We start from the raw sequence: 115343 nt of genomic DNA, 5'->3' as shown, positions 1-115343 counted from the left end.
GCCAAGGCACAGTTTGATCTCGTCATTCCCAGTGTGTTGTTGGATGCGGGGGCGGGCGGAGCTTGGCACTATCGCGATGGGGAAGGTCGGATCTGGCAGCGCTCGGAAGGTCTAGCCGTAGCCAGTTTAGACTTGTTCTGCCAGGGTAAATTTTCGCAAACGGGCGACTTAACCACCGATGCCTTGGGTCTGACCCAACTTTCCCTCAACGACCTAGCGGCAGGATTGCAAGTGAGCGAAACCAATCCGATCGTAGGGTTGGAGGGGCGCTGGCAAATTCTGCAAAAGTTGGGTCATCTCCTGGCGCGATCGCCGCAGTGTTTCGGCTCCGATCGACCTCGTTTAGGGAATCTTGTGGATTACTTCCATCACCAAGCGATCGAGCAATCTCTCTCGGCGGTAACGATTTTCCAAACCCTGCTGGAATCACTCAGTGATCTGTGGCCGGAACGCTGTGTACTGGAGGGACAGAATCTGGGAGATGTGTGGGCCTATACGCCTAGGGGGGCATTGGCTAACGATCGAACGGAGGTGGCTCCTTTGCTCGTTCCCCTTCATAAACTCTCCCAGTGGTTGACCTATTCCTTACTGGAACCCCTGATGGAACTGGGTTTGCAGATGATCGATTTGGATCAACTGACCGGCTTGGCTGAATATCGCAATGGAGGACTGTGCTTGGATTTAGGACTTTTGCGCTTGAAGCAAGCCCAGGATGCCCAGCGAACCCATGCCGTGGTGTCGGCGTTGGTGGTGGAGTGGCGGGCTTTGACGATCGCCCTCTTAGATCTGATGGCCGATCGCATTCGCCAGAAGTTACAAAAAACCGTTGTTGAACTCCCCCTGGCTAAAATCCTGCAAGGCGGTACCTGGAGCGCTGGACGGACGATCGCACAAACCCGACGACCCGATGGCAGCCCACCAATTTTGATTGAAAGTGATGGAACAGTATTCTAGAAATGGCGATCGTTTGTTATAGTAATAAACGTGCAATGCGGCGGCATGGCCAAGTGGTAAGGCAGGGGACTGCAAATCCCTTACCCCCAGTTCGAATCTGGGTGCCGCCTTTTTAAAAAAATTGCTTCATTGATGCAAGCGTTTGGCTATTGAGAGTCTTGTTAGAGTCCGTTGTCCATCGACTTGGTTAAAATACCCTGTTTGAACAGAGTGAATTTGACCTTCTATGTCACGCTCTATTTATGGATAGTGACTCTCTGAGCAATATGGGCGCTGAACAATTTTCCTCAACTGCTTCTTCTGCAACTTCCGCTTCCTCTGGATTAGAACAGTCTTGCCTGCTTTCGCCTCCTATGCCGCCTGCGGATTTGCTCGCAGGGTGTCCTCCCCTCAAGTTGGGGGTTATGGCGTCGGGCAGTGGCAGTAACTTTGCGGCGATCGCCCAAGCCATTGCGGCAGGCATCCTCAACGCCCAAGTGCAAGTTCTGATTTACAACAATCCTGAGGCCAAGGTTGCAGCACGGGCAGAGGCGTTGAAAACACCAGCGGTATTGTTGAACCACCGAGACTACACCAGTCGGGAAGATTTGGATGCCGCGATCGTAGAGACCCTACAAACCTATGACGTGGATTGGGTCATTATGGCGGGCTGGATGCGTATTGTGACACCTGTCTTGATCCAAGCCTTCCCCAATCGCATTTTGAATATCCACCCCAGTCTTTTGCCCAGTTTCAAAGGCGGGCACGCGGTGGAACAAGCCTTGCGATCGGGGGTGAAAATTGCGGGTTGCACTGTGCATTACGTGGTGCCAGAGGTGGATAGTGGTGCAATTTTGATGCAAGCTGCTGTGCCCATTCTGCCCGAGGACACGATCTCAACCCTACAAGCTCGGATCCAAATTCAAGAACACCAAATCTATCCGGCGGCGATCTCCTTGGCAGCCGCTCGAGAGTTTATGGGAAACTCCTGACATAGCCGACAAATTTTATCGATGCTTGATGGGTTTTGCGCAAATCATCTCCGTAATTTTACGAAAAGTATCTTCCTTGGGGGAGATGTGTGTTCAATTTGAGTCAGGCAATATATACTCAGATTGAGAAGCTAATTGTCTAGCACAAGGGCAGTCCGAACCGGGTAGGGACTGCTTTTTTATTGTTAATTTTTCTCTGGTGAATTATTTTTTGAATGCAGCATAGCACTGCTGTACTTTAAAGTACTCCCCATAAAGTACTCCCCAGTGGCCCCCTCTGCCTGTTCCTCAGTGTCCACCGGTTGTTCTGTGTCGGGCGTCTTTTCCTCTGGGATTGTTGAGATGAGCGTTATTTTTTGTTTGATTACTTTGTTGGCGTTGCAGAAATAGCCTCTGGCACAATGGCTAGGTATCCTCTTGTGACTTCCTCGAACTAGAATGTCTGCCTCTCCTGAGTCCTCTCGAGATCGATCGCAGGATCAGCTTCTGATAGCCCGGATTGCTCAACGGGATCCTACGGCGCTGTCTCAACTGTATGATGCCTATGCTCGCATTATTTATTCCGTTGCCTATCGTAGTTTAGGTTCCGTTGAGGAAAGCGAAGAAGTGGTGCTCGATGTGTTTGCCCAGGTCTGGAAAACGGCAGAGCGCTACGATAGTCAAAAAGGGCGGGTAGATGCTTGGTTATTTATGATGGCGCGGAGTCGGGTGCTCGATCGCCTGCGTAAAACCCAGCGGTTGGGTAAGGTGGAAGATGCCACGATGCAAGCGGAGCGATCGGCCCCAAAAAGTACCCATGATCCGATCGAGCAAGTTGCCGTTAAGGAACGTCGTCAGCAAGTTTTTGCCGCTTTAGCCCAATTACCTCCAGAACAGCGGCAGGTTATTGAGTTAGCTTATTACAATGGACTCAGTCACAGTGAAATTGCAACCGTAACGAATTTGTCCCTTGGAACGGTTAAAACGCGCATTCGGTTGGGGCTGAGTAAATTACGAATCCTTCTGGGTTCCTGGGAAACTTCATGAGGGAGCGATTGGAGAGAACCATGACTGAATTAAATGAATTTTCTCAATTAGATAATCCGTGCTTTTGTGAGTTAGCCCCCCTACAGGCACTCGGTGTTTTGACAGAAGACGAACAAGCTTGGATTGCGACCCAAATGGCAGCAATGCCTGAATTGGCAAATGAATTGGCGGATTATCAGGTGGCAGTCAATGCCATTCCCTACAGTGCACCTGAAGTGCCTATGGCAAGTGATTTGAAGCAGCGATTATTCCAAAACTTAAATTTGGAATTGGAGTCCACAGAATCAACCATTTGGCCTGCTTTTCCTGCACCAACGGGGTCAGTATTTGCCAAGCGATCGCAGGAATTTGAGTGGGTGCCCTATCGGGTGCCAGGAATTACGATCGCCCGTTTGCGCGTTGATGAAACGAACCGTGAAGTGAGTGTGGTACTGCGGGCGGAGCCGGGTGTATCCTACCCCGTTCATGTCCACGCTGGGTTCGAGGAAATTTATATGCTGCAAGGTGACCTCATCGTGGGTGATCAGGTCTACTATGCAGGGGATTATATTCGATCGGAATGTGGCTCATCCCATGGGCCATCTACTCAAACAGGCTGTATGTTCTTTGCTCGCACTTCATTGGATGATGAATACTTTGAGGACTGTCTAGTTACTGTTTAGTCCATATTTAGTCACTGTTTAGTGCATTGCTGAAGCACCCACTCAGCAATGCACTTGTTAATAATTTACTATGGCGATTGAGTTTAAAATTCTCGTTTCAGTAAACTCAGACAGGAAACCGCGATCGCAAAAGCGACGATCGTCAGGAATGAAATTACCCCGGCAGATAAGCCCCCTAATTGCTGAATCAGTCCTGCTAAGGCAACTGCCCCGCCCATGCCCCCAAAATAGAGTCCTGTGCCCCACCCAGCTAGTGCTGGAGGGACTCTGGTTAACGCAAAAGGGATTTGGTCAATGAACAATAGGCCCATTGCTGTCCCAAATAGAAATAATAAGATAATGGCTGTAATCCAGTGAGATACTAAAGGGGATAGGAGTAGTAACAGGGCGATCGTGCCTAGACTGCAAGTCATAGATTTGCGAATTCCCAGAATATGGATGCATGTTTCTAAAGGAATCGCTGTGATTGCAGAAATCAAAAGAATCATTGCTGTAATGTAACTAGGTGCAAGTTTCGGTAATAAAATCTGAAATTGTAGTGGAATCTGTTTGAGTAATAAAAACGATTCCATGCCTGCTGCTGCTCCGACTAGAAAAATTAAGGCAGATCGCTTAACTGAAATTGCTGGACGAGCATAGGGAAGGGAAGAAATCATAGTGTTAGGTGGATTAAACCCGATCGCCACCCCACCGATCAAGAGACACAGAGCTCCAAATAAAAAAGTTCCAGTACTACCAATTTTGCTAAATAACTGTTGCAATAGAGGATCAAATGCACCAGATAGTCCTAGAACAAAGGTCAGCAATGCATTGGCATGGGGTAAGTTTTCGGTCGGTGCAAACTGGCGTAATAGCGCGATCGCCGGACCTCGAAAGACAATCATTGCGATGACCCATAACGTCATCAGAAGGGGGACGATCCAGGCAAATACAGACGATAATGGCTGTAGTAAGACGAACGCCAAAAGGATAAAAATTAAGCCTGCTGCGGTAATTCCGATTGCAATCAAGGGAAGTCGGTTACCTGCTTTAGCCATGAGGCGATCGCTCTGGAATCCCACATAGGGCTCAACGATCGCGCCCAATAGTCCCTGCCCAATGCCCAACCAAGTGGCCAATAACGGAAACCCTAAACGGTCTAAAATTTGGGGCTGATAAAATCCATAGGCTGACCAACACACAACGATCGTAGCCAGTAGAATGGCAACTCCACCCACCTGCTGCCAAACGGTGCGTACCGAGGAAGATGTGCGTTGCATAGGATCTCTCAAGAGTGCAAAGTTAGTTCACATCAAACGAAAAAATCTTCAATCAAACCATGTGGGGTTTAACCGATCTAGCGAATCCTGCACAGGGTAGCCCCTTTTGTTAGGAAAGGGGCCAAAGCTGCTGATTTCAGGCGATTATTAAACCTTCAAAATCCAACGATCGCGGGTCTCAGGACTCACAAAAGCTGCCGGTACAATATCTAACATCACCCCGAGTGAGCGAAACGTGGCACGAATAGCTGTTGCATGGGCTGCTTCATCCAGTCCAATGCTCGCTCCCGCAGTAATCAGCTCAGGCGTTTTCAACTGTGCGGCCTCTAAGGTGTAGGCGATCGCGGCATCGGTTTCTAGGGCTAATGCCAGCTTGGCAATATTGACGTCCGAATCCAGCCCCCCTTCGCCTTTTTTCAAATAGGAAGAGATGTCGTAGCTTTTCTCTGCCATCACAGGTTTTCCACCCAAATTCCGTACCACTTCCGCCAACTTATCGCGATGGGCTTTGTGATCTCGTTGATTCATGAGCGCGATCGCTAAGACCGTCTTGCCTACATCGGTGTGACTCAACTTCCCTGCTGCAACTTCGTAGGCCCAAATGGCTTGATGTTCGTAATAAAGGGCATTGTTGAGAATCTTGATATCGTTTTGCTTGTCCTTCGGAGAGGGCATGGCCTCTACCTGCTCAGCTAACAATGAAGTGCCTGCCGTCACTGCCCAGCCGGCTACTAGCCCCCCGGTCGCCAGTAAATTTCGGCGAGACATTCCGGTAGGTTTCCTCGATCGCCCCTGTACTTGACCGTTAAGTCCTGGATGATGATTCATGACATAGTCTCCTTTCAAGTTATTCCCGCTGAATAGACTGATTGCATTACGGGGTACCTCCTGCGTAGGGATTTACCGTACCGATCAGCCTTATCAAAGAGGGAATACGTGAGGAGGACTTAACTGGATTTATGCAAGGTGTAGTTCTTGTTTAGCAAAAGGAGTAAATCGAGAATCAACAGAAAGATCATTGGCGTCCGTTCGATCGAGTCTCGATCGAACGGACGCCAATCCTGCTAAATATCTCGAATCTCGTTGGACAACCTCCTTGAGTCACTCTTGGCAATCCACTGAGGCAATGGTAGGATTTGTTAGGGCTAGGACTGTCTAACAATAAGATAATAGTTCCCGATATCTTCTATGCAGTTTATCGAAGTTAAACAATTGAGCATTCAGTTGACCTACCAGCAATCCAGCCCCTCACGATCGACTAGGCTTCTAAGATCAAAACTAGGCTAGCCATCAATGTTGACAAATAGTCATTTGATAGGTAGCCTAGTCTTAGGTGAGGTTGTAAAGGGTGGGGGCTATCAAGGGGGATGTAATGCTACTACAGGCCTATGGCAGGCGCTCCCTTGGACGTTGTCATTCCCAAGCGATCGGATTGTCAGCTTGTATTCTTGACTGAAAATTCATCGCTGATGGAATGAAAAATTCCTGGATAATAAGTACTAGGACTTAATCCATTAAGAGAGTCTATTCTTGATTACTCTGACCTTAATTAGTTTGCTTCAGTTCTAACGGACTGTCGGGCTGTTTAGCCTCTTCTGGTTCCGTTTCACTAGGGGGTTCATAAAGAAACCACCGTACAAAATCTTCTGATGCAGACGATTGAATTCTTGTTAGGGCATCTTTGATCTCTGCTACAGCCTCAGCGGACGGGTCTCGACTCCCGTTCACCCATCGACTCACGTTTGAACGATCAATGCCCATGGTCACAGCTAATTGGTTCTGTGTAATGCTGTATTGACGCAGCACCTGTTTCAAAGCTTTTCCTGCTCGACCCATACTTTATTCATCAACCTTGTGATTATTGAAACACACGCAAAAACTGTGCAGTATGCCTTTAGCGCTAGACTGGACTCGTCCAATCCTGGTTGCAGAGTGGGAACTTGCTATCAATTGAAGGATAAGATAGACGCGCCATAGGGCAATCCATTGATAATCCGATCGACAGAACTATGACTGTTGGTAATTATCAACACCGATATCAAGACTGAATCAATACTGATAAAACCACCATGGGCGATAGACATGGCTGATAGAACAGAGTTGCTTCTTCGGATCCAATCAACTTCCGCAAGTTCTATACCTGCTCTCAATTGCTTCATCAGAGACTTGTTAAGAAGACTCATTAGAATGGTTCTTAGAACTTGGGAGCGACAGTTCTAGCTCAGTTCTAGGATGAGGGCTGCAAAGAAGAGAAGGTAACTATGCTATGCAGACACAGCTTTGGCTTTGTAATCTAGTGCTCAAGTCAGCCGAACTCCTAGCCCCTAAAGGCCGTATAACTAACTTACTGCGAAGAGGATCAAAAGGATCAGGTGGGGGATCTGTCATAAAGCATGGGTAGCTATCTAGAACGTTCTAGGAGAATGAATTCTCTTAGTCTACTGTAGACACCTTCTGATCTTCTTCAACACTAGCGTTAGGTAGATTAGCCTCTAGCTTAAGGCAGTTACGACCATCTACTTGGAGACAATACTCCACACGATCCATTAAGCGGTTTAAAATTAGCCAACCATAACCGTGTTCTTGCTTATCTTCTGGTGTCGGTGGTTTATATTCTGAGGGATTGTACCCTTGACCACAGTCCCAAATTTCTAAGGCAAGGTCGCGATCGTGAAGTTCTAGTCTGAGGACAACTGGCAAGTTAGGCTGATCTCGATGGGCATGTCGAACAACATTGGAGTAAGCTTCCACTAATGCCAACCGTAGGCGAGTGGATTGTCTTGACCAGTCCACTACATTACCAATTTCTAGTTGTAGGCTATCTAATAGCCAATGCTCAACTACGGCTAAGAAACGTAGATCGCTAGGGACGTGCAGCTCTGTTTTCATCTTTTACAGAACCTCCAAAGATAGCATAGTTTGATCATCTTCTTGGGCAATGGTGGCAGCTCGAATTCGGGCAAGCAGACGTTTCAGATCTAGACAATCCCGATCCTCTTGCAGTAACTTCCAGAAGCCTGCCTGTTGTAGCATCATGCCTGACTCAGCCGAGGTAGGGGTTGTGGAATAAACTGGTATCTGATTTCGAATTGTGATCTCGGTGACGCCATCGCTCATTAACAGAAAGGTGTGTCCTGGTTCGAGGACAGCGCTACCGGAAGGTGCCTTCCATAGTTCACGAATTCCCAAAGGCACCCCTCGATTGGTCAGATATTGGGGAATAATTTCAGCATTAGCCATTTGTCGAGCCCAGAGCAGAGGATAGAGATGGCCCGCATTGGCATAGACGATCTGTCGGGTAAGGGGGTTAAACCTTGCCAACACCATCGTGATAAAGCAGTTAGTACTGACCAAATCATCTAACATAATGCGATTTAAATTTTGCATTACGTCTTCTGGATTGGGTGAAGTTTCTTGGGCGAGTTCCCGGCGCAGGACAGAAATGGCACTGGCCATAAACAAGGCTGCCGGAACCCCTTTCCCCGATACATCTCCCACCGCCAACCAAAGATCGCCTTGGGGGTGTTGATACACTTCAAAAAAATCTCCCCCCACTTCTCGGGCAGGATGGCAACAAGCTTGCACGCAGACCCCTGGTAATTCTGGCAAGGTTTGCCGGAGTAAATTATTTTGGATTTGCCGAGCAACAGCAAGTTCAGCGCGGATTTGCTCAGCTTGTTTCTGAGTCCGTTGGTACAGTTTCGCTTGAGAAATTGCAATAACGGCTTGTTCTGATACGCCTTCTAGTAGTTCCAGATCTTCAGTAGACCACTGATTCAGATCCCCTTTGCGAATAATCGAGAGAACGGCTAGTAGGTCTGTTTGATAGGTCAAGGGAATGATGACATGCGCTGTATTCTGCTCGACATTCTCTTCCGTAAACGTTTTAATAGCTCGAAACCCACTCTCCGTGGTGGCATAGTCTTCTGTGGCATAGTCTTCTAGAACGGTGCGAATCAGAGGCATGGTTGGATTCCAAAGATTCGCGGGAATGTGGTCGTTGGCGATGTACTGAACCACTTGGCTGGACAGAAACCCGTTTTCAATGGGATGCAAGCTACAGCATTCCGAAGTAAAGTTTTTACCAAGGGTTTCCACGATCGCTTGCAGCATGCTGCCGTAGTCGATGGACTCTCGAATAGCAGTATTAACGGCATTAAACAAGGATTCTCGTCGAAGCGATCGCCGAAGTTCCTCAGTTCTTTGTTTGACAACTCGATAGGTTTCGGCGGCTTGTCGAACTACGGCCTGTAATTGTTGCTGATTCCAGGGCTTGGTGATGTACTTAAACACCTTCCCAGAGTTAATTGCGTCAACTAAGTCTTTAACATCGGTATAAGCTGTTAAGACAATTCGAATCGTATCGGGGAACCGCTCTACCGTTTTGCTGAGAAATTCAGTTCCCAACATTTCAGGCATTCTCTGATCAGAAATAATAATGGCGACTTCACCATACTCCTCAAGTAACTCCAGAGCGGCAATGGCACTTTCTGCACGGAGTACTTGGAATTCCAGCCGAAATGTCCGATAGAGCAGATCAAGGTTGTCTGGCTCATCGTCAACAATCAGCATTTTGAGCTTTGCTTGGGAGCTTCTATTCATATCTAACCCAGCATTGGCTGCCTGATTTACAAAGGCTTTACAGGCAGATTACCCAAAATTTACAGATGGCTATCAGTTTAGTTCGCTCAGATGGTAGATATTTCCTAGCAGATGCTGTGTAGAGCTACTCTATAGTTTTCGAATCTGGGGGCTGATAGTCGAACTGTTTGGATATTGAATTGTCTGTGCTTGCCTCATCCTCTGTCAGAATTATAGTCGACTGCCATTGGACAGAACGTTTTCACAATTAAACTTGCAATCAAACTTTCACTGGGGATGTCCTGTGAAAACTGGGGAACGGTAGGTTTGGGCATTACTTGGGAAATCAGTGGTGGAGTGGGAGATCAGTGGTGGAATGGGTGGAAGGCCGCGATCCCGGAGGAATTGATTGAAACTTCTGGGATGGAATAGGTACCAAACCGTTCCCCCTAGTAACACAAACATTGAAAGGGCTAGGAAGCCTGACCATAATTGGCGAATGGCATTTGGTCGGGTGGAAGTTACAGGATAGCGATCGGGCTTGGCATGGCGACGATTGGTCGAGGACGATCGAGGGTTTTGAGGCATCGATCGAGGGGAATTGAGCGAGCCCGTAGAGGTGAGCTTGCGATCAGGCATCGTGTGGGTTACTGCCGTTTTTGTGGTTGGAGTGCGAGTTGCAGTTGTCTTGGCCACATTACTCGGGGTTGTAAAGGCAGTCATTTGCCCCATGCCGGGGTGTTCACTGCGCAGGTGACGCATTGTGAGGATCTGCTGGGCCACTGGTGTTGGGCGACGATCGGTGCGACTCCAGGTTAGCAGGGCACTGGTGGCAATCAGGCAGAGGTTGGGGATGTGAAGGGACTGCAAACCTTGAAGGGGAATGGGTTCATTGGTGACAAGAACCACAAGACTGTGGGAGTTATATTGCGCAAATCCATGGGCGCAACGGGAAACGGCAAGGGCTAAGCGCGCGCGCTTGCTCATGCCATGACCGGGGGCAGGTTGTAGGAGGGGATGATCGATCGCGTCGTCGGTCCACTGCCAAACCCCGCGTTCCAAGAAGCCGAGAAATTCCCTAGCTCTGGATTCCTGGGATTTTTCGATCGCATGTTGGCTGAGGTCTTGCAATTCCTGCTGCACTGCCTGGGGCAGGTAGCATTCTCCTACCCTTCGAAAGGCTTGCCAATCGCGGAGTTCGGTTGCTAAAACCGCACTGATGTCAAACAGGAGTAAAACGGGTGGAACTTCCAGAGCTTTTGTCATAGGTTGAACCCCACAACCGGAAAGATCAATAACTAAACCGTCAGGAAACCGTAAAGTTTGTTCTGGGTAGTGCAATTAAGAGACCGATTGAGAAGTTCTAATGGAACGTCTTGAAGGCGGTTAAATTAAGTTGCAATATATCGAGCGATCGGAAAGGAATCAAGACTTAATGCGCAAAATTTAAGGTTTTGGGTGGGTAAACGCTCGAAAATGCTGGCCTGTGTTGCTAATAAGCATTATTTAGGATTTTATGGCAGTTTACAGGCTGTTCAATCGTGTTAAGCCGTCAGGGGGCATTTGCCAGTCAGTAACCTTTAGTCTTAGAAGCCTGTCGTCTTAGACCGAAAAGCCCAAGCGTCCTGCCAAGCTGGGCGTCAGCGGCAGCAGCACGGTAATCATTAAAAACAATGCTAACAACCCCAAGGCAGCGCGGGTGTCATCGGGCTCTGGTAGCTCGTTGAGGCTGGGGCGCTCTAGATTCCGTTGCAGAAAGAGAATGACGATCGCCCAGTAGAGTGCCAAGGGATTGACCAAGGATGCTAAGCCTAGGAAAACAATTGTCACGATCGTGGTACGGGTCGCGATTTTGCGACCATAGATCGCTTGCACAATCCGTCCACCGTCCAATCGGCCAGCGGGCATTAAGTTAATCGCCGTAATGACCAAGCCGAGCCAACCTAGAACCACTAAGGGACTCACTTCAATAAAATTTTGTTGAACTTCGCTACCCAAGATCACCCGAGTTAGGGTTCCGACCAACATGGATCCTTCAAAAAATGTGGTCGGCACTTTAAACGGGCTACCGGGATGGGAGAGGGTCAGTCCCGTAATCAACATGCCCAGAGAGAGTAATCCTCCGGCGGCTGGCCCTGCAAAGGCAATATCAAAGAGAGCAGAACGGTTGGGTAGCAAGGATGCAAAGTTAGTCAAAGCCCCAAAGGAGCCGATTTGCCAGGTGGGGAAGAAAAAGGGCCAACTGAGCTTGACTTGGTGCCGTTTGGCCATGACCCAATGGCCCAGTTCATGGACAGCCAGAATACTGAACAGCCCTGCGGCGAGGGGAACCACTTCGGCGTAGCGTTGGGGGGCACTGTAGAAATCAAAGCCTTGGAGTAAGCCTGCCATTTCTAATGTGGTGCCGATCGTGGCGACAAAGAGAATTGCGGCCAGAATTTTTTGCGTCAGGGTTAGGGGCTTGGGATCGTTGCTACTGGGCAAAACGACGACCGTGGGGCGACCTTCTTGGTTCTCGACGAGGAATAAGCGGTAGCGATCGCCCGTCCGTTCCTGTAACAGTTCAGAGAGCTTGGTATGGACTTTTTCGACATCTCCGCGCAAATTGCCGTTAAACACTGCCCCGTCTTGAAAGGGAATGGTTTCCGTGGCAAAAAAAGTATCTATCCCAAAAATTCCCTTAATAGTCGTTAAATCCTCAGTGGAAATGGGTTGAAGTTGGGGAATCGCCGCTGGAGGAAACGGGGTTTTTGTGGAAGCTTCAGCGTCTGGCTCGGTGGAACTTGGCTCACTGACTTCTGCCCTAGCTTTAGCAATCTCCTCGGCCCGTTTTGCGAGTTCCTCGGGGGCGATCGTGCGAATTTGTCGTCCCAGCAGAATATAACCTCCGGTGGACACGACGAACAGGAGCAACATGCCCACGAGATTGAGATAGATGCCGACGGAAAAGAGGCCAAAGAACAGCAACCAGGGAGCCATCAAGGTCACCGATTGTAACCAGGACAGAATGCCCAGTTTGCCGTAGGGTTTGGCGCGATAGAAGCCCCAGCCAAGAATGCCCAGTGCCACTAACACGGTGAGAGCGGTAATCATTTCCGAACCTTCAAACGCGAATTTTAAACAGGTATGGAATCTCTGTAATGCTTTTGGGACAAGATTTTCACCCTGCTCGCCAGTGCCTTACTCTATCAATTTACGGCAAGTTGTTGAGCCATGGGGTACGGAGAGCCGCATTTTCACGGATCTAGCTCTTGGGTCGCTGTGGCCTAGACACGAAGGTCATCTAGCTGGGATCCAGATGGGAGCTAGATCCAGTCGGCGGTGAGCTCCATTTGTAGCGATCGGGTTTCTCCGGGGGCGAGGGTGAGTAGGCGATCGCCCGTATTGAGGGCATTACGGGGGGCTGACCAGGGTTCTAGGCAGTAAAAGTCCTGATCCTGAAGTGTCCAGAAGACGAGGGTGGAAAAGGCAGGACTGTAGGTCAGGGTGAGGCGCAGGTGGGTTTGCAGGTCATTGGCGATCGCGACGGTGCGGCTGAGGTCGGGAAAGGCCCAGTCGATTTCGGGTTGGGCAAAATCAAAGGTGTTGAAAAATGGCAGGGATTGCTGGGTCTTTTGGTCGATCGCGGTGGTGGTGGGCAGGTCGAACCGCAGTTGGGATTTGTCTTGGACGTTGAAGTAGGGATGGAAGCCCGTGGAGAAGGGCATGGGGACTTGGGAGTGGTTGGTGTATTGCTGGTCGATCGTCAGGCGATTGCCCAGGATGCGGTAGGTAAATTCCAGATGAAAGTCAAAGGGATAGACCTCGTAGGTTTGGGCGTTGCTGGAGAGGGCGAGGGTGAGGCTGGCGCAGTCGGTGGCGGATTGGCTGACGACTTGCCAAGGCAGATCGCGGGCAAACCCATGCTGTTTGAGGCTGTAGGTACGATCGCCCAGGGTGTAGCGGTTGTTGGGCAGGTTGCCGCAGATGGGAAACAGGATGGGAATGCCACCCCGCACGGACAGGTTGGGATCCTGGAATCGTTCCTGATTGAGATACAGAAGTTCGCGATCCTGGATCTGCCAGCGGGTAATGATCCCACCCCGATCGGGCACTACTTCGATCGCGGCTTGGGCGGTTTCATCCTGGAGGCGGTAGGTGGTGTATTGCTGCTGGCGTGCTTCAACGGAGAATAGGGTCATGGAAAAGCGGGGATGTAGATTCCAAGACCTATTATTTCAAGGTTTCCTGGGATTTGGAGACTTGGCTCCTGGTTGAAGCCTATCGGTTGAATGTGAATAGCTAGACATAGAGACAAATCTTGGTACTATAGAGGTTTGGTTCTTTCCCCTCCACGCTTTATGCCGTTACCTGTTGTTGCCATTATTGGCCGTCCCAATGTCGGTAAATCAACCATCGTCAATCGCCTTGCCCAGGTGCAGGAAGCGATCGTGTTTGATGAACCCGGCGTTACCCGAGATCGTACCTACAAGCGAGCCTTCTGGCGCGATCGGGAATTTATGGTCGTGGATACGGGCGGGTTGGTCTTCGACGACGACACGGAATTTTTACCCTTCATTCGGGAACAGGCAGAGGCGGCGCTGATTGAAGCCTGTGCAGCAATTTTTGTGGTGGATGGGCAGGAAGGCTTAACTATAGCCGATGAGGAAATCGCCAGTTGGTTACGCTTGCAGGACGTGCCCGTCGTGGTTGCGGTCAACAAGTGCGAATCGGTAATGCAGGGGGAATTGCAGGCGGCGGAGTTTTGGAGTCTGGGCTTGGGGCAACCCTACGCAGCCTCGGGGATCCATGGGAACGGTACGGGCGATGTCCTGGATGAGGTGCTGAAGCATTTTCCGCCGATCGAAGAGGTGGAAGAGGCAGAGGAAATTCGGGTGGCGATCGTGGGACGGCCTAACGTGGGTAAGTCCAGTTTGCTGAATGCCTTTACAGGGCAAAATCGGTCGATCGTCAGTCCCATTTCCGGAACCACCCGCGACACGATCGATATGCTGGTGGAGCGCAAGGGCGTCAACTATCGGTTGATTGACACCGCCGGGATTCGCAAAAAGAAACATGTGGAATACGGGCCGGAATTTTTCAGCATTAACCGGGCCTTTAAGGCGATTAACCGTGCGGATGTGGTTCTGATGGTGATCGATGCCGTCGATGGCGTCACTGAGCAGGATCAGAAACTGGCGGGCCGAATCCTGGATGAGGGACGGGCCTGTGTGGTGGTGGTGAATAAGTGGGATGCGATCGAAAAGGATTCCACGACGATTTACGACTACGAACGGGATGTGCGATCGCGGCTGCACTTCACGGAATGGGCCGATATGATTTTCACCAGTGCCATGAATGGGCAACGGGTGGAGAAAATTTTCGATCTAATTGCTCCGGCAGCGGAACAACACCGACGCCGCATTAGTACGTCCGTCATCAACGAAATTCTGGAAGATGCGGTGATGTGGCACACGCCGCCCACCACCCGCCAAGGCAAGCAGGGCAAAATTTACTACGGGACACAGGTGAGTGCCCAGCCACCCACGATCGCGCTATTTGTCAATAATCCCGAACTGTTTGGGGATGGCTATCGACGCTACATTGAGCGGAAGTTCCGGGAGTCGTTGGGCTTTAAGGGAACTCCGATTCGGCTGTTGTGGCGCGGTAAGAAGGTGCGGGATGTGGAACGGAATACGGCAAACCGTGCGGTGCGGGTGAAGTAGAAGCGACTGGCGTTTTATTCGATCCCCCCTAGCCCCCCTTCAAAAGGGGGGAACCGGAAAACATCTTCAAAGTCCCCCTTAATAAGGGGGATTTAGGGGGATCGAAACTCTAGCATTTTCACGTGATTGAAAACTGAAGAAAATGATTCGGTTGATTGCGTAAAATTCGATCCCCCCTAGCCCCCCTTAATAAGGGGGGATTTTGATTAGAGGTATGTTTCAGGCGACTCGGCGGCGATTGGCAATTTGGTACACCACTGTAACCGCAGTGTTGTTGCTTGTGTTTGCGATGGGGTTTTATTTTTATGTTCGCAGCACGTTAATTGAACGGATTGACGATACGTTGAGCCATGTGGTTGAGGTGGTGCAACGATCGTTAGTGATTGAACCCGCAGAACCCCGATCGCGCTTCTTGCAAGTCAATGTTGAAGCAAGTTTTCGGGATAATTTTTTAGTACAAGAAGATGACCACATCGATCTGGAGTGGTTTAGTCCAACGGGGGAGTTGCTGTGGTCTACGTTTGCGGAACCGATCGGGGTGCCGTTGCATGTTTACAGTAATGGCGAGACGGTGCATCTGGATGAATCCCATCTGCTGCGGCAGGTGACGGAGCGGGTTGAGTTTGGGCGGCAAGTGCTGGGCTATTTGCGGGTGAGTCATCCTTGGTTTGAAGTGACAAAACCCACGCGGCAATTATTTTTTGACTTGGTGTTGGGGCTGAGTGGGCTGATTGCGATCGTGGCGAGTGTGGGATGGTTGCTGTCTGGGTTGGCGATGCAACCGATTCGGGAATCCTACCAGCGTTTAAAACAATTTACTGCGGATGCATCCCATGAGTTACGCAATCCGATCGCGGTTATTCAAACTAATGTCCAAGTAGCATTGGCGGATGCGGAACCTGATCCGCAAGCCCAGCGCTATCATTTGCAAGTGGTGGAGCGTTTAACCCGCCGTTTAGGTAAGTTGGTGGATGATTTGCTGTTTCTGGCGCGGCAGGATAGTGGCATGGTGCAACCACAATGGGGCACGATCGACCTGCGGGATCTGCTAGAGGAAGTGGTGGAAGAACAATGGATGGTGGCGGAGGAAAAGGGGATTCAGTTAGATCTGAAACTATCGGTGGAAAATGCTGCTATTCAAGGCGATCGGGATCAGTTGTCGCGACTGTTTACCAACCTAGTCAGCAATGCGATTCAGTACACACTAAAGTCAGGTAACGTTACGGTAGAGTTGCAAACGAGCAAACGCAATAATCATTCAGTCTATCAAGTGAATGTGATTGATACAGGAATCGGTATTCCAGAAGACGCGCTGCCGCAATTGTTCGATCGGTTTTATCGCGTTGACCCAGCTCGATCGAAAGCATCGGGGGGAACGGGCTTGGGCTTGGCGATCGCTCAGGCGATCGTGGATAACCACCACGGCACAATTCAAGTAGAAAGCCCAGTGAATCAAGGGACAACCATGCGGGTAATTTTGCCCAGTCAGGAGAATTAGACAGATAAACTATCGCCTACACGATCGAACCACCTATCTTCAACCTGTTGAGTGCAACCTAGCGATCTTTAACCCGCCGTTTCTCAACCCACTAACTCCCCTACCTGAACCCGCAATCCATTGGCAAAATCCCAACCTGACTGTGCCCGTTTGCCCGCCAACTGCACCTCCCGCAGTAGCAGCAATCCTGCTCCCGTCTGAAGGACGGCTCCGTAATTTTTGATGATTCCCACGATCGTCCCTGGTATCGCCGCAGGATTTTGCAATGCCAACACCTGCTCCCCGATCGCGGCCCAATCCGATGGTAATTGCGCGATTGTCTCCGTTGTATAGGGGATTGTTGCCATTACCTTCAGCGTCCCCCCCCGAAACGTCGTGGCACAGTTGGGATGGAATCCCCGCACTTGGTTATGTAACTCGATCGCCGATCGAGCCCAATCCAACCCATAATCCTCCTTCTTGATCAGCGGTGCATAGGTTGCCTGGTCTGGATCCTGTGGTTCCGGTTCCAGCGTTCCTGCGGCCAACTGGGGCAATGTTTCCAGCAATAACGCCGCTGACTGTTGGGACAATGCGATCGCCAATTCTTGGGCATTTTGCAACAGTTCAATCGGTAATTGGGATTTCAGCAACATCGCCCCCGTATCCATGCCAATATCCATCAACATAGTCGTCATCCCCGTTTCGGCTTCTCCGTGGTACAGGCACCATTGGATCGGTGCGGCCCCACGATACTTCGGTAACAGCGATCCGTGGCCGTTCACACAGCCATACTTCGGCATATCCAGAATTTCCTGGGACAAAATCTGTCCATAGGCCACCACCACAAAAATATCCGCATTCAGCGCTCGCAAACTTGCCAGCGTTTCCCCATCTTTTTTGATACTCTTCGGTTGCCAAACGGTCAGATCATGGGCCAGCGCGATCGATTTCACCGGAGAAGGGGACAACTCATTTCCCCGCCCTCGCCGCTTATCCGGCTGTGTCACCACCGCCAAGACTTCAAAGTCTGGATGGGCGATCAATGCCTCCAAACTCGGAACTGCAAATTGAGGCGTTCCAAAAAAGACAACTTTGAGCATGGTTGAAACCTGTGGGCTGGAACCTTGGGAGATTGTAGCGAAAACGTTACAAACGGGTACAGATTATCCCATCTCCGGTGTACGGTGAACAGGTGCGAGTCTAGATCAGCCCCCATGAAAAAGCCAACCTTTGCCAGTCAAGAAGCCTGGACCCAAGCTGAAATTTTGATGCAGCCCGTTTTTATCCGCCTCATTGACAACTTGCGGAAATCTTTGGAAACCTCAAACTGGAAAGGCGACTATTGCGAAACCCTAGTTTGGCCGGACGGGGTATCCGAAGCCGATAAAAGCCGCTTTGACTTGCTCCAGCAAGAACTGAAGGGCACCCGATCGGTCGATCGCATCCTAGAACTGGAAGACGTTCTTGCAGAATTGCCTACCCCAGAAATTATTTACGAGCTTCACCTCAGCCACGGTGACCAAGTTGAGATCTGGGATCTATGGGATCTGTGTTACCGCATCTGTTTCCGAAAAGTCGATGAAGTCGATCGCGAAACCAGCCCTATGCCCGGTTCTACCGACGGCAGCGATCAGGCCAAGACGACCCTAGTCGAAGTAGACACCACTCTTCTAGAAGAGGGCGAAGTAGACTGGATTACTCTCGACGAAAAAACAAAATATATTCTCCAGGAAATGTTTGCCCAATTGCCATCCGTCCCCTAGCATTGACAGGTGGATAATTTGGATAATTTACGGGAGTCTGTCACGCCCCATGCTTCAAGATCTACGTCAATTACAAACCCAACAAGGGGCAAGCTTCGAGGATCAGGTTGCGGTCAGCTTTGGCCAAGATAGTACCGCGATCGCGGCTGCCCAAACGGCTGTTGCGCTTTACGATCGTAGCCATTGGGGGCGCATTGAAGTGAGTGATTCCGATCGGCTCAACTTCCTCCACAACCAAAGCACCAATACCCTCAAACTACGCCAACCCGGTGAAGGCTGCGACACCGTTTTGATCACCTCCACCGCCCGCACGATCGATCTTGCAACGGCTTACATCTTGGATCAATCTGTGCTTCTCACCGTCTCGCCCCAGATGACCGATCGCGTCCTGCAATTTCTCGATCGCTACATCTTTTTTGCGGATAAAGTCAAACTGACGGATGTGACTGAGCAAACGGCAATGTTTAGCCTAATTGGGCCAACCAGTCATGAAATCGTAGCGGCGATTGGTGCACCTGAATTATGCGATCAATCTGATGGAACACATAGACAAGCTAACATCGCAGGCTGCAATATCCGAATTGCGGTAGGGAGTGGCTTGGCAATTCCTGGATATACGCTATGGATGTCATCAGAGATGGCAGCAACCGTATGGGCTGCGTTAGTGGAAATGAAAATCGTTCCTCTAGGCGATCGAGGTTGGGAACAGCTACGAATTCAGCAAGGCCGCCCTGCAATCAACCACGAGCTCACGGAAGACTACAATCCCTTAGAGGCTGGGCTGTGGCACCTCATTTCCTTTAATAAAGGCTGCTATATCGGCCAAGAAACGATCGCCCGACTGGATACCTACAATGGCGTCAAACAACAACTTTGGGGGGTGCAGCTAGCCCAACCTGTAGACCTAGGAACACCAGTCTGTGTCGAGGCAGAAAAAGTTGGAAAAGTGACGAGTCTTGTTGCTGAGCCTTCAGGTACCTATCGTGGTTTGGTTTATGTTCGCACAAAAGCAGGAGGAGCAGGATTACGGGTTTCGATCGGTGAGGAGGTTGTAGATCTTTTGGATTTGCCTTACTTGACTCGTACAAAACAAAACTAACTATCCACCATGGCTTGTAGACAATGGGTATATCAAGCAGATATATCAAGCAATCATCATTTGAAATGGTTGGGGGGGCGTCGGTTGAAACTGGGGCGACGGAGACATTGCAAGGCGTTCCTCAGCAGTGATCTCTTTCAAAATTTCGATGATGATTAACCGATAGGCAACTTGTTGGATGCAAGCAACGGGTTTGTTTAATAACTTGGCCTGCTCCACGATCGATAATGATCCCGATGCAGTATCCCAAACTTTCCGTTCCAAACTGTCTAAGACAAATGGATGCGTTTGAGTTTCGCACCGTGCCAAAGCAGAGGTAGATCGGGGTAACTTATCTTCAAACGTAGCCCAATCTCGATCGCGCAATACTCGCAATCCCAGCAGTAATGCTTCTGCTAAAGAAATACTCAACCCAGTCATCTCCATCACTGGAGCTTCTACGCCTTCTACAAAATTGAAAGAGCCTAATTGGTACTTAAACAGAGTCCCAATGCGTTGCAAAACTTGGGCGTGGAATAGTAGTTTGATCTGCTCGGCTTGCAAAATGCCCTTTGATTTAAGAAACAATCCAAGGGGCCGATCGAGCTTAGAAAATTGCTGAAGTCGTGCAATAGTTGCCGGACTGAGCCAACGCCGTTGGGATAGCATTCCTAGCAAACAACCGATTTCCTGATCATCAGAAACTGCAACAATCCTCCCATAGGACAGCCAGATGCAACAGGAATGATCCGTAGTGTTCATTCCTAGATTATGACTGTTATGATTGCCGTCACTGTCATCTAGAGAAATCATCAAGAGCCCAGATTGACGATGTTGATGCAGGAAGCGAAATACCTGCACCAAGGAATAGGATGCGAGAGAACCTTCAAAACCCATATTTACCTAACAAAATCGTAAATTGTAAATAGTGGAAGGACAGGGAACAGAGGAAATTCAATTGCTTTAGCTATCAATTAAAGAGTTGAACTTCAGCAATATAGATACAATGCAATATAGATAAAACACTGTAGCTAGACTCAAGGTTAGAAATCAACTAAGACATCACTTAAGAAAATAAGCTCAAGCAGATGTATTGCCGATTTCATCACACTTTGAAAATATTGTTGAAGGCACTACTAAAAACTGTAGGAACACACGACTAGCCAACTGATAACTCAATATGTAAGAAGCTAAATACGATGAATGGAGAGTTCATTACTATCTGCTCCTAACAACTAAGTGGAGTAATGTATTACAGCCCTTTGCTTGACTGATTGATACAGCAACCCATGCTAGAACAGGCTTCAGACCTTGTATCTGTTCCTTGTCGTTACGCAATCTGCTGTAAATCCATTAAACTCAAATTGGAGAAGAATTGCATTGCAATTGGGCAGTCCTAATTCAATCCTGCTGTTCGCTTATTCCTCCTCAGTCAGTGATATAGTGTGAGCAAAACTTCTCTTCAAAGGAAGAGGCTAAATGCTCACACTATCCTGCTAACTTAATGGAGTAAATCAGTAAACGAGTAGTCTTTGAGTTCTTTTTTTATCATGTTCCACAAAAGTGAATATATGGTGAAATTGTGCAAGGAAGTCTGCGGTAACGAATGAACCAACGGTCTGTTCTAGATAATCTCCTCTACTAGCAAATCTTTCGATGCTAGCCATTCACGGTTAAACAATTTGGACTGATAGCGACTGCCTCCATCACATAGCACTGTTACGATCGTATGCCCTGGCCCCATTTGTTTCGCGAGTGCAACCGCTGCCCCCACATTAATGCCAACAGATCCGCCCATAAATAAACCGTCTTGTTGCAGGAGTTGGTAAATGATCCGAATGGCTTCGCGATCGTGCACCTGAATAGCATCGTCGATCGGAGCGCCTTCCATGTTGCCCGTAATGCGGCTATTCCCAATCCCTTCCGTCACTGAATTTCCTTCTAACTTGATTTCTCCAGTTTTCACATAACTGTACAGACCACTCCCCATGGGATCGGCTACTACGCACTGGATCTGCGGGTTTTGTTCCTTCAAATACAGTGCAACCCCTGCATAGGTTCCCCCTGTGCCCGTTGCTGCAACCCACCCATCTATCTGCCCATTGGTCTGCCGCCAAATCTCTGCCCCTGTCGTTTCATAATGGGCTAAGCGATTCGCCAAGTTGTCAAATTGATTCGCCCAAATGGCATTATCTAATTCAGCGGCAATCCGTCCAGAGAGACGCACATAGTTGTTAGGATCCTTGTAGGGCACGGCTGGAACTGTTCTGACTTCGGCCCCCAAGGTGCGAAGTAACTCAATTTTTTCCTGGGATTGTGTGTCAGGAATGATAATTAAGCATTTATAGCCCTTGGCATTGCAAATATGAGCAAGCCCGATGCCAGTGTTGCCTGCGGTTCCTTCTACCACAGTCCCACCCGGTTTAAGTAAGCCTTTGCGTTCGGCATCTTCAATGATGTAAAGGGCCGCGCGATCCTTCACCGATCCCCCTGGATTCAAGAACTCGGCCTTGCCTAGAATTTCGCACCCCGTTTCGTCACTCACACTATTCAGACGAATTAGCGGTGTGTTACCCACAGTGCCAACGAATCCTTTCTTGATGTCCATGCTGAAAATTACCTGTTTTTTCCCTATCAGCATTGTGCGCCATGACGGCCCATGGGAAAAGTTCGATCGGCTAGGGATTGCATAAAAAAGGACTGAAAAGGATGAACTGGGAGAAATGATTAACTTCTCATGGGTTCGTCCCTTTCAGTCATTGCCACCAATCTAGGGTGGATGGAGAATCAAAATTATCCTAGAGATCTGAGCCAGACAACCGACTCAGCTAAATCAACCACTATGCATTGACAAATGTCAAAATTTCTTGATCGGTTCACTAGCTTGCTGCCCTAGATGGAACCCCTAGACATGAGCCAAGAAGCGGGTGTATTGGCTACAGCTCAGCGCTAAAGCAACTTGCTGGGCAGATAGATGTAAAAGGATCAACTCATCTTGACGAAGATTAGCGGGCTGAAGCCAGTGCAGTGACAGCACCGCCAAGACTTCGTTCCGTAGGGTAATGGGAACCACAATGTGAGATTGGATCCCTGAACTAGCATAGTGGGACTGAGCTGACAGTGCTTCATCATCGGCAATATTTGTTGCCACTTGCATCTTGCCGCTAGACATTGCTGCTTTGACTAAGGAATCTTGAGCTAGCCAATTTTCAGTGGTGCCATAACTGCTATATCGGCTGCTATCTTCTGTCAGAACTGCATTATCCACAAGGTGCAATACTGCTGCATCGGCATGAAAGCTCATACAAAATGCTTCTGCGATCGGTGCCAACGTGGTTTCTAGGCTATTGGCATCCTGCGCGACCCGAACGATCGTCGCAAGGAGAGCTGTTTGAGCCTGCGATCGCCGGAGTTCTTCCGTTCGCTGTTTTAACAATTCATAGGTTTCTGCGGCTCTTTGTACCACAGTTTTAAGTTCTTCAGGATCCCACGGCTTAGTAATGTACTTATAGACTTGTCCTGAGTTAATCGCTTCAACTAAATCTTCAACATCAGTAAACCCCGTGAGGATGATCCGAACGGTATCGGGAAATTCCGGTACTGTGCGACTGAGAAATTCTGTCCCTTTCATCTCTGGCATTCTTTGGTCAGAGATAATAACAGCAACTTCTCCTTCACGAGCTAGGACTTCGAGGGCTTTGATTCCACTTTCTGCCTTGAGAACCTGAAAATCGCGGCGAAAGGTGCGATACAGCAAATCTAAGTTATCGGGCTCATCGTCAACTACAAGCATCTTGGCCTTTTTAGGCCGATCGAGGTTCATGAATTGGCGACTGACGCTCTCTAGGTCTGGAATTGTATATTCCATTACAGTCTTTCTCCTTGGCAACACTGGAATCAGGTCTAAGCCTGATCCGTCCATCTATCTATCCTAGTGATTCAACCGAAAGGCACTAGTGCTAGAGTAGCCCATAGTTGAGATTCCCTAGCCAAGATCCCTTATTGTATAGTCTTGCCAATTTCTTGAACTTTGTAACAGCCTTCCTGGAAAGTCTTCTTCTCCTCACAACAGAGTCTCCAATTCAGACTTTGATCCCGACTTGAATTAAACCGACTTGAATAAATAAGGTGCCACCCTTGGGGGTAACTAGCCAGTTGCTAGTTAGAGAACGCCAGCTTATGTCCAAACCTGATTAACATCAGGTTGATAAATTCGTGGGGTAGATCGATCGTCGGGTCTGCTTCGCAGCAGAAATTAGGGAACTGATCGATGCCCCCTGCTTTGTCGGGGGATAGAGTCCCTCGACCCCCGCAAGTGAACAGGATAGGGGATTTTGTGAGGGCCACGCTTGTTGGTAGAACTTACGTGATTCAGCCTAAAAGTAAAGAGGATGAGAACATCATCCTCTTTCTCAAATTGATGAAACCTACTGAAGGACATCAAACTGACTAAAGTACATCAAACCTACTGAAGGACAACGGGCGCAGGTTGAACGATCGCTTCTCGCAAAGCTAAGGGTTCCTGGCTGGCCCCTTGGGCTAAGGCGGGTACATTGCTCCGGAGTTTTTCGGTCAGTTGCACTGTTTTGGAATCGTAAATTTGGGTCAATAGCTTGGGATAAAAGCCAATGCCGATGATTGGTACGAGCAAGCAAGCAATGATAAAGACTTCCCGAGGTTCAGCATCAATTAGCACTTGGTGGGAGACCAGTTCATTGTTTTCTGGTCCATAGAAAATCTCCCGCAGCATGGAGAGGAGGTAAATGGGGGTCAAAATCACCCCGATCGCAGCGAGAAGAACAATGATGATGCGGAAGGTTAGTGAGTAGGCATCACTGGTGGCAAAGCCGACGAAGACCATGAGTTCCGCCACAAATCCGCTCATCCCAGGTAAGGCCAAGGATGCTAAGGAACAAGCCGTGAACATGGAGAAAATTTTCGGCATTTTTTGACCTACACCGCCCATTTCGTCCAGCATCAGGGTGTGGGTACGATCGTAGGTTGCTCCAACTAAGAAGAAGAGGCTGGCTCCGATTAATCCGTGGGAAACCATTTGCAACACAGCCCCACTTAAGCCCAAATCGGTAAAAGAAGCGATCCCGATCGTTACAAATCCCATATGGGAGATGGAGGAATAGGCAATCTTGCGTTTGAGGTTGCGCTGGGCAAAGGAGGTCAGGGCAGCGTAGATGATATTCACTACCCCTAGAATGACGAGCACCGGGGCAATAATGCCATGGGCACCGGGTAGCATTTCTGCATTCATGCGGACGATCGCATAACCGCCCATTTTGAGCAGAATGCCCGCTAACAACATGTGAACGGGGGCCGTTGCCTCCCCGTGGGCATCAGGTAGCCAAGTGTGCAGGGGAATAATCGGCAGTTTGACCGCGTAGGCAATTAGAAAGGCCCCGTACATCCACAGTTGGAAATTAACCGGAAAGTCTTTCGCCATCAGCGATCGCATATCAAAGGTAACCGTATCGCCATAAAAGGCCATCGCGAGGGCAGCGACCAAAATAAAAAGGGATCCGCCTGCCGTATAGAGAATAAATTTAGTAGCTGCGTAGAGTCGTTTTTTCCCACCCCAGATGGAGAGCATAAGGTAAACGGGAATCAACTCCATTTCCCAAGCCAGGAAAAATAACAGCATATCCTGCACGGCAAACACCATGATTTGGCCGCCGTACATGATGAGCATGAGGAAATAAAACAGCTTGGGCTTAAAGCTGACGGGCCAAGACGCCAGAATGGCCAAGGTGGTGATGAAGCTTGTCAGCAGAATTAGGGGCATGGACAGGCCATCCGCTCCCACCGACCAGTTGAGATCCAGTTGCGGTACCCAAGCATAGCGCTCGAAGAGTTGCAGGTCTGGATTATTGAGGTCGAACCCCAGGTAGAAGGCTGCGACGGTCAATATGAAATCAATCAGCCCGACAATCAATGCATACCAGCGGACAGTTTTACCGTCTTTGTCTGGGATGAAGGGGATCAGCAGCGAGGCCGTGATCGGAAACAAAATGATTGTCGTCAGCCAGGGAAAGTTAGCTGTCAACATGGGAGTCTTCGGGTTCGATGTGAGCCTATTAGCAGTAGAGAATCCGCATTGGAAAAGCCTTAGCTTGCAGTTGAGATCGATCTACCCGCTAATAGTTAAGTTGCAATCTATAACAAGCTTTTACCGCCTGTTAGGAAAATTCTAAACACTCAGAAACGAAAGGCTAAAAAATTGCAGTACTTCTTCAAGTTTTACAGAACTTCATAGAAAGATTGCTAGGGTTTTGTGGATTGATAGGACGTAAACCGCAGGTTGAGGCGATCACACAAACTTCTAACGATCCCAATTCACCAGAAACCCCACAGAAAGTTCCATAAAATTTAATGTTTGCTAAAAATGCAGAACGATCGCTCTCACAGCGATCGTTCTTGGAATAGAAGACTTAATCAATCTACGAGATGACTCGTATTGTGCCTCTACATCATGGGTTATTGCCCAAAGGCTATCCTGTGATCCCTGAGACAATCACAAAGCCCAAAACTGCCCCGAAAATGATGAGTGCATAGAATTGCGCCCGTCCATTCTCAAAGTATTTCAAGCCTTCCCCCGTCAGCAAGGTGACCAAACCCGTTAAGTTGACTACCCCATCGACTACCTTATAGTCCACTTCCAAGACTTGGCGAGCGATACGACGGGATCCTTTCACAAAGACCGCATCATAAATTTCGTCAAAGTACCACTTGTTCTTAGACAGGTTGTACAGGCTAGGGAATTTCTCAGCGATGCTAGCGGGATCAATCTTTTTCTGGAGGTACATCATCAGCGCGATCGTGATACCAATCAGGCCAATGCCCACTGAGCTACCGCCCATGATCAAGAATTCCGGCAGATCCACTGCTTCTTGATGGAACACTTCACCCGGTGCATGGATGAAGGCTTCAAAGTAGTTGGCAAAGGGGGTTCCTAACAAACCAATCCCGATGGAAGGCACTGCCAAAACCATCAAGGGCAGCGTCATTGTAATGGGAGACTCATGGGGTTTGCTGGCATGGTGATCATCATGATGATCATGGCCATGATCTGCTTTGGCACTCAGTTCCTTGGAATGCATCGCGCCAGGGCCAGCGGCAATGCCCATGCGGCGCAGTTGTTCCCCTTCGATCACATTCAGCACCGCAGCATCTTGCCCTCGGAAGTCGCCCTCAAAGGTGCTGAAATACATACGGAACATGTAGAACGCCGTGATCCCAGCGGTGATAAATCCAACACCCCAGAGGGCAGGATTGGCTTCGTAGGCTTGGTGCAAAATTTCGTCCTTCGACCAGAATCCCGCAAAGGGCGGAATCCCGCAAATCGCCAGCGTCCCAATCAAAAAGGTGATGGCGGTGATGGGCATGTATTTTCGCAATCCACCCATCAATCGCATGTCTTGGGCATAGGCTGGATTGTGGCCAACCACGCCTTCCATGCCATGGATCACGGAACCTGATCCCAAGAACAGCATGGCTTTGAAGTAGGCATGGGTCATCAGGTGAAATAAACCAGCACTATAAGCTCCGACGCCCATGGCCATGACCATGTAGCCCAACTGCGACATGGTGGAGTAGGCCAGCCCTTTCTTGATGTCGTTTTGTGTAATTGCGGTCGTAGCTCCGATGAAGGCAGTAATCGCACCCGTCCAAGCAATAACATCCATTGCCACTGGAATGTGCTCGAAGACGGGAAACATGCGGGCAATCAGAAACACACCAGCGGCCACCATCGTGGCTGCATGAATAAGCGCAGAAATCGGCGTTGGACCTTCCATTGCGTCTGGCAGCCAGACATGGAGGGGAAATTGGGCAGACTTGGCGACGGGGCCGAGAAAGACCAGGATGGCTAACAGGGCGGCTAGTCCACCGCTGACGGTGCCATTGGCTACGAGATCCTGGAGTCGCTCGCCGATCGTGCCAAAGTCAAAGCTGCGGGTACACCAGTACAGCCCGAGGATGCCAAGTAGCAAGCCAAAGTCACCCACACGGTTGGTCACAAATGCCTTTTGGCAAGCATCTGCTGCGGGTTTACGATCGAACCAAAAACCAATCAGCAGGTAGGAACACATCCCCACCAGTTCCCAGAACACATAAACTTGCACTAGGTTCGGGCTGATCACCAAACCCAGCATTGAGGAACTAAATAAACTTAAATAGGCATAAAACCGGACATAACTGGGGTCGTGGGACATGTAGCCATCGGTGTAAATCATCACCAAAAAGGCTACGGTCGTCACCACGACCAACATCATTGAGGTGAGGGCATCGATCGTATAGCCCATTTGCAGGTGGAAATCCCCCGCTGCTGCCCATTCAATCATGCGGGTATAGGGAGCATGGCCCTGCCACTGGCTCCACAAAATACTGAAGGACAGAACCATCGCTGTGCCGATCAGCGACACGATAAACGTGGAGGTCGCCTTCCGCAGACGGTTCATGTCTTTGTTGAAGGAGATTAGACCCAAACCCACCAGCATTGCCCCCATCAGAGGTAATACCGGAATGATCCAGGCGTACTCATAGATCGGTTCCATTACTCACGCCTAATTGAAGTGACTATTCTTCCATACATACCCTTAATAGCCTATCCCACATCACAAAAAAGGTAGGCAATCTTGCCCACCCTTTTGCGATCGTATTCATGGCTAGTGGATGAGGGATAGAACCTTCTCTAGAGACGATTTGACTTCATCTTTGCGGTGAAGTTGCTCGATGCGGTGTAAAAGTCGCCCTTCTTTGAAAACTAAGACCGTTGGCAAATTCGTAATTCGATAGCTACTTGTTAATCTGAGATTCTCATCAGCATTGATCCCCACCAACTTCAGGGACTCCCCAAACTCCGATCGAACTCGTTCCAAGGCCGGTTCAATCATACGGCAGACCCCACACCAGGGTGCCCAGAAATGAACTAAAACAGGGGTTGAAGATTGGAGAACCTCTTGGGCAAATGCCTGCTCATTAATAACCGATGGCATAGCTTGTTAAGCACTTTTACTATTCCTTAGGGATCAGTCTACCAGGGTGTTTCACATTTTCGCTACGTGGAATCATGATGTCTAATGCGCAGCAAAATATTTCAACCCTGCAATTGCACAATTGTCAGAAGATCCCGTGTCAGAAGATCCTGAAGAGATGCTAAAGGGTTGGCTAAATGATTTTCCGCCATCGGTAGAGTTTTCTTGACTCAGACCTAACCAGTCAGAATGTCCTCTGTCCAGAATCTTCTCCCTCAGAATCTACCAATACAGTCGGCTCGTGCCCTGAATGAGCAAGGGATGTAACCACCAGAACAAGAGAACAAAGCCGCCGACGCCCACATAGGCCGGTCGCAGAAATTCTTGCCATTTGAGACTTTGGTGACCCTGCAAAATGGCCAAAAACGGGATCACAGAAGTACGATCTTTGACCTGATTAAAGGCTTCCCCATAGCGCTGGGCTAAGCGGCGATCGCCATGCCATACCGCAAATAAATGGTGCGCGACTAACCCTGCACAGGTCACGACCATAAAGCTTGTACCTAACCACAACAGATGGGCAAAACACCAAATTACTTGCCCTACCATCTGGGGATGGCGGCTGATTCGAATAATGCCTGTTTCGTAAAGATGAACTTGTGGCTTTTTAAGGGCGGCCACTTCCAGCAAATTAAAGGTGGCGGGGTAGAGGAATAGGAAGGAAATTGCCGACAAGATCCAAACCGTTGTCTGTATGCCAGGAACGCCCTGGAGATTCCATAGTTGCGCCCCATCGTAACGATGATTGAAAAAATAAATCACCATGGGAACCGCCAACCCCAGGCTGGCTAAGGCAAACACAATGCGATAGGCCCGCGCCCCAATTTTGGCTTCCCCGATCGATCGGAGGGCGGCCAGCCCACTGTGGACGATCGCAAAGCAGACGAGAAATCCCAGAATCACGAAGTGGCTAGGCGTTAACCAATCCAAGGCCATGGAGGTATGTTGAGTAAATGAGTTCGGGGATCTAGTTTAGAGCATAGGCCGTCCCATTTCGTTATATTTCTTCATCTTTGTTGAAGAGATTCTCAGATGAGCTGATTAACGGCAGCGGCTGATTGAACCTGGGCAGCGGGAGATTGGGGCTCGATCGGGCGTTGAATTTTAGACTGGAATCCCCCCGCCTTGTCTAACAAGCAGCCCTGACCTTGCGCGTCGAGAACGATCGTTCCTTGCTCTGTATTGATCACATGCTGGGGATTGATATTGAGAGCAATGCGACGAATTGTAAAAGGTTTGAACTGAATGAATAGGATGCTGGTTCGATCTCCTGCCTCGGTGGCCCAGACTTGATAGGGTGTGGATCCAGACCAGAGTTGTTGAAGATCGAGGTCTAGCCGGAGATCTCCCACGCGCTTTCCCCGCCGATTGATAATTAGTAGTTGCGTGGTGGGACTGATCCCAGGGGCTTGCGGTTGCCGCTGACTCCGGATCACGATCGCGAGATGTTTGCTGCTGAGTGGGACGATTTGCACGACGCATTCTCTGGCGATCGGGGTCGGCAATTTTAAGCTGTAGCGTGATTGGTAATGGTTGCCCGATCGAATTTCAAGCTGTCCTGTAGTTGTTTCTAAGGTTGCCCTCCAATGGCCCTGGAGTGAATGGGCATAGATCGTTTGCGTGGCATCACCTGTGAGGGAAGGCTGACTCGACGGTAAGGGAGTAGGTGGAACCCAGCTAATGGTGGGTAGAGTCTGCCATTCGACGATTTGCCTTTCAACTAATGGTGCAAGCCAGGGTTGGGGCAGATGATTGAGAGAATGGGAGGGGGCAGACTCAGCCTGTTGCATTTGTTGGAGTGCGACCAACATCTCCCCTGCGGACTGAAACCGTTGGGCTTGCAGCTTAGCCAGCGCTTTACGCAGAAAGCGTTGTAATGCCTCAGGGATGTTGCCTGGAAAACAGACGGCCTGACTGAAATGGGCGGCCATTAAGGCTCCAGGCGTACCCGTAAAGGGTCGATCGCCCACCAACATTTCATAGAGCAAGACCCCGACTGCATAGGTGTCTGCTGTCATGGACTGCTGCCCATAAAAACGCTCAGGAGCCATATAGGCTGGGGATCCTGTGAAACCACTGTGGGGCGTTAACTCTTGGCTTAATCGGGCAATTCCAAAGTCCGACAGTCGCGCTGTCCAGCCTTGGTCATGGAGATGCAGCAGAATATTTTCTGGCTTGATATCGCAATGGATAATGCCACAGGCATGGGCGTGGGCCAATCCCGCGAGAATATCTTCCACGATCGACAGTGCGAGGGTGATCGGTAAGGATCCGTAGGCATCCAGTAGGTTACGCAACGTTCCCCCCTCACAGTAATCCATCACGAGATAACGCCCGGTGGGAGAATGCTCACAGGCCCAGCAGGTCACAATATTGGGATGGTGCAATGTGAGTAAAAAGCGTAACTCACGCAGAAACTGATGGGTCGGAAAACGAACGGGATCTAATTCCTTGAGGGCCACTAGCTGTCCGGTCGATCGATGTATTGCACAGTGGACACGACCAAACTGTCCCCGACCGATTAGCCCAAGGAGTCTGTATTTGGAGCTTTTTTTTTGCGTAGCCACAATCAGTGCTCCTCAGCATATTGGGGTAATACACTCAGTTTGGACAAGACACCGAATTTACTTGCTAGACTGTCCCCGGTCAAAGATCGCGCATGTTAACCGAATCTTTAAAAATCCGCTTAGCCGCACAAACGAGGCATGATGGAATTATGGTCAAGGCCGTTTTCTACCATGGCTTCAGCCGATTCCAAACGTTTACGCAACCCAATCACAAAGGTATTGCATTCTGCGCCTAAGGATTCACAATCGGTTTGCACACAATGGAGGTCGCGCCCAGTCAGTTGGCTAAAAAAGGAGGATAAAACCCCGGCTTCCAGGGAGCAGGCTGGCAAAGATTGCCCTTCTAAGCCGTGGTCTGCAAAGCTCGAGTTTTGCGTTTTGATGATCAAAAAGCCCCGCTGATGATAGGTTTGGTCAAATTCTAGCTTGCCCCAACCATAGGTGGCCCAACAATTGCGTAGACATTGCAAAAATTCTGCCATGCTCATATCCACGATCGGTGCACTGTAGTAGTTAGAGACCTCATCCCGGAAGCGATTGTAGAAGTTTTTGCCCCACCAGCGACCACAGTTGAATAGAACGAGGCGAGAAGCTTGTCCTGTTTCTTGGTTCAGGCCAGAGTAAATCGCTTGGATCAAACTCTTGGGAATTGCCAACAGTCGATCGCCCCGTCGATTCTCTAGTAGCCCCATTTCCAAGTCGCCTCGAAAATAGGCTTGGTTGGCGTAGTAGTTTCCTGGCAATGTATTTTTGACCAGTAGATCCTCAACAGAAATCATGGCTGATAAATGTCCGCAATATGTGATTAGGTCATTGCAAAAGATTCATGGAAAACATCAAGAAGATTTCCTAGGCTAACGGGTTTAGTCTAGAAAATCCCTGCAACGGTTAATAAGGAATCTTCTTCACTCGATACAACGCCGTGGTGCACTTTGCTGAAGAAAGGCTCAAATAACCGCATTTGATTAGCATTCAAGATCTGGTTGAGATGATCTCGAATTAACGGATAAAGGACGCGATCGATTGATTGGGTATTGTAAATTTGGCTGGTTTCCTCCAACCAAGTTAACAGGCGTTCCTCTAGATAGCGTTCATCCTGCATCAACATCGCCATGGCACAGTGCCGAACTGCCAGAATTCCTGCTTTTAGGCTTTGTTCTAGCCGTTCTACGGTTTCCCCACTGAATTGTGATTGCAGTTCATCCGCTACCTTTTGCATGATTGGAATTTCGCGATCGCGGAGGGTGCGATAGGCTGCGAGTCGCTCCGGCAAAGATTTCATGTACTGATTCATCTCTGCTAAGGTGTCTGGCGGAATATACCCATTTTCAGCTTCATCAAACAGCGTTTCAATCACAGGATGCATGGCTCAAACTCCTTTAAAACAAATCTGAAAAATCGGTGAGGGTAAATTTCGGTTCTTTATCGCTGGCATCATCCGCATCACCTAACAGATCGTCGAGCGCAGTTAACTCAGTCGGTAGCGCATTCACATCTACCATGATGGCTCCCTCCCAATTCACCGCTGTCATAAACTGGCTGACTGTCAAGCTCAGAGGCAGGGGTGAGTTGGGATCAACGCCGGTCGGTTGACTCGATGTCCCTAGCGATCGCGATCGCTGACTTTCTTCAATCCCCTCCCAATTTACCTGACTCAAAAAACGCTGTACTGGCGTCAGAAGCCAGTCTTGGGGCAAGGTCGGTTCAGCAAAACCCATCATTTTAATTCTCCGGAACGCAGGCGTTTTTCAATGTCTTTTGCGGTTGCGCCTTCATTCATCCAAAAGGCTGCTGCATCAATGCGCTCCTTCCCACCAAGCAAAAACTTGCAATAGGTTTCGCCCATGGAGTAACACTGAATTTCAATGCAGCTCAGTTGTTTTTTCACCATTTCGGTAAAGAAGCCAGCAAACAGCCCTGCGTAGAGAAAACAAACGGGTTTACCCACATCCCCCAGGGTTCGAGCGACCGCAGAGTCAAATAAGTTGATGAACATAAAACCTTGGCGACGATCGCCGAGATCGACTTCCCACCGACCCCAGCCCTGGGCAGTAAACGGCCACCACCAAGTTTCTAGGAGAAACATCAAACTTGTTTGGCGGACAGGACGATCGAATTCCTTCTCAAACCATTTTTCGAAAAAGAAGGCATCTTTCTGACCCCACTCACAACCGATCGTGTACATCGTTGCAGCGGAAGCGGTTCCTACTTCCTCTTCCAACCCTTCCACTAAGCCGATGATAAAATCTTCGGTCGCCATGATGTTTTGGCTATTGTTCCAATCCACGATCGTGCCCTTGTCAGGATCGAATTGAAAGAAATCCTGAAACCCGTAATGGTTATGTTTCTTGGGATTAGTGCGTTTCGCAGAACTCTGGTGAATCAGTGTCACAGTCATCGTAATGCCTCAGAATGTTCCTTAAGAATGCTTCAGAATGAACTTCAAGCAGGATTGCTGAAAGTGGATGTGCGAAGAGGAAAGGGACTGGTGTAAATACTAGGCTGTGTGAAATGCTAGGCTGCGTGGAATGCTAGGCAAATAAACGATTGCGCAAAATTAGACCAGGCAAAGTTAGGCTAAGCAAAATTAGGCTAGGCACAACATTAGACGCCACCCAGCAATCGCTGAGTTTGTTCAAGGACTCCGTTAATCAAACGAGCCTGCGCGGGGTCGAGTTGTTGTTGAGTGACCTCTTGCATGGTGGAGTAAATGAGATTGCACTTCCGTTGGATACCACAAGCGCGCATAATGGTCTGACACCAAAACAAATGCTTTTCTCGCAAGGTATCTGTGTCATCTAGTAACATCGCGAGAGCTGCGTACCGTAGGTTCATCGACATGTCGCGCTTGCAAATACTGGTGTGATCGGTATTTCCATTACGAAATGTATTCGGATCCTTGGTTCGCACGCGATCGTAAACCTGCTGAATCAGGGTTGTTTCCGAGCTTTGCAGTTTCTGATAGGTTTGTAAGCGCTGGTCATAGGATCTCAAATAGGTGGCCAAAAATTTGAGCTCTTCATCGGTAGCGTAGCGACCATCGGCTTCAACACTCAGACGCTGCATCTGACTTAGCATGGGAACTTCCTCGGTAGGCAATCGGCGCTTGACTTTCTACATTGACTTGATACATTAACTTTCTACTCAGTTCTGCATTCAACATTGCGCAATGTTAGGTAGAAACTTTTGTACAAAGCCATGTATGGAGAATGCCCTAGAAAACTTTGGGACTAACGCCATTCCTAGATTGATTTACAGGCTGATTTATGGGCGAACAGTGACGACTGTTCCCAGGGAAACTTCCTCGTATAACGATCGAACATTTTGATTGGTCATACGCAAACAGCCATGGGAAACGGCCTTGCCAATACTACTTGTCTCACGAGTTCCATGGAACCCAATTTTCATCGTGGTATCTGCCGCAAACCCAATCCACCGATCGCCCAGGGGATTTTCTAAACCGGGGGGAAAAATTTCGTCAGTTAAAGGATGCTGCCAGGTGGGATGGGGGATCATTTGTTTAATCCGAAAATTTCCCGTAGGAGTTTCCCACCCTTTTTGCCCGATCGCTACCCGGTAGCTAGCTTTAATTTTGTCATGGCGGTAAAGATAGACCACGCGATCGCTCAAATCCACCACCAACCGAGTATCGTAGGCACGAGGCCCCATTTCTTGCGGTTCTGAAGGCGTCGATGTATCCAGAGGGGTAGATGATTGAAATGCTTGGGCATAGCGATTCAGGCCATTCCGCTGACCCAGCCCAACCAAAATCCCACCCATGATGAACAACAGCATCAAATGGCGAGCAAGAACTGATTTGTGTGCCTTAACCGCCATACCTCGGTCATACCCAACTTGATAATCTTCAACCTACCCTTCTCACCCTAGCGCAAGAACCCTCGAATTGCACAATCAGACGGGCCCAGCCTCTTTTGGGCCATCGGAGGCACAGAGATTTCTAGGAGGCTTCATGGGATTTTGACAAAACAATAGGAATCTTATGAAATTTTTATACGGAATTCACCGACTATGGGCTGCTTTTACTGTCATGCAGAGTTAAAAGAGGGAAGCCGTATGGTTGAGAAATTTATCCTAGCCACCATTCTGACCATCGCACTCTACTTGTTGATGAAATTGCCCGCCATGCCTGTCCATAAGGCTGGCGCTGTTACCTTGCTCCCCCATAATGCTGCCTTACCTACCCTGGCTCCAGCTGTGTAGAAACCTCTGGCTTTAGGGTAAGGATCCGGGCCTAGCCCGTGCTCGGTGTTAATCAGCCCACTCCTTGGTGTCTATTTGTTCCACTGGTTCAATTACAGGCTCGTTCAATTACAAGATCCACCATTCCAGTCCATAAGGTACCCTTTGAGGTGCCTTTTTTCACGGATATTTGGCAGGGATATTGGATTCATCTACCCTAAATGCGCCAGAAGGCCCATCCTGAGTTATGGTGTATTCCTGATACGGCATGTCGCTATCGGGTAGACAATCCGTTGTTTCAATCACTATATTCAATCAACTCAGATTCAGGTAAACCGTTCAGACCGAAGCAGCCACTGACATGGATCAGATGACATTGCTCAGACCGATGTAGATCAGTGAGTTTCAACTTCGTCGGGAACTTTATTGTTAGGGATAGGGTCACTAGAGGAAAGCGTTATCCACGTTTTAAACCGTCGTTAGACAGTTGTTTTAGACTGTGTTTTAGCTCGTTTCTTCCTATGAGTCAGCCTATTTCTGCGTCCTGGTCTGCGGTTGAGGTCATGGTTCCTCAAACGTCTGTGCAAGTCGATAAACTCTCTAACTACGATTTGGTGCTGCAATGCCAAACGGGGCATCGCCCGGAGCGAGCTGCGTTTGCCGAATTGATGCGTCGGCATCAATCCCATGTGGACAAGGTGCTTTATCACTTAGCACCGGATTGGCAAGATCGATCGGACTTGGCACAGGAAGTATGGATCCGTGTCTATCGTAATATCAAGCGATTGCAGGAACCGGTTAAATTTCGGGGTTGGCTGAGTCGGATTGCGACCAACTTGTTCTATGACGAGTTGCGCAAACGGAAGCGTAATGCTGCTCCTCTTTCCCTAGACGCACCGTTGTCTGTGGAAGATGGCGAAGTGGATTGGGAAATTGCCTCCGATGCACCGGGGCCAGTGGAAGAGATGACCAGTCGGGAGTTCTACGATCAGCTACAATTGGCGATCGCAGATTTGCCGGAGGTCTTTCGCACCACCATTGTCCTCCGAGAAATTGAAGGCATGGCTTACGAAGAGATTGCTGAAATTACTGGCGTTTCTCTGGGTACCGTTAAATCTCGCATTGCCCGCGCCCGCCTCCGCCTTCAGGAACAGCTTCAACCTTATTTAGAGGGATGAAGATTGGAGGGGGCTTTGCTAGGATGAGTTGACCCTACACCTCGCCTAGAACACAAGACCTGAAAGGAGCCCTAATGGATTGATTCCCTAGGAGGGTTCTTGATGGACGGGCTGAGTGGGAATCCTAGTTTAGAATCAATTCTGTGTACTTGTTGTTTAGCTTCTGATCCGCGAAAAGTCTATGCTGTCCGCCCCCAATGAATTTCCAGAATCGGGTCGTGGTGTGATGAATGTCCAGCGCGATCGCTTTGAACTCCTCAGTGCTTACTTAGACGGTGAAGTCACGGCTGATGAGCGGCGTCAAGTGGAGAGCTGGTTGGTGGAAGATGCCAAGATGCAGCAACTCCATCAGCGATTAGTCAAGCTCCGTCAAGGGTTTCAATCGTTGCCTGCGCCTCAACCTATGCAACCGATTGATCAAACTATTGAACAAGTCATGCAAAAGGTCGATCGGCGACCTCGTTTGACCGTTCTATGGGGCGGTGGTATGGCCGCAGCGGCTGCCGTTGCCGTAGCAATGGTATCGAACCTCACCCCCATGGGGTATAGCCCCCAAATGGCGAATAATGCAACCAAAACCAATGGTTCTCAAGTCGCTAAGGTGTCTCCTCAGTCTCAGCCAATTTCGGAAACGGCGGTGTCTCCGGCAAGTACGGGGGATAGCGGTTTATTAGTTGCGTTGGATCAGCCCGTTTTGGTCATTTCCAAGAGTGCGGTGGCTGACGATAATGCTGCTCCCACCAGAATTCAGAACGCTGATGTCCGCTGATGCAGGCTAGATGTAAGCTAGATGTCAGGCTAAAATCTAGGCGGGCAGGGGTTGTCCCAATTTATGGCTTAGCTAGGATCTTGGCAGAATTAGGATCCTCCTTGCCAAACTCCGCTGGAAACAAACTTTCCTTGCAGTCGATCGATTTGGTCTAGCGTCATTGCGTACACCCAAGCTGGGCCAAAAACTTGTCCAGAGGGAGTATAGACTGTTTTTTGGATCCTGGAATAATCATTGCCATGGGGATGGTGGGGACAGACTTGCAGAAGGTCGTCCCAGTCATGGTGTTCGTAGTCGTCTAGTGTTTCTAAAATTTGAGGATCACGAAACGATAAGCAGTAACCCTGAACCCAGTGTTTCACACCTGTAACATTGGGTTGGGACGGGTCTACCTGTCGGGATTGGTCTGGAGTTTGGAGCTGGTCTAATTGGATATCTAAATGGGTTTCCAGCGTTATTGCAGGATAGCCTAGGGGCAAATGGTAGAGAGAGCCTGGCACGATCGTGGGGACTTCTGCGATCGTCCGTCCAGCGCAAAGGCGATCGTAGGCAGCATACCCCGGTTTCAGCGTACCGTAGACAAAAATATGGATAGCGGATGGGTTCAACATGTTGCAAGCGGAATGCAATTAAAAAGAGAAGCCGGAATGATCCAATAGCTTCTCGATTTTTTCCTGATTTCTAGGATTTATGCAATGGGGGGAGATCGGATTGCAGCCTTCGCCTTGTTCCTAAAACACGAAGGAAATACCAGCTTTCACAAAGAAGCCTTGCATACTTAGATCGCCCTGACGCTCTGCAAAAATCGCAGGACTAGCATCGTCTACAAAGCGAATGTCGCGGGTTGCATTAAACCAGTGTTGATATTCATAGCCCGCACCGATCGAGAGTTTCGCCGTTTTACTGAGTTGGCCTGTCCAATCTACCCCCACCGCAAAATTCACCGTTGGGAGCGTTTGCTTGCGATCGAAGTTTAGATCCGCCACCGTTTCCGAGCCAAAGGTTTCCTGGTAGCGGAATTTTGCATTGCCAAAGAGCAGCGAAGCCCCACCCCGACCATACACACTGAACCCACTACCCAGCATCAGGCGCATTTCCGCCCCTAATTTTGGGCCGATCCCATTGAAATCATTGACCGAATTCACTGTGCCGCCGTTGGGAGAAAAGTCCTGACCGTCATAGCGAATCGCCATGGACTGATCGAGATTGGCAATTTGCAATCCGGTAAAAAGTTTAATATTCAGATTTTTGCTAGGGCGCAAATTATAGGCAACGTCTAGATCTACGAGGTCGTAGTCCAAGCTAGCTTCTGCGGTGGCACTGGCAGCCCGTTGATTTTGGAAGGGGTGGGCGTAGGTGGCCAGCAAACGGCCAGGGGTTCCATCACTGCGGGTTGGCTCAGTGGCTGTAGCTTGGTTGTCTGCGCTGAAGAAGGTATAGGTTGCGCCAAATTCCCAGGGACTTTGCTTCGGTGCATAGTTGACGCCCACCCGCCACGCCGTGGATTGGTCATAGTCCAAAGTCGCCAACTGCCCACCCACAGCAGTATTGAATGAATCGTTAACCCGCGCAAAATCCATAATATTACTATTACGTGGCTTGAGGAAAAGCGCTTGTCCCGTGACCGTAAGCCCTTCTGGTAAATCTTCACGGGTAATTTCTAGATTTTTAGCTTGACTATCACTAACCTGTTGGCGTAGTAGATTTAATTCTTGTTGTAATTTTTGTTGTTGCTGTTCCAATTGTTGAATCTTGTCTTGCAAACTATCTGCAACAACAGTCGATTCTGGAGAAACAGTCGATTCTGGAGAAAATGAGGTGGTGGGATTGGCTTTAGTTCCGATCGATGCTGTAGATTGATTACCCGTTGCCAAGGGGGAATCGGTTCTGAGGGGAGGCGCGATCTCGGCGACTGGCTTCGCCTGCGAGGGACTGACGGCAACTGGACGAGCCGCAGCGGTCGTGGTGAGGAGGACACGATCGTGGACGACTACTTTTTCTGAGATCGCGACTTTTTCTGGAATTACTGACGTTGTTTTGAGCGGCAGTTGAGGCATGAGCGATTCTGCTGCTGTTGTCTTCTCCAAGCGAGTACTGGCTACAGAGGACTCTACAGAAGACTCTACAGAGGACTCTACAGAGGGCCCCGCTGAAAATTCGATCGTGGGTTCTGTAACATCTACCGTCGCGCGGGCAATCTGCTGGGAGGTCTCTGATGCAGAGGCATTAGACGAACTGGCTCGCTTGGCCTGCACAGGCATAATCTCTGATGGCAAGTCAGTTTCGGGGGAATCGATCGATTCCAGTTTTTCCTGGGCCTGGGCTGCCTGGGCACCCATCATAGAGGTTAAGGTCGCCGTTACAGTGACTGCTACACCCAATGTGATTTCCTTCATTTCAATCTTCTCCTCGATCGTTCGTTGGTGGTGATCTGCACTCTGAAATTGAAACCGTGGAAACTAGAAAACTTAAAAGCGGCCTGCCTGAGATCTAATTGGGATACTGCATTAGCAATTCTCCTTCTAGGGCTAAGGTGTTGCGATTCGCGGTAATTTCCTGGAGGTATTGCAATAGATGGGGGCTTAAGAGTAATTGCAACTTGGGTCGAATATAGGGAGTGATCGCGGTGACATCATCAGGACTGGGATTGGCATAGTAGCGAATTAAGTTATCACTATCGCTGCCGCCATCGACAAAGTCTCCTCCGCGTCCGGCAAATAGATAGTCATAATTCTCCTGACCGTAGAGCCAATCAAAGAACTGCTCACCTAGCATTACATCCGTACCACTGCCGCCAAACATTTGGTCTTGGCCAAATCCGCTATCGAGATTGCGATTTTGCGTGTCATAGGCGTGGGGCAGCTTGCCAAAGAAATTGTGGCCTTCTTCGGTTATATCCAAGTCGCCGCCTTGAATTTGAATTCCTAGCGTCACTTGACCATTCAGGATGGGTAGACGAATGGATGCATTGTCGCCAATCATCACATCGTTGCCATTGCCTCCATTCATCACTGTATTCCCAGCAACCAACCGATTGCTACGGTTACGATTCGCGTAGTCAATACCGTAGGTATGATTGTGAAGTTCCCGAATCCAGACGTTTTCAATATCTGCAATAAGGGTATTCAAACTGCTGCGGAATTTGACAACCTGATCCGCTGTGGTCGGAGTTTGCGTCACGATCGGGCTAATCAGGTTGGTATAACCACCAATCATGAAGTCACTGCCTTCACCTCCCTCAAGGTTGTCGTTATTTAAATACCAGTCAAATTCTTGGAAAGTTGGCCTTACTGCCTTATTCACAGGCCGATAGCCATAGCGCCAGAAATCACCAAAGTTGTAATCAAAGTTATTCAACAATGGTGCAAACATCATGGCATCACCGCCCAGAATGGAATCATCTCCATTGCCACCGCGAATAAAATCGTTTTTCCAAGACAAGGTGGTATTAGGTAAAGCGCTAGGAACGTTGAATAACTTGGCATTCAAGCTATTGCTTAGCTGACTAAGAACCTGTTTAAGCGCATTGACAGTGCTACCTAATGGTGCAATTTGACTGGGCGATCGTACTAGGAAAGGACTGTAGAACGTGAGGTCATCACCGTAGATTAAATCGCGATCGCTGCCTCCAAAAATTTGATCGTTAGCCATGCTCAGAGTCTGTTGCGGCTGCCCATTGCGTAGCGCTAATTCCAGGTCGTGGAGATCGTAGGTGACGTGGTGCAGGAGCGTATTGATGTCATCCAGATTGTTATCAATCTCAGCATTACCTGTGCGTAGGGGGAGGAAGCTGGCGTAGTTGTCTCCAATCAGTGTGTTGTTACCACTGACATCACTTAAGCGATCGTTGCCTGACAGCAAATCTAAATGATGGGTGAGATCTGGAATCAGGGAAATTAAGGGTTGCCAGGTTTTGCCATTGCGCTTTAAAGGCGCGATCGGGGCTTGGGGGGCTGTGTCAAAGATAATCGGTTCTGCCAAACTCACGGTGGTCAGAAGTCCATCGTTGGTTTGGGGTTGCAGACTTAGGTTGGGAATGACGATCGTGCCAAATTCACCTAACTCAAAATTCAGGCCACCCCCTTGCTGAATTAAATGCATTCCACGGAAAACGGTGGGTAATTCTCGGTTGAACGGCGCAATATTTATTGCATTATCACCCACTACAAAGTCATCACCGGAACCGCCATCGATCGTGTCATCCCCAGCATTGCCCTCAGCGTAGTCATTGCCTTCACCTCCAAAGATCGAATCGTTCCCACGCTGTCCAAACAGACTATCATCACCCGATCCCCCGTCAAGATAATCATTTCCATCATCAAAGAAACTGAGAGCTTGCACTTGGCTATCGATACCACCCTGCCCATTGGCGGCAGAAGTCATCAGTAAACTATCGATATTGGCATCCTGGAAAGCGCTATTTGGAATGGCATTGATGTTGTAGCTATCAACTAAATTGGCCACATCCAGCAAGAGCGCATCCCGATGCCAGGACTGATTACGATTTAAGCGTGGGGTGCCATCGGGGTTGTAATCTCGCAGAATGACGCCTGTATCGCCCAGGGCAAAGTCCTGTCCCGATCGACCCAGCAGAACATCATTGCCCAGTTGGCCGATTAGTTCATCGTCGCCTTTACCGCCGTCAAGCCAATCATCTCCCCTTTGCCCTTGTAAAATATCATCGCCAGCGCTGCCTCGTAGAGTATCGTTGCCGCTAACGCGATCGACATCATCAAAGCGAATTACATCGCGAATGGTATCGGCAAAGGGAGCCGGGTATTTCTGCCAACCGCCGTTTGTGAGAGGCCGCCGGGTAATTTGGCCGTTATCACCCAATACAACATCCGAATTAGCTCCCCCATCGACCTGATCAGCGCCATCGGCTCCCCCTCGCACATTGTGGCCCCCGAGAATATCGTCCTCGCCGGAACCGCCGTAGATAATATCCTGTCCCTGTTGTCCCAGGATGGTGTCGTCCCCTTGGTTGCCAAAGAGAATATCGTTGCCACCACCTTGATTGGCTGCGGTGTCGATCGAGACATAATTTCGATCGCGCAGTAGAGATGGATATAGCTTGCCATGGTCACCCAGAATTAAATCCGCCGAACTGGGATCGAGAATTTTTTCATCGGCGTAGGGAAGCATTGCACCGCCGACAAGATTGGCCCCATCCAGTTGCCACAATACAGTTAATCCCACAAACTTATGTCGCCAAACGATATCCGTGTGCCCCTCTCCTGTGTAGTCACTCAAGCTAGCAATTTGCCAAGAGGGATCGGGCGCATTATTGAAGACCTGCCCACCAATAATGTTTACCCCATCCATCAACCAAATCACTGAAATGCTCGCGATCGTGTGTCTCCAGAGAAGATCGGTCTTGCCATCTTTGTTAAAGTCTGCTGTTGCCGCGATCGTCCAAGTAGGATCGGGCGAATTGTTGAAGACATTACCGCCAATGATATTGGTACCATTCATAGCCCAAATCACTGTGATGTTAGCAGCAGTGTGCTGCCATAGGAAATCAGCTTTCCCATCGTTGGTGACATCCGCTACTCGGCTTAGTCGCCAGCCGTTATCCGGTGCGTTATTTAAGACTGCACCTCCCGCTATTTGGAAATTCTGGATTTGCCAGAGTACAACAGGTCCTGTGATATGTCGCCAAACAAAGTAGGGAGTTCCATTACCCGCTAGATCCGCAATGCTCAATAACTGCCAACTACTGTCGGGTGAATTGTTAAACCAGTAATCGGAGTCGTAGGTAATACCATTCATCTTCCAGGCAACGAGGGTGCCATTGCTGTGCCGCCAGAGAATGTCTTTTTTGCCATCACCATTGAGATCAAAGATGCCTACCACTTGCCAACTGAGATCAGTAACATCTGGTAGGGGAGCGGCTTCAGAGAATTTACCATCTCGCGTGACCCAGAGCAGATTTTGCCCAGTGATTTGATTGCGCCACAGCAGATCATTTGCGCCGTCTCCGTTAAGGTCAGCGTTGCCGATAACTTGCCATTCTTCGTCGAGGGTATCTAACCCTTCGTCTCCATAGATTCGATCGCTTCCCGTACCACCCATGAGGTTATCGCTGCCCCGATCGCCGAAGATTAAATCATTGCCGCCGAAGGTGGGATCGGTGGTAGTGACAAAATCTAAGGTGTCGAGATTGCTATCAGCGGCAACTTTGTCATCACCCGCATAGGCGTAATCTAGTTTTCCGTGATCGCCTAGAATCGTGTCATTGCCATGATTACCCCGTAGATAATCGGCGTCTGCACCACCTAGAATCATGTCATTGCCATCATCCCCAAAAATATTATCTTGGCCCCCGATCGTGGGGTTAGTAGTTTCAATGAGACGAATCTTGCCATTGCTGTAGGTAATGCGACCGTTATCGCCGAGGAGAATGTCTTCGCCTCCGTTACCGTTAATGGTATCATTCTGGGCACCGCCTAGGGCAATATCCCGATCGTCGTTGCCTTGAATGACATCGTTGCCACCCAATGCGGGATCGATCGTGGCAATTAAATCTAAGGTTGCTGGGTTGTTATCGAGGTCGTATTCCAGAACGCCATTGTCGCCCAGTAGAATATCTTCGTCTGCGTTGCCTTGGAGGTCGTCATTTCCAAATCCGCCTAGTATCCGATCGTTGCCTGTGGAACCTTTGATGTGATCGTTGCCGCCAATCTGACCATCGGTTGTTGTGATTTGGGTAATGGCTTGATTGCTATCAAAGGTTATTTGGCCATTGTCGCCAAGCAATATGTCATCGCCATTGTTGCCGTCGATCGTGTCATCATTCGCACCTCCAAAGGCAATATCATCCCCATCGTTGCCGAAAATCGTATCTTTCCCCCCTAAACCGGGGTCGATCGATCTCAGGATATCCAAGGTCTCTAGATCTTCATCTACGCTAAAGTCAACGACCCCGTGATCACCGAATAGAATGTCGTCGTCAGCATCGCCAGAAATTGTGTCATCCCCTGCACCCCCGAGGGCAATATCTCGGCCTGCGTTACCATTAATGATATCGTTACCACCATTATTGGGGAATAGCGTTTCAATTTTTTCGACTTCGTTATTGCCGTTGCGAGTAATGCGCCCCCCATCCCCCAAGAGGATATCGTCTCCGCTATCGCCCGAAATCGTGTCACCAAGCTGTCCTAGGGTATCTCCACCGCCGGAACCACCTAAAATAATATCGTCACCCGCTCCCCCGGAAATCTGATCGCGACCTCCAAAGGTGGGATCGGTCGAAATGATGTCATTGGCAGTATTGGGGTTATTCGTATTGCCGTAGACGATGCCATTATCCCCTAGCAGGATATCAGCAGCATCGTCTACTCCTCCATTAATCTGATCATTGCCGCTACCACCAATGACAATATCCGTTTGGTTGCCTCCCGTGATGACATCATTGCCCCCAAATTCTGGATTGATCGATCGGGTTTGCGTGACAATCCCGTTGTTGATTAAAATCTCACCGTTATCACCCAGGATAATGTCTTGGTCATTACCCCCATCAAGGTTGATTTCGTTGCCTGCCCCGCCAATGATCCAATCGTTGCCATTGCCACCTTCGACAACGTCATTGCCTCCGAAACTCGGTTCAGTGCTGGCTAGGCGGGTTAGACTACCGTTTGTGAATTCCATCACACCGTAGTCGGCAAAGATACGATCGTCATTTTCGCCACCTAGTAACGTGTCATTACCGCCACCCCCAAATAACGGATCGGTGCCGAAGTTACCGACAATTCGATCGTTGCCTTCCGCCTCACCCAGAATACTTTGCGCTTTGGTCAAAGTTGCGGCAAAGTAATCCAGCACTTTAAAGCCAAGGCGACTATTTAAATCATCACCAATGCCAACAAAGGTGAGGAGACCGTAATCGCCAAAGAGCCAATCGACGATTGCGCTGCTGTCGAGATTCGTGATTACCCGCGCTGCTGGATTGGCATTGTCCGTAATCGTGGCGTTGCCGCCTGCGATCGCGTCATCGCCGCCGCCGCCAAAGATGTAGTCAACTCCATCGCTCACGTTGGCACTTTGGCTGCCCCCAATCATGCGATCGTTGCCACCGCCGCCCAGTAAAATATCGCTACCTGTGCGACCTTCGATCAGATCATCGCCCCCTTGATCGTTAAATAAGGGTTCGATGCGATCGACTTGGCCGTCATTGCGACGGACGACCCGACCGTTATCGCCCAAAATGATGTCATTGCCGGAACTGCCCAAGAGTCGATCGCCCCCCACCCCAGGGGCATCTAAACCACCGGAACCGCCCACAATCACATCACTGATTTGGGCCTGAATCTCGTCCCGTCCGCCGTGGGTGGGATTGGTGGAGGCGACTTCAGTGATAAACCGATCGACCTTGCGTCGCAGAACTGCGCCATTATCGCCAAAGAGAAGATTCGCGGCTCCGACTTCGCTGTAAGTTTCATCGCTGCCAAAGAGCCGATCGTCTCCGGTGCCTCCCAGTAATACATCTCGTCCTAAGCCACCGAAAAGTCGATCGTTGCCGCCATTGGCCGTGTCGATCGATTCCACTCGTTCGGTACTGCCATTCACACTCACGATTTGGGCACTGTCGCCAAAGATTAAATCGTCGCCTAATTGGCCGTAAAGATCATCATTACCCGTCCCACCAAAAAGGGTATCGTTACCATTGCCTGTACTGAGGATTACCGTGTTGGTGTTGCGATTAACGCTACCTTCATCGCCCAGTACCCAGTCCCGATCGGCTCCACCATCCGCTAAATCATTGCCCAATCCACCAATCAAGACATCATCATTGGCTTGACCGTAGAGTTCATCATCACCATCCTGACCATAAAGTTCATCATTGCCGCTACCCCCAAAAAGCTTATCATTGCCCCCACTTCCTGGCGTGAGCGTTACGGTTTCTGTTGCCCGATCGACGGTACCTAAATCCCCCAAGAGGAAATCCCGATTAGCGCCACCATCGAGCCAATCATCGCCTTCCTGACCGTAGAGGATATCTACCCCCGCTTGGCCAAACAGGACATCATTTCCCGTTTCGCCATAGAACGTGTCATTGCCACCCCCAGCAGTCAGGTTAACTTGAATCAGTAAGCCCTCCGTCGGAATCACCACTACATTTTCTAGAACGGGGCCACCGGGTGGAATGGACGGAGAACCGGGACTGCTGACAACTACAATTTCGCCTTCATCCAAGATGTAATCATTGCCTGCGCCCCCGTAGGCTGTATCGTCGCCTTGGCCCGCTTCAATGATGTCGGTTCCATCGTTGCCGTAGAGTGTATCGTTGCCGTCTCCGCCCTTGATGCGATCGTTGCCATCGCCGCCGTAGACGGTATCATTGCCTTTTCCTGCATCGAGGTAATCGTCGCCTTCGTTGCCTTCTAGGGTGTCGTTACCGTCATTGGCGTAGAGACGATCGTCCCCTTCTCCGCCGGATAACGTATCGTTGCCGCTGCCGCCAAATAACTTATCGTCGCCCGCTTCCCCGAAGAGTTGGGAATCGCCCGATCGAGCGGTTAATTCGTCGTTTCCAGCCCCGCCATGGAGAATGGCAGCAGCTCCTCCTGCGAAAATCTTGTCATTGCCAAATTCACTGCGGCCTGGGTTACGTGCTGGATTAAAATCGCCCCAGAGTTCTGCTGGAATTGCCACATCCTCAGCGATGTCGATTACGTCATCGCCAGCCCCCCCTTCTGCATAGATCTTAACGACGGTGCTAGCGTCAAATTCCTGGGTATAGCCGAAGGCTGTGACGAATAATTTACTACCATCCGCCGATCGGGTCACTTTAAAGGTTTCGTCACCATCGTCGAGATTTCCGACCAGACGAGCCGCTGCGTTTGGCCCCATGTTGAGTCGCAGTACGTTAGCGCCTAAGGTCGGATCGAATTCAGCTAAGACAGGATTAGGAGCTAGTTTTGAGGTATCTGTATCAAAGTCTAGGAGGGTGGCAGTTGCAATGTCAAAGGAGTCTTGCCAGCCCACAAAGCCCACAAAAGGTAAGTCAACACCGACTTTGATATAGGCATTTAATCCCGCAGTCAGCTTACCCGACGCGGTAAAGATTCCGAGCGGGCCATTTGCCGTAAAGTTTTTACCCAATTCATCAAGGCGAATTTTGCCATCGACGTAGGGGACGGAATTCCCCGTTGCAGGGTCACGATCGCGTAAATCTAGGTTGACCGTTGCAAATAAACCGCCGCCCACTCCAGCCGCAGCAACGATAACATTAATTTCCCCAGATGCTTGGACGCTGGCGTTAATCTTGACTTCAGGAACGTCGGAACCGCTGCCATCGGGAGATGCGGTATCGCTGATGTAGAAGCCGTTGAAGATCAAACTGGGGTCGATCGAGCCGCCATCCAATGCTGTGGCAAACTGTTTAAAGCCTTCGGTGTCGTAGCCAAAGTTAAAGTCGGCTTGGAAGTCAAAGTTTCCACTCAAGCGCACGCCTAAGGGGCCAAGGATGGGGAAAAATTGACTAACGTTAAAGTTGGTGCCTAGGGCTGGTAAGTCTAAGGTGAATAGTGAAACGTTGCGCCCTAGGAGTAATCCCAAGGCAGTGGTGGGATTTTGCAATAACGGAAAGGCTAAGCCTCCGCTGAAGTTAGCATTACTAGCATTGCTCTTGAAGTTATCTAGAATATTACGAGTTACGTTATCAACACCCGGTAACAGACTGGTTAAATCATCAATTAAGCTTGAGTTACTTAAATTAAGGCTATCGAGTAAACCTGCTACTCGCAAATCCGCTGTGGGGCTGTCGTTTAGCCGCAGATTGCCTAGGGGAATGTAGACATCTCCTACGCCCGTGGGGACACTATTAATAAATTGCGCAATTTGGGTGACTGCATTGAGAAATTTTGCAGCACTTTCATTGCCGCTGGATTTACCGACGAATTCTAATAGCGTGACAGTGCCGTTACTGTCTAAATCATAAATATCCCGCAGTGGCCCAATATCCGATAGGACAGGCATACGGGTATTCAGAACATCAAAAACGGGTTGAATGGGTTTCAAAACCTTTTGGATTTCTGAAAAAATAGGATTGACAAACTCACTGAAAAATTCACCTAAATTCAACCGCGCATTATTAAAGGCAGCAGTGGGTAGGAGATTGAGGTTATTGGGATCAAAGACCCAGTCAATATTTAAATCAGCTTTCAGGGAGGGGAAGGCTGCAGAACCGCCAAAACTGGTGGTTAAGCCTAAATTAATATCTGCGTTGGCTTGGAGCTTGGAGGTGAGTAGTTGGGTGGCGCTGAGTCCGGCAAGTTCACTGGTGGTGAGACGTCCATCGCTATTGGGATCGCGCAGGTCAACCTGAAACTGTCCCGCAAAGTTGGTGGCGTTGCCTTGGCTATCCTGGCCCGCGACATTGACTTGTAAAAAGCCCAATCGCCCAGTCGCACTGAGTCCCGGCGTGGTGACTGTTAAGCCGATCGCGAGTTCATTCAGCGCGCTGGTATCAACGAAAAATTCACCGCTCGTTAAATCAACGCCAAACTTGAGCGGTAAAGTGTACCCCAATTGGGTGTTGATATTGCCGCTACTGCCGACACTCAGCCCGATCGCGTCTAGGCCCAGATCAAAGTTGAGGTTGGAATTCACCAATCGACTCAGATCTAAGTTGAATAAAACCTGGTTCGCATTTTCGGTAACAGTAACGCCGCTGGGTAGATAGGGAGCTAAAGTAGTCGCGATCGTGCTACGGATATCTTCACTATCTAAATCAGCCGCAGGAATGGTTTCTAGCGTTGTCCAAGCGTTAGCCAAATCGTTCTTTAACGTTTGGAAAAATTTAGCAGTACTGGCTAATTGACTACCAACAAGAGGCAATCGTTCGGTAAAGGCGATCGTATCAATTCCGGTTTGTGCGAGTGCTAGAAAATCGTTAACCCCTGCTTTAAAGTTGTTGTATTCCGCAGTGCTAATCGGTGTGAGGAGGGTATTTTGATATTGCGTTAGAACAGCAGCCTGGAAAGCAAGATTGCTAGAAATCGCCCCCGTATTGACTTCCAGAATCCAATCTCCCCCTTGGGCTGTGTTGCCCGTCAGGTTATTGGATGCCGCGATATCGGCTCCTGTTAGATTTGCCAATTGCTGCACAAAGCCTGTGCCGAGGTTGCTTTGGGCTACATCACAGCCATAGAGTAAGATATCCGCATCTTCTGTTAAATGCGTTGCCCATTGACGCAGCCGATCGGTGTAGAGTCCAAGATTATTGCCACTCAGATCGGTATTCCCCAGTTGGAGCCTACCGATATTACCGTGGGAAACAATATGGATGGCGGCAACGTCACTTAATCCAGCGAGAACCTGGCTGATCTGATCAATCCCGTCCTGTTGGGTATCGATCAAATACACGGATTGATCGGCGTTCAGTCCCGAAAGTAATTGCTGATAGTTCTGGATGCCAGTATCCACAAAGACGAGCGATCGACCAACGGTCGCAGACCCAGAAAATGAAGTCCTAGAGAATGAAGAGATCTCTAAGGGATTCTTAGGCAGGGGCAAACGATCAGACAACGGCGCGATCGCCGAAGCCGCAGAAAAAAGCTCAGGATTCATAGCACACGTTCCATTAGGAGAGAAACCAGGGTTCTAAGCACAAGAAGCAAGCCGACACCGGAAAACCATCGGAGGACAAATCGCCACTCCTGTCACAAGTCAGCAGAGATGACATCCCGATTACTACGCAATTAGTCATTCAGTTGATGACTCAGGTTTCTCTCGCCTCAGTAAAATTCCGGATGAACTGTTATTCTTGAGACAAATCTCTAAAAACTGTTGTCTTTCTTTGAAGGAAGTTTAAAGTTCTAGAAAGGTGCCTTGCCTAGACCCAGTTCTTGCGCTGTCTGGAGCGTGGTTCAGTGGATGAGCACCGATGATGAACACTGATGGTTGATGAACACCGCTTGTTATTGAGGAACTAGCGAATCCAGGGGCATTCTGTGGGGTTCTCTATACTGTCAAATGCATCTTCAATCCGTTGCCGTTGATGATCCATCACATCCATCGATCGAATGTCCGATCGGGTGTAATAGCCATAGGCGTTGGTTTCATTACTTAACCCCAGCTCACCGCCCACCCGCTTGACTTCAAAGTTCAACGCCACAATTTGGCAACGGTTGCCACTAGCATATTCAATCAAATAATTCGGATCACTATACACGCCCAAGAAGCGCACAATTTCCACCACCAGTCCCGTTTCCTCTACCATTTCCCGCAGGCAGGCTTCCGCTACGGACTCCCCCGGATCGACCCGCCCTCCCGGCAAACACCAGCGATCGTTATCGGTGCGCCGCGTCATCAAGATTCGTTGGCGATCGGGGTCGAATAAAACCGCCGAACATCCCAACGTAATTTGACCTGTCTTGCCAATCCGATCGCCCTGTAATACCTTTGCCATCAATCAATCTCCACCTATTTCAATAATGCCAGCATTACAAATTTGCAACGTTTTTCCCAGTAGGCTTGAAAAAAGTCTATACCATAGCGAAGTGAATCTCATTGACTAGGATAAATTTGCTATGCAATGGCTAAAACTAATTAAGCGATCGATTCCCCATAACTGGAAAGTGGGATTGCAGGCGACTCGGCGGTGGATTCGAGATTACTGGTCAGGTGATTTACAACGGTTTGCGACCCGCTCAAAGTCGATCGAGGTCGGCAATTGGCAGACCAGAATTCAGGTAGAACAGGAACTGAAACCTTCTGCGTATTCTGAAAATAAACGGCATAATCTGACGATCGCAGTTCACCAAATTGAATCTGTAGTGATTCAACCTAACCAAATTTTTTCCTTTTGGTCTGTGGTGGGCCAGCCTACTAAAAGGCGGGGCTATCTTGAAGGTCGAGCCTTAATGAACGACCAATTGCAGGCTGTGGTTGGTGGAGGGTTATGCCAATTATCAGGGTTAATTTATCTCTTGGCTCTACAGACTGATTTGGAAATTCTAGAGCGTCATTCCCATTCCCAGGATATCTACACCGACGAAACTCGGTTCGCGCCCTTGGGTTCAGATGCTACGGTTGTTTACGGTTACAAGGACTTACGGATTCAGAATCGAACAACTTCACCGTTACGCTTTCAGTTTGAAATCCAGCCAAATTCGATTACCGCATCGATCTTAGCGATTCGATCGATTCCCAAATATTCAGTTGAGTTTCTATTGGACGATCGCCACTCAGATAAGTGGGTTCAAACCCTGCGATATCTTTCTCCTTCCCAGGCTCCGCAGGTGGTTCAGCAAACAGTATATGCTCGGTAAATTGCCAGTCAATTGGCTGGTGACCTACCGACGGAGGATTGAACTGGGAATGCCAGGGAACGATCGTTGTCTGGATTCTGGGTTTAAATTATTACTGCGACGATCGTGGATTCGATCGTTGAAACCATTGCGTAATGCCGTCAGCCAGCGTATCAGCAAGCTTTAGCTGCTCCCGATCGTTGCGAATCCATTCAAACTCGTCGGGATTGATCATGTAACCTAACTCTATCAAAATTGACGGAGCCACTGCCGGACGGGTTAACGCCAAATTATTCCAAGTTACGCCGTCGGGCGATCGACCTAAGCGATTCACCACCGCATCCTGCAAAAATGCTGCTAAACTCTGCGCTTGGGAATGGTACCAAAAGGCAGAAACGCCTTTGGTTCGAATCGCGTCGCCGTCATCCGGTAAAGCATTGTAGTGAATACTAACGGAAATGGTGGGCTCAAGTTTCTGAATCATCGCCGCCCGATCGTTGGGCCACAGATCCACATCCGCCTCACGGGTCATAATCACCGTTGCACCCCGTTGCACTAAGCGATCTCGTACCAATTTGGACACCTTCAACGCTACCTCTTTTTCCGGTAAACCCGTAAACCCAACGGACCCCAAATCCTCCGGCCCCCCATGGCCCGGATCGAGCAAAATGGTCACGCCCGTTAACGGTTTCGCTGCATTGCGCGTCAGTTGCGGTGGATTGCGGAGTGACAGTACCAACGTCGAACCTTCATAGCGTAACTTATAGCCCCACTGTTGGTCAGATTTTAAGACAAAGCGATAGTCAATCTGACCCAGTCGCGTTTGCTGCCAATCCAGTCGCTCAATCACCGGATTTGTCACCAACCGCATAGTATCGGTCTGCGCCGTCACGTTGTGCAACGTCAGCGTAAATGTCCGATCGCCCTGCTGCACCGTCAGCGGTACGGGAGATTGCAACGGAAAGACCACCTCTGTCCAACCCTGTTTATTCTGCGATCGAATCCCCCGAATTGTCGATTGAACAGGGGTCGCACCGTCGATCGGCTTCGTTTCTGACTTGCGAATCCAAGCCCCGTAGTCTAACCGATACCAATCCCCCTCTGTCCCGGTCACCGTCGCGCGGGTTCCTTTGGGTAAGGGCGTCAGCCGGGAATAATCTGTACTGGCTCCCGTACGGGCCACGCCTGCGTCTGCTATGACTTCGATCGTCATCGGCTGCGTTGGCGATAGAATTTCTACTTTCCCCGGAGCCTTCTGAGTCAACCGTTTCTGATTCCATTCCAGTTCATATTCTGGTTGTCCTAGATTAACGATTCCGTTTGTATTCTCCACTTTATTCGTAGCTGTAGAACCTAATTGCCCGCAGCCCACAAAACGTCCAGGCATTTCCTGGGGTTGGATTTTGCCCGTCAGCACCCCCGTATTGCTGGGCAAATCCACCATGGGCTGTAACTGGAGCGGAATTGTTTGCTGACCTAAGTTCACCCGTACCTGAGCCTGGGGATTGGCGATCGCGCTGAAGCACATTAACTCGCCCGGTTGCCGACTGATATCCCCCGTGGGAAACAGCGAATCCTTGCCAAAGGCCAAGCCTTGGGGAATTTCCGGTTGGGCGGCTTTGCGGGTCACTGAAATTGTCAACGTTTGGCCATTACTATGTTTCAGAAAAAATTGATTTTTTCCGACCTGTAACGGAAAACTGGGGGCAAAATGTCCGGCGGCATTGCGCGCGATCGCCTTGCCGTTGATCCACACTTGTCCTTCGGGGGGCGCAGTGCCAATTAGAAAAATCTGTTGGGCTGTGGTTTCGTGATCAGGCCGTGGATAGACGACTTGGAGCGGCTGAGTAGACTGAGGCTGCGTTTTTTCAACAGCGGTTGCAGTGGAGATTCCCGGAGCAGACGGAGAGCTAGCGGGTTGGGCTTGCACAGATCGAGCCATGACTAGTAACCCTAGAGAAAGCGTCATAGAGGACGTCAGAATCAACGTCGATCGGTAATGCTTGCTAACTCTTTGATTTACCCAATATCTGCCCAAAAAATTTTGCATACTACGATCGGCTAACCCGTACCAAGAACAAGATTGTCAGACTATTCTCTCCGTAGTCTACGTCGTTGATCCAGGGTTCGCTGTGATCGTCCCTCCGATCTGACCCATCGTTGCCCTACAATATCTGGGGTAATTCTGCGGCGTGGGCACTCTAAGGTCTTATGACGAAATTTGTTTTTGTCACTGGTGGCGTGGTTTCGAGTATTGGGAAGGGAATTGTAGCGGCCAGTTTGGGGAGACTCCTGAAATCGCGTGACTATTCTGTTTCGATCCTCAAGCTTGATCCCTACATTAACGTCGATCCCGGCACCATGAGCCCCTACCAACATGGGGAAGTCTTTGTCACTGAAGACGGCGCAGAGACGGATCTTGACCTGGGTCACTACGAGCGTTTCACCGATACCTCCATGTCGCGGCTGAACAGCGTCACCACGGGATCAATTTACCAAGCGGTGATTAATAAAGAGCGGCGGGGGGACTACCACGGCGGCACGGTGCAGGTGATTCCCCACATCACCACGGAAATTAAGGAGCGGGTGCATCGGGTGGCCCGCAATACCAATCCCGATGTGGTGATCACAGAAATTGGCGGTACGGTGGGCGACATCGAATCCCTGCCGTTTTTGGAAGCGATTCGCCAATTCCGCAAAGATGTGGGACGGCAAAACGTGCTGTATATGCATGTGACGCTGGTACCCTATATTCCCACCTCTGGAGAATTAAAAACTAAACCCACCCAGCACTCCGTCAAAGAATTACGATCGATCGGGATTCAGCCAGACATTTTAGTCTGCCGCTGCGATCGGGAAATTGGCGAAGGTTTGAAGGCAAAACTGTCAGAGTTCTGTGATGTTCCAGCTTCTTCAGTGATTACCTCTCCCGATGCCAAGAGCATTTATGAAGTGCCGCTGATTTTGGAGCAGGAAGGTTTGGCTACACAAACGATCGAACTGCTGAACCTGGAACCCCGCCAGCCCGATCTGCAACAATGGCAAACCCTGGTGGAACGGCTCTACAGCCCCGCGCGGCAGATTGAAATTGCGCTGGTGGGCAAATATATACAGTTGGGTGATGCTTATCTGTCAGTGGTGGAAGCCCTGCGCCATGCCGCGATCGTCACGGGCAGCGGGCTGAATTTGCGCTGGATCAACTCCGAGGATATTGAAAATAAAGGGGCTGAAGCACTGCTAAAGGGGGTGCATGGGGTGGTGGTCCCCGGCGGCTTTGGCATCCGAGGGGTGGATGGCAAAATTGATGCTATTCGCTACGCACGGGAGAATAAGATTCCCTTCCTGGGCCTGTGCTTAGGGATGCAATGTGCGGTGATTGAATGGGCGCGGAATGTGGCGAAGTTGCCGAATGCCCACAGCGCGGAATTTAACACAGAAACAGAGCACCCGGTAATTAACCTGTTGCCGGAACAAGAGGACGTGGTGGATTTAGGCGGAACCATGCGGCTGGGAATCTATCCCTGTAAGCTGACACCGGATACCCGAACCATGGATCTCTACGGCCAGGAAATCATCTACGAACGCCATCGCCATCGTTATGAGTTCAATAACCAATACCGTCCACTATTTTTGGAAACGGGCTATCAAGTTAGTGGTACATCTCCCAATGGCCGCTTGGTGGAAATTATTGAACTGCCGAACCATCCGTTCTTTATCGCCAGCCAGTTCCACCCCGAGTTCCAGTCTCGGCCCAGCAGTTCCCATCCTCTGTTCCGAGGCTTTATGGAAGCAGCAGTACAACAGGTGCAACCGTTAACCGAGGCGATCGAACCCCCTGTGGAAGCCCCACCAGCAGCCGCAACGGTGGGTTAATCATTGCCTTCCTGTCCCCAGCCGATCGGCCATGAATTGAAAGTGCTAGCATTTTGCAAGAAAGTGCTAGCACTTTTTAATGTGAGTGCTTGTTAGGAATGCTGACTTTTAGGAAGCACGTTCGGGAAGAAGGCAAAACTGGCCCACCCAAAACAGGAGCTGCGGGATGACGATCGCCAAGCATAGACCGTTAACCTTTGATGAATTTTGGGTGCAGTATGGCGATAACGATCGCTATGAGTTGATTGACGGGGAGCTGTTTGACTTGGAACCGACGGGCAATCATGAACAGGTCGCTGCTTTTATTGCCAGAAAGCTCAATGTCCAAATTGACCTGCTGGATCTGCCCTATTTCCTTCCCCAGCGCTGCATCATTAAGCCGTTGGGGGACTGGACAGGCTTTCGCCCTGACGTGATTGTTCTCGATCAAGAGCGCTTAGCGGCAGAACCCCTTTGGCAACGAGAACCGATCGTCACCTCAGGAAATGCCATCAAGCTGGTGGCTGAAGTCGTGAGTGGTAACTGGCAAAATGACTACGCTCGCAAAACCGATGAATACGCCATCCTAGGTATTCCCGAATATTGGATTGTGGACTACGCAGGATTGGGTGGAACGGACTTTATCGGTAAACCCAAACAACCCACCCTGACGATCTGCACCTTACACAACGATCGGTACGAAAAGCAGGTGCTACGGGGGAATAGCCCGATCGTTTCTCCTACGTTTCCCGGACTCCGCTTAACCGCAGCACAGGTATTACAGGCCGGACAAGGGTTGTAGGCAGGATATAGAGGAGGTGAAGAATGACGATCGCGACGCACAAACTGACTTTTCAGGAATATCTGACCTTTGAGGATGGGACAGATACCCGCTATGAATTGGTGAATGGTGACTTAATCCCTATGAGTTTAGGAACGGGGTTGCACGGCGAAATCATCTGGGCTTTAACCCGTGTCTTGGAGCAGGAGATTCAACGGGTTAACTTTGACTGGGTAGCCAGACCAGCCCTCATTGGAGTTCAGTCGCCTCGGGGAGGACGATGGGATACTTCACGCATCCCGGATATTACCGTTCTCTCAGCAAGCCAGTGGGCCGAGATGAAAGGGAGAGAAGCGGTGATTCGTTTATCGGAAGCCCCGCCTAGCTTAGTCGTGGAAGTCGTCAGCACATCCACGAAGGCAGATGATTATGGCGCGAAATGGTCAGAATACTCGGTGCTGAACATTCCTGAGTATTGGATTGTGGATCCGATTGACTCAGCCGTGACGATTTGTAGACTGGAGAACGGACGGTATCAGGATGCTCTGTATTGCGGAGATGCCCCGATCGTCTCTCCCATGTTTCCCGGACTCCGCCTAACCGCAGAACAAGTACTCAATGCTGGGGCGTCAAGCTGAAGGTAGTTTTTGGGATCTGACCGATCGATCGTTAGCTAATCTCTCCAGTTGCTTTTTAATAAGTTTGACAAATAAAATTGTCCCCCACAAATCCCCTGTGCTTGGACGGAGAATTCACTTTCGGGGGGTGTCGGGGGAGTAGAGTCCCCTGACATTGCAGGGGGGCGGGGAGAAGTTCCCCGATCTTTGCTGCGGAGCAGCCCCGACGATCGCAACTTAGCACGAATCCATCGCACTTACATCTTTTTAACCTCAACCCTTGAGTTGAATCAGATACCCACAGCGGTGCTCGCCATCCACCAGCCAATGGGTACGCTCCACGGAGCAATCCTGAAGGGCGATCGCGAACATTTCCAACTCGTGGCCGCAAATGGTTGGAAAGGATTCCGCAATGTGGGAAATGGCGCAGTTATATTCCGTCAACACATATTTTGGGCAGCTCGCATTCTCATCCACGAGGTAGCACTCCGCCATATAGCCTTCCGCCCGTCGCAGTTCCACCAACGCCTGCACCCGCTCCGCCAGCGTGCCACTCCCCAGCGCATCCTGATAATCCTGGGCTTTGCGTTCCCACTGTTTCCGCAGAATATCGTTGACCTGATCCTTGCCCACCGTTTCCGCCAGGGTATCCAGCAACGACACCGCAAACTCATCGTAGCGATCGGGAAACTGCGATCGGCCCTTCTTGCTCAATTCATAGATATGGTTAGGCCGACCCATGCCGACCTGAACCGTTTTGTGGTGGATCAGTCCCTCAATTTCCAAATCCTTCAGATGGCGACGGATGGCCTGGGGCGACACCTGGAGTTGTTGCGCCAAATCCTGCGCAGAAGATTCCCCCTGCTTCAATAGAAATTGCAGGATATCTTGCTTTGTCGATGGCTGCTGTGTTTGGGTCATACCGTTGCGCAGTCTCTACTAAGCGAGTCTATAAGCGATCGCACGAGTTTACAGGTGAAATTTCCCAAGGAAAACCGCGATCGGATCGGGAAAAAATCCCACCCGAGTGAGCGATCTTCGTCGATCGAGTAAACTTCACCGCCCGGACTTTGACAACTTGGGGGTTGCTAAAGTAGTCTACAATTAAAGTTGAGCAACATAGGTGTTGTTTTAATTATAAGATCAACGGTTAACTGTTGTCGTTTAAGCCAATTGCGTTGTTGTTATGAGTTTAGAACCCCCCAAGCAAGCCTCTGAAAAGAACCTCGAAATCATGAAAAGCTTCGCAGAAAGCTATGCGAAGCGGACGGGAACCTACTTTTGTGTAGATCCGGGTGTGACGGCGGTGGTTTTGGAAGGGCTTGCCAAGCATAAGGAAGACCTGGGTGCTGCGCTCTGTCCCTGTCGTCACTACGAGGACAAGGAAGCCGAAGTGAAAGCCACCTACTGGAATTGCCCCTGCGTGCCCATGCGAGAACGCAAGGAATGCCACTGCATGCTGTTCCTGACTCCGGATAATGACTTTGCGGGCGATCAGCAATCCATCACCGTTGAAGAAATTCGCACCCTGACCGCCCATTAACGCCAACCCCTGCCACTGTTTCCTGAGAGAGACTGCGAGAACACGACCATGAGTGCAACTGTTCAGAACCTGGTCAATCAGCCCTACAAATATGGGTTCGTGACCAACATCGAGTCCGATACGATTCCCAAAGGACTGAACGAAGACGTTATTCGGCTCATCTCCGCCAAAAAGGAAGAGCCCGAATGGATGTTGGAGTTTCGGCTGCGGGCCTATCGCCAGTGGCTAAAGATGACTGACCCGATGTGGGCACACGTGGACTATCCACCGATCGACTACCAGGACATCATTTACTACTCCGCCCCTAAGGTTAAGGAGAAGAAAAAGAGCCTGGATGAAGTCGATCCGGAATTGCTCGACACCTTCGAGAAATTGGGCATTCCTCTCTCGGAACAGAAGCGTTTGGCCAATGTGAATGTGGCGGTGGACGCCATTTTTGACAGTGTGTCTGTGGCGACCACGTTTAAGGATAAGTTGGCGGAACATGGGGTGATTTTTTGCTCCATGTCCGAGGCGATCAAAGACCATCCTGAGTTGATTCGCAAGTATTTGGCCAGTGTGGTTCCGATCGCCGATAACTTTTATGCGGCGTTGAATTCGGCGGTCTTTAGCGATGGCTCCTTTGTCTTTGTGCCCAAGGGTGTGAAATGCCCCATGGAACTGTCCACCTATTTCCGGATTAACAACGGGGAGTCGGGGCAGTTTGAGCGGACGTTGATTGTGGCGGAGGAAGGGGCGTCGGTGAGCTACCTGGAAGGTTGCACGGCCCCGATGTATGACTCGAACCAACTGCACGCAGCGGTGGTGGAACTGGTGGCGCTGGATGATGCGGATATTAAATATTCCACGGTGCAAAACTGGTACGCCGGGGACAAAAACGGCAAGGGCGGCATTTATAACTTCGTGACGAAGCGTGGTCTGTGCCAGGGTAAAAATTCCAAGATTTCCTGGACGCAGGTGGAAACGGGTTCGGCGATTACTTGGAAGTACCCCAGTTGTGTGCTGGTGGGTGATCACTCTGTGGGTGAGTTTTACTCCGTAGCGCTGACGAATAATTACCAGCAGGCCGACACCGGAACCAAGATGGTGCACATTGGCAAAAATACCAAGAGCACGATCGTCTCCAAGGGGATTTCCGCTGGCCATTCCAAAAACAGCTATCGCGGCTTGGTGAAAATTGGCCCGAAGGCGTCGGGGGCGCGGAACTATTCCCAGTGCGATTCGATGCTGATTGGCGATGGGGCTGAGGCCAATACCTTCCCCTACATCCAAGTGCAGAATAATACGGGCAAGGTGGAACACGAAGCGTCAACTTCTAAGATTGGGGAAGACCAGCTTTTCTACTTTGCTCAGCGCGGCATTTCCATGGAAGACGCGGTATCGATGATGATCAGCGGCTTCTGTAAGGATGTGTTTAACCAGTTGCCGATGGAATTTGCGGTGGAGGCCGATAAGCTGTTGGCGCTGAAGTTGGAAGGTAGCGTGGGGTAGGTCGATGGAGATGCGCTGATGGAACAGTGTATCGATCAAGTCCCAATGGGGTAGGAGGGTAGAAGGGTAGGAGAATGAATCGGGGATATTATTTCTTTGCAAATTCCTTGCAAATTCCTTAGGGAAACGCTGGCAATGGGGTTGGTATACGCTGAAATTGAACTGGTATCGGGGGGTGATCTAGCGCTATTGCGAGCAGGACATCTCACAGAGCTGGAAGTTCATCGATGTGTTGTGATGGCAAACGTCGATCGTAAATCAACGATGTTGGTCATTTCACCTGAAGTTCAGCGGCAGCTTAACCTTCAAGCCATCAGAAGCGTAGAAGCTGAGTTAGCGAACGGTTCCAGCGTACCATACAGCGTAGTTGGCCCCATTGAAGTCCGATTCCAAAACCGTCGGACTTCCGTTGAGGCTCTCGTTGTTCCCAATTCAACCAAAGTGTTGCTGGGAGCAATTCCCCTGGAAGGAATGGATGTATTGATTGATCCAAAACGAGAACGATTGATCGTCAATCCCGATAGCCCTGACGTTGCCAAGGTTTTATTAATGTAGGTACCCGGAATTTGGTTGTGATTTATGTCTAATCCATTATTCTCGCGATATAGCCAAGGAGAAAATCGAGTGACTGCAAGTATTCTGGCGGTATTCGAGCGAATTTCATTTTCCTTGGTTGAGCGGATTCTACAAATTCTTTGCGAAGAACCTAACCAAGCTCTTTTAGAAGTCAAAAATCAGATAAAGATTAAGGGAGCTAAGTCTATTCCAGATGGAGCTATTCAAGCATCCTTTGCCTACTGGATTGAGACAAAAGTCGTGCCTGATGCTGTCTGGCATAAGCAACTTCAGGAACATCTTAAGGCTCTTCAGGAATACCCAAATATTGCGCAGAAAAAGCTGATTGTTCTGACACCTGATGACACGATTCCTAAGGAAGTTGAGCAGCTCAAGTCACCTTTAGTAGTTTGGGCGAGTTTCAACAGCTTGGCAAATGCGATCGCAGAAGTCTTGAAAACCGATGATTCCTGGTTGACTTCTGATTTCCCCTTGGCCAGCGAACAAGAAAGATTTCTGCTGCGAGAACTTGTTCAGATGTTTTTGGCAGAAGGTTTACTCAATTCAGGTAAATCTGATGCCGTCTTAATTGTTCCAGCTAGAGGAGCGATTAAGGACTATGAAAACTATTCAGTTTATCTGTGTCAGCCTAATAGATCGTTTCAAAAGGTCGAATACATCGGCTTCTATCACAACGGTGTCATCGATCACAGAATTGCAAAAGTTCTAGCCCCTCCGATCAAAAGTGTAGTTTTGGACGAAGAGGGGATTAAAGAAGTCATCAATGCCGAAGAACTCAGCGCTCTGGATGACAGTATTCGAACCAGTATTCAAACTAGCTTAGAACTATTGGTTGAAAAAACTAGAAGCGATCAGCATTGGGCTTATAAAGACACGGTACAAGTTTTTCTCCTGTCATCTGTTGATGCGAAGGAAACGATTTCGCTCAATCAAGATATCCGCAATGACTTAAGAAATGCAGCGGGAAGGCCCTATGCGTTCACCCAAGGTCAACGCTATGTTCCCCTAACAAGTTTGCTCAAACATCCGCTGACAACTACCGAACTGCTCAACAGCGCCTAGCACTTGAGTCATGCCCTGAGATTAAATTTTGATTACTGAGGAGACGATTTGTGATTCGCGATAATGCAGAGTTGATTCTATCGGTCAAAGATTTGACCGCCAACGTAGACGGAACCCAAATCCTGAAGGGCTTAAACCTTGAGATTAAAGCGGGTGAAGTCCACGCCATCATGGGGCCGAATGGTTCCGGGAAGAGCACCTTTTCCAAAATCCTCGCAGGCCACCCCGCCTACGAAGTCACCGGGGGCGAAATTATTTTCCGAGGCAAAAATCTGCTGGAACTGGAACCGGAAGAACGCGCCAGATCGGGCATCTTCCTGGCCTTCCAATATCCCCTGGAAATTCCCGGCGTGACCAACCTCGACTTCCTGCGCGTCTCCTACAATGCCAAACGCAAGCACGAAGGTTTGGAAGAAATGGATGCCTTCGATTTTGATGACCTGGTGCATGAAAAGCTGAGTCTGCTGAAAATGGATGCGGAATTCCTCGATCGGGGCGTCAATGAAGGCTTCTCCGGCGGTGAGAAAAAGCGCAACGAAATCCTGCAAATGGCGCTGTTGGAGCCCAGTTTAGGCATTTTGGATGAAATTGACTCCGGCTTGGACATCGATGCGCTGCGGATTGTTGCCAGTGGCGTCAATGCGTTATCCAACGAAAATAACGCCATGTTGCTCGTGACCCACTACCAGCGTTTGCTGGACTACATCACCCCCGACTACGTCCATGTCATGGCCAACGGGCGCATTCTGGAAACGGGCACCAAGGAACTGGCCCTGGAACTGGAAGCCAAGGGTTACGACTGGATTCTGGAAGGAGCAGCAGCATGACGATCGAAGTTTCTACCCCCGACACCCTGTTGACCAATCCAGAAGTTGGAGCAGCGAAAGTCTCCACCAAGGTCGATCGAGCAGCCTATTTAGGGAACTTGCTCAATTTACGATCGTCCGTAGACAGCCTGCCCTGGGTTCAGGAACTCCGGGATCAAGCTGCCGCGATCGTTCAGGAATTAGCCATCCCCTCCACCCGCGATGAGGATTGGCGCTTCACCGATCTGTCCGCCCTAGTGGCGCAGACCTGGCAACGGCCCGACCCCGCGATCGATTTAAAAGCCTGTGACAGCATTGTTCTGCCGGAAGCGGGCTGTCGGTTGGTGTTCATGAATGGGATCTTTAAGCCCCATCTGTCCAAGCTGGAAGACTTACCCACTGGGGTTTTCGTGGGGAATTTAGCCCAACTGCCCAGCGATCGCCTCGCTGTGGTTCAAGCAGTCCTCGGCCACCAAACCGGAGCGGAAGAAGTCTTTACGGCGCTGAATACCGCCAGCCTGACCGATGCCGCGATCGTGTGTATTCCCCGTAACGTTGCGGTGGAAAAACCGATTCACCTCGTGTTTCTCTCCCGCACCGCTGGCACAACCACGATCGCCCAGCCCCGCTGCTTAGTCCTGGCGGAAACGGGCAGTGCCGTCACCCTCGTGGAAGAATATTCCTCCGCCGATGCACCGGGGACTTACTTCACCAATGCGGTCACGGAAGTGGTCGTGGGAGACAATGCCCAGGTGAACCACACCCGCATCCAATGGGAAAACCAGCAAGCCTTCCACATTGGCAAAACCGCAGTCTCCCAAGGGCGTGATGCGCGTTACACCTGCACCGCCATCAGCCTCGGCGGTCAAGTGTCCCGGCACAATTTTGAAGTGTATTCCCAGGGTGAACAGACGGACAGCCAATTGATGGGGTTGACGATCGTCGATGGCGATCGCACCGCCGATACCCACAGCCTGATCGCCTTCAGCAAGCCCTACTGCACCGCCACCCAGGTGAACAAGTGCATCGCCGATGGCAAAGCCCATGGGGTCTTTAACGGGCGGATTTACGTGCCGAAGTTGGCGCAGCAAACCGATGCGTCCCAACTGAGCCGGAACTTGGTGCTGTCCTCCAAGGCGCGGATCGACACCAAACCGCAGTTGGAAATTGTGGCGGATAGCGTCAAATGCGCCCACGGAGCCACTGTCAGCCAACTGGAGGACGATGAAGTCTTTTATCTCCAGAGCCGAGGCATCGGTGCAGAAGCCGCCCGCAAGTTGCTTACCTTTGCCTTCGCGACGGAAATCATCAACCACATCCCCGTGGCCTCCCTGCGGCAATCCCTGACCCAAATGATGCGCGATCGGCAAGCTTCATCTTAAGTTTTGAATGTCTAGTCGATCGTGTAGATTCGATCCCCCTAAATCCCCACGCTAACGCGCCGCTGCGCTAGAAAAAAGGGGGACTTTGAAATTCCGGGTTCTCCCTTAAAAAGGGGGACTTTGAAATTCTTGTTCCCCCTTTTTTAAGGGGGGCTAGGGGGGATCGAACGTCTCGGGAAAACGATAAAATTGCCAACGTCTCCGCCGTCCTCTCTCCCACCTCCACCCATGACTCTCACCCAAGCCACTCCCACCCACTCGACCCTGGCCGAACAAGTCCGATTGGACTTTCCCATCCTGCACCAGGAAGTCAACGGCAAACCCCTGGTCTACCTCGACAATGCGGCAACTTCACAAAAGCCGATCGCGGTTCTAGACGCCATTCGCCATTACTACGAGCGGGACAATGCCAACGTCCATCGCGGTATTCACACCCTGAGTGCGCGGGCCACGGAAGCCTACGAAGCCGTACGGGATAAAACGGCTAAGTTTGTCAATGCAGCCTCCCGTGACGAGATCGTCTTTACCCGCAATGCGACGGAAGCGATTAACCTGGTGGCCTATGCTTGGGGGATGGGCAGTTTGCAGCCGGGGGATGAAATTATTCTGACGGTGATGGAGCACCACAGTAACTTGGTGCCCTGGCAGTTTGTGGCGCAGCGGACGGGGGCGGTGCTGAAACATGTGCAGTTGAATGCCGATGAGGGCTTCGACTTTGAGCATTTCACTTCGCTGTTGTCGGAAAAGACCAAGCTTGTTTCGGTCGTACACGTATCGAACACCCTGGGTTGCATTAACCCAGTGACGGAAATTTGTGCCGCGGCCCACCAAGTCGGTGCGAAGGTGCTGATCGACGGTTGCCAAAGTACGCCCCATTTACCGATCGACGTGCAAGCGATCGACTGTGATTGGTTTGTGGCCTCCGGTCATAAGATGTGCGGGCCAACGGGGGCGGGCTTCCTCTACGGCAAACAGGCGATTCTGGAAGCGATGAATCCCTTCCTGGGCGGTGGGGAAATGATTCAGGATGTCTTTCTGGATCATTCCACCTATGCCGGATTGCCCCATAAGTTTGAAGCGGGGACGCCTGCGATCGCGGAGGTGATTGCCCTCGGTGCGGCGATCGACTACCTTACGGCGATCGGCATGGACAAAATTCATGCCTACGAAGAAGCATTAACCGCTTACCTGTTCCAGCAATTGGCCACCATTCCCAATCTACGCATCTACGGCCCCAAACCTCAACCCAACGGCAGCGGACGGGCAGCCCTAGCCGCCTTTACCTACGAAGGCTTGCACGCCAATGATTTAGCCACGCTGTTGGATCAATCGGGGGTAGCGATTCGATCGGGGCACCACTGTACCCAACCCCTGCACAATCAATTAGATCTCAGTTCCACTGCACGGGCCAGCCTCTATTTCTACAATACGTTTGAGGAAATTGATGTCTTTGTCAGTGCATTGAAGGAGACGATCGAATTTTTCGCAGAATTATTGTAGGGTCAGCCATTCCGCAAATTCGTTGCCTCTCTAAATTGCCTTGAATGTTCGTTCAATTTTGGCGGATCAGCGACCCTCACAATTGAACGAACAGAATACAAGTTTGTATAGATAATTTCTAATGCATATCCATGGATGATGGATATGCATTAATTTACTGTCACTGAATTGTCACTGATTGGACACCATAAAATGCAAATTATGTCTTAGGATTGGGCTGTTCAGTCAGTATTTGTCAGATCATGAGTCAACAGCCCCCGCTTATTTCTATTTGTATTCCGACCTATCGTCGGCCCGAATTTCTTAAACTGGCGATCGAGTCTTGTTTGAATCAGACTTATCCAAACATTGAAATTGTCGTCAGTGATGATTCCCCCGACGATCGCACGGAGGAAATGATTCGAGGATTCAATCGTCCCGATCGGATTCGCTATGTACGCAATCGACCGTCTCTGCGCCAAGCTGCTAACACTACGAATGCCTTTAATCTGGCCAAGGGCGATCGCTTGGTGTTGCTCCATGATGACGACCTCCTCTTCCCGAATGCAGTAGCAGATTTAGCCAGTGCCTGGGATCTAAACCCCAATCTCATCATGAGCTACGGCAAATACCAGATGATGGATGCGGATGGGCGTCCGATGCCAGAGGAAACGCGAGAATTTTACAAGTCTCTTGAACAACCTCCGACCTATCCCCATTGGCAGCGATCGCTCTGGTGGATGGTATTGTCCGGCTTTTTCGCTCCGAATGGATTTATGATTCGGACGGATGTGGCCCAGAAAATTGGCTATTCCACCGATCCGCAGGTAGGGGACGCCTGCGATCTCGATTTCGATTTACGGCTGGCCCAAAACTATGATGATTTCTGGTTTGTGAATGAGTATATCTCCCAGTACCGTATGGCGCAGGCGAATTCTGAGAGTGGGAAGGATAACAGCACCTCAGCCAATTATGGCTATCGCTTGATGGAATCAACGCGGGTACCTGCGGAATTACAGTCCCTCAAAGCACGGTGGCTCAAAAACATAGCACCCTACGCCATTAGTCGCTGGCTCCATTTTGGTAAAAAGCGAACCGCTGCACGCATCTATTTTTCGTCTTACTATCCTTGGAAGCGTCGGTTATCACCCAAGGGCCTAGCTCAGTTAGTTATCTTGCTGTTGCCTGCTAGATGGGGAACGGAATTGCTGGCTTATTTAAAGAACCTTAAACATTCTTTGAAAAATCTAAAACACTCTTCCTCAGCCCGTTTAGGCACGGAGTAGCTGAGGTGGCACAGAATAGCTGAGGCTGTGCGCTTCCTATGTTAGGAAGAAAAATGCCTAAAGGAAAATCGTTCTGCAACGTTTAGCTTGTATTGGCTGTGCATTGGGCGTCGCAGAATGATGACATGATGGTGCAAAATTTTGACAGCGCGTTTATCTTGCATCCGTAAAGCCTCCTAGCATCGAAAGATGAGGCTCCATTTGTTTTAATATTGGCATGATAATGATTATCATTATCTTATTTTGTGCTAGTATAGCAGGGGTTTGAATCAATCCTGTAATGCTACCTGTTAGATTTCCACTTGAAACCTCAGTAAAGGGTTCGATCGATTTGATCGGCAAGGGTTTTATCTCCAGCGTAGTATTTTTTCGGGAATTCCCTTGAGCTGCTATGCAATCGTTTCCTGTTACCTTAGTTGCCGGTGCCCCAGGGGTTGGCAAAACGACCTGGATTTACCAGCAAGCCAGTCTGGTTCAATCTGCTGCTTACCTGAGTCTAGGGTCAGAAAATTTCCCGATCGATGCCACCTATCTCGGAACGGAACTGCCTCACTTAACTGCGATCTCGGTTGATGGGTTGAGTGAATTTCTCCGGCGATCAGAGCAGTCCATACCGCTTTTTATTGAACTTGGGTTTCATATTGATCCTGCTTCCTTGGAGTTGCCGATCGCGCCTGAAGCTTGTCGAAAAGTTCTCTTGGTGCAGCCTCCGCAATTCAGTCAGTCTACAGATGTAGAATCACGATCGGGATTCCAATCGCAATTGGTGGCTTCATCAGCTAACTCATCAGAATCATTACCTCAAGACCAACAGGGCTGTGAGTGGTCAGGATGGACTGTTATCTCTCCTATGGCATCACCAGAGAGCTTGCTAGAAAACTTGCCGATAGCCGCTTCTGAATCATCACGGTTGTCAAGTGATCTAACGCCAGAAACAACACTGCAAATCCGTCGATCGCACCTCAGGGGCAAAATCCTCGATGGTAATAGTTTAGAAACTTTTTGGCATGAACTGACCCACGGAGCCTACGGGGAACTTCAACGGGCTAAGGGAATTTTTGAACTGGTGGATGGCCGTGCGCTCTTGTTGAACTATCGGGCAGGCTATGCCGCCGTCGAGCCTTTGGAGCTTGCGTTACCCCGATGGTTGGATGGGCCACCCGATCGGTTCAGTGGCTTAGAAGTTGTTGGGATGGAGGTAGATCAACCCAGTATTGTGCAAACCCTGACTGACTGCTGCTTAGAGGATGCAGCGATCGCCTATTACCAAGCCCAAATCCGCGCATCTCAAGGAGTTCCCCAAGGAGCGATCGTGTCATGAAAATTGCAGTCATGTCTTGTATTCATGGTAACTACGAGGCGCTCAATGCCGTTCTTTCGGATATTGACGCCCACAATGCCGACAAAATTTACTGCTTAGGGGATTTGGTCGGCTATGGCCCCCATCCCAATGCGGTGGTTGAGATGATTCGATCGCTGGATATTCCCACCTGTCAGGGCTGCTGGGATGAGGATATTGTGGAAGGGCTGAATGCCTGTGAATGTAGCTATCCATCCGTACTGGCGGAGAAACGGGGACGACTGGCCCACGAATGGACGAATCAAGCCATTCACCCTGAAACCCGATCGTTCTTAGCCAACCTTCCCTTTAACCTCCAGGAAGATCACCTCTGCTTTGTCCATGGCAGTCCCCACAACCAGCATGAATATCTCCTGCCGGGAATGGATGCGTTTGTCGCAATGGAGCGGATCATGTCTACTGGAGCCGATATTTTGTTTTGTGGTCACACTCACATTCCCTATGTCCGAACCTTAGACAGTGGGCAACTCCAAATTAAAGTCCAAATAGCTCAGCCCAATGGGCAGTCCCATACCGTCACAGATCGCACTATTACAACGCCGCTGAAACGCATCGTTAATGCAGGTTCCGTGGGAGAGCCACGCCACGGTCGGCCCAATGCTACCTATGTTATTTACGACACCGATTACGATCGCATCACGTTGCGGGAAGTGGAATACGACTATCAAAAAACCTGTGCCGACATTATTGAAAAAGGATTGCCCGCAATCTTTGCATGGCGGTTGGCGAGGGGATTGGAGTTTGCAGAGCGAGCGGATGACCCAACCCATATCTGTGAACGATAAAGACACAGCGATCGAGCAGTTTTTACATCACGCAAGGCAATCATTTTAATCACGAGGTCAATAGCATGGCTACTCATTCCCAAGCATCAGTACTCAATGATATTCCAGCCACATCAGAACCCCTAGAATCTGCCTCATTGTTGACAGAGACGGCAACGCATTCGTCTTCATCAGAAGTAACCGTAGGCTTATCAGAAGCCGGATCTGAAGCAGCGCCCTCTACTCAACTCCATCTCACCCATCGGCCTCGGCGATTACGTCGGACGGAAACCCTGCGCCGTCTCGTGCGGGAACACACGCTACAGGTGGAAGATTTAATTTATCCCATCTTCGTGATGGAGGGCGACAATCGCACGATCGAAGTGGAGTCGATGCCGGGATGTTACCGCTATACCCTAGATTTGCTGCTGCAAGAAGTGCAGGAAGCCTACGATTTGGGAATTGGCGCGATCTCGTTGTTTCCCTTAATTCCCGACGCCCACAAGGACAATGCAGGCAGCGAAAGTTATAATCCCGAAGGGCTAGTGCCCCGTACTATTCGGGCAATCAAACAGGCAGTTCCCGAGATGATTGTCATTGCCGATGTCGCTCTCGATCCTTACAGTAGCGAAGGTCACGATGGCATTGTTCAAGATGGCAAAATTCTCAATGATGAAACCGTTGCAATTTTGGTTAAGCAGGCGTTGACCCAAGCGGAGGCGGGTGCTGATTTTGTTGCCCCTTCGGATATGATGGATGGCCGAGTCAAGGCGATTCGCCAAGCTTTGGATCAAGCGGGTTGGGTTCACGTGGGTATCCTCGCGTATTCTGCCAAATATGCCTCTGCCTACTATGGCCCTTTTCGAGATGCCCTGAATTCTGCACCCAAGTTTGGTGATAAAAAAACCTATCAAATGGATGCAGCCAACCTTCGGGAAGCGATCAAGGAAATTAAGTTAGACATTGCAGAGGGAGCCGATATCCTCATGGTTAAACCCGCTTTGGCTTACTTAGATGTGATTTGTCAGATTAAACAGCAGACCCATTTACCGATCGCGGCCTACAACGTGAGTGGAGAGTACGCCATGATTAAAGCAGCAGCGGCTCAGGGTTGGATTGATGAGTCTAAAGTAGTACTAGAAACCTTGACCAGTATGAAGCGGGCAGGGGCCGATTTGATTCTCACCTACTTTGCAAAAACGGTTGCTCAGATGTTGAATGAATAGGATATGTTGCACTAACAAGATATTAGCTTCACGGGATTGAACACCCAGTTGGATTCGTAAGTTTATAGAAATCAGTAATAACCTGTCAGCATTCCTGTTGGTGTTACCCGACACATTCCTTGGAGGGAAGATTATGCAGCATTCGGTCAGTCATTCAGCCACAGCCGCGATCGTCGATTTGCCGAAGCGAGGATTGCCTGTCACGGTGATTACTGGCTTTTTAGGCAGTGGCAAAACAACGTTGCTCAACCACATTTTGAATAATCGCAATGATTTGAAAGTGGCGGTGTTGGTCAATGAGTTTGGTGATATTGATATTGACACCCAACTCCTCGTCTCGATCGACGAAGACATGGTGCAACTGAGTAACGGTTGCATTTGTTGCACGATCAACGATGGCTTAGTGGATGCCATTTATCGGGTGTTGGAACGGGACGATCGGGTGGACTACCTCGTGATTGAAACGACGGGGGTGGCCGATCCTCTGCCGATCGTCATGACGTTTGTCGGATCAGAATTGCGGGATTTGGTGCGTTTAGATTCCATCCTCACGCTGGTGGATGCAGAAACGTTTACCCCAGACCACTTTGACAGCGAGGCCGCCATTCACCAAATTCTCTACGGCGATATTGTGCTTCTGAACAAAACAGATTTAGCCACCCCGCAGCAAGTAGACACCTTAGAAACTTATATCAATACGATCAAGGATGGAGCACGGATTATCCGCTGCCAGCATGGGGCGGTGCCGTTACCGTTACTTCTGGATGTGGGCTATAACAATCCCGCAGTTTATGCAGCAATTCTAGAGGGCAGTTCCTCTGATCACACAGTCCACGATCGCACGGCCCACGACCATAGACATGAACACGGGGACGAACACAGACACAACCACGGGCATGAATTGGATTCCCATCATCACCATGATCATCATCACGATCACCAGACCCATCACGCTTCCAATCATTTAGCGAATGATGGCTTTGTAGCGGTTTCCTATACCAGCGATCGACCCTTTAATCTGACTAAGTTTCAAGCCTTTTTAGATCAATTGCCCCCGACCGTTTTCCGAGGAAAAGGAATTTTGTGGTTTTTGGAAAGCCAGTTGCGACACATCTTTCAACTGAGTGGTAAACGATGTAGCTTGGATGTGAAGTCATGGAAAGGCAAACGCTGTAACCAAATTGTTTTAATTGGTCGGGATTTAGATGCAGAAAAAATTCGACAATCCCTGGCCGACTGTCAAGTTATCAGTATCTCCCCACTCTCTTCAATGGTGTGATCTCCTGAGTTTCTACAGCCACGAATATTCGTACAGTCTAATATTCGTCAAATCTGTGGAAAATATACCTGGTTTTTAATCAGGTAGTCCATCCCTTACCTTAAATCGATCGCAGAACCCAATGAATTATCCTATGTCTGAAATATCGATGCCTGAATTATCGATTGAACGTAGTCTGGCTGAACCCACGGCAGATACGACGATCGCGGCCCTGAAGACCCAAGCCCACCCTCCCGTTTCCGACGCAGAAATGATGCAGGCAGTGCGGACTTTGTTAATTGGGTTGGGGGAAGATCCCGATCGGGAAGGACTGCGCGACACGCCCAAACGAGTGGTCAAAGCATTGCAATTCCTGACTCAGGGCTATCACCAATCCCTTGATGAATTGCTCAATGGGGCAGTTTTTCACGAAAATACCAATGAAATGGTGCTTGTGCGAGACATTGACCTATTTAGCTCCTGTGAACACCATATTTTGCCGATTATTGGGCGCGTTCATGTGGCATACATTCCCAATGGCAAGGTCATTGGGCTGTCGAAAATTGCCCGCATTTGTGAAATGTATGCTCGACGCTTGCAAGTCCAAGAACGGTTGACAGCGCAGATTGCTGATGCGTTGCAGGGCTTGCTCAAACCGCAGGGGGTCGCTGTGGTAGTTGAGGCTACCCACATGTGTATGGCCATGCGTGGTGTACAAAAGCCCGGTTCCTGGACGGCAACCAGCGCGATGAAAGGTGTTTTTGCGGAGGATCCCAAAACTCGGCAGGAATTCATGAGCCTGATTCAACATCGGCCTGCGTTTCATTAATGGTGGATGCGGATGAACATTTCTAAGGAGTGATTATGTGGGCGATTTTGAGTGGTATTGAAGGCAATCTGGCTGCCTATGAAGCGGTTTTGGCTGATCTGAAACGCCAACGATCGCCCATTGAAGTACTCTATATTCTGGGGGATGTGATTTCTCCGATCGCGGATAACACAGCAGTCATGCAAAGGCTTTGCTATCCACAATCGGGAGAACCTGAACCCCAGATCTGTCAGGGGTGGTGGGAAGAGCAATTATTAATTTTGCATGGCCTTGGACGATCGGCAGAACCGACAGAACTGATCGATCGATACGGTATATCGGTGGTAAAACAGCTCTGGGATGCAAATTCGCGATCGGTGGTGGATTGGGTCAAGTCCTTAGATTTTGGATTTTTTGAGTTAGATTGTTTATTAATTCACGGGAGTGGCCTCAGTGTGAGTGATGAGCTAACCCCAGAAACAGACTCAATCTTAATGCTCGATCGATTACTCAGGATGGATGCTAATTTCTTGTTTTGTGGTCGATCGGGCTTGGCGTTTGAATATGAAATTCAACAAGCGAGCGTCGTGTCTGAAATTATCAGCTTGGATGACCCTACAGAGCTATCTACACTGCAATCTACAGCGCTCATTGTACCGGAAACCGTGATATCACGTCCTCGGAGAGTGGTTGGCGTGGGCAATGTGGGACGGGTACCCGGACAAGCCACCTATACGCTCTATCAACCCTATGGGGGCAATCTTGAGTTTCGGACAGTCCGCTATGGCGCTGCCAAAGGATTCTCGCAAAGTCGATCGCAGGTACGTTTATAAATACTGTTGCAATACTGTACTGTTGCAATACTGTGCCCCAGGCGATGGCTCAACAATCTAATGTGTGTCTCAGTTCCCAACTACTGAGATGATTGGTATATTCTGACCATTCCTGGTGCTTGAGTTTGAGGTAGGCATCTACAACTTCATTGCTTAAGCGATCGCGCATGATTTTGTTGTCGTCTAAGGCACGTAAGGCGTCGAGTAAATTGTTGGGTAATCGTTTGATCTCTGCTGCGGCTGCATCTGTGTAGCTATTCGTATTCGATCGAACACCGGGATCCCGTTTTTCTGCGATGCCATCTAAGCCTGCAGCCACCAACGCAGCGGGTAAGAGGTAAGGATTGGCTGCTCCATCGGGCAGACGGCATTCAAATCGTCCGAGATCGGGAATGCGAATCATGTGGGTGCGGTTGTTGCCGCCGTAGGTAATGGTTGTGGGCGACCAAGTTGCACCGGAGTGGGGTGTGGCCGCATTGAGGCGTTTGTAGGAATTCACGGTGGGGTTGCTAAGGGCACAAAGGGCACTGGCGGAATGCAGTACTCCCGCGATGAATTGATAGGCCAAGGGAGACAGCCCCAGTTCTCCCTGAGCGTCGTCAAAGAAGTTGGTGGTACCTGCCCGATCCCAAACGGATAGGTGTGTGTGGCAGCCGTTGCCCGTCAAATCCGAGAAAGGTTTGGGCATGAAGGTGGCGCGATAGCCGTGCTTTTGGGCGATCGACTTGACCATGTATTTAAAGAAGGCATGGCGATCGGCAGTGACCAGTGCATCGGCATATTTCCAGTTCATTTCAAACTGGCCGTTGGCATCTTCGTGGTCATTTTGGTAGGGCTCCCAGCCCAGTTCCAGCATGGCGTCGCAGATTTCCGCAATGACGTCATAGCGCCGCATCAGAGCCTGTTGGTCATAGCAGGGTTTGGCGGCCCGATCGTAGGGGTCGGAGAGGTGTTCGCCGTCGGCTTGCAGGAGAAAATATTCGCATTCCACCCCGGTTTTGACGCTGTAGCCTAGGGCATCGGCCTGGGCCAATACGCGCTTGAGGGTGAGGCGGGGGGTTTGGGCGATTGCGGCTCCGGTGCTCCAGTACAAGTCCGCTGGCATCCAAGCGACATCTCGCTGCCAGGGTAATGGAATCAACCGATCGGCGTCGGGAATAGCCAAAATATCAGGATCGGCGGGCGTCATGTCTAACCAGGCCGCAAATCCAGCAAATCCGGCTCCTTCAGCGGCAATTTGATCGATCGCGGCGGCAGGAACTAGCTTCGATCGCTGCACCCCGAATAGATCCGTAAAGGAAATCAGAAAGTAACGAATGCCCTGGGTTTTTGCCAATTCCGACAATGCCATGGTTGCGTTGAATCCTAAGAGATAAACAAAGAAATAAACAGTGGCTCTGGGAGGAATGATGAATCGCTATGGATTACGTTTTTGCCAATGCAGGCAAATTAATGCTAAATCAATCTGCTAATAATTCAGCAATGGCCGATCGAATGAACGCTGCATCCTGGGGGTTTTGGTAGGGATTGCCTGCTCGGTGACCCCAGAGGGAGGGAATTGGTAAATATTGCGCGTTGGGGATTAAGTTGGCTTCTGCGTGACAGTCCTCCGGGGTGAAGTAGAGGTCGGTGGTTCCAGGCATCACGAGGGTTTTAGCTTGAATGGCTGCGAGGGCCGCCAGGTAATCTCCGTGATATAGGGGATTATCGCTGACATCGCAACGCAGCCATGTATCAATCATTGCAATTAGGTTGCGCGGATCGCGTTTTCGGTAGCCCGCTTCCCAGCCCCGCAGCAGGTAATCTTCTAAGGATGAGTAGCCAAGGGGCAGGTAGAGTCGATCGCGGTAAAAGGCTTGGGAGGCAGCCCAACTGGCATAAATGCGGGCGAAGGTTTGCAAGCCTCGATCGGGTACGCCGTCAAAGCTGCTGCCTGTCCAGGTGGGGTCACTGGTGAGGGCATGGCGCAAACTTTGCAGAAAAATCTGGTTGTGTTCTGTGGTGCGGGCGGTACCACAGAGGGCGGCAATCCGTTCGACTCGATCGGGATAGCAAGCGGCCCAGTGGTAAGCCTGCTGTGCGCCCATTGACCAGCCGTAGACCAGGGCAAGCTGCGGGATTTCCAGGTGATTAAATACTAAGTGGGCCTGAAGACGGAGGTTATCCCAATGGGTAAACCAACAGTTTTGTTCTGCTAAACCGCAGTGTTCGGAATTGCTAGGTGAGGTAGAAATACCATTACCTAGCATGTTGACCATGACAATGCAGTACTGGTCGGAATTGAGAATGCTGTCGGGGGCGATTAACCAATCTAAGTCAGGATGCTGGGCTCCGTAGGATGTGGGATAGAGAATGACGTTGGTGGGATGGCTGCGGGAATTGAATTCGCCATAGATTTGGTAGGCTAGGCAAACTTCCGGCAAAACTACGCCACATTGCAATGGAAAATCTGTTAGCTTCAGCAGTTCTGTCATGGGGTAGGGGGAAGAATCCCGATCGCACGGGGGCTAGGTTGGGCTATTGGGGCAGGTGGCCCAGATTTTGAATGATGTTCCGGTTAACGGTGGTGTAGCCTGAATCAACGTGCTGTAGGTGCGATCGTAGCTGCTCGTGGGCTTTGCTGAGGGCGTGGAAGGGTAGGGAGGGGCAGAAGTGGTGTTCGGCGTGGAAGGGCATGTTCCACATTAACCAACGCAGGGGTGCCCAGGTGAGGGTGGTGCGGGTGTTGGCGAAGGGGTTAGCGTCGAGGGTGCAGCCAGTGTGTTCTGAGAGGAGGATGAGGCGCAGAATGGGTTGCCCGATCGCGAGGGGTAAGAGCCAACCGAGAATAAACCAGGGGGATTGGAAATAAATGGACAGTGCGATCGCGAGGCCATAGCAGGCAAGTTGCAGTTGAACCGATCGTTGGATTTCGGCGCGGGCGGTGGCGGGGATGTAGGGGAGGTCGTCCATTTGTCCGATCGCGCAACGTAGGTGCCCTTGGGCTTTGCCAATCCACCAAGGGATGCCGCTCATTTGCCAAAGATATTCGCCCAGGGTGTTGGGGGTGGGGTCGGTGAGTTCGGGGTCTTTGTTAGGGATGCGGGTATAGCGGTGGTGCCATTTGTGATAGCGGCGATAGAAGGTACTGTTGTACAGGGAAAGCAATCCTGCGAGCCATGCAACAATGTCGTTGGTGCGATTGCTGACGAAGGCAGTCCGATGAACGCATTCGTGGAGCGGGGCGAACATGGCGGCGATGCTGAAGCCGTAGATGACTAGGGCGGGGAGGCCGATCCAGGGTTGGTGCAAGTGGGTGAGCCAGAGATAACCACTGGTAACCAGAATGCTGAGGTGATAGAGCAGTTGGAGGGTACCTTTGAGGTCAGAGCGTTGGTTGAGTTGTTCTAAGCCGTCGGGGGTGAAGATTTGTCGGGGGGAGAGGTAGGTGGCGGCGGCGGGAGCCGATCGATCGAAGTTGGCTTCGGGGTTGGCTGCGGTTTCTGCGGGTTCCGCTGGGGGGGCGATCGTGGGAGGGGCAGGGTCTGGATTAGGATGGTTAAGCTCTTGCGGACTGGCCATAGGTACCCCCGATCTTAAGTGACTCCGAAGTTTAACTTGTTATAACAAGTTGCTAGGAGGCTGTCAACTGAGGGGGAGGAGGTTGGGTTAGACGGTTCCAGAGAGGTGGGTTATCAGTGTGGGTTATCAGTGCGGCAATCGTTTATATAAGGCGCGATCGGGGAGGGTTGATCTACAATAACGCTGTGCTAGACCGGACTCGATCTCAATGATGAACACTACAGACTTGTTTCTTACAGATGACGTGATGTAGCACAGCTATTGATTAGGTATTTTGTATCAGAAGTGTAACATTTTTTAACATGTTCTATCTCGAAGCTAGTCTTTGCGCGACAATTGAAGAATGATTAATCTGTCAACCATGACATTTCTTCTCATTTGTTGCTGTCTCAATGCCTTCATCTAGTCCCGGTACACAATCGTATAGCACAACTCAGCAGGAGGAATTTAGCTATGCCTTCATCAGCACAATCGTCGCAGCTGCTGGCTATGCTATGCAACCGCCTACCCGATTAACGGATAATGCAGGCATTGACATTACTGTCACGGCTCCTGGTGAAATTGGAACTGTTCTCTCACCCTGTTTTGACGCTCAGGTCAAGTGTACAACTGACAGCTATCTGATAAAGGCTAAGCAAATCCATTATCCATTGCCAGTTAATAACTATACTCGGCTTATACATCCAAACCCAGGGATTCCCCAACTTCTGATTATTGTTCTCGTACCAAAAGAATTATCATCCTGGGTAGAGGTCACTGAAAATAACACTAAACTACAAAAATCTGCTTACTGGATGTCACTTAAAGGGAAACCAAAAACGAACAATCAATCCAACATAACTGTTCATATCCCTCGTGAAAACCTTCTCACTCCAGAATCCCTTCAAGAGATTATGCAACGAATTGCGGACAAAGACCTATGAATTTCCCAGCCATCTCTCTTGAAAAATTCCATAGTCTAGAACCACAAGTGATTGCTAATTACTTGCAAGATAATCGTTGGCAAGTAATTGAAACCGTCAAAAATCATCATCAAATTTGGCAACTGAAAAGCTTGAATGAGCATAAAGAGTATTCTGTTTTGTTACCTCTTGATGTAGAGCTTCCTGATTTCGCTAACCGGATGTATGATCTCATTAGAGTACTCGCTGCGATTGAAAAACGTTCTGAAGCTGAATTATTTAATGATCTAGATAGTGCTACTCGTATTGCAAAAGAGCAAAAACGTGAAATTCTTAATGTTCATCTAGGATTTGACAAAAAATCGACTCAGCCAGAAGCCCCTGCAAAGAAACTGGGTCAATTTCTCTCTACCTTGCAAGATACATTAGATGCTATCGGTCAGGTAGAAGGAGGTATTGTGAAAACTGCTGGTAAAATATCTGAAGAGATTACTGACCAAACAGCTTTAGATGTCCTTTGTACTTTTAAAGGGTCGTTTGGTATTCGATTGGCTGCTCCACCAACTGAACAATTAGAACTATTTGAAGAGCCACTGGCTGAAAAAGTAATGGATAAATTTATTTTTTTACTCAACAGCAGTAAAAATAACAATAAATTACGCGAATTAATGTCAAAACTGCAACAAAGAGCTGCATCTCGTTATCGTCGATTCTTATTGTCGCTCACTGACATTAATGCTCAATTACGGATTGAATGGGGTTCCTATAATACTGATAAGGGCGGAATAGCAGTGCTTTCTGTAGAGGATGCATGGAACGCAATCCAGGTCTGTGATGAAGTCGAAACTGATTCTCCAGAGTATATTGAAATTATTGCTGAATTAATAGCTATTAATGGTGAACAGAAAACCTTTCGACTGCGAGATCGCTATGATGGGACAACTTACTTTGGCAAAATTTCCGACGAAGTATTTGAAAGTGGCGTGGAGCTAGTCATTACAAAACCCTACAAAACTTACAAAGCTCTTATTCAACAAACTCTTGAAGAAAAAATTGCAGGTGAATCTATTGTTAAGAATAAATTACTATCTGCAGAGTCAGTTGATAAAAAACGCTTAGTGCGAGAAACGACTGTTCGGTCATCAATGACTGGATGATAAGGTTGATATAACAGAAATCAGAAGTATTCCTCTTAATCTAACCACCCAACAAAACTTCAAAGACCAACTCGCTGCCATTCGGGACTTATTACGAACCCAAGGCGGCGAATGGAGTATCGACGCGATCGCGAATCAATTCAAAAACGCAACCCGCAGCAAAGCCAAAATCCAAACCGCCCTGGAAGCCTTGGAAACCCTCGGCAGTAACGCCTTTATGTAAAGGATGGAAAATATTGCATCATCTGTTGTCGTTGCAATTTCTGGCGAATCTTCTGATTGTAATTATGGATGAAATTCCAAATGGCTCCAATGTGGTTTTCTAACTTCTTGGAAAACGATAAACTTTGCCGCACTAAGGGAACAGCGCATAAATAAAATCCCAATTGGGTAGGGGTAAGAGAGTAAAAGGGTAGGAGGGTAGGGGAATGAAGAGGGGATATTATTTCTTTGCAAATCCCTAAGCGCGATATTCGTTGTCGTAAGGTGTTATTCAACCGCTCAATATAGCTGGTTTTACCAGAGTCTTTGCGGCACCTGCTCATAGTGTCGATTCACAGACTGCTGCAACCAACTTTCTGACAGTTGCAAGACCCGTGCAATGCCCGCTAACGGTATCCGTTCCAGCAGTAACCGATCAATCATCGCACTTGTGTCTTGGCCCTTTGGCTGCCATTGCGGGTTTTCCACAAACTGACGACCACAGTCCCGACACTTGTAATTTTGCTTACCACGACGGGTCGTACCATTTTTATAATGTCATCCGACCCACAACTCGGAGAGATTAAATAAGGTTTCATGGCAAATTTAAGTCAAGCTGAGAACACGTTATCTCTATTTTCCTCCATCCTTTATAATATAAAGGTACTATCGGGTAGATAGTCCATTAGCAGGGCCAGGGTCAGCACTTCGCTATCACTCAATTTCGCTTGGACTCCGGGTTGGGGAATGGTTCCCCCGCAGGCTCCAAGGATTCAGTCCGTTCCTGCCAAGCGCCTACTGCCATCTTGACTAAACTGTAATAGGGTTCTTGCGTCACATCCACAGCTTGGGTTGTCTTGTATCGCTTCCCCAAGCTGCCAATGCGTTCTCCCTTCTGAATCGTTAGAATCTCTCCCTTCCCGTTGCGAATTCGTAACTCTGGCTTACCCTGGCGATCGACCATCTGACAGCGATAGGCCCGATCGCGATGCACAAACTCGACTCCCGCAAAACTTGACTCCTCCGGCAACCGCGCCCCAATCACCTCTAACTGAATTGAAATCTCTCCCTGCCACTCATTCGTTTTTAAGCGATAGGCAATATCGATCTCCGAGGGCAATGGATGATAATTCCCCCAGCGCCAAGCGATCGCATCTAACTGTTTCGCAGGACGATCGGACTGCCAATCCTCCTGGGTCAACGATAATTTAATATGTCCTCGCCCGACTAATTTTTGATTTAACACCTGCACATTCGGCGTCCAAAAAACTGGCTCAGGATTCGCCATGCCGCAGGGATGCAGTGCATCCATTTCTAAATACAAGTCATAGTCAATATCATGAAAATTGGCTAATGCATCTACGGTAATTAATGGTTTCAAATGTTGGGGCTGCAGACAGCCATGGGCATAGAGGCTGAGGCACGATCGCATTTTGTCTAAGTTATCTGCATTGAAGGAAAATCCTCCTGCGGCCCGGTGTCCACCGTGTTTGATCGTGAGCTCTTTGCAAAACTCCAACGCCTCAAATACATTAAATTCTGGAATGCCCCGTGCCGATCCACGAATCACTGTCGGATCATTATCTTCGTATGTTCCAATAAATACTGGAACCCCATACCGCTCTACCAACCGGGATGCCACAATTCCAATCACACCATGGTGCCATTCGGGTTGTACCAGGAGTAATACCCGATCGTCTTTTGCATTAATCCCACCAGTTTCGTAGGCTTCAACAGCTTCGTATTCAATTTGTTCACAAAGCTGTTGTCGTTGCTTATTCACTTGCTCACACTGCATGGCTCGTTCCAGCGCCACCCCTTCATCATCGGTTGTAAGCAACTCAATCACCGTCACCGGATCGCCAATGCGCCCGATCGCGTTAATCCGTGGCCCCAAGCGAAATCCGATCGCATCTGGTTTCAAGTTCTTATCCCCCATGACCCCAGAGACTTGCATCAGCGCTTGAATGCCTGGAATCTGCGAATAGGGTAGCAAATGCAGTCCCCGCCTTACCCAACGCCGATTCACACCTGTTAAGGGGGCTAAATCTGCGATCGTGCCTAGGGTAAATAGCTCCAGCAGCATCTCCCGCAGATCTTGGCCTCGGCCTAGGCTGTTAGCTAACTCTAAGGCTAAAATATAGGCAACGCCCACGCCTGCCATCGTATGGTAAGGGGAATCGGGATCAATTAACTTTGGATTGAGAATTGCATTGGCAGGTGGAATTTTTTCTGGGACATCATGGTGATCGGTAATGATCACCGTAAGACCTAACTCCCGTGCTAGGACGATCGGATCGTAGGCCGAAATGCCATTGTCAACCGTTAGGACAACACTAACCCCTTCATGGTAAAACTCTTCAATAATTCGTTGGTTAATACCATACCCTTCACTCATACGACTGGGAATCGCATAGTCTACCACGGCCCCGAGGGAGCGTAGCGATCGCAGCAACAACGCCGTACTGGTCATCCCATCTGCATCATAGTCCCCACAAATGGCAATGCGCTGTCCTTGGTTAATTGCTTGGATCAACAGTTCCAAACTGAGGGGCAAGTCCGGAAAATCTGCCAATGGTGAAGGTAATCCCTCTCGATCGGGATCCAAAAAAACTTCCGCTTGGTCGATCGTTTCAATACCCCGATTCAGTAATACTTGGGCGATGACGGGCGAAATTCCCACTGCTTGGGCCAAGTTAACCGCCTGATCCGATCGCGCGGGATAGAGGTTCCAACGCTGGTCAGGGATACTGGGTTGGGAGGGGAAGTCATTCACAAAGCAACGTCAGGGACTAACAATAATCAGCATGATGGGTGAATTCAATTATAGAGCGGTGTCGTCCCTTGGATCGGTTTTGCCATCTCTTGTTTAGACTGGCTAAACGGTGCGAGCCGCATGATGCGAGTTGAACGATGTTGTTGAACGATGTTGTTGAACGATGTTACTGAATTTGCGTCTCTACTTTGACCGAAAAATCCGGAGCCACTGTTGCATTGACTCTGTAATTGCCACCCCCCTCAAAATAGCCGTCGGGACGAGACGTATGGCGCTTGCCTTGGGCATCAAATTCCAATTGCAAACTGGCTTCTCCAGAAGGTTGTACTGAAATTTGGCGAGTCTGTCCCGGTGGAATGGTTCCCACGGGTTGAGTAAATCCCGGTCCCTTTGCTGTAACGTTTGTTATTTCAGCGGAGGAACGATTTACGATCGTCACTGGAGTTGAGCGATCGCGACATCCTGCGAAAACAGTCAATCCCACTAAAATCAACGCATTTAATCCTAATTTCATCGTTGTTTACCCATTGCACCAACAAATAATCAGGCGTGTCAATTTTCCCGGCAAAAAATTTCCCAATAACATTGGCTTAAACGATCGAGCCCCACTGCCTATTGAGTCAGTTACTTAAATGAACGGTGGGACTCGATCGTTCCTTGAGAGGTTTACGGCATTCCGATGCAGAGCACTGACTCGACCCTAGCAACTGCTCGACCTCATACCAAATGATTTATCACTGCGACAGATCCGATCCCCCCCAGCCCTCATTAGTCAGGAATTGAGCCAAATGCTCTCAAAGTCCCGTTAATAAGGGAAATTTAGGGGGATCGTTATGGGTTGCAATCACAAATTGATTGGGTATTAGCAACTATGCGCCGAACAAAGCCCCGATCGATTTACCCATATTGGACGGTTGCATTGCATCTAGCGCCGCAGTCGGCTCAAAGCCACAATGCACCATACAATCTTGGCATTTTGGATTGTTGCTCTTATTCCCGTACTGATCCCAATCCGTTGTCTCAATCAATTCCTTAAAGGTTTTGACATGACCTTCATTGAGCAGGTAACAGGGTTTTTGCCAGCCTAAAACGCTATAGCTAGGACTTCCCCAAGGGGTACAAGCGTAGTCCTTTTCCCCGGTGAGGAAATCGAGGAATAACGGACTTAGGTTAAAGCTCCATCTCGGCTTTTTGCCTGCTTTGTAAGGGGCAAGAATTTCCCGGAAAAGGGCCTTAGTTTGTTCCCGCTTGAGGAAGTGGTCTTGATCCGGTGCCCACTCATAACTGTAGCCCGGAGAAATCATCATGCCATCAAGATTGAGATCGCTGAGAAAGTCAAAAAAGGCATGCATTTCCTGGGGATTGGTGCCTTCAAACACGGTGGTGTTGGTGGTGACGCGGAACCCCTTGCGCTTGGCGGCTTTAATGGCAGCAACCGCTGTGTCAAAGACACCCTTGCGATCGACACATTTATCATGGAGTTCCCGCAGACCATCGAGGTGCACGCTGAAGGTCAGGTAGGGAGATGGGGTAAATTTGTCTAGACTTTTTTCCAACAGAATGCCGTTGGTGCAGAGATAGACAAATTTCTTCCGAGCCACTAACCCCCGGACAATTTCATCAATTTGAGGATGGAGCAAGGGTTCGCCACCGGGAATGGAAACCACTGGGGCACCGCATTCGTCCACCGCTGCAAAACATTCCTCTGGAGAAAGATTTTGCTTCAAAATGTGGGTCGGGTGTTGAATTTTTCCACACCCAGCGCAGGCAAGATTGCACCGAAAGAGCGGCTCTAGCATCAGCACGAGTGGAAACCGCTTCCGTCCTGACAGTCGTTGTTTGACGAGATACGATCCGACCGCGATCGCTTGTTGCAGTTGAATAGCCATAGGGATTTTGTCTGGTTCTCCTCACGGACTGGCCTCTAAACCTAGCACGTCGATTCCCCCAGTCATGCAACGCTGTAGGTGCTGCAACGCAGAAGAAACTCACGTAGCGAGGGGCAGGCCATTTCGATAAGATCCAGTCTACGCGATTTCTCTGGGGATCCAGGCAGAGATTTTGGATTCTTAGGTCAATCCGACGATCGTGGGCCGGAATTCAGCGCAGTTTTGCCCTTTGTCATCTAGGGACAATCCAGAAACCGCTGTTCCAAGGATTGAGGTTGGTCGATCGCTGCAAAAAAAATTACTGCAAAATCTACTGCAAATGTGAGACAATCTGTAGCGGAATCGGGGGAGGATCAGCGTCTCTGTATGCGGTTTTCCCTGGGGGCAGTCCAGCGGGTTATTTTTATAGTCTGACTAAACGAATCTGACTACAAAAATCTGACCCAGCGAATCTGACCCAATTAAACTCAATTAAACAGTTATTACTCCGGCGACCAAATAGGATGTAGCCTAAAAAGCTAGTTACCAAGCACTTGGAACCTTTGGAGGATTTCACTCTACATTGTCAATAGTGACCGGGGTAATCTCTGTTCGACAGGTTATGCATTGCGCAAATTATAGATTACGTCTAGATTGCGCAGGCGATACATTGCCCACTTTATGCAGTCAGTCCGTTGTGACATAGAGCATGAAATCGAGCATGCATTTTTTAATGTATCGTGCGGTCTTGTTGTGCAGTCTAGGAGGATTATGTAACTTTTGCAGGTGTTCGATCGCAGGTTGAGTTGAGCAGTATTGTGAGCAGTAGGGTGTGGGCAGTATGAATTTTCCAGTCATGCAACGGACAACGCAAATCTATGGAAAAGAGGCTGCCATTGCGACCTATCCTCTCACCTGTGCAGAATATTTTGCAGGCATTGGTTTGGTGCGTTTGGGCCTAGAGCAAGCAGGCTGGAAAGTGGTGTTTGCCAATGATTGGGCTCCGGATAAGTTTGAAATGTACTCGGCTTTTTTTGGGGAAGCTAGCCATCATTACCGAGTGCAGGATATTTTTTCAGTCTGCCATTCAGAAATTCCTAGTACAGTCCTTGCAACGGCCTCCTTTCCCTGTAGCGATTTGTCGATCGCTGGTAAACTTAAGGGGCTGCGAGGGCAGTATTCTAGAGCCTTTTGGGGATTTACGCGGATTTTGCGTCATCAAGCCCAGAGGCCGCCCTTGGTGATGCTAGAAAATGTAATGGGTTGGCTAATTTCCAATGGAGGCAAGGATTTTCGGGCAACGATTCAGGAGTTGAATCAGTTAGGTTATGTCTGTGATGTCTATGCGATCGATGCGGCCCATTTTTTACCCCAGAGTCGGCCTCGGGTTTTTGTGATTGGTATGTATATGGGGGAACAGGGATTTCCAGGTAATTCAAATCTAGCGAGTTTTACCCAGCGATCGTCCTCCTTGCGAACCCTGGCCCTCGATCGTGCGATCCTGACCAACCGAGATCTCCGGTGGAATTTTCTGGAGGTGCCTGCCCTACCGGAAAGGGTGATGACGGGGTTAAATCCGGTGGTGGAACCCTTAGCCGATGGCGACGATCGCTGGTGGAACCCGACAGAAGTCCAACGCCATTTGAAAATGATGTCGCCTCTGAATTTAGACTATCTCCGACAGGTACAGGATTTGCCGGAACATTCCTATTGCACCATGTATCGGCGAGTGCGCAAGGGCCATCAGCGGGCGGAATTGCGTAAAGACGGGCTGGCGGGCTGTTTACGCACAATTCGCGGCGGTAGCAGTCGGCAAATGCTGGTGCGAGCGGGACAAGGGGTGATTAAAATGCGCTTGATGACGGTGCGGGAATATGCCAGGTTACAAGGAGTCCCGGACAGTTATCCGTTACCCTTCCACGGCAATCGAGCCTTGACTGGATTTGGTGATGCGGTCTGTGTCCCCGTCATTACGTGGATTGCTGGGAATATTCTGAATCCATTGGTTCGATCGATGTCGGTGCATACGCCAGTTTGCCTTCCGTGATGTTGAGTAGAAGAATGCCCTGGTTTTTGACAAAGCTATGGGTGACTGAACGGCGAAAACGTTGTCTATCAGCGGTTTGGTAGTTTTGTTGCAGTTCTGGTAGCCAGCGATCGAAGGTACTTTGCAGTTTGACCCGAGGCACTAGCCAGACCTCAATTTGGGTATAGGCTTCATTGCGCGCTACAAAAATGTGATCGACGGCTTGATCATTGGCCAGTTTCGTGAGCCCTTGGTGGCGGTGGTATTGATATTCAAAATTGCCCCCAATGACCGCAGACTTCACTTCATAATGCAGCAAATCTGCACCGCCTGTAGAGTTCGCCCGATCGTTTAAGAGAATCGCTGCAAACACTTCCCAATCCTTAGAACTGACGCTACCTTGCATCGTAAAGCCATAGGTTTTATAGATTTTGGCCTTTTTCTGATTAGATTGGAGAATAAAGGTTCGATAAAACTGATAGGCGTTTTGAGGATGCAAAATCAGCACGTTGGAAGACAAAAAGACAAGACCAATGGAAGAAGGTTAGTGATGAAAGGGAATCAGTAAGAGTGGCATCAGACAAACGATCGTCCAACCCAGCGATCGCCAATCCCAACCCAGCAAATCCACCGATGGACTAAACAGCGCCTCAATCCGTTCACCTAGGCGATCGTGGCAAATTTCGCTATTCAACGCAGCACCAAACTCTGGCTGCTCCATGGGTGCCCGCACGAGGGTCACCAAAGATTCCGCCAGCAGTAAGGGATCCACCTGTTGGGCCGCCCAAGCATCCGCCCGCAATTCCCGCAGCGTCAGCAGTTCTAACCAAAGCTCCTGGGTCTTGGGCAACCAAATCGTTAGTCGCCGTAACCAACCGAGCCAAAAGAACCAGAAGGTATCGCGGTAGTGGTGATGGGCTTGTTCGTGGGTCAGCACCGCGTCCAAATGCTCTGTGTCTAGTGTGGCTAAAATGCCCTGACTGACCACCAATTCAGGATTCCAAAAGCCAATTTGGGCAATGAATGGCAGGGAAGTTTCCAAGAGCCAAGCGGGCCGATCGAGCACCTGGGTGGGGGTATTTTGGCGAAGATTGTGCAGGGTATGTTGCGCTTGGATCAGCAGATAAACCATGACCGCGATCGCCGCCAGCCCAAATCCCGCCGCGATCGCATAGCTGACCCAGTTTTCCTGGTGGTGCATCATGGATCCAAATGGCCCCATACAGAGAATGGCGATCGCACTACTGAGCAGGAGTAAAGGCGGCAGCAAAAAAGCCACCAGGGAACGATGCCAACGGTAGTCGCTTAACTGTTCTGTGGGTTGCCAGCAAAGGCGGATCAACAGGGCACTGGTGAGCGTCGCCCCCAACAACAGTTCATGCATTACTGCCCCTCCCGTTGTTGCCGAATTTCCCGCAACCGCTGGGCGATCGCATCTAGTTTTTCCAAGCTGGTTTGATCCAATTCATCGGCAAAGGCAGCCACCATATCCACATTGCCCACGGACAGGAAGCGATTGAGTTGCTCGTAGGCTTGGAGCGATCGAGCCTGCTCCCGAGAAATTAGCGCTGACCAGGTGTGAATTTTATTATCTTTTTTGCAAGCCAGCCAACCTTTACCCGTCAGTCGTTTCAGCACGGTGGTGACAGAGGTGTAGGCCAGTTCACGATCGGGATCCTTCAAAATGCGTTGGTGAACATCTTTGACAGTAGCCGTTCCTAAATCCCAAACAAGATTGAGGATTTCCTGCTCGAGAGGGCCGAGGGACAGTTGGCGTGGTCGGTAATTGGGTAAGCCTGTCATAGATTATTCAGAGAAAGAGTTCAGGAAAGCGATTGGGAAGCGATGGGGAAACGGGTTCAAGCCTCACCCCATTAGGGTATCCATGCAAGCCACACAGTCAATTCATCAACCAAATTTTCTTCAGCTTAATGAACCCGTGTCATGAATTAGCAACTTGTCAGTGAACAGGCTTGTCTCTCAATCCATAACTATTATGGAGTCTTTTTAGAATATCTCAAGATATGAAGCAGAGTCGTTAAGAATCCCTTTAGGAATCTCCGGTTTTCCTCTGATCCCATGCCATAATCCAAGCATTTACCCCCCTTGCTTATTTGTTTGAGGAACTTCATAAAATGTCAATGAATCATTTATTGCGCTGGGGCCAGTCCGCAATGGCGATCGTGGCGGTGACGGTCGCGTCTAGTTTTGCCCCCTCTGCCCAGGCTCAAGGGATTTCAGGACAATGCCGAGCCATCAAACAACAAACCGCTGTTTTTAAAGAGCGCTCTTCAACCAGCACAGCTCTCGTTATTTTAAAGGCTGATACTAAAGTCACTTTGGCGGAAGATGCCGCGCAGGATGGCCTCATTGCCGTCAGCGCCCCGACCAAAGGATTTGTCCAAACCGCCAACCTCAAAATGTGCCCCGGTAAGCCCCCGGTAACGCCCCCTGCGGGAGGTTCCTGCCGGGTCGTGACCCAAAAGCTAGGTCTCATTGTGCGTAAGGAACCCATGTCAGCCGACGTGGTGGGGGGTGTCGCGATGAATGAAAAAGTCACCCTAGCAAATCCGGCAGAAATGAAAGAGGCGAGCGATGGACGGACTTGGGTGAAGATCGTGAAGCCCCTGGAAGGATGGGTCTCTGAGGGCTTTACAGGATCGCCCTTCAAGAACATGGAAGCTTGTAAATAAATCGCGTTTTGATCATTAGGTAATGGACAGGGTATTTGAGCGATCGAATGCCCTGTTTTTACTGCAATCTTTGTTTTTACTGCGATCGCGGTTTGCCATAAGGATTCTGGGCAGAGGGTTGCTTCTGAAACGTCCTCAATCCTGCAAAGGAACCCAAGACTTCTAAAATGGAAAGTTAGTCTTGGATGGCACCCATGGAACGTCAGCAGCAACGTCAACAGCTTCGTCTTTTGTTATTACAAATTCGCGATAAGCCAAGGGTGCGGGCGGAGGAACTGGCCAGTTTTGCTAGGTATACCGGGCTAGAACCGAGCCAGATTGAGATTTTGAATGTCTTTGATACGCCCGATTTTCCCGCCAGTGCTGCCGACGGCTACGATGGGCTATTTGTGGGTGGGGCGAGTGAGGCCAGTGTGCTGGAGCCGGAAACCTATCCATTTTTGGAGCCGAGTCAGCGGTTACTACTGCGCTGTTTAGAAACAGATATGCCCGTTTTTGCTTCCTGTTTTGGGTTTCAGCTCGCAACGGTGGCTCTGGGCGGGACAATTATTCGGGACGATCGGGATTTCGAGATGGGTACAATTCCGATCCAGTTAACGGATACGGCTCCCCAGGATCCACTGTTTCAGGATGCTCCCAATCCCTTTATGGCAGTAGCAGTGCATCGGGAACGGGCGATCGTGGCTCCCGACGGGTGTCAGTCCTTGGCCTATACCTCCGCCTGTTGCCATGCCTTTCGGGTCATGGGCAAGCCATTTTGGGCTTTTCAATTCCATCCCGAAGTCGATCGGGCGACGTTGGTGGAGCGCTTAACGATCTACAAGCAAGCCTATACGGAAAATGATGATCACCTGCAACGGGTGCTGGATAGTGCCGTGGAAACGCCCGATTCCAATGACTTTTTGGCGAAATTTGTCGATCGGATCTTGCTGAATTGATTGGGAAGTTAGGGCAATTTGCCATGGGGATTTCTGAGCAAGTGTTGCAGCAAACTTCTGAGCGGATCTCTGTCATTATTCCAACGCTTAATGAGGCCGCTGGTTTGGGCCAAACGTTAGTTACACTGCATGCGGCAGCGACTGGCGATCTTGAAGTCATGGTTGTGGATGGGGGCAGTACCGATCGCACGGTGGAAATCGCCCAGGCAGCAGGTTGCAAGGTGATTCACTCCCATCCAGGGCGAGCAAACCAGATGAATACTGGAGCCGCTCAAGCCACGGGAGAGATTTTACTATTTCTCCATGGCGATACTCAGTTACCCCAACAGTTCGATCGTCTCATCAAAGAAAGCCTCGATCGCAAATCCGTAATTGCCGGAGCCTTTGAATTAAAAATTGATGGCCCACAGTGGGGACTGCGCTGGGTGGAATGGGGGGTGAAATGGCGATCGTCCGTCTTTCAACTGCCCTACGGCGATCAAGCGCTGTTTCTCCGGGCTGAGCTTTTCCGCAATCTGGGAGGCTTTCCCGAGTTGCCCATTATGGAAGATTTTGTGTTCGTGCGGCAATTAAGAAAGCGGGGACGACTTGCGATCGTCCCCGCCTCTGTGCTGACCTCAGGTCGCCGCTGGGCAACCCTCGGTATTTTTAAAACAACGCTGTGGAATCAAGTCATGATTCTGGGATTTTATCTAGGCATTCCGCCGGAGCGCCTAAAAGCTTGGTATCGCCGCGATCGTACCCGCCACGATCGTTGATCCTGCGATCGTCCTGATCACCCTTTCCAGGGACTGCGTTCTAGCGTGGAAATCGTTCAAATCTGTAAGCTGCCAAGGAATCGCACGAGGGGGTTAGCCCGGAGGTTGGACGATTTTTACACCTTGAGGAGCATCTCGTCCGGGATCGCCTTTATCGCCCTTTGGCCCTGGAGGCCCTTGGGATCCTGGATCGCCTTGATCCCCCTTTGGCCCTGGGATACCGGGATCTCCCTGCTCACCCTTCGGCCCCGCAACACCGGGATCGCCTTTATCGCCCTTGCGTCCCGGTTTACCCTGCTCACCCTTTGGCCCTTCGGGGCCTGGATCGCCCTTTTCCCCTTTCGCGCTAGGGTTTGCCTGAATTGTGGTTTCAAGCTGGGTTAGCTTGTTGCTCAGTGCAGTGAATTCCGCAGTGATGCGATCGCAGGTCACTTCCCGCATTGTTAAAGGATTACTGGATGACTTATTAAAGACTTGGGTTGCCATTGCTGCACCACCTAGCAATCCATTGAGCAATCCATAGGCCATCACCCCTATGACTGCAAAGTTTGCTAATAAAGTACCCAAGTGGCCTTGTTCCACGTGATAGTTTAGGTATTGAATATAGTCTCGTCCAACTTGGATCAGATCGTGCCCTGCGGAACCAGATTGCTCGGTTTTAGATAGGTTATCAGATAGGTTATCAGCCTGGTTGGGGTTAGTGTTTGGAGAATGGTTGTCAGTCATGACAATCTCCCATTAGATTAATTGATTAAATTAAGCTAGAGTCTTGGATTAGATTCATTGGGATGAGATTCATTAAGAAGTGGGTAGAGGCACTTGAGAAAAATACCTCTACCACTCATTGTCCTTGCATGATCTAATGTTTGGTTGAATTTCCTGACCGTCTAAGCTTGTAGCCAGTCAAGAAATAGAGCAAATTAAAGTTTTAGGTAGATAAAGTTTAGAGCTTAGAGTTGAGAGATAGGGTTCGATCGTGCCTTCGTCGCTGCCCGCGCTGGGCGAATTACAGTCAACTCCACTCAACGATCGACCAATTTTTACGATAGAAGAGATGGTAGATTAGGCTATTTCCCCTGCTCGATCGCGCTGGGCGCTGGGTTGGCAGGTGTAGTTGGGTTATTGTTAGATTTCGGGAAGACTCCCATATAAACCCCCAGTGCTAGCCCGCCCAATGCGAGGATTTCAAACATCAGCAGCACCACATTGAACTGAGTAGACTTTTGGGTGGTTTGAATATAATCCCGACCCACTTGGGTCGCATCTCCGCCAACATTGTCTGCATTTTGGAGATGGGATTTAGGATGGGGCATACCTGTGACCCTCCGGTTAATTTAGAGTTAGGTTAGATTAGGTTTACTTAGATTAGGTTTGCTTAGATTAGATTTAGGTTTGCGGACTTAGAATTATGCAGATTTCGCTGAAATTTTGGTAACGATTGTCCAAGAACCCAGCCTGCGAAATCTGTCTGGTGTATTCCAGCAACCCCAACTACAACAATCCTAGGCAGGATTCCGTAATTTCCGCAGTACCCGATCGGGGAATTTACGGACCTCCCCACTTCACATCCTAAAAACAGCCGTTCCAGAACTGTTTTGGAGTTCACAAACTGTGATGAATCCCGCCCATCCACCAGGGTTTTCCCCCTCTCCAATCAGGGTTACCCCCATTGAAGTCCGATTTTGACGGCCCACACACCCTAAAAAATCTTCTTGATAGAATATTATTCATCCAGCAAATAGGTCGGCAGGCCATCGATCGTCTGTTGATTTTTCTCTGTCCAATATTCTTTTAACCCAGCCTCACCTTTTTTCTCAGCCCAGTGAATTAACGACTGCCGCTCTCCCTCGTACTCATATAACGGGACGCCCATGCCGCAGGAGGTCTGCACAGAGTCGATCGCCAGTTGAATAATCTGTCGGGTTCCAGGAACGGTAGGAAACTGCTCAGCCAGCCTGGGCCAATGGGCATCCCGAGGTCGCACCACCTGCCCCGTGCCATACATCCGCAAAATCCAAGGTTTGTCCGTAAAGCTGCAAAACATAATCGTCATCCGCCCGTTTTCGATCAGGTGGGCGCTGGTTTCGTTGCCGCTGCCCGTCACATCCAGGTAGGCCACTGTCTGGGTGTCGAGAATCCGAAAGGTATCAATTCCCTTGGGTGAAAGATTAATCCGGCCTTGCAGCGGAGCCGTTGCAGTGAAAAAAATATGCTGTTGCCGAATAAAATCTTGGAGTTCTTCGGTCAATTCGGGATAAAACTTAGCCATAGCAAAGGGGATGGAGAACAGGGTCAAAAACTAGGGCCAATCGCCACGATCGTCCGGATGGGCGATCGGCCATCGCGAATCGTAAAAGCATCGTAGATCTACTGAGATTAGCAATCGCTGCTACAGCGTTGACAACTCTCTACATCAAAATTATTAGCCTTGACCCAGAGTGACCTTGACCCAGTGACCGCGCACGCGAGACGGCACCTTGCTAGCCTTTTGATCTCAAATTTCTAGGGTGAGTGAAAAACGTAAGCTGGAAAATTTCTAGTTGAAAATTTGCATAAGGACATTGGACTGGCACTAATGGGAAATAAAGCGGCATTACGCCGAATATTTCAGCGAATTACGTCACTATTATGTTAGGCATCTCGATCGTGGGCCTGGGGCCTGGGTCGTTCAGTCATCCACGTTTCGTTCTTCTGAAAATGCGGGTAATGGATATGCAATTTATGAAACTGCCATTCGTTGCAATCTGCCTGGTGGGGGCGGTAGTTCCGGGACTCGTGCCAGCGTTGGCCCAGTCTGACTTGTTGCGGCGGGGCGAAGTTTACAAAGTCGTCAATACTGTGCAGGTGCTGCCCAACAATCGTCCTGCCCGTAAGGCTGCACTTCGGGATGTGCTGGTTCCCCGTGATGCCGTCAAGACTGGCAGCCAATCCCGATCGGAAGTGCTGTTTAACGAAGGATCCTTAGCCCGCATTGGATCAAATTCAATTTTTCGGTTTACGCCGGGAATGCGCAGTTTTTATCTCCGCCATGGCACCGCGCTCATTCTCAGCCCTTCACAATCGATCGCAGCAGCCACCCAGGTGGAATTTCCTGGTGGCACGGTGGCAACTTTACCACCCAGTGATGGGGGAGCCGTTTCGCCTGATCAACTGCAAATGGCGATGCTGATGGTGGTGGATGGCTCCAACCCGGAGAACCCTAAAGTTCAAATCCTGGCTTTGGCCGATATTGATCTGAAAATTACCAATATTAAGGGCGAAACGATCATTCTCAAGGGGGGCGAAATGCTGATGATTAACAACGGCACTTTCAGCCCCATTACGACAATTAATCTCAAGCTGCTGTATGGCTCAACGGATTTGGCCTTGGGCTTAGGTGATGGCGATCGTCACAACAGCGCGATCGCGGCGGAAGCCTTGGAAATCCAGAAGACGTTTAACCTCATTCGCCCCTCCACCTTGGCCGTACTGCGGCGGCAGGAAGCCGTGGCGAAGTCGCAAATTGAAGGCTTGTGTACGTTAAACGCACGGGGGAGTTCGAGTACTCTGGCCACCAATTGTATTACGACAACGACCGATGATCCCCTTGCAACGTATCAAAACAACCGGGATGTAACGACCGATCCACCACCCCGTCCTCAGCCTCCGGTCATTGATCAACCGCCCCCGATCGATGTGCCGCCGCCCACAACACCGCCCACAACACCGCCCACAATACCGCCCACTACCCCGCCCACCACCAACAATTCTGCAACTAACGGAACCGTGATTCTGGTGCAACCCCAACCAACGAACAATAACAATAATCAAACGCCGATTCGTTAGGTCATCGTACAGTCTCTGCTGTGCCATTCTAGGTTCATCAGTCCCGATTTTTGCGTTCTAATCTTGACCTCTCAATCATTAGGATTCTGAATTCTCAACACTCTTTTTGCCTTGCCCCCTCTTTAGATGGCTCTGAACTATGCGCCGTTCTACTTTGTTTTCCTCTTTGCTCAGCGTTTGGGTTCTGAATGGCTTAGCGGTTGCTTTAATGCCGACTGAAGCAGATGCTCAGGAACTAGATCCCATACCGCCTGTGCCCTCTACGGTTCATGCCCCACAACCTGAAGTCACGATCGCCCATTCTGCAAAATCGATCGTCCTTGCCCGATCGATTGCACAGCCCGACATTCAACCAGTCAAACCGGAATCGATCGCTCCCCAAACCTCGATCGTGCCCCCTAACAATCAACCCATCAAACTGGAACCGTTTGAGCTTCAGCCGCCTATGGGGATTTCCACCCTACCTCAGCAAATATCTTCTGAAACGTTGCAGCCTAAAACATTGCAGCCTAAAACATTGCAGCCTGAAACATTACAGCTTAAAACGTTGCAGCTTAAAACGTTACAGCTTAAAACGTTGCATCCTGAAACGTCGGATGTGATCGCTCAAGCAACCGATCCAACAAATCCCACTCGCCCAGAGGAAGAGGATTTACAACCGTTGAATGAATCAGATGTGCGATCGGAACTGGGGGAAATTCAGCCCCTACAACCCATAAAACCCACAAAACCGGCTGCGCTTCTCCGTAAGCAACCCACAGTGCAACTGTTACTGCGATCGTCGGCTTTTACCAGTTCTAACATCACGTCACTGCGGGACTTTGCCCCCAGCGATACGGTGTTTGTCAATGGCGCAATGCTGCTGGCAACGCCGAAGTTAGGTGATTCCACCCGTTTGATTGCCTTGGCGGGGGGGAACTTAGTCCGGTTTGCGAATCGAGGGGATTCTAATTACAACAGCGTTAACTTGAATGTCGCAATCCAGCAACGCCTAGCGCCGGGTACCTACGGGCAATTGGGCTGGGTGCAGGAAAACTTGTATCGATCGGACGGTGGCGATCGACTGCTGCGGGATAATTCCCTACAATTCATCCTAGGCAACCAAAGTCAACTTGGGAAAAAATTGCGGCTAGATACGTCCTATGAACTGCGAGCCAGTTTTGCTGATCCGGATGATCAAAGTCGGCTGAACCATACCTTGGGGGCTAGACTCCGTTATGACATTACCCCTCAGCTACAAGGAGCCTTGGACTATCGCCTCAGCTTCAAGGACTACACCCAAGTCGATCGCTTTGACACAGAGCATCAGGTCAGTGCCATGGCCATTTACAACATTAGCCGTGATGTGTTTGTTGCAGGCAATGTGTCCTATCTGTTTGGTCGATCGTCTAACTCAGATAACAATCCCAATAATCTTTCCGTTGGCATTAGTTTGGGTGTTAACATTCCTTTGTTTTAGAGGCTTTATAGGCGACTTTCTAGCAGACTTTATAGGTTTTGATACCAAGCGGTTAAGGCTACGGCTAATCCATCGGCAGCATCATCTGGTTTGGGAATCGTGGCTAGGTTCAGCTCTCGGGCAACGGCTTCCTGTACAGCATGCTTATCAGCATTGCCGTACCCCGTTAGGGCTTGCTTAATTTGGGCGGGTGTAAATTCTACTAGGGGCAGATTGTGCTGGGCCAGGACTAGCAGAATGACCCCCCGAGCTTGGGCGACTAGAATTGTGTTGCCCATTTTGTAAAAAAATAGCTTTTCGATCGCAACTAAATCGGGCTGTACCGCTTCAATTAAAAGGTGTAGATCGTCATACAACGTAATCAGCCGTTGGCCCAAGTCCTGTCCTGCTGTTGTACGCACAACTCCATAGTCCATCACCGTTACTACGGCGGCCTGTCGTTGATAGGCCGATTGGCAATCCAATGCCCCAAATCCCAAGGTTGCTAACCCAGGATCCAATCCAAGGATCCGTGTTGTTGTTGATGTCATACTGTAATGGAGGCTAGTCTGTAGACTGGATGCATAAAATGAAAGGGCTCTACCCTGAAAGACTTGTCGATCGACCCTTAACCTGACAAGATCTTTTCTAGGAATCTGTCGTAGGATTAAAGCCTGCGGGTTGATTAATGGTGAATTCCGCGAATTGATTCCACTGGTTGATCTCACTAAAGTTTCCGTAGGAGGAACAGAACGATTAATTGAATCCCATTAATTAAATCCCATTAATTAAATCCCATTAATTAAATCCCTCATACAATTGACTGAGTCTGATTGATCCTCCTAAGTAATCTAAGTGATTAAGTCTTTTAAATGATTAAAGCGAATTGAGTAAAGTCATGAATTGAGTAAAGTCGTGAATTGGCGAAAGTTGTGATCAATGATCTCACTGACTGATTTCTATAGTGACTGACCATCAAGCTCATCATTGTTAGCGCATTAACGGATTAAACATCTTTCTAATTCAATGTCTTTCTAACTAGTGATTTTCCAGAAAATCTTGCTTTGTTAAAGTTTCTAAAATTGCTAAAGTTTGACGCCTTATCATTCCTATTTTTGTCCTGCTTGTCTCATTGCGACACTTTGCTTTGTGAGATTGCATGAACCACTCACCTTTTGCTAAACCCACCAAAGTCGATCACATCCTTGTCGTAGATGACTCTGCCGATAACAGCTTTCTGATTCAGAGTTTGTTGCAAGAAGAAGGCTATCACATTGATATCGCAGAAAATGGACAGGAAGCGCTGCTCAAGATTGAGACTTGGCAACCTGATCTGATTTTATTGGATGTCATGATGCCCGTGATGGATGGCTATGAAGTCACCCGTCGCGTTCGGCAGAATACTGCTTTACCATTTATTCCTATTTTGTTAATTACAGCCTATGACCAACTGAGTGTGGCGCGGGGCTTGGACATCGGGGCCGATGATTTTATTCGCAAGCCTGTGGAATTTGACGAACTGCTGGCTCGAGTTCGATCGCTGCTGCGGCTGAAGCATAGTGTGGATGAACGCGATCAAATTGCTCGCCAACGGGAAGACTTTGTGTCGCGCTTGACTCATGACCTACGAACTCCCTTAGTGGCAGCCGATCGTATGCTCAGTTTACTGGCCCAAGGCGTGATGGGTGAGTTGCCACCGGATGTCCTGGAAGCGATCGACATCATGAGTCGCAGCAATAATAATTTACTGACGTTAGTAAACACTTTGCTGGAAGTTTATCGCTATGAAGCAGGTCGAAAAACCTTAAATTTCTCGCCCGTTGATCTGGCAGGGTTGACCCAGGATGTGGTTAAGGAACTCTCTCCGCTGGCGATCGACAAAGGACTACAACTGGATGCGACTGCGATCCCGGGTCAGGAAGCCATGCTGTTAGTCAAAGGCGATCGCTTGGAACTTTACCGAGTGCTGACCAATTTGATTGGCAATGCTATCAAGTTCACCGATGTGGGTTGTGTGAAAATTGCAGTTACAGCTACCCAAGGTGTTCTCTTGCCCACGGATGCCCCGCGTCCCATGATTCAGGTGAAAGTTGAGGACACTGGCCAAGGTATTCCGCCGGAAGAACAAGCCTCCCTCTTTGAGAGTTTTGTCCAAGGTAAACATAAGAAATCCGGGAGTGGCTTAGGGCTACATCTGACGCGACGCATTGTAGAAGCCCACCAAGGCAACATTACAGTGCAATCGCAAGCTGGGCAAGGGAGTGCTTTTACCGTACTTTTGCCTGCCTATTAAGACGAAATATTCAAGTAAAAACAATCCTACCTCCAAATTCTCTTCGGATGGAGTTTTTTAAGGTTAGGACTGACTCCCTGCTGACTGAGCCTGTTATTGACAGTGGCACATAGCAAGACCCTAGGGGGGGATCGAGTTTGGCCCATCATGGACACAATCACCCCCTAGAAGATCTCTGGATTGGAAAATCCGTCGGTTGAATCAGTCAACGCTGCGATTAACTGTTCAGCTTTTTCGCAACCAATTGATTGGTTAGTTTGGGATCAGCTTTTCCGCCCGTTTTTTTGAGCACTTGCCCCACAAAGAAGCCCAGCATTTTGGTCTTGCCGCCCTTGTACTGTTCTAATTCGTTAGGGAATGCCGCAATCACTTCATCGATCGCGGATTCAATGACCGATGGATCGGAGATTTGAATTAAGCCTTTTTTCTCGATCAGTGCTTTGGGAGAGCCACCCTCTTGCAGCAGTTCTGGCAGGATATCCTTACCGATCTTGTTGCTAATGGTGCCGCCTTCAATCAGCGTGATCAATTCTGCCAACTCCTGGGGCACAAGCTTAAGATCTGCGATCGTCATCCCTGTGTTGGCGTTCAGGTAAGCGCTGATGTCCCCCATGATCCAGTTGGCCGCAGGTTTGGCCGGAGCCCCTGCCGCAACGGTTTGCTCAAAATAGGTGGTAATTGACTGGTCATCCGTCAACACGCGGGTGTCATAGGGGGAGAGGCCCAATTCCTCCTGGTAACGGTGCCGTTTTTCCACAGGCAGTTCCGGCAGTTGCGATCGCCATTGCTCCCGTTGGGCTTCGGACACTTCGATCGGCCCCAAGTCCGGCTCTGGGAAGTAGCGATAATCACTGGATCCCTCCTTAACACGCATAGTGCGGGTCGTTTGCGATCCCTCATCCCACAACCGTGTTTCTTGGATGATCGGTTCTCCCGCTTCCACCGCTGCGATCTGCCGTTCGATCTCATAGTCGATCGCCCGTTGAATCGCATTGAAGGAGTTCATGTTCTTGATCTCAACCTTGGTACCAAAGGTTTCACGACCTAAGGGACGCACGGAGATATTGACATCACACCGCAGGGAGCCTTCCTGCATGTTGCCATCACTCACGCCGAGATAGCGAACAATCCGCCGGATTTCTTGGGCGTACTCTGCGGCTTCTTGCCCCGATCGAATATCAGGCTCAGATACGATTTCAATCAGCGGGACTCCAGCCCGGTTGTAGTCCACGAGGGAGAAGGTTGATCCCGCGAGTCGATCGCTCCCCCCGTGCACCAACTTGCCCGCATCTTCTTCCATGTGCAGGCGGGTGACGCCAATCTTCTTGCGGGTGGAGGTGCCAGACTTTTTATCGTAAAGTTCAATTTCGACCCAGCCGTGTTCAGCGATTGGGAGATCGTACTGGGAAATTTGATAATTCTTAGGTAGATCGGGATAAAAATATTGTTTACGATCGAACTTACTGTAGGGTGCGATCGTGCAATTCAGAGCCAAGCCTGCTTTGACTGCATATTCCAAAACCTTCTGGTTGAGCACGGGCAACACTCCTGGCAAGCCCATGCACACCGGATCGATGTGGGTATTGGGCGGCGCACCAAACACCGTCGAGCTATCGGAAAAAATCTTCGTTTCCGTGCTCAACTGACAGTGGGTTTCCAGACCAATAATGGCTTCGTATTGAGTCTTCACTGGAGTCGCAGCCGTCATACGTTTTTTGTCCTAATTTCTGACGTTTCCCATTGTAACGCCTCCCTCCGCTTCCCAATCGGTAAAACTCACTCGCTTGATCGGCGATCGCGTCAGGACATCCTTGTGTAGTAACCCTCTATCGCAATTATCGCAATTACACCCGTATAGCAACTACACACAACTCTATTCTGTAGTCCCAATGTAGCGACTATGTAGCGTGTAGTGACTATGTAGCGTTTAGCGACTATCCTGTGGCGACAGGGCGATGATGTAGCTCCGATATAGCTCCAATGTAGCCACTATCATGGAGTAACGGATCGACTATTATGTAGCGATCTGTAGCGACGGCTTTTGTCAGAGGAAATCAGCCATTTTTGAGAATTCTGTTTAGTATGGTTGAAACTGAGTATGGTTGAAACATCACCCAAAAGACAAGGTTCTGTTGGACTGTTGAAATTGAGATCACAGCTCAAGTGGCTACACTCAAACCGATTAGACTGACCAATTAAACTCAATTGGACTCAAAGGACTACTGGACTCAAAGGACTACATCCCTACGGGGGCAGACTCAAGTGGCTGAATTTTAGTAATTTTCCTCCTGTTGTAGCAATGAATCGATTGAAGCAGTGAGCCCTAATGTAAAACGGTGCCGCCTAGTTATGACGCGCCAGTTATGATCCATCACCCTTGTCAAGTGATCCATCACCCTTTTAAATCAACAAATTGTTGGAGTTAACGGATTTCCCATGATTCATTTCGTAATATTTTGAGCAGTAGTAGCATGCTGTATGGAGTCATTGACGCAAAATTGGGGGCACGCCCATTGACTCGGAACGATCGCGTTTATCCTGAAGGCCAGTCTCTCCATCTCTCCCTTGCTGTTCACCCGTTGTTTTTTGACATCTGCTATGGCACCTGATCCTCAGAATCTGGAATCCGGGAATTCCAACCATCCCTCACAACAAAATCTCCCGATCGCGGATGTAGCCTTCACGGAAGCGGTGACTCAAATCGAAGTTTTGGATGACAGTGAGGTGGCGGAAGATGAACCCGATGATATGCCAACGATCGTCTTACCGATGCATCTCTCCAACCTAGACGATGCAGCAAAAACAGATGTGGGGCTCCAACGGGAACACAACGAGGACTACTACGGCATTGCTGCAGAGATTCAACAAATTAAAAAGCCTTCCGGTGGCTCGGTTCAGGCGCAAGGGATTTATATCCTCTGCGATGGAATGGGGGGTCATGCAGGGGGAGAAGTTGCTAGCCAATTGGCAGTAGAGACCTTACAAAATTTTTTCCAAAATTATTGGCGATCCCAGCGCAACAGTAATGCTACGCCCAAAATCCCGCCCAGTCAGGTGATCCGTGAGGGGGTTCTGCTGGCAAACCAAGTGATCTTCGATCGCAATCAGGCGGAGGAGCGCATGGGCAGTGCTCGTATGGGAACCACGTTGGTGATGGCGATCGTAAACAATACCACTGTGGCGGTGGCCCATGTGGGGGATAGCCGTCTCTATCGCTACACCCGCAAAAATGGGCTAGAGCAAGTTACCTGCGACCATGAAGTGGGCCAGCGAGAGATCAAACGCGGTGTGCTCCCAGAACTAGCCTATGCCCGTCCCGATGCCTACCAACTAACCCAAGCCCTAGGACCACGGGACAACGAATTCGTTGAACCCGATATCCATTTTATGGAGATTAACGAAGATACTCTTTTTCTACTGGCGTCCGATGGGTTGACAGATAATCAACTATTGGAAGAGTACCAAAACAATTACGTGGCTCCTCTGATTAGTTCCCAGGCGAATCTCGATCAAGGAGTGCGGGAACTTATAAGTTTAGCCAACGAGTACAACGGCCACGATAACATTACAGCGATCGTCATTCGGGCAAAAGTGCGCCCCAATCTGGAGTCGATCCGGTTCTAAGACGGGTACGGGAAAGCAAAAGGGGGGTACCTTGCAAGCATTGGCAAATTCCAGAAGACGCCAACCGCTTCAACAAGAAACCCCGAGCTTCCGTTAACACTGATCGGGGTGGAATTGTAGTTAACCGATCAGGGTGGAATTGTAGTTAAGGGATGGAATTGCAAGTAGACGGATAAACCTGAGGCAAAGGGGAAATTCCGTTGCCCCACGATCGACCCGCTAGATCAACCTATTCCTCGTCTTCTTCCCAAGTTTCCACTGCCAGAAATTCGCTCACGGGATCCTGCATCGAAAAGTCGAAGGACAGCAACTCCTGTTTCCAGTAAGCCCATTCATCACCATAAAGTAAGGCAATTTTCCACAGGCTATCACTGGGTTTCAACAGCTTCTTGTCCACCAGCGATCGTATTTGTCGCTGGAGCTTTTCCATCGGATAAGCGACTTGTTGAGTAGTCATAAGTTGTTCAAAACTGGATAAATTCTAGAAAATCAGGTCAGCAACCTTCAGCAATGGTGCAACGCCTGGTTCTGGCACAACGATCAGTGATTTCGGTGCTCGGCGTGTATGATACCCTATTTCCGGTAGCAGTAACAGATTAATTGTGCAGGCAATTACAAACCGTCACAGTTTTTCATTACTTATCCACCGATAGGGAACGAATGTTTGCCAGTGAAGATCGTCATGACTCACTGAGTTATCCTTAGCGTAGCGTGTTTATTGCCGATCGTGGTACAGGGTGACAATCTTGGTGACGACCTCTTCAATGGTCATCCCATCTGTGACAATTTCCACGGCATCGATCGCTTGGCAAAGGGGCGCGAGCGATCGAGTGCTGTCCTTGGCATCCCGTTCCGCAATTAACTGCACGAGCTCATCTAAATCGGGAACCGGTTGGCCCATTCGCTTGAGATCCATTTGCCGGCGGCGTGCCCGTTCCGCCACCGTGGCAGTGAGAAAAATTTTGAGTTCCGCGTCGGGAAAGACATGGGTGCCAATATCTCGTCCCTCCAGAACAACGCCCCCCCGTTTACCATATTCCCGCTGTTGCTGGACGAGGGCTTGGCGCACGGCGGTTTGGGCGGCGATCGTGGAGACTTGGCTGGTGACTTCCGGCGTTCGGATCGCTTGGGTCACCTCTTGCCCGTTAATTTCTACCCGATCGTCCGTCAGGGTAATGTGACATTGAAAGACCAATTCGGCGATCGCGGGTTCATCGGTAACGGAAATGCCGGATTGTAGCACTAACCAGGTAATTGCACGATACATGGCTCCGGTGTCCAAATAGAATAATCCCAATGCTTGTGCCACTTGTTTCGTCACGGTGGACTTACCCGCACCCGCAGGGCCGTCGATTGCCACAATGGGCTTACGGGTGCGCAATAATACATTGTCGATTAATCGAGTGTTGCCTAATCGGGCTGCGATCGCCAGTAATCCATTTTCTGCAACTTCTGTCAATGGCGTTAGTGTTGTTGGATCAACTAATTCCACATACTCCGGCTGCAGGTTGGGAGCTGCGGCCAGTTGGGATTTGACGAGGTCTATGAGGCGCGATCGCTGGCGTTCGCCCCGGCGAAATTCCTGTTCTGCGGCCAATAGCCCCTGGGAAAGAACCAAAGCTTCTTGTTTTTCTTCGGCACTCAGATACTGATTTCTAGAACTCAGGGCAAGGCCACTGGCTTCCCGGACGATCGGGCAGGCCACAATTTCTACGGACAGATTCAGATCGACAACCAACCGTTGGATAATGGCTAATTGCTGGGCGTCCTTCTGGCCAAAGTAGGCGCGATCGGGTTGCACTAAATTGAGTAGCTTGGTGACGATGGTTGCTACGCCGTTAAAGTGGCTTGGTCGGGATGCTCCACACAATCCTGTCTGCATTGATACAGGCGGAACAACTTGAGTTACCTCTGCATTGGCCGCAGGAATAATGCCTAATTCTGACGGATGGGGCGCAAAAATCACATCTACCCCAGCGGCGGCGCACAGGGCCTGATCGGCGTCTAGGGTACGGGGGTAGCGATCGAAATCCTCCTGGGGGCCAAATTGCAAAGGATTGACAAAAATCGTGACAACGACCCACTGGTTTTCCTGGCGGGCGCGATCGATCAAGCTCTGGTGTCCGGCATGGAGCGCTCCCATAGTTGGGACCAAACCTACGGTTCCCTCGAGTTTGCGGCATTGGGCTAAGTAACAACGAAGCGCAGCAACGGTCGTAAACAGGCGCACAGGGAACCCCCTCTTCGTAGGATTTTGGTAAGGTGGACGACAAAAAGACCTCTTCAAGTGTATCGGAATGGAGCCAAGGCGCAATTGAGGGCGCGGGGGAGCTCAGTTACATTATGAGAACTCCAAGACTGGGGTATGGGAGAAAAGGGAGAGGAAATTGCTAAGGACTGGAATTAGCACTGGAATTGTCGCTGGAACTAGCAAAGGGGGCCATGGCAGATAGGAGAGCACTGAAAATCGTTGAAAAAGGTGAATGGATGAAGGCACCAGTTCGTTTCAGGCTGAGAAACGTTACAATGGAACATATTACGTTACTGTTCTTTACAGTTGCACCATCATGACCATTGCTTCCCCTGTTGTTACTTTGCCCGGTCACTATTGGTCTTGGCGAGGGTTCAAGATTTACTATGTCAAAGCGGGGGTAGACGCGGGTAAAACCTACGTCGATCGTCCTGCATTGCTCTTGGTACACGGCTTTGGGGCTTCAACGGATCACTGGAAAAAGAATATTGCGGGATTGCAATCGGATTTTGAAGTCTATGCGATCGATCTCCTAGGGTTCGGTCGATCGGACAAGGCAGAAACGCAGTATGGGGGAGACCTTTGGGCGGATCAGCTCTACGATTTTATCCAAACGGTCATTGGTAAACCGACGGTAATTGCGGGGAATTCGATCGGGGGGTATGTGGCACTGGCAACCACTGCTCGCTTTCCCGAGGTGGCGAAGGGGGCTATTTTGTTGAACCCTGCGGGGGGATTTAGTGAAGATCTAAAAAATCGTCCCCAGCCCAGCCCCTTGCAAAAGCTAATCGGTACCACCTTTAAGACGTTTTTGAATCAAGACTGGTTCAGTTGGTTTATTTTCAAATACGTGCAAAATAAAGCATTTATTCGGAAAACCTTGAAGCAGGTCTATGTCAATCAGGCGGAAGTGACCGATGAATTAGTGGAAGATATTTATCGACCTTCCTGCGATCGGGGCGCGGCAAAAGTGTTTGCATTGGTGTTTCGTGCACCGAAGGGAGAATCGAATGACTCCCTATTGCAAAAGCTGACGCAACCGCTGTATTTGCTCTGGGGCGAGCAAGATCCTTGGGTCGGCAATGCCCGTCAGCGAGGTGCTAAATTTAGCAAGTACTATCCCAAGGCCCAGCAGGACTTCATCCCCGCAGGGCACTGTCCCCACGATGATGCACCGGAATTGGTCAATCAAAAAATTCGGGAATGGCTACTGAAAACGTTCTAGATAGCGTTGAGTCATCCTAAACTCCGTTGATTGGGTCAATTGATTGGGGCAATATCAAGGTATCCAGCTGGAATAGCTAATAGCGATCGTAATGATTACTAAGCCCCACTCTGCAAATCCATAGGCTTGAATGCTATTGCAATAGTGCTGATATAGAGATTGGAGTCAATCAATAGATTAAAAGTGAGATCTCGTAGCGAATCAACTTGTGATTGCAACCCATGACGATCTCCCTAAATTCCCCTATCTCCTGTGGAGAGGCTACACCAAGAAAAAAGAAGAACTTTAAAAGAATTTGTCTGAATTTGCCCTTTTTTCTAGTTGAGCGGCACGTAACGTGGGGGAAGGGGGATCGGATTTGTAGCCGTGATTACTCAATTGGGGATGAAAAGCCTAGCGGAATCCTCGGAAATTGATCGTCCATTCCCGCTCTACCCCTCCCAGAGAGTTAGCGTTGGAGGCTAGACTAGGAAAACACTTGGTTATTCTGGGTATCTCTGTGCTGTCTGACTTCCGAATCCCCCTCCTCCTTACCCTGTTCCTCCTTCCCCTCGGCTGTGCTAACAGTCCCAATGCCCAGTCCCTCCAGCAAGCTATCCAAGTCGATCCCCGCCTCACGCCTTCCCCCACTTCCACTCCCACTTCTACGCCTACTTCCACTCCCAGCTCTTCCCCTTCCTCCACGCCTACTCCTACCCCTTCTCCTAGCCCTACTTCTAGCGATCGCTTCACCGACCCCACCCAAGTTCCCAGCCAACTGCAACCCTATCTCAAGGATGTCCTCGACCTAGAAGTCATCTCTCCCAGCGGTAATTTATCTCTGATCAAAAACATTACCCGCCGCGAGTATGCCCATTGGCTGGTTGCCGTTAACAATCGCCTCTATGCCACCACTCCTGCCAAACAAATTCGCCTTGCCACTCCCAACACCCCACCGGCCTTCCAGGATGTGCCCAGCGACGACCCTGGCTTTCCCACGATCCAAGGATTGGCCGAAGCGGGTCTGATTCCCAGTCCTCTCTCCGGTGACAGCACCGCGACCCTGTTCCGTCCCAATGCGGCCCTCACCCGCGAAGAGTTGATTCTCTGGAAAGTTCCGATCGATACCCGCCAAGTATTGCCCAACGCCACGATCGACAGTATCCAGCAGACTTGGGGGTTCCAAGACGCCAACAAAATTGCCCCCAAAGCCCTACGCGCTATCTACATGGACTTCCAAAACAGCGACCAGTCCAACATTCGCCGTGCCTTTGGCTATACGACCCTGTTCCAGCCCAAGCGCTCTGTCACCTATGCTGAAGCGATCGCTGTGCTTTGGTACTTTGGGTTCCAAGGTGATGGCATTTCCGCCAAAGACATCCTTAAGGGGGCCACCCCACCCGGCCCAACACCAACGGCCAGTCCTGCTACCTCACCCTAGATCGAGGAAAATTAACCGTTCTGGCGTTCTTGGGTATGATAAAAGCAGAAATCAGCTGACTTCAATCTGGCTGAGAACCTTCGATCGCTAAATCTAGATCGCTAAATACGATCACTAAACCTAGCGAAACCGCTTTGAGGAGTTCAACGATGAATCACGTCTTTAAACAAATCACTTCGATCGTCCCCGTTCTCGCCAGTAGCCTCGTTTTGGCCGTTACGTTCCAGAGCCAGTCCGCCCAGGCCCAAGCCGCCTATGGCAGCTATGTGGGGGTTGGCCCTGCGATCGGACTGACCAAAGGAGGAAACGGCGAAGAGCGAGAAATTTCTGGTTTAATTGCGGCTCGTTACAAATTCCTCGAAGCGCCGATTTCCATCCGTGCCCAAGGTTTCATCGGGTCTGGCACCGCGATCGTCCCCACCATCTCCTACGATGTGCCCATCAACTGGCAAACCGATGCGTACCTCGGCTTGGGGGCATCCGTTCACCTCGGAGGCAACACACCTGTGGGCAATAAAACGGCCTTCGCGATCCAACCTGGCATTGATTATTCCCTACCCAACAGCAACGTTGTAGTTTTTGGTAATGCGGTGATTGCCTTTGATGCCTACAAGCGTAGTGGTGGTACCGCAGCTTCTATTCAAGGGGGCGTTGGTATCCGCTTCTAGCCCTAGCTAACGGCCTACCGAAATCTTCTTGCTGCTTCGATTAAATCGAATGCTGTTGATTGTTGTTGCGTCCGTGTCATGGCAGTGTTGTGTTTTACGTCAGCGCTGTGTTTTGTGTCAGCGTTATTTTACCTGTGTTGGCTATTGACGCTATCAAACTGTTGCCAGATGCCACATTGCCAAACATCACAATATTGCAAACAATCGCAAAATAGTTGACAGCGCCCCACTTTCCTCCTAGGCTTAGTTTCCATAGCTGAATGCAACCGTGTCGCAAAGTCCCGATTGGCATCAGCTACGACCCCAAAAATTAAGGCGCTACCCAGCGTTGCTGTCAACAACAAAGGGTAGCTAAACCCCAAGCTGAGTAAGGCAGCTAGGCGGTCTGACACGGATTTTAGCATTCGATCGGGCCACCCTACTTGTCCTGCGCAAAAGGGTGGTCTTAATTTTTGGGATTTCCTCCCCATCTACATCCAGGAGAAATCCCATGTTTATTGGCTTTGGCGGTAACGATCGCCCAGAATCCCCGATCGACGATTCCCGCAGACCGTTCCAAATCTACCTCCTCGGTACCCGCGAAGAAATCCAATCCACGATCAACCAATTGCAAGTGGTGCGGTTTTGCGAACGCATTCGCTGGAGTCCCCCGATTCCCGTGCTCGGCTCTGATTGGAAATACATCAGCATGATGGAACGCGATCGAGTTTTGGAGTAAGCGAGATCGATCGGTTGTCCCGAGAATTGTTAAAAACCGGGATTTACTGAAAATCCTGGTTTTTGGGTCGGTGCGATCGCTCACTGGTTGCCCATTATTTTCCCCAACGGTGAAGCCAAGGGAGGATCTGCTGAGCCACGATCGTTCCCGCTTGTACTGCCAGCAGCCCCAACGCCGCACTTCCCAGCCCATAGCCCGCCGCAATGATGAGTCGATCGAGGCGAATTAAATTCACCGTATCCAACCCATAGGTTGAAAACGTAGTATAGGCTCCTAGAAAACCCGTGGTGAGCAATAGCCGCATTTCCGGAGAAACAAACTGTTCATCCAACGCTAAAGTTGCCACTAAACCCATCAAAAAGCAACCACTGACATTAATGATAAAGGTGCCGTAGGGGAAATCAGTCCCAAAACGCTGGGTAAACCATAGAGTTAGATAGTAACGAGCCAAGGCTCCTGCGATCGCACCCAGGGCAATGGCGATCGGGGCACGGAGTTGGGGATCTAGCGTCATTGTATTTTTAGGTCTTTCAAGACGATGGATATAGGTATGATAGTACTGACGATCGAATTCTTGAATTGAATGGAATTCCGATTGAGTCCAGTCATGTTGTTGTTTTAAGTGGGATCTAGGATTTTTCTCTAATGCGTCGCGACTCGATTTTCTACAAACTGTTCCAACAATCGCCCGCATTATTATTTGATCTATTGCCTGAAGCACCCAGTAATGCAGATGCTTATCAATTTGATTCGATCGAGGTCAAGGAAACCAGCTTTCGGATTGATGGGGTGTTTCTACCGCCTGACCCATCCGGTGTTGTGTTTTTCGCAGAAGTGCAATTTCAGCGCGATCCCTTGCTGTATGAACGCTTAGTCTGTGAAGCGGCCTTGTATTTTTACCGCAATCGCGATCACTGCTGGGACTGGAAACTGGTGGCCATTTACCCAGACGCAGCCACAGAACAACCTGGCTGGGAACCTCACCAATATTTGATTGATACTGGTAAATTGACAAGGGTTTACCTAGATCAAGTGCGATCGTGGGAAGACCTTTCGATCGGCATCCAATTGATGATCTTGACGACCTTGGAGGAAACGGCGGCCATTACTGCGGCCAGAACCCTAGTCCATCAAACCCAAGACGACCGTGCGATAATTGAAATAATTTCCACCATCATGGTCTACAAATTCACCAACCTTACCCGTGACGAGGTCGCAGCAATGATTGGAATTACGTTAGAAAATACACCGATCTATCGAAGTATTTTTGCGGAGGGAGAGCAAGCTGGGGCGCGGCAAGGGGAAGCAACCGTAATTCTGAAGCAGCTAAGGCGGCGGTTTGGGGAGCTACCCGAGGCGATCGTGGCGCAGATTTCTAGTTTACCGATCGTGCAGTTAGAAGAGATGGCTGAATTATTGCTGGACTGGCAAACCGTACAGGAGTTAGTAACCTGGTTAGCCCAAGCCCAAGACGACTCCCCAGCCGCACCTTCCTCTGAAGCCCAAGCTGATACACCTGACATACCAGAGTAATCTTCGGGCCAACGATCGTGCTTGCCAATGGATTGCAATTCGATTGACTGTAACTATTGCAAACTCTTAATTTTTACGATCGTCCCCCCCAAACCGCAAAACACAGGTTGAAATGTAGAAAGAAGACCTGTGCAGAGGATAACGGTATGCGAGCAGTATTGATGGCTGGAGGGTCAGGAACTCGGCTACGCCCCCTCACCTGTGATTTGCCCAAACCCATGGTGCCGATCCTGAATCGCCCGATCGCTGAGCACATCGTGAATCTGCTCAAACACTACGGTATTACTGAAATCATCGTCACCCTGCACTATCTGCCTGACCTACTGCGCGATTACTTCCAGGATGGCAGTGATTTTGGTGTGCAGATGATTTATGCCGTCGAAGAAGATAAACCCCTGGGGACGGCAGGTTGCGTCAAAAATATTTCAGAGTTGCTGGACGAAACCTTCATTGTCATTAGTGGTGATAGCGTTACAGACTTTGATCTCAAGGCCGCGATCGCCTATCACAAGCAGCGGCAGGCGAAAGCAACGCTAGTGCTAACCCATGTGCCTAATCCTTTGGAATTTGGCGTGGTGATCACCGATGAAACGGGCCGCATCCGTCGCTTTTTGGAAAAGCCATCCACGAGTGAAATTTTTTCCGACACCGTCAACACTGGAATTTATATCCTGGAACCGGAGGTTTTAGATTATTTACCCGCAGATTCCGAAGCCGACTTCTCCAAGGATCTCTTTCCGCTGCTTTTGGAAAAAGATGAACTGATGTATGGCTATGTGGCGGATGGGTATTGGTGTGATGTGGGCCACTTGGATGCTTACCGAGAAGCGCAATACGCAGCCCTGTCCCAACAGGTTAAACTGCACATCGACTACACCTGTCGATCGCCGGGAATTTGGGTGGGAGAGGATACTTGGATTGATCCCAGTGCGCGGCTAGAGGCTCCCGTCCTGATTGGTAATAACTGTCGCATTGGGGCACGGGTTTATGTGGAAGCAGGCACGATCGTCGGGGATAACGTCATTGTGGGATCAGATGCAGATCTCAAGCGACCCATCATTTGGAATGGGTCAGTGATTGGGGAAGAAGCCCATTTACGAGCCTGTGTCTTGGCGCGGGGCGTGCGGGTGGCCCGTCGTGCCCATGTACTGGAAGGGTCGATCGTTGGCCCCCTCTGCACGATCGGGGAAGAAGCCAAAATCAGCCCCAATATCCGCATTTGGCCGAGTAAAGATGTGGAACCGGGGGCTACGCTCAACAGTAACCTGATTTGGGGCTATACGGCCCACCGTAACTTATTTGGGCAGCGGGGGGTGGCGGGCATTGCCAATGTGGATATCATTCCGGAATTTGCGGTGAAATTGGGTGCGGCCTACGGGTCTACCCTGAAGCCCGGAGCCCAGGTGACGGTTTCGCGGGATCAGCGCAGCATTTCCTGGATGGTCTCCCGATCGCTGATTGCAGGCTTAATGTCCGTAGGAATTAATGTCCAAAATTTAGAAGCGACAGCGATTCCCGTTTCCCGATCGGTGGTGCCCATCCTGGGCGTGGCGGGGGGCATTCATGTGCGGTTTGATCCCGAGCGATCGAACTACATCTTGATTGAATTTCTCGACGATAAGGGCATCAATATTTCCAAAGCCATGGAAAAGAAAATTGAAGGTGCTTTTTTCAAGGAAGATTTTCGCCGCGCATCGATTACGGAAATTGGTAATGTCGTGGAAATGAACCATGCATTGGATATCTACAGCCGTGTCTTTTCCCAAAATCTCAATGTGCAGGTTCTGCAACAGAGTGGCGGCAAAGTGGTGATTGACTATGCCTATGCTGTCTCGGGGGCGGTTCTGCCGCAGTTGTTAGCCAAGTTTGGCTGTGATGCCGTCGTGCTCAATGCAAGTTTGACCCAAAATGCGCCCACCCAGGCCGATCGGGAAACCTTGCTCAACCAACTCGGCCATGTGGTGGAAGCGTTGCGAGCCACCTTTGGGGTGCAGGTTTCCGCCAATGGGGAATTATTGGTGCTAGTCGATGAAACGGGCAGTCCCATTCGTGGAGAAACGCTAACGGCTTTGGTGGTGGAATTGATGTTAAATGCCTATCCCCGCAGTGCCGTCGTGGTTCCGGTGCAAACCTCCAGCGCGATCGAAGAGATTGCCCGTCGCCATGATGCCCAAGTCATTCGCACCAAAGCTAATCCAACAGCCTTAATGGAAGCTTGCTATAACAATTCCAACGTTGTTTTGGGCGGCAGTGGCGATATGGGTTTTATTTTCCCGCAACTCCATCCTGGCTTTGATGCAATGTTTTGCATTGCCAAACTCATTGAATTGCTGACCATGCAGGAACGGACGCTGGGAGAAATTCGGGCCTCTTGCCCCCGCATTACCCACAAAACCTATACTGTGCGTTGTCCCTGGGGCATGAAAGGGGCATTAATGCGGCATTTGGTGGAAACCCATGCCAACGATGATTTGGAATTAATCGATGGCGTCAAGATTTTCAATAACCAGCATGATAGTTGGGTGCTGGTGCTGCCGGATGCCAGCGAACCACAAATTCATATCTGTGCCAATGGACGCGATCGAGCTTGGGTGGATGAAACGCTGCGGGAATACCGCTTGCAGGTTCAGGAATTTGTAATTCAACAACAGGGCATTGAAGAAAGCAAACAAATGGTATAGCCAACCAATTACAAAAGCTGCACAAGGACATTCAACCTTTCAGTAGTTGGTCGATCGTGGTTTGTAGACAGTCATATTCGGCACAATCCCACCTCAAGACTCTAGGACCCATTAAAAATCTGCTATGTCTCCCCCTGTATATTCCCAGCGCTTTACCCTACTTGCTACCACGTTGTTGACCCTTGTGTTAGGGGTCAGCATCATCAGTTGTTCCCACGCGGCTCCGGTTCGATCGCGACCCGATGCCCCCTCTAGTTCGCCGACTCGTTCGATTGAGGGGCCGCCTAGCTCCACTGCCCCATCCGCTCGACCCATCGCTCCCAAACCTGTGAACCCTCAACTTATCGCTGCCAACACGCGCTTTGGCTTCAACCTGTTAGCCGCAGTGCGACAATCGGATCGATCTCGCAATGTCTTTATTTCGCCCTCCAGTGTGGCGATTTCGCTGTCGATGCTGTACAACGGAGCCGCTGGGGAAACGCAGAAGGCGATGTCAGAAGCATTGCAATTACAAGACTTAAGCCTTGATGCCGTAAACGCGGCCAATGAAACGTTGAAAACCAGATTGGAATCGGATAATGCTAAGGTCAAACTCACGATCGCGAATTCTCTGTGGGCTAAGCAAGGGATCTCATTCAACAATGAATTTCTGAGTCGCAATCAGAAGTTTTATCAAGCGAAGGTTTCGTCACTGAATTTCGCCGATCCCAAGTCTCCCCAAGTAATCAATAACTGGGTCAAGCGAAACACCAATGGACGGATTGAGAAAATTGTCGATCGGCTCAACCCTGAAGATGTGTTGTATTTGATTAATGCAATCTACTTCAAAGGCAATTGGGAAAAACCCTTCGACAAACAACAGACCCGCGAACAACCTTTTCAGCTAGCCAACGGCCAACCCAAAAAGCATCCTATGATGCAACAGTTTGGCAAATATCCCTACTACGAAACCAATGATTTCCAAGCAATCAGCCTACCCTACAGCGATCGACATTTGAGCCTTTATGTCTTTTTGCCTAAGCAGGGTAAAATGCTAGATACCTGGGCTGAAAGCCTGACGGCTGAGAATTGGGAACGCTGGCGACAACAGTTTAGCAAACGGGATGGGGAAATCGTTTTGCCTCGTTTCAAATTGGAGTATTCCACAGAACTCAAGGATGCCCTCACCGCGCTGGGCATGAAACCTGCCTTTATTCCTGGAGTGGCCGATTTTAGCAATCTGAGCGATCGTTCCACCTTCATCGGCCAAGTCAAACATAAGACTTTTGTGGAAGTGAATGAAGAAGGAACGGAAGCAGCGGGTGTTACCTCGATCGGTATTGGAACAACCTCAATTCCCAAAAATCCACCGTTTCAAATAGTGGTCGATCGACCATTCTTCTGTATGTTGTATGACCAACAAACGGAAACGATTTTATTTATGGGAACGATCGTCGATCCCAGCCAATAAACTCTAGGATGTTGGGCAGGTGACCGATCGCAGTGCTGTATAATTATTCGTCTTAATGCTATAGCCGTTGCAGTTGCCAGAATTGCTCATCTGCTGCATTAGTGACCCGATCGATCTGCCAATTGCGCCAGATCCAAGGGCTATTCTTTTGGTCAATTGTAGCGGGATCTAACTGCACTAACTGAGCCAGTTCGATCGAGGTGATCAGGTAACAGCGATCGGCGATTTCATCGGCCATTTGCAGCATTTCCAAGCGCACTTTGAGATCCATAGACTGCCCCGTCGCCAGACTGACAGCATTCATCGTTGGCCAAGCGGCGGGAGATTCGGATAATTTGAAAGACGGTGCCGCATTCTCCGGCGAAGACTCAGGAGAGGGTGCAGGCTCAGTCAATGCAGTAATTGTGAGTTGGCTGACCGATGCTTCCGGAGAACTGGCTTCTTGTTGCTGCGGTTTTGCCTGACTCACGTCTGCTGGACTCGCTTCTGCCTGACTTGCTTCTGCATCCGTCCGATCGAGGCTACGTTGCTGCAAATACAGATTTCTTCCTTGGGAAAAAGCCCGTGCAATTTCATCACACCGCTCATTGCCCGGATCCCCCGAATGCCCCCGCACATACTGCCATTCCACTTGAGGCGAGTTGAGTCGATCGAGGGCTTCCCAGAGATCTTGATTCAGTACAGGCTTGCCCGTCGCTGTTTTCCAGCCTTTGCGCTTCCAGCCTGCTAGCCATTGGGTCACGCCTTTGCGGAGATATTCGCTATCGGTGTAGAGCACGATCGGCGTTGTTTGTCCCGACGCTGCAAAAAATTCCAAGGCAGAAACAGCCGCTTGCATTTCCATACGGTTATTGGTGGTCTGAGGATCGCCCCCGCCCAATTCGTGAACCATGCCATCGGCGAAGTAAATAACCGTTCCCCAACCGCCGGGGCCAGGATTACCAGCACAAGCCCCATCTGTGTAAATTCGCTCAATTTTGCTGGATGCCATAGCCTACCTTCAATCCGGAACTTGATTCATTGAACGATCGACCATAGGTCGCGATCGTCTCGAACACCTGAACTATTATGCCGGATTCTGTCCCCAGTCGCTGTAGCCAACAGTATGACTGCATCAAAAAATCAGCATCCCCAGGTCTGCCCCAAGGATGCCGACTGTCAAGTAATCATGTTTGACAGGTTATTTGACAGATTGTTATGGACTAGTTTTTATTTACTAGCAGGTTCCACTGAGGGGGCTGCTTCGATCGCCACGGTTTCGCCTGTGTTTCCAAAGGCAACTCGGAGAAAGGGCGGCGCTAGGAACGTGGTCAAAATTACCATGATGATAATGGAGACTTCCAACGGCTTATCCAAAATGCCACTGGCCGAACCAATGCCAGCAAAGACTAAGCCCACTTCCCCCCGAGGAATCATGCCAACCCCGATCGCGAGGCGATTAATGCCCGGTTGACCAAACACGGCCCAACCTGTAACCAGCTTGCCGACGATCGCCACTGCCACTAAAAAGACTGCAATCAACAGCCCTGCCCGGTTTTCGGGGATAGCCGGATTCAGCACCGTCAAATCAGCGCGTGCCCCCACCGTCACAAAGAAAATCGGCACTAGCAAATCGGCGATCGGCTTGATCAGTTCATCTAGCTCATTCCGGGCATCGGTTTCATCCAGCACCAAACCCGCTGCAAAGGCTCCTAAAATTGCCTCAAGATGAATCGCATTCCCTAAAAATGCCATAAAAAAGGCAAAGATAAACGCTGGAATGACAACGTTTCCACGGGTTTTGAATTTCTCAACGATCGCGACAAAACTCTTGTTGAAAATGCCCCCCAAGGCAATGGAGCCAAACAGGAAGGCCGTCGCACCCACAATCAAATAAATTACATTTGCAATATCAATTTCACCCGTTTTTGCCAAGCTAGCAACCACGGCTAAAACGATAATGCCCAACACATCGTCAATGACTGCTGCACCAACGATAATTTGACCTTCCTTCGATTTAAGCTGACCTAGCTCAGACAAAACTTTAGAGGTAATGCCGATACTGGTCGCAGTTAACGCTGCCCCCGCAAAAATCGCTGGAATTGCTGCCACATGAAACAGTAACATAGCCCCTGCGGTACCGGCTGCGAAAGGCACCGCAACCCCCACAAAGGCAACCACCGTCGCTTGAATCCCCACTTCCTTGAGTTGCCGCAGGTCAGACTCTAGACCAATTTCAAACAACAGAATAATGACACCAATTTCAGCGAGCACTGAAATGATTTCACTTTGCGACTCAAAGATGCGCGTTACGGCATCCGGTGTTAGTGAGTTTAATCCCTGCAAAGCAGTCACGATCAGCGAGTCAGAGGCCGCTAATCCACCCTCGGGAAAAATGACTAGGTGCAATGCCGACACGCCGACAATCACCCCTGCAACCAGTTCCCCCAAGACTGGCGGAAAATCAAAGCGTCTAGCAGCTTCTGCGCCTAGTTTACTGGCGAGATAAATCACCACTAGCGTCAGCAACACGCCAGATAGAACAATCGGTGAATCCTCTGCTTCAACAACGGCGAGTAGGGGCCAAGGTGGCATCAAGGAGGCAATGCCAAGATTGCAATGGGAAAGAAAACTGTTCAATATCATGGTCTAACGGTGATCAGGGCAATGATGAATAGTAGACGTGTTGGGAAATAATGGATAATGTGAAGCAGTAGCCCAGAGCCTTCTCATGCTGAATCT

At 49.7% G+C, this 115343-nt stretch carries 97 protein-coding genes and 1 tRNA gene (1 of these 98 running past the window's edge); 48 read left to right on the top strand and 50 right to left on the bottom strand.

What is annotated here, in order from left to right; all coding sequences use genetic code 11:
- The 5 genes from ACN4EG_RS01805 to ACN4EG_RS01785 form a co-directional block, all read left to right on the top strand.
- On the top strand, positions 1–954 hold the 3' portion of the coding sequence (locus ACN4EG_RS01805; RefSeq protein WP_431627445.1) for a DUF1688 family protein. It extends 255 nt beyond the left edge of the window; only the last 954 of its 1209 coding nucleotides appear in the window; the start codon falls outside the window, past its left edge; the stop codon is at positions 952–954.
- A gap of 39 nt (positions 955–993) precedes the next feature.
- Positions 994–1064: transfer RNA gene (locus ACN4EG_RS01800), tRNA-Cys, on the top strand.
- Positions 1065–1196: 132 nt separating this feature from the next.
- On the top strand, positions 1197–1925 hold the full coding sequence (purN, locus tag ACN4EG_RS01795; protein ID WP_431627444.1) for a phosphoribosylglycinamide formyltransferase: 729 nt from the start codon (positions 1197–1199) through the stop codon (positions 1923–1925).
- Positions 1926–2363: 438 nt separating this feature from the next.
- Complete coding sequence (locus ACN4EG_RS01790; protein WP_431627443.1) at positions 2364–2951, top strand: sigma-70 family RNA polymerase sigma factor; 588 nt, start codon at positions 2364–2366, stop codon at positions 2949–2951.
- 20 nt (positions 2952–2971) lie between these two features.
- Positions 2972–3613 (top strand): cupin domain-containing protein, encoded by a 642-nt coding sequence (locus ACN4EG_RS01785; protein WP_431627442.1) that lies wholly within the window; start codon positions 2972–2974, stop codon positions 3611–3613.
- Positions 3614–3696: 83 nt separating this feature from the next.
- Here the strand turns inward: ACN4EG_RS01785 and ACN4EG_RS01780 are convergent, their stop codons facing one another.
- The 8 genes from ACN4EG_RS01780 to ACN4EG_RS01745 all read right to left on the bottom strand — a co-directional run bounded on the left by ACN4EG_RS01780 (position 3697) and on the right by ACN4EG_RS01745 (position 13634).
- Complete coding sequence (locus tag ACN4EG_RS01780; RefSeq protein ID WP_431627441.1) at positions 3697–4872, bottom strand: hypothetical protein; 1176 nt, start codon at positions 4870–4872, stop codon at positions 3697–3699.
- A gap of 147 nt (positions 4873–5019) precedes the next feature.
- Positions 5020–5700, bottom strand: a complete 681-nt coding sequence (locus ACN4EG_RS01775) for a ferritin-like domain-containing protein (RefSeq protein WP_431627440.1) — start codon at positions 5698–5700, stop codon at positions 5020–5022.
- Positions 5701–6417: 717 nt separating this feature from the next.
- Entirely contained in the window at positions 6418–6708 is a 291-nt protein-coding gene (locus ACN4EG_RS01770; protein WP_431627439.1) for a helix-turn-helix domain-containing protein, read from the bottom strand.
- A 597-nt stretch (positions 6709–7305) separates the two neighbouring features.
- Positions 7306–7761, bottom strand: a complete 456-nt coding sequence (locus ACN4EG_RS01765) for an ATP-binding protein (RefSeq protein ID WP_431627438.1) — start codon at positions 7759–7761, stop codon at positions 7306–7308.
- A 3-nt stretch (positions 7762–7764) separates the two neighbouring features.
- On the bottom strand, positions 7765–9474 hold the full coding sequence (locus tag ACN4EG_RS01760) for a SpoIIE family protein phosphatase (protein ID WP_431627437.1): 1710 nt from the start codon (positions 9472–9474) through the stop codon (positions 7765–7767).
- Positions 9475–9741: 267 nt separating this feature from the next.
- Positions 9742–10719 (bottom strand): PIN domain-containing protein, encoded by a 978-nt coding sequence (locus tag ACN4EG_RS01755; protein ID WP_431627436.1) that lies wholly within the window; start codon positions 10717–10719, stop codon positions 9742–9744.
- Between the two features lie 336 nt (positions 10720–11055).
- Entirely contained in the window at positions 11056–12546 is a 1491-nt protein-coding gene (locus ACN4EG_RS01750; RefSeq protein ID WP_431627435.1) for a site-2 protease family protein, read from the bottom strand.
- A 212-nt stretch (positions 12547–12758) separates the two neighbouring features.
- The gene (locus tag ACN4EG_RS01745; protein ID WP_431627434.1) at positions 12759–13634 is read right to left on the bottom strand and encodes an aldose epimerase family protein; all 876 of its coding nucleotides are present in this window, start codon (positions 13632–13634) and stop codon (positions 12759–12761) included.
- 159 nt (positions 13635–13793) lie between these two features.
- On the opposite strand from ACN4EG_RS01745, the gene der reads away from it, so the two are divergent.
- Both der and ACN4EG_RS01735 read left to right on the top strand, forming a co-directional pair.
- A complete protein-coding gene (gene der, locus ACN4EG_RS01740) occupies positions 13794–15158 on the top strand; it encodes a ribosome biogenesis GTPase Der (protein ID WP_431627433.1) in 1365 nt (454 codons plus the stop codon).
- Between the two features lie 214 nt (positions 15159–15372).
- A complete protein-coding gene (locus tag ACN4EG_RS01735; protein ID WP_431627432.1) occupies positions 15373–16656 on the top strand; it encodes a sensor histidine kinase in 1284 nt (427 codons plus the stop codon).
- Between the two features lie 83 nt (positions 16657–16739).
- Here the strand turns inward: ACN4EG_RS01735 and fmt are convergent, their stop codons facing one another.
- Positions 16740–17738 carry a methionyl-tRNA formyltransferase gene (gene fmt / locus ACN4EG_RS01730; protein ID WP_431627431.1) on the bottom strand — a complete coding sequence of 333 codons (999 nt, stop codon included), beginning with the start codon at positions 17736–17738 and terminating at the stop codon, positions 16740–16742.
- Between the two features lie 114 nt (positions 17739–17852).
- On the opposite strand from fmt, the gene ACN4EG_RS01725 reads away from it, so the two are divergent.
- Both ACN4EG_RS01725 and ygfZ read left to right on the top strand, forming a co-directional pair.
- On the top strand, positions 17853–18401 hold the full coding sequence (locus ACN4EG_RS01725) for a hypothetical protein (RefSeq protein WP_431627430.1): 549 nt from the start codon (positions 17853–17855) through the stop codon (positions 18399–18401).
- Positions 18402–18450: 49 nt separating this feature from the next.
- Entirely contained in the window at positions 18451–19500 is a 1050-nt protein-coding gene (gene ygfZ, locus ACN4EG_RS01720; RefSeq protein WP_431627429.1) for a CAF17-like 4Fe-4S cluster assembly/insertion protein YgfZ, read from the top strand.
- Between the two features lie 45 nt (positions 19501–19545).
- Here the strand turns inward: ygfZ and ACN4EG_RS01715 are convergent, their stop codons facing one another.
- The 14 genes from ACN4EG_RS01715 to ACN4EG_RS01650 form a co-directional block, all read right to left on the bottom strand.
- Positions 19546–20376, bottom strand: coding sequence for a DUF4388 domain-containing protein (locus tag ACN4EG_RS01715; RefSeq protein WP_431627428.1), 831 nt, complete (start codon positions 20374–20376; stop codon positions 19546–19548).
- 727 nt (positions 20377–21103) lie between these two features.
- Entirely contained in the window at positions 21104–22087 is a 984-nt protein-coding gene (locus tag ACN4EG_RS01710; RefSeq protein ID WP_431627427.1) for a cysteine synthase A, read from the bottom strand.
- 297 nt (positions 22088–22384) lie between these two features.
- Entirely contained in the window at positions 22385–23347 is a 963-nt protein-coding gene (locus ACN4EG_RS01705) for a response regulator (protein WP_431627426.1), read from the bottom strand.
- A gap of 597 nt (positions 23348–23944) precedes the next feature.
- A complete protein-coding gene (locus tag ACN4EG_RS01700; protein WP_431627425.1) occupies positions 23945–25537 on the bottom strand; it encodes an NAD(P)H-quinone oxidoreductase subunit 4 in 1593 nt (530 codons plus the stop codon).
- Between the two features lie 442 nt (positions 25538–25979).
- A complete protein-coding gene (locus ACN4EG_RS01695) occupies positions 25980–28043 on the bottom strand; it encodes an NAD(P)H-quinone oxidoreductase subunit 5 (protein WP_431627424.1) in 2064 nt (687 codons plus the stop codon).
- A gap of 111 nt (positions 28044–28154) precedes the next feature.
- Positions 28155–28484: a thioredoxin family protein gene (locus tag ACN4EG_RS01690; protein ID WP_431627423.1), complete on the bottom strand. Its 330-nt coding sequence runs from the start codon at positions 28482–28484 to the stop codon at positions 28155–28157.
- 261 nt (positions 28485–28745) lie between these two features.
- Positions 28746–29459, bottom strand: a complete 714-nt coding sequence (locus tag ACN4EG_RS01685) for an NnrU family protein (protein ID WP_431627422.1) — start codon at positions 29457–29459, stop codon at positions 28746–28748.
- 92 nt (positions 29460–29551) lie between these two features.
- Positions 29552–31090: a serine/threonine-protein kinase gene (locus ACN4EG_RS01680; protein ID WP_431627421.1), complete on the bottom strand. Its 1539-nt coding sequence runs from the start codon at positions 31088–31090 to the stop codon at positions 29552–29554.
- Between the two features lie 119 nt (positions 31091–31209).
- Positions 31210–31869: a V4R domain-containing protein gene (locus ACN4EG_RS01675; protein WP_431627420.1), complete on the bottom strand. Its 660-nt coding sequence runs from the start codon at positions 31867–31869 to the stop codon at positions 31210–31212.
- 89 nt (positions 31870–31958) lie between these two features.
- Positions 31959–32456 (bottom strand): globin family protein, encoded by a 498-nt coding sequence (locus ACN4EG_RS01670; RefSeq protein ID WP_431627419.1) that lies wholly within the window; start codon positions 32454–32456, stop codon positions 31959–31961.
- 13 nt (positions 32457–32469) lie between these two features.
- The gene (locus ACN4EG_RS01665) at positions 32470–32811 is read right to left on the bottom strand and encodes a hypothetical protein (RefSeq protein WP_431627418.1); all 342 of its coding nucleotides are present in this window, start codon (positions 32809–32811) and stop codon (positions 32470–32472) included.
- Entirely contained in the window at positions 32808–33488 is a 681-nt protein-coding gene (locus tag ACN4EG_RS01660; RefSeq protein WP_431627417.1) for a V4R domain-containing protein, read from the bottom strand. The genes ACN4EG_RS01665 and ACN4EG_RS01660 overlap by 4 nt, the downstream gene beginning before the upstream one ends.
- Before the next feature lie 206 nt (positions 33489–33694).
- Positions 33695–34168, bottom strand: coding sequence for a globin family protein (locus ACN4EG_RS01655; RefSeq protein ID WP_431627416.1), 474 nt, complete (start codon positions 34166–34168; stop codon positions 33695–33697).
- A gap of 186 nt (positions 34169–34354) precedes the next feature.
- Positions 34355–34885 (bottom strand): L,D-transpeptidase, encoded by a 531-nt coding sequence (locus tag ACN4EG_RS01650; RefSeq protein WP_431627415.1) that lies wholly within the window; start codon positions 34883–34885, stop codon positions 34355–34357.
- Positions 34886–35164: 279 nt separating this feature from the next.
- Here ACN4EG_RS01650 and ACN4EG_RS01645 point away from each other — a divergent pair, with 279 nt between their 5' ends.
- The 3 genes from ACN4EG_RS01645 to ACN4EG_RS01635 all read left to right on the top strand — a co-directional run bounded on the left by ACN4EG_RS01645 (position 35165) and on the right by ACN4EG_RS01635 (position 37237).
- A complete protein-coding gene (locus ACN4EG_RS01645) occupies positions 35165–35311 on the top strand; it encodes a hypothetical protein (protein WP_431627414.1) in 147 nt (48 codons plus the stop codon).
- 500 nt (positions 35312–35811) lie between these two features.
- Complete coding sequence (locus ACN4EG_RS01640; protein WP_431627413.1) at positions 35812–36468, top strand: sigma-70 family RNA polymerase sigma factor; 657 nt, start codon at positions 35812–35814, stop codon at positions 36466–36468.
- A 181-nt stretch (positions 36469–36649) separates the two neighbouring features.
- Positions 36650–37237, top strand: a complete 588-nt coding sequence (locus ACN4EG_RS01635) for an anti-sigma factor family protein (RefSeq protein WP_431627412.1) — start codon at positions 36650–36652, stop codon at positions 37235–37237.
- A gap of 89 nt (positions 37238–37326) precedes the next feature.
- Here ACN4EG_RS01635 and ACN4EG_RS01630 read toward each other — a convergent pair whose 3' ends face one another.
- The 4 genes from ACN4EG_RS01630 to ACN4EG_RS01615 all read right to left on the bottom strand — a co-directional run bounded on the left by ACN4EG_RS01630 (position 37327) and on the right by ACN4EG_RS01615 (position 50651).
- Positions 37327–37848 (bottom strand): gamma-glutamylcyclotransferase family protein, encoded by a 522-nt coding sequence (locus ACN4EG_RS01630; RefSeq protein WP_431627411.1) that lies wholly within the window; start codon positions 37846–37848, stop codon positions 37327–37329.
- Between the two features lie 120 nt (positions 37849–37968).
- Positions 37969–39633 carry an Lpg1974 family pore-forming outer membrane protein gene (locus ACN4EG_RS01625; RefSeq protein WP_431627410.1) on the bottom strand — a complete coding sequence of 555 codons (1665 nt, stop codon included), beginning with the start codon at positions 39631–39633 and terminating at the stop codon, positions 37969–37971.
- A gap of 94 nt (positions 39634–39727) precedes the next feature.
- Positions 39728–49810 (bottom strand): DUF4347 domain-containing protein, encoded by a 10083-nt coding sequence (locus ACN4EG_RS01620; protein ID WP_431627409.1) that lies wholly within the window; start codon positions 49808–49810, stop codon positions 39728–39730.
- 361 nt (positions 49811–50171) lie between these two features.
- Complete coding sequence (locus ACN4EG_RS01615; RefSeq protein ID WP_431627408.1) at positions 50172–50651, bottom strand: NUDIX domain-containing protein; 480 nt, start codon at positions 50649–50651, stop codon at positions 50172–50174.
- A 121-nt stretch (positions 50652–50772) separates the two neighbouring features.
- On the opposite strand from ACN4EG_RS01615, the gene ACN4EG_RS01610 reads away from it, so the two are divergent.
- A complete protein-coding gene (locus ACN4EG_RS01610; RefSeq protein WP_431627407.1) occupies positions 50773–51513 on the top strand; it encodes a VanW family protein in 741 nt (246 codons plus the stop codon).
- Between the two features lie 91 nt (positions 51514–51604).
- On the opposite strand, the gene ACN4EG_RS01605 is transcribed toward ACN4EG_RS01610, so the two are convergent.
- Entirely contained in the window at positions 51605–53434 is a 1830-nt protein-coding gene (locus tag ACN4EG_RS01605; protein WP_431627406.1) for an N-acetylmuramoyl-L-alanine amidase, read from the bottom strand.
- 269 nt (positions 53435–53703) lie between these two features.
- Here ACN4EG_RS01605 and ACN4EG_RS01600 point away from each other — a divergent pair, with 269 nt between their 5' ends.
- The 3 genes from ACN4EG_RS01600 to ACN4EG_RS01590 all read left to right on the top strand — a co-directional run bounded on the left by ACN4EG_RS01600 (position 53704) and on the right by ACN4EG_RS01590 (position 56763).
- Positions 53704–55365, top strand: coding sequence for a CTP synthase (locus ACN4EG_RS01600; RefSeq protein WP_431627405.1), 1662 nt, complete (start codon positions 53704–53706; stop codon positions 55363–55365).
- A gap of 166 nt (positions 55366–55531) precedes the next feature.
- Positions 55532–56146, top strand: coding sequence for a Uma2 family endonuclease (locus ACN4EG_RS01595; protein WP_431627404.1), 615 nt, complete (start codon positions 55532–55534; stop codon positions 56144–56146).
- 23 nt (positions 56147–56169) lie between these two features.
- Positions 56170–56763, top strand: coding sequence for a Uma2 family endonuclease (locus ACN4EG_RS01590; RefSeq protein ID WP_431627403.1), 594 nt, complete (start codon positions 56170–56172; stop codon positions 56761–56763).
- A gap of 252 nt (positions 56764–57015) precedes the next feature.
- Here the strand turns inward: ACN4EG_RS01590 and sufR are convergent, their stop codons facing one another.
- A complete protein-coding gene (gene sufR, locus ACN4EG_RS01585) occupies positions 57016–57663 on the bottom strand; it encodes an iron-sulfur cluster biosynthesis transcriptional regulator SufR (protein ID WP_431627402.1) in 648 nt (215 codons plus the stop codon).
- A 265-nt stretch (positions 57664–57928) separates the two neighbouring features.
- Between sufR and ACN4EG_RS01580 the strand changes: the two genes are divergently transcribed.
- From ACN4EG_RS01580 to ACN4EG_RS01515, 14 genes are all read left to right on the top strand, one after another.
- On the top strand, positions 57929–58285 hold the full coding sequence (locus ACN4EG_RS01580; RefSeq protein WP_431627401.1) for a ferredoxin-thioredoxin reductase catalytic domain-containing protein: 357 nt from the start codon (positions 57929–57931) through the stop codon (positions 58283–58285).
- Between the two features lie 48 nt (positions 58286–58333).
- Positions 58334–59776: a Fe-S cluster assembly protein SufB gene (sufB, locus tag ACN4EG_RS01575; RefSeq protein WP_431627400.1), complete on the top strand. Its 1443-nt coding sequence runs from the start codon at positions 58334–58336 to the stop codon at positions 59774–59776.
- Positions 59777–59911: 135 nt separating this feature from the next.
- The gene (locus ACN4EG_RS01570) at positions 59912–60331 is read left to right on the top strand and encodes an aspartyl protease family protein (protein ID WP_431627399.1); all 420 of its coding nucleotides are present in this window, start codon (positions 59912–59914) and stop codon (positions 60329–60331) included.
- A 69-nt stretch (positions 60332–60400) separates the two neighbouring features.
- Entirely contained in the window at positions 60401–61414 is a 1014-nt protein-coding gene (locus ACN4EG_RS01565; protein ID WP_431627398.1) for a hypothetical protein, read from the top strand.
- A gap of 50 nt (positions 61415–61464) precedes the next feature.
- Positions 61465–62241: a Fe-S cluster assembly ATPase SufC gene (gene sufC / locus ACN4EG_RS01560; RefSeq protein WP_431627397.1), complete on the top strand. Its 777-nt coding sequence runs from the start codon at positions 61465–61467 to the stop codon at positions 62239–62241.
- Positions 62238–63602 (top strand): Fe-S cluster assembly protein SufD, encoded by a 1365-nt coding sequence (gene sufD, locus ACN4EG_RS01555; protein WP_431627396.1) that lies wholly within the window; start codon positions 62238–62240, stop codon positions 63600–63602. Before sufC ends, sufD begins: the two co-directional genes overlap by 4 nt.
- Before the next feature lie 228 nt (positions 63603–63830).
- On the top strand, positions 63831–65102 hold the full coding sequence (locus ACN4EG_RS01550; protein WP_431627395.1) for a SufS family cysteine desulfurase: 1272 nt from the start codon (positions 63831–63833) through the stop codon (positions 65100–65102).
- A 242-nt stretch (positions 65103–65344) separates the two neighbouring features.
- Positions 65345–66367: a glycosyltransferase family 2 protein gene (locus ACN4EG_RS01545; RefSeq protein WP_431627394.1), complete on the top strand. Its 1023-nt coding sequence runs from the start codon at positions 65345–65347 to the stop codon at positions 66365–66367.
- 391 nt (positions 66368–66758) lie between these two features.
- On the top strand, positions 66759–67688 hold the full coding sequence (locus ACN4EG_RS01540; protein WP_431627393.1) for a hypothetical protein: 930 nt from the start codon (positions 66759–66761) through the stop codon (positions 67686–67688).
- Positions 67685–68512, top strand: a complete 828-nt coding sequence (locus tag ACN4EG_RS01535) for a metallophosphoesterase family protein (protein WP_431627392.1) — start codon at positions 67685–67687, stop codon at positions 68510–68512. The genes ACN4EG_RS01540 and ACN4EG_RS01535 overlap by 4 nt, the downstream gene beginning before the upstream one ends.
- Positions 68513–68577: 65 nt before the next feature.
- The gene (gene hemB, locus ACN4EG_RS01530; protein ID WP_431627391.1) at positions 68578–69717 is read left to right on the top strand and encodes a porphobilinogen synthase; all 1140 of its coding nucleotides are present in this window, start codon (positions 68578–68580) and stop codon (positions 69715–69717) included.
- A gap of 133 nt (positions 69718–69850) precedes the next feature.
- Complete coding sequence (locus ACN4EG_RS01525; RefSeq protein ID WP_431627390.1) at positions 69851–70996, top strand: CobW family GTP-binding protein; 1146 nt, start codon at positions 69851–69853, stop codon at positions 70994–70996.
- Between the two features lie 148 nt (positions 70997–71144).
- The gene (gene folE / locus ACN4EG_RS01520; RefSeq protein ID WP_431627486.1) at positions 71145–71804 is read left to right on the top strand and encodes a GTP cyclohydrolase I FolE; all 660 of its coding nucleotides are present in this window, start codon (positions 71145–71147) and stop codon (positions 71802–71804) included.
- Between the two features lie 35 nt (positions 71805–71839).
- The gene (locus ACN4EG_RS01515) at positions 71840–72616 is read left to right on the top strand and encodes a metallophosphatase (protein ID WP_431627389.1); all 777 of its coding nucleotides are present in this window, start codon (positions 71840–71842) and stop codon (positions 72614–72616) included.
- Positions 72617–72665: 49 nt separating this feature from the next.
- On the opposite strand, the gene glnT is transcribed toward ACN4EG_RS01515, so the two are convergent.
- The 3 genes from glnT to ACN4EG_RS01500 all read right to left on the bottom strand — a co-directional run bounded on the left by glnT (position 72666) and on the right by ACN4EG_RS01500 (position 76177).
- Positions 72666–73967, bottom strand: a complete 1302-nt coding sequence (gene glnT / locus ACN4EG_RS01510; RefSeq protein ID WP_431627388.1) for a type III glutamate--ammonia ligase — start codon at positions 73965–73967, stop codon at positions 72666–72668.
- 109 nt (positions 73968–74076) lie between these two features.
- Positions 74077–75090: an alpha/beta fold hydrolase gene (locus ACN4EG_RS01505; RefSeq protein ID WP_431627387.1), complete on the bottom strand. Its 1014-nt coding sequence runs from the start codon at positions 75088–75090 to the stop codon at positions 74077–74079.
- A gap of 43 nt (positions 75091–75133) precedes the next feature.
- On the bottom strand, positions 75134–76177 hold the full coding sequence (locus ACN4EG_RS01500; RefSeq protein ID WP_431627386.1) for a fatty acid desaturase family protein: 1044 nt from the start codon (positions 76175–76177) through the stop codon (positions 75134–75136).
- 392 nt (positions 76178–76569) lie between these two features.
- On the opposite strand from ACN4EG_RS01500, the gene ACN4EG_RS01495 reads away from it, so the two are divergent.
- Both ACN4EG_RS01495 and ACN4EG_RS01490 read left to right on the top strand, forming a co-directional pair.
- Positions 76570–77100, top strand: a complete 531-nt coding sequence (locus tag ACN4EG_RS01495) for a DUF4365 domain-containing protein (RefSeq protein WP_431627385.1) — start codon at positions 76570–76572, stop codon at positions 77098–77100.
- Positions 77097–78236 carry a hypothetical protein gene (locus tag ACN4EG_RS01490; protein WP_431627384.1) on the top strand — a complete coding sequence of 380 codons (1140 nt, stop codon included), beginning with the start codon at positions 77097–77099 and terminating at the stop codon, positions 78234–78236. The genes ACN4EG_RS01495 and ACN4EG_RS01490 overlap by 4 nt, the downstream gene beginning before the upstream one ends.
- Before the next feature lie 516 nt (positions 78237–78752).
- Here ACN4EG_RS01490 and ACN4EG_RS01485 read toward each other — a convergent pair.
- From ACN4EG_RS01485 to hpnH, 4 genes are all read right to left on the bottom strand, one after another.
- Positions 78753–78926, bottom strand: coding sequence for a hypothetical protein (locus ACN4EG_RS01485; RefSeq protein WP_431627383.1), 174 nt, complete (start codon positions 78924–78926; stop codon positions 78753–78755).
- Positions 78927–79155: 229 nt separating this feature from the next.
- Positions 79156–81213, bottom strand: coding sequence for a single-stranded-DNA-specific exonuclease RecJ (gene recJ / locus ACN4EG_RS01480; protein ID WP_431627382.1), 2058 nt, complete (start codon positions 81211–81213; stop codon positions 79156–79158).
- A 166-nt stretch (positions 81214–81379) separates the two neighbouring features.
- Positions 81380–81727 carry a LysM peptidoglycan-binding domain-containing protein gene (locus ACN4EG_RS01475; RefSeq protein ID WP_431627381.1) on the bottom strand — a complete coding sequence of 116 codons (348 nt, stop codon included), beginning with the start codon at positions 81725–81727 and terminating at the stop codon, positions 81380–81382.
- 355 nt (positions 81728–82082) lie between these two features.
- Complete coding sequence (hpnH, locus tag ACN4EG_RS01470; protein WP_431627380.1) at positions 82083–83102, bottom strand: adenosyl-hopene transferase HpnH; 1020 nt, start codon at positions 83100–83102, stop codon at positions 82083–82085.
- A gap of 820 nt (positions 83103–83922) precedes the next feature.
- Between hpnH and ACN4EG_RS01465 the strand changes: the two genes are divergently transcribed.
- Positions 83923–85128 (top strand): DNA cytosine methyltransferase, encoded by a 1206-nt coding sequence (locus tag ACN4EG_RS01465; RefSeq protein WP_431627379.1) that lies wholly within the window; start codon positions 83923–83925, stop codon positions 85126–85128.
- Here the strand turns inward: ACN4EG_RS01465 and ACN4EG_RS01460 are convergent.
- The 3 genes from ACN4EG_RS01460 to ACN4EG_RS01450 are packed head-to-tail and all read right to left on the bottom strand — an operon-like array spanning position 85052 to position 86910.
- Complete coding sequence (locus ACN4EG_RS01460; protein WP_431627378.1) at positions 85052–85627, bottom strand: hypothetical protein; 576 nt, start codon at positions 85625–85627, stop codon at positions 85052–85054. The two genes, ACN4EG_RS01465 and ACN4EG_RS01460, sit on opposite strands and share 77 nt — an antisense overlap.
- A 24-nt stretch (positions 85628–85651) precedes the next feature.
- Complete coding sequence (locus tag ACN4EG_RS01455; protein WP_431627377.1) at positions 85652–86491, bottom strand: M56 family metallopeptidase; 840 nt, start codon at positions 86489–86491, stop codon at positions 85652–85654.
- Positions 86491–86910, bottom strand: a complete 420-nt coding sequence (locus ACN4EG_RS01450) for a BlaI/MecI/CopY family transcriptional regulator (protein ID WP_431627376.1) — start codon at positions 86908–86910, stop codon at positions 86491–86493. Before ACN4EG_RS01450 ends, ACN4EG_RS01455 begins: the two co-directional genes overlap by 1 nt.
- A gap of 338 nt (positions 86911–87248) precedes the next feature.
- On the opposite strand from ACN4EG_RS01450, the gene ACN4EG_RS01445 reads away from it, so the two are divergent.
- The 3 genes from ACN4EG_RS01445 to ACN4EG_RS01435 all read left to right on the top strand — a co-directional run bounded on the left by ACN4EG_RS01445 (position 87249) and on the right by ACN4EG_RS01435 (position 89496).
- Entirely contained in the window at positions 87249–87800 is a 552-nt protein-coding gene (locus ACN4EG_RS01445; RefSeq protein ID WP_431627375.1) for an SH3 domain-containing protein, read from the top strand.
- A 194-nt stretch (positions 87801–87994) separates the two neighbouring features.
- Positions 87995–88738 carry a type 1 glutamine amidotransferase gene (locus tag ACN4EG_RS01440; RefSeq protein WP_431627374.1) on the top strand — a complete coding sequence of 248 codons (744 nt, stop codon included), beginning with the start codon at positions 87995–87997 and terminating at the stop codon, positions 88736–88738.
- Positions 88739–88761: 23 nt separating this feature from the next.
- On the top strand, positions 88762–89496 hold the full coding sequence (locus ACN4EG_RS01435; protein ID WP_431627373.1) for a TIGR04283 family arsenosugar biosynthesis glycosyltransferase: 735 nt from the start codon (positions 88762–88764) through the stop codon (positions 89494–89496).
- 93 nt (positions 89497–89589) lie between these two features.
- On the opposite strand, the gene ACN4EG_RS01430 is transcribed toward ACN4EG_RS01435, so the two are convergent.
- The 3 genes from ACN4EG_RS01430 to ACN4EG_RS01420 all read right to left on the bottom strand — a co-directional run bounded on the left by ACN4EG_RS01430 (position 89590) and on the right by ACN4EG_RS01420 (position 91765).
- Positions 89590–90222, bottom strand: coding sequence for a hypothetical protein (locus tag ACN4EG_RS01430; protein WP_431627372.1), 633 nt, complete (start codon positions 90220–90222; stop codon positions 89590–89592).
- A 341-nt stretch (positions 90223–90563) separates the two neighbouring features.
- A complete protein-coding gene (locus ACN4EG_RS01425; protein WP_431627371.1) occupies positions 90564–90809 on the bottom strand; it encodes a hypothetical protein in 246 nt (81 codons plus the stop codon).
- Between the two features lie 410 nt (positions 90810–91219).
- Complete coding sequence (locus tag ACN4EG_RS01420; RefSeq protein ID WP_431627370.1) at positions 91220–91765, bottom strand: pyridoxamine 5'-phosphate oxidase family protein; 546 nt, start codon at positions 91763–91765, stop codon at positions 91220–91222.
- Between the two features lie 452 nt (positions 91766–92217).
- Here ACN4EG_RS01420 and ACN4EG_RS01415 point away from each other — a divergent pair, with 452 nt between their 5' ends.
- Positions 92218–93321, top strand: a complete 1104-nt coding sequence (locus ACN4EG_RS01415) for a FecR family protein (protein WP_431627369.1) — start codon at positions 92218–92220, stop codon at positions 93319–93321.
- A gap of 139 nt (positions 93322–93460) precedes the next feature.
- Positions 93461–94780 carry an outer membrane beta-barrel protein gene (locus ACN4EG_RS01410; protein WP_431627368.1) on the top strand — a complete coding sequence of 440 codons (1320 nt, stop codon included), beginning with the start codon at positions 93461–93463 and terminating at the stop codon, positions 94778–94780.
- Positions 94781–94809: 29 nt separating this feature from the next.
- On the opposite strand, the gene ruvC is transcribed toward ACN4EG_RS01410, so the two are convergent.
- Entirely contained in the window at positions 94810–95310 is a 501-nt protein-coding gene (gene ruvC / locus ACN4EG_RS01405) for a crossover junction endodeoxyribonuclease RuvC (protein WP_431627367.1), read from the bottom strand.
- 608 nt (positions 95311–95918) lie between these two features.
- Between ruvC and ACN4EG_RS01400 the strand changes: the two genes are divergently transcribed.
- On the top strand, positions 95919–97052 hold the full coding sequence (locus tag ACN4EG_RS01400; RefSeq protein WP_431627366.1) for a sensor histidine kinase: 1134 nt from the start codon (positions 95919–95921) through the stop codon (positions 97050–97052).
- 217 nt (positions 97053–97269) lie between these two features.
- Here the strand turns inward: ACN4EG_RS01400 and gatB are convergent, their stop codons facing one another.
- Positions 97270–98760 (bottom strand): Asp-tRNA(Asn)/Glu-tRNA(Gln) amidotransferase subunit GatB, encoded by a 1491-nt coding sequence (gene gatB, locus ACN4EG_RS01395; protein WP_431627365.1) that lies wholly within the window; start codon positions 98758–98760, stop codon positions 97270–97272.
- A gap of 763 nt (positions 98761–99523) precedes the next feature.
- Here gatB and ACN4EG_RS01390 point away from each other — a divergent pair.
- Positions 99524–99661: a hypothetical protein gene (locus ACN4EG_RS01390; protein ID WP_431627364.1), complete on the top strand. Its 138-nt coding sequence runs from the start codon at positions 99524–99526 to the stop codon at positions 99659–99661.
- On the top strand, positions 99651–100676 hold the full coding sequence (locus tag ACN4EG_RS01385; RefSeq protein WP_431627363.1) for a serine/threonine phosphatase: 1026 nt from the start codon (positions 99651–99653) through the stop codon (positions 100674–100676). The genes ACN4EG_RS01390 and ACN4EG_RS01385 overlap by 11 nt, the downstream gene beginning before the upstream one ends.
- Before the next feature lie 229 nt (positions 100677–100905).
- Here the strand turns inward: ACN4EG_RS01385 and ACN4EG_RS01380 are convergent, their stop codons facing one another.
- The gene (locus ACN4EG_RS01380) at positions 100906–101133 is read right to left on the bottom strand and encodes a DUF4327 family protein (protein ID WP_431627362.1); all 228 of its coding nucleotides are present in this window, start codon (positions 101131–101133) and stop codon (positions 100906–100908) included.
- Positions 101134–101391: 258 nt separating this feature from the next.
- The gene (locus ACN4EG_RS01375; RefSeq protein WP_431627361.1) at positions 101392–102906 is read right to left on the bottom strand and encodes a bifunctional pantoate--beta-alanine ligase/(d)CMP kinase; all 1515 of its coding nucleotides are present in this window, start codon (positions 102904–102906) and stop codon (positions 101392–101394) included.
- A gap of 337 nt (positions 102907–103243) precedes the next feature.
- Here ACN4EG_RS01375 and ACN4EG_RS01370 point away from each other — a divergent pair, with 337 nt between their 5' ends.
- The 4 genes from ACN4EG_RS01370 to ACN4EG_RS01355 all read left to right on the top strand — a co-directional run bounded on the left by ACN4EG_RS01370 (position 103244) and on the right by ACN4EG_RS01355 (position 106958).
- Positions 103244–104152, top strand: coding sequence for an alpha/beta fold hydrolase (locus ACN4EG_RS01370; RefSeq protein ID WP_431627360.1), 909 nt, complete (start codon positions 103244–103246; stop codon positions 104150–104152).
- Between the two features lie 499 nt (positions 104153–104651).
- Positions 104652–105572 carry an S-layer homology domain-containing protein gene (locus ACN4EG_RS01365; protein WP_431627359.1) on the top strand — a complete coding sequence of 307 codons (921 nt, stop codon included), beginning with the start codon at positions 104652–104654 and terminating at the stop codon, positions 105570–105572.
- 149 nt (positions 105573–105721) lie between these two features.
- A complete protein-coding gene (locus tag ACN4EG_RS01360) occupies positions 105722–106240 on the top strand; it encodes a hypothetical protein (RefSeq protein WP_431627358.1) in 519 nt (172 codons plus the stop codon).
- Between the two features lie 490 nt (positions 106241–106730).
- On the top strand, positions 106731–106958 hold the full coding sequence (locus ACN4EG_RS01355) for a hypothetical protein (protein ID WP_431627357.1): 228 nt from the start codon (positions 106731–106733) through the stop codon (positions 106956–106958).
- Between the two features lie 94 nt (positions 106959–107052).
- On the opposite strand, the gene crcB is transcribed toward ACN4EG_RS01355, so the two are convergent.
- Positions 107053–107472 (bottom strand): fluoride efflux transporter CrcB, encoded by a 420-nt coding sequence (gene crcB / locus ACN4EG_RS01350; RefSeq protein WP_431627356.1) that lies wholly within the window; start codon positions 107470–107472, stop codon positions 107053–107055.
- Positions 107473–107603: 131 nt separating this feature from the next.
- Between crcB and ACN4EG_RS01345 the strand changes: the two genes are divergently transcribed.
- The 3 genes from ACN4EG_RS01345 to ACN4EG_RS01335 all read left to right on the top strand — a co-directional run bounded on the left by ACN4EG_RS01345 (position 107604) and on the right by ACN4EG_RS01335 (position 112622).
- Positions 107604–108491: an Rpn family recombination-promoting nuclease/putative transposase gene (locus ACN4EG_RS01345; protein WP_431627355.1), complete on the top strand. Its 888-nt coding sequence runs from the start codon at positions 107604–107606 to the stop codon at positions 108489–108491.
- A gap of 146 nt (positions 108492–108637) precedes the next feature.
- The gene (locus tag ACN4EG_RS01340; RefSeq protein WP_431627354.1) at positions 108638–111172 is read left to right on the top strand and encodes a sugar phosphate nucleotidyltransferase; all 2535 of its coding nucleotides are present in this window, start codon (positions 108638–108640) and stop codon (positions 111170–111172) included.
- A 124-nt stretch (positions 111173–111296) separates the two neighbouring features.
- Positions 111297–112622 (top strand): serpin family protein, encoded by a 1326-nt coding sequence (locus ACN4EG_RS01335; RefSeq protein WP_431627353.1) that lies wholly within the window; start codon positions 111297–111299, stop codon positions 112620–112622.
- A 58-nt stretch (positions 112623–112680) separates the two neighbouring features.
- On the opposite strand, the gene rnhA is transcribed toward ACN4EG_RS01335, so the two are convergent.
- From rnhA to ACN4EG_RS01320, 3 genes are all read right to left on the bottom strand, one after another.
- Entirely contained in the window at positions 112681–113613 is a 933-nt protein-coding gene (rnhA, locus tag ACN4EG_RS01330) for a ribonuclease HI (protein WP_431627352.1), read from the bottom strand.
- Positions 113594–113737, bottom strand: a complete 144-nt coding sequence (locus ACN4EG_RS01325) for a hypothetical protein (RefSeq protein WP_431627351.1) — start codon at positions 113735–113737, stop codon at positions 113594–113596. The genes rnhA and ACN4EG_RS01325 overlap by 20 nt, the downstream gene beginning before the upstream one ends.
- 94 nt (positions 113738–113831) lie before the next feature.
- Entirely contained in the window at positions 113832–115247 is a 1416-nt protein-coding gene (locus tag ACN4EG_RS01320; protein WP_431627350.1) for a cation:proton antiporter, read from the bottom strand.
- Positions 115248–115343: the final 96 nt, after the last annotated feature.

This window comes from Alkalinema pantanalense CENA528, from assembly GCF_050753345.1.
GTDB classification, from domain to species: Bacteria; Cyanobacteriota; Cyanobacteriia; order Leptolyngbyales; family Leptolyngbyaceae; genus Alkalinema; species Alkalinema pantanalense.
The sequence above is the reverse complement of the archived record's forward strand: the minus strand, read 5'-3'. Positions and strand labels throughout refer to the sequence as shown.

Bases quoted from the DNA above. Each gene is read 5' to 3' on its own strand.
- ruvC (WP_431627367.1), bottom strand. From the start codon at position 95,310: ATGACATCAACAACAACACGGATCCTTGGATTGGATCCTGGGTTAGCA.
- rnhA (WP_431627352.1), bottom strand. From the start codon at position 113,613: ATGGCATCCAGCAAAATTGAGCGAATTTACACAGATGGGGCTTGTGCT.
- ACN4EG_RS01765 (WP_431627438.1), bottom strand. From the start codon at position 7,761: ATGAAAACAGAGCTGCACGTCCCTAGCGATCTACGTTTCTTAGCCGTA.
- ACN4EG_RS01715 (WP_431627428.1), bottom strand. From the start codon at position 20,376: ATGGGTTTTGAAGGTTCTCTCGCATCCTATTCCTTGGTGCAGGTATTT.
- ACN4EG_RS01705 (WP_431627426.1), bottom strand. From the start codon at position 23,347: ATGGAATATACAATTCCAGACCTAGAGAGCGTCAGTCGCCAATTCATG.
- ACN4EG_RS01500 (WP_431627386.1), bottom strand. From the start codon at position 76,177: ATGGCCAGTCCGCAAGAGCTTAACCATCCTAATCCAGACCCTGCCCCT.
- folE (WP_431627486.1), top strand. From the start codon at position 71,145: ATGCCTGAATTATCGATTGAACGTAGTCTGGCTGAACCCACGGCAGAT.
- ACN4EG_RS01435 (WP_431627373.1), top strand. From the start codon at position 88,762: ATGGGGATTTCTGAGCAAGTGTTGCAGCAAACTTCTGAGCGGATCTCT.
- ACN4EG_RS01655 (WP_431627416.1), bottom strand. From the start codon at position 34,168: ATGCTAAGTCAGATGCAGCGTCTGAGTGTTGAAGCCGATGGTCGCTAC.
- ACN4EG_RS01545 (WP_431627394.1), top strand. From the start codon at position 65,345: ATGAGTCAACAGCCCCCGCTTATTTCTATTTGTATTCCGACCTATCGT.
- ACN4EG_RS01600 (WP_431627405.1), top strand. From the start codon at position 53,704: ATGACGAAATTTGTTTTTGTCACTGGTGGCGTGGTTTCGAGTATTGGG.
- ACN4EG_RS01580 (WP_431627401.1), top strand. From the start codon at position 57,929: ATGAGTTTAGAACCCCCCAAGCAAGCCTCTGAAAAGAACCTCGAAATC.
- ACN4EG_RS01590 (WP_431627403.1), top strand. From the start codon at position 56,170: ATGACGATCGCGACGCACAAACTGACTTTTCAGGAATATCTGACCTTT.
- ACN4EG_RS01685 (WP_431627422.1), bottom strand. From the start codon at position 29,459: ATGGCCTTGGATTGGTTAACGCCTAGCCACTTCGTGATTCTGGGATTT.
- ACN4EG_RS01640 (WP_431627413.1), top strand. From the start codon at position 35,812: ATGAGTCAGCCTATTTCTGCGTCCTGGTCTGCGGTTGAGGTCATGGTT.
- ACN4EG_RS01440 (WP_431627374.1), top strand. From the start codon at position 87,995: ATGGAACGTCAGCAGCAACGTCAACAGCTTCGTCTTTTGTTATTACAA.
- ACN4EG_RS01695 (WP_431627424.1), bottom strand. From the start codon at position 28,043: ATGGAACCGATCTATGAGTACGCCTGGATCATTCCGGTATTACCTCTG.
- ACN4EG_RS01325 (WP_431627351.1), bottom strand. From the start codon at position 113,737: ATGCAGTCATACTGTTGGCTACAGCGACTGGGGACAGAATCCGGCATA.
- sufB (WP_431627400.1), top strand. From the start codon at position 58,334: ATGAGTGCAACTGTTCAGAACCTGGTCAATCAGCCCTACAAATATGGG.
- ACN4EG_RS01320 (WP_431627350.1), bottom strand. From the start codon at position 115,247: ATGATATTGAACAGTTTTCTTTCCCATTGCAATCTTGGCATTGCCTCC.
- ACN4EG_RS01550 (WP_431627395.1), top strand. From the start codon at position 63,831: ATGACTCTCACCCAAGCCACTCCCACCCACTCGACCCTGGCCGAACAA.
- glnT (WP_431627388.1), bottom strand. From the start codon at position 73,967: ATGGCATTGTCGGAATTGGCAAAAACCCAGGGCATTCGTTACTTTCTG.
- crcB (WP_431627356.1), bottom strand. From the start codon at position 107,472: ATGACGCTAGATCCCCAACTCCGTGCCCCGATCGCCATTGCCCTGGGT.
- ACN4EG_RS01505 (WP_431627387.1), bottom strand. From the start codon at position 75,090: ATGACAGAACTGCTGAAGCTAACAGATTTTCCATTGCAATGTGGCGTA.
- ACN4EG_RS01615 (WP_431627408.1), bottom strand. From the start codon at position 50,651: ATGGCAAAGGTATTACAGGGCGATCGGATTGGCAAGACAGGTCAAATT.
- ACN4EG_RS01675 (WP_431627420.1), bottom strand. From the start codon at position 31,869: ATGATTTCTGTTGAGGATCTACTGGTCAAAAATACATTGCCAGGAAAC.
- ACN4EG_RS01540 (WP_431627393.1), top strand. From the start codon at position 66,759: ATGCAATCGTTTCCTGTTACCTTAGTTGCCGGTGCCCCAGGGGTTGGC.
- ACN4EG_RS01750 (WP_431627435.1), bottom strand. From the start codon at position 12,546: ATGATTACCGCTCTCACCGTGTTAGTGGCACTGGGCATTCTTGGCTGG.
- ACN4EG_RS01445 (WP_431627375.1), top strand. From the start codon at position 87,249: ATGAATCATTTATTGCGCTGGGGCCAGTCCGCAATGGCGATCGTGGCG.
- purN (WP_431627444.1), top strand. From the start codon at position 1,197: ATGGATAGTGACTCTCTGAGCAATATGGGCGCTGAACAATTTTCCTCA.
- ACN4EG_RS01525 (WP_431627390.1), top strand. From the start codon at position 69,851: ATGCAGCATTCGGTCAGTCATTCAGCCACAGCCGCGATCGTCGATTTG.
- ACN4EG_RS01745 (WP_431627434.1), bottom strand. From the start codon at position 13,634: ATGACCCTATTCTCCGTTGAAGCACGCCAGCAGCAATACACCACCTAC.
- ACN4EG_RS01700 (WP_431627425.1), bottom strand. From the start codon at position 25,537: ATGTTGACAGCTAACTTTCCCTGGCTGACGACAATCATTTTGTTTCCG.
- ACN4EG_RS01610 (WP_431627407.1), top strand. From the start codon at position 50,773: ATGCAATGGCTAAAACTAATTAAGCGATCGATTCCCCATAACTGGAAA.
- ACN4EG_RS01625 (WP_431627410.1), bottom strand. From the start codon at position 39,633: ATGAAGGAAATCACATTGGGTGTAGCAGTCACTGTAACGGCGACCTTA.
- ACN4EG_RS01390 (WP_431627364.1), top strand. From the start codon at position 99,524: ATGCTGTATGGAGTCATTGACGCAAAATTGGGGGCACGCCCATTGACT.
- sufD (WP_431627396.1), top strand. From the start codon at position 62,238: ATGACGATCGAAGTTTCTACCCCCGACACCCTGTTGACCAATCCAGAA.
- ACN4EG_RS01645 (WP_431627414.1), top strand. From the start codon at position 35,165: ATGGTTGAGAAATTTATCCTAGCCACCATTCTGACCATCGCACTCTAC.
- ACN4EG_RS01630 (WP_431627411.1), bottom strand. From the start codon at position 37,848: ATGTTGAACCCATCCGCTATCCATATTTTTGTCTACGGTACGCTGAAA.
- ACN4EG_RS01760 (WP_431627437.1), bottom strand. From the start codon at position 9,474: ATGAATAGAAGCTCCCAAGCAAAGCTCAAAATGCTGATTGTTGACGAT.
- ACN4EG_RS01450 (WP_431627376.1), bottom strand. From the start codon at position 86,910: ATGACAGGCTTACCCAATTACCGACCACGCCAACTGTCCCTCGGCCCT.
- ACN4EG_RS01780 (WP_431627441.1), bottom strand. From the start codon at position 4,872: ATGCAACGCACATCTTCCTCGGTACGCACCGTTTGGCAGCAGGTGGGT.
- ACN4EG_RS01380 (WP_431627362.1), bottom strand. From the start codon at position 101,133: ATGACTACTCAACAAGTCGCTTATCCGATGGAAAAGCTCCAGCGACAA.
- ACN4EG_RS01620 (WP_431627409.1), bottom strand. From the start codon at position 49,810: ATGAATCCTGAGCTTTTTTCTGCGGCTTCGGCGATCGCGCCGTTGTCT.
- der (WP_431627433.1), top strand. From the start codon at position 13,794: ATGCCGTTACCTGTTGTTGCCATTATTGGCCGTCCCAATGTCGGTAAA.
- ACN4EG_RS01785 (WP_431627442.1), top strand. From the start codon at position 2,972: ATGACTGAATTAAATGAATTTTCTCAATTAGATAATCCGTGCTTTTGT.
- ACN4EG_RS01595 (WP_431627404.1), top strand. From the start codon at position 55,532: ATGACGATCGCCAAGCATAGACCGTTAACCTTTGATGAATTTTGGGTG.
- ACN4EG_RS01755 (WP_431627436.1), bottom strand. From the start codon at position 10,719: ATGACAAAAGCTCTGGAAGTTCCACCCGTTTTACTCCTGTTTGACATC.
- ACN4EG_RS01775 (WP_431627440.1), bottom strand. From the start codon at position 5,700: ATGAATCATCATCCAGGACTTAACGGTCAAGTACAGGGGCGATCGAGG.
- ACN4EG_RS01605 (WP_431627406.1), bottom strand. From the start codon at position 53,434: ATGGCTCGATCTGTGCAAGCCCAACCCGCTAGCTCTCCGTCTGCTCCG.
- ACN4EG_RS01495 (WP_431627385.1), top strand. From the start codon at position 76,570: ATGCCTTCATCTAGTCCCGGTACACAATCGTATAGCACAACTCAGCAG.
- ACN4EG_RS01790 (WP_431627443.1), top strand. From the start codon at position 2,364: ATGTCTGCCTCTCCTGAGTCCTCTCGAGATCGATCGCAGGATCAGCTT.
- ACN4EG_RS01570 (WP_431627399.1), top strand. From the start codon at position 59,912: ATGGGGTTGGTATACGCTGAAATTGAACTGGTATCGGGGGGTGATCTA.
- ACN4EG_RS01735 (WP_431627432.1), top strand. From the start codon at position 15,373: ATGTTTCAGGCGACTCGGCGGCGATTGGCAATTTGGTACACCACTGTA.
- ACN4EG_RS01355 (WP_431627357.1), top strand. From the start codon at position 106,731: ATGTTTATTGGCTTTGGCGGTAACGATCGCCCAGAATCCCCGATCGAC.
- ACN4EG_RS01430 (WP_431627372.1), bottom strand. From the start codon at position 90,222: ATGACTGACAACCATTCTCCAAACACTAACCCCAACCAGGCTGATAAC.
- ACN4EG_RS01535 (WP_431627392.1), top strand. From the start codon at position 67,685: ATGAAAATTGCAGTCATGTCTTGTATTCATGGTAACTACGAGGCGCTC.
- ACN4EG_RS01360 (WP_431627358.1), top strand. From the start codon at position 105,722: ATGAATCACGTCTTTAAACAAATCACTTCGATCGTCCCCGTTCTCGCC.
- hpnH (WP_431627380.1), bottom strand. From the start codon at position 83,102: ATGGCTATTCAACTGCAACAAGCGATCGCGGTCGGATCGTATCTCGTC.
- ACN4EG_RS01770 (WP_431627439.1), bottom strand. From the start codon at position 6,708: ATGGGTCGAGCAGGAAAAGCTTTGAAACAGGTGCTGCGTCAATACAGC.
- ACN4EG_RS01455 (WP_431627377.1), bottom strand. From the start codon at position 86,491: ATGCATGAACTGTTGTTGGGGGCGACGCTCACCAGTGCCCTGTTGATC.
- ACN4EG_RS01490 (WP_431627384.1), top strand. From the start codon at position 77,097: ATGAATTTCCCAGCCATCTCTCTTGAAAAATTCCATAGTCTAGAACCA.
- ACN4EG_RS01710 (WP_431627427.1), bottom strand. From the start codon at position 22,087: ATGGACATCAAGAAAGGATTCGTTGGCACTGTGGGTAACACACCGCTA.
- ACN4EG_RS01410 (WP_431627368.1), top strand. From the start codon at position 93,461: ATGCGCCGTTCTACTTTGTTTTCCTCTTTGCTCAGCGTTTGGGTTCTG.
- hemB (WP_431627391.1), top strand. From the start codon at position 68,578: ATGGCTACTCATTCCCAAGCATCAGTACTCAATGATATTCCAGCCACA.
- ygfZ (WP_431627429.1), top strand. From the start codon at position 18,451: ATGCTTCAAGATCTACGTCAATTACAAACCCAACAAGGGGCAAGCTTC.
- ACN4EG_RS01475 (WP_431627381.1), bottom strand. From the start codon at position 81,727: ATGAAATTAGGATTAAATGCGTTGATTTTAGTGGGATTGACTGTTTTC.
- ACN4EG_RS01420 (WP_431627370.1), bottom strand. From the start codon at position 91,765: ATGGCTAAGTTTTATCCCGAATTGACCGAAGAACTCCAAGATTTTATT.
- ACN4EG_RS01665 (WP_431627418.1), bottom strand. From the start codon at position 32,811: ATGATGGGTTTTGCTGAACCGACCTTGCCCCAAGACTGGCTTCTGACG.
- ACN4EG_RS01725 (WP_431627430.1), top strand. From the start codon at position 17,853: ATGAAAAAGCCAACCTTTGCCAGTCAAGAAGCCTGGACCCAAGCTGAA.
- ACN4EG_RS01660 (WP_431627417.1), bottom strand. From the start codon at position 33,488: ATGACTGTGACACTGATTCACCAGAGTTCTGCGAAACGCACTAATCCC.
- ACN4EG_RS01635 (WP_431627412.1), top strand. From the start codon at position 36,650: ATGCTGTCCGCCCCCAATGAATTTCCAGAATCGGGTCGTGGTGTGATG.
- ACN4EG_RS01385 (WP_431627363.1), top strand. From the start codon at position 99,651: ATGGCACCTGATCCTCAGAATCTGGAATCCGGGAATTCCAACCATCCC.
- ACN4EG_RS01515 (WP_431627389.1), top strand. From the start codon at position 71,840: ATGTGGGCGATTTTGAGTGGTATTGAAGGCAATCTGGCTGCCTATGAA.
- ACN4EG_RS01340 (WP_431627354.1), top strand. From the start codon at position 108,638: ATGCGAGCAGTATTGATGGCTGGAGGGTCAGGAACTCGGCTACGCCCC.
- ACN4EG_RS01425 (WP_431627371.1), bottom strand. From the start codon at position 90,809: ATGCCCCATCCTAAATCCCATCTCCAAAATGCAGACAATGTTGGCGGA.
- ACN4EG_RS01370 (WP_431627360.1), top strand. From the start codon at position 103,244: ATGACCATTGCTTCCCCTGTTGTTACTTTGCCCGGTCACTATTGGTCT.
- ACN4EG_RS01345 (WP_431627355.1), top strand. From the start codon at position 107,604: ATGCGTCGCGACTCGATTTTCTACAAACTGTTCCAACAATCGCCCGCA.
- ACN4EG_RS01335 (WP_431627353.1), top strand. From the start codon at position 111,297: ATGTCTCCCCCTGTATATTCCCAGCGCTTTACCCTACTTGCTACCACG.
- ACN4EG_RS01415 (WP_431627369.1), top strand. From the start codon at position 92,218: ATGAAACTGCCATTCGTTGCAATCTGCCTGGTGGGGGCGGTAGTTCCG.
- ACN4EG_RS01400 (WP_431627366.1), top strand. From the start codon at position 95,919: ATGAACCACTCACCTTTTGCTAAACCCACCAAAGTCGATCACATCCTT.
- ACN4EG_RS01670 (WP_431627419.1), bottom strand. From the start codon at position 32,456: ATGCATCCTGTGATTGAAACGCTGTTTGATGAAGCTGAAAATGGGTAT.
- ACN4EG_RS01465 (WP_431627379.1), top strand. From the start codon at position 83,923: ATGAATTTTCCAGTCATGCAACGGACAACGCAAATCTATGGAAAAGAG.
- ACN4EG_RS01690 (WP_431627423.1), bottom strand. From the start codon at position 28,484: ATGCCATCGGTTATTAATGAGCAGGCATTTGCCCAAGAGGTTCTCCAA.
- ACN4EG_RS01650 (WP_431627415.1), bottom strand. From the start codon at position 34,885: ATGCTGTTGTTCATCATGGGTGGGATTTTGGTTGGGCTGGGTCAGCGG.
- sufR (WP_431627402.1), bottom strand. From the start codon at position 57,663: ATGACCCAAACACAGCAGCCATCGACAAAGCAAGATATCCTGCAATTT.
- gatB (WP_431627365.1), bottom strand. From the start codon at position 98,760: ATGACGGCTGCGACTCCAGTGAAGACTCAATACGAAGCCATTATTGGT.
- fmt (WP_431627431.1), bottom strand. From the start codon at position 17,738: ATGCTCAAAGTTGTCTTTTTTGGAACGCCTCAATTTGCAGTTCCGAGT.